The following is a 115,343-nucleotide window of genomic DNA, read 5'->3' as shown; positions in this document are numbered from 1 at the left end:
CCTGCGGGTATTTTTGAGCTTGGTACTGCTTTTGGTTATTTAGATTCATTACAAACGAACCTCAGTTATCAAGCAATGACAGCAAATGATTATTGTATTGATGTGAAAGGCTCACCGTTTTACAACCAGTTGGTTGATAAAGCACAAGTAGGTGAAGACGCCGTAAAAGACTCTTCAGAATGGATGCGTCGTGATATTTACAGTCAAGATAACCTTTATAAAAAAGGCATTGTTGTTAAGCATAACCCAAGCAATATCAATGGTGCGGGCAGTTGTATCTTTATGCATTTATGGCGGGCACCAAGTAAGCCAACAGCAGGTTGTACAGCAATGACAGAAAGCGATATGGATGCGTTACTTGCTTGGTTAGATGAGCGTAAAAAACCGTTATTAGTCAGCTTGACCAAAGCGCAATATCAACAAAAGCAAAGTCAGTGGCAATTACCTAACTTAGCTAAATAAAAATAATAAAATAAAAGTATTTTAATTTTGTCATAATGGTGGAATAATATATTCCATTGAGGTTTGGGTTAGGATAATAAATGAGTGCAAATTACGCTTTTCTCGATTGGCTAGTATTCGCAAGTTACGGTGCAATTTTATTGTTAAGTGGCTGGTGGTTTAATCGCAAACGCGCTAACTCAAGCCAAGATTTTTTTCTAGGCGGAAATAGCATGCCAACTTGGATGGTGGCTATTTCTGTTTTAGCCACTTCGCAATCAGCGGCAACGTTTATTGGTGGACCAGATCAAGGCTATCAAGGTGATTTTTCATATATTGCGACCAATATCGGTGCGTTTATTGCGGCATTTATTGTATCGGCGTTTTTAATTCCAAAGTTTTACCAGCAAAAAGTGTATACCGTTTACGAACTGCTTGAAAAACGTATCGGGCCAAAGGCCAAGCGCCGTAGCGGCATGATGTATTTATTTGGCCGTGTGTTTGCCAGTGGCGCCCGTTTGTATATGGCCGCTATTGCTGTGGCGATGATTCTATATGGCAATATCGATGCCGACAGTGTGGTTATCGCAACTTTAGTACTGGCGCTTGCAGGTCTGCTTTATACCTTTTTGGGTGGCATTCGCAGCGTTATTTATTCTGATGTACTGCAAAGTATCGTTTATGTCAGTGCGGCTATTGCGGTTATCTGGTGCTTGCTGAGTGTTATTCCGGCTGATTTCTCAACCATAATTGCAACTTTGAGTGAGCCAAGTCCTGGTGCAGACTCAAAACTCGCGCTGTTTAAATTTGATTTAGATTTTGGCCCGTCAGGGGTCTTTAACATGGCCTCTGTGTTAACGGGGTTTGTGCTGTTAAATATCGCCGCATTTGGTTTAGACCAAGATATGACGCAGCGCTTATTAACCTGTAAAAGTCCAAAAGAAGGCAGTAAAGCGTTATTACTATCGGTAGTGATGGTGATCCCAGTTATGGCTATTTTTATCTTTATTGGTTTGCTGCTTTATATTGTTTATCAGCAACCTGCACTAATGAATAACGAAGCTGGGCAAACGGTCGTACAAGAATTTAACGGCGAAAAAATCACTATCTTTATGTACTACGTATTAAACGAAGTACCAGCCGGGGTTAAAGGTTTAGTCAGCGTGGGTATTATTGCAGCTGCTATTTCTACTTTGAACTCTGGGCTTAGTTCGATGTCTTCAGTCATCGTACAAGATATCTATCGCCCGTATTTAGAAAAACATAACAAGCAAGTAAGCGATCATCACTTTGTAAAAGCGGGTCGTGTGGGTATGGCACTAGTGAGCCTTGCCTTAGCGCTGATGGCTATTCTTTGTTATTTCTGGCAGCAATACAGTGATATGCCATTATTAAAATTTGCGCTAAGTGTAATGGTATTTTCGTACAGCGGTTTGCTAGGTGTGTATTTTACTACCTTGTTTACCAAACGAGGCAGTGAAGGCTCAGTGTTAGCAGCGCTAATAGCGGGCTTTATGGTGACCTTACTAATGCAGCCGTACATGATTGACTGGTTACTACCCGAATCAATGCGCTTTTACTTAGGATTTACTTGGCAGCTATGCATAGGTACATTGCTCGCAACATTGGTGTGTTGCCTTGGTAAAGCGGCAGACGAGAAGAGTGCGTAAATGGCTGTACGCTATGTTTTAGCCATCGATGGTGGTGGCACCAAAGTGTTAGCAGAGCTAAAAGAGCAGGTAAGTGGCGCTACTTTTCGTGCCCAAGCGGGTTCGGCATCAATTTCGAATGATCTTGATTTAGCGTTAGAAAACATTGTTAAAGTAACCCGTGATGTTTGCCAGCAAAGTGGCGCTGAGCCTAGTGAAATCGTCACCGTTATGGGTGTTGCTGGTGGCTCATCGCAGAGCCTCGCTGAGCAATTAACAGTGATGCTCAAGCTGATTTACGAAATAGAATTTGCCAGTTTGCAAATTACCAGTGATGCAATTACGTCATTATATGGTGCTAATCTTGGTGAACCATGTGTGGTTATTGCACTTGGCACCGGTGCCGTCGGCGCAAGATTAAACGCTCAAAAGCAAACTAAGCTGGTGAGTGGCTGGGGTTTTACCGTTGATGATTTTGGCGGTGGTGCGCGTATCGGCCTGATGGCTGTGCAGCAATTATTAAACGATATAGATATTTACGATTTACCAAAAAGCCGATTAACGATTCGTTTGAGTGAGCAGCTAGGATGCACTCGTCAAACAATTAGTCGTTGGCTTAAACAAGCAAAACCCGCGGATTATGCAGCATTTAGCCCGTTGGTGTTTAGCTTACAAAACGACTGTGAGGCGGCAAAAGCGGTATTAACAGAGCACACCCAATCGGTGGTTAGGTTAATAAATAAAAGCCGAGGTAACTCGCCGTTACCGGTGATTTTAATTGGTGGTTTGGCGAAAGTTAGCCAACCGTTATTGCCACTTGCCTTACAAAACGAATTATCTCCTTGTAAGGGAGATTCATTAACTGGTGCCGCCATTTTAGCGGTAAAGCATTACCATGACATTATTGAAAAAGGACAACCCAATGAGCCCTGAGCACGTCTTTAAGCAACAACGTGAGTTACTCGAAGAGTTAAACGGTATTGTCTCTGAAGGACAAAACCCTGACACTTTGGATATCGATCTGCTCAGCTCCACTGAGATCCTCACTAAAATCAATAATGAAGATCACAAAGTAGCGGGTGCCGTGAAACTTGTGATCCCACAAATTAGTGAAGCTGTCGATCATGTCGTTGAAGCATTTCAACAAGGTGGCAGGTTAATATACATTGGTGCTGGCACCAGTGGTCGTTTGGGTATTTTGGATGCGGTTGAATGTGCACCTACTTATAGCGTAAGCGATCAGCAAGTGCTCGGTATTATTGCTGGTGGTGACACCGCGGTTAAAAAAGCCGTAGAAGGCGCTGAAGATAGCACCACGTTTGCTATTGAAGACTTAAAAAATGCTAATTTAACCAGTAAAGATGTCGTGGTTGGCATTGCCGCCAGCGGTCGAACTCCTTATGTTTGCTCGGCAATTGAATACGCTAAATCACTTGGTTGTGTCACTGTGGGTGTCACTTGCAATCCTGATTCAGCGGTGATGCGTTTACCACAAATCGGCATTTGCCCCGTGGTGGGTGCAGAAGCTGTAACTGGCTCTACACGTATGAAATCGGGCACGGCACAGAAGCTGGTGTTGAATATGCTAAGCACAGCTAGCATGATCCGCACAGGCAAGGTGTATAAAAACCTGATGGTTGATGTGAATGCCAGTAACGAAAAACTGCACGCTCGTGCTATTCGTATTGTGATGCAAGCAACAGAGTGTTCTCAGCAGCAAGCTGTGGATGCATTAAAGCAAGCTGAGCAAAGTGCCAAACTAGCAATTTTAATTGTGTTAACTGGAAAACCAGCCCCTGAAGCAAAACAGTTATTGTCAAAAGCGGGTGGCTTTTTACGTAAGGCGGTTGAAGAATAATGCGTTTTTTAGCTGTTTTAGTTCTTAGTTGTTTTGCGCTTTTAGGTTGCCAAGAAACACCTGCACAAGCGCCTAAAAATGCACAGCCTTTACAGGTGGGCGCGGCCAATTTTCAAGCTTATTTACCTGCATTAACAGGGAAAAGTGTTGGCTTGGTAGTTAATCAAACATCAGTTGTGAATGGTCAACATTTGGTTGATGCATTACTTGAGAAAGGCGTTGTCGTTAGCAAAATATTTGCCCCAGAGCATGGCTTTCGCGGCGACCATGACGCCGGTGCTCACGTTAAAAGCACAGTAGATGCTAAAACCGGCATTGATGTTGTGTCGATATATGGCAGTAATAAAAAGCCAAGCCCTGAGATGCTTGCAGATCTAGACGTCATTATTTTTGATATTCAAGATGTCGGTGTGCGTTTTTACACTTATATCAGTTCAATGCACTATGTGATGGAAGCCGCCGCTGAAAATGGTAAAGAGGTTGTAGTACTCGATAGACCTAACCCGAATATAGCCTATGTAGATGGGCCTATCCTTGACCCACAATTTCGCTCATTTGTGGGCATGCACGAAATTCCTGTTTTACACGGTATGACAGTGGCTGAGCTTGCTCAGATGATCAAAGGCGAAGGTTGGATAAATGACGCTGATAAGCTTGAGCTAAGTGTCGTGCCTGTTGAGAATTATGACCGCACTATGGCTTATGAGCTACCAATAAAGCCAAGTCCTAACTTACCAAATGCCCAATCAATTGCGCTGTATCCATCATTGTGTTTCTTTGAAGCTACGCCTGTGACTATTGGCCGGGGCACTGATTTTCCGTTTCAAGTTGTTGGTTACTCGCCAGTTAAACTCGGCGAATTTAGCTTTACGCCAAGGGCGATTAAAGGCGCTTCAATGCACCCTAAATTCAAAGGGGTCGAAGTATTTGGTCAAGACTTACGAGATGCTGATATTCACGGCCTAGATTTAAGCTTGTTTATTTCGGCTTATCAAAAGCTAAATGCGAATGATCATACGTTTTTTGAACGTGCTGATTTTATGGATAAACTTGCAGGGACTGATAAATTGCGTTTAGCCATTGAAGAAGGCCAAACAGAGCAACAAATAAAGCAAAGCTGGCAAGCCGATTTAAGTGCTTATAAACGCAAGCGCTCCCCGTATTTGCTTTATCAATAATAACTAGATAACTAGATAACTAGATAACTAGATAACTAGATAACTAGATAAATAAGAACGAGGCGCTTGCCTCGTTTTTTTATGCCTATAAAAAGCTATGTTATATTCATGAACTTGATTTGTAAGGATATACCATGAAAGTTCATTTAATTGCTGCATTTACATTACTTGCTGGCTGCTCACAACTCCCAAACAGTACAACAAGTAACTCAACCGATGTACTTGACCTTCGGGATGATAAAAACGCAGCAGAGCAGTTGTGGATGCTTAAACACGCAACAAAGCCCAGTTACCCTAAAGCAGCAGAAATTGCCAAACAGACGGGCTGTGCGCGCTTTATTATTACTATTGATAAACAAGGTAATACCACCGATATCCGTTTTGTAGAGAGCTTCCCTGAAGGGCTATTTGTCGATGTGTCGCGAAAGTCGCTTAAAACTTGGCACTGGCAGGCAAGGGAAAGCAACAGCGAATCGAGAGCGATTATTCGAACTGTGCAACTCGACTACTTTATGAAAGAAGCGAGTAATATGGATGCCGCAAAAGCATTTTGTACAATTTAAGTTTTTACTGTTTTTAAGGCATAAAAAAGGGCCGCTATAGCGGCCCCCAACAGGATTGATAAACTTAGAACTTGAAGTTAACTGAAAGCTGTAAACTACGAGGGTTATAGTAACTGCGTGATTCACCAAAGTTGTCATACTGAGCGTACGGGTTTTTGTTGAACCCTGTTTGTCTATTGAAGACATTAAATAAATCTGCGCGGAATTGTAATTCCATATCACCTGAGAACTTAAAGTCTTGGGTATAGTTTAAGTCAAGTTGCCAGTGGCTTGCTGTTCTTCGAGAACCAGCAGGTTCTGCATAGCGACTCACATGACTTGAAGCGTATCCGTATTGTGTACCATCCCATGCTTCCCAAGCCTGACCAGATTGGAATACAAAGTAAGCACCAATGTTTGCTTCCCATGGCACAGTGTAGTAACCATACACTTTGACTTTATGCGGTTTATCTCCAGATAGTGTTCCGTAGCGGTTATCCCATGAGTAACGACCGCGACCATCACCATAGTATGATGAGCCAATAAAGTTATTAGCATCATTACTTGTTGTGGTATTGTCTTGGTCGAAGTTACCGTAGTAATGGCTCCAAACATAAGAAGCATTGATGTAGCTATTTTCACCTAGGTACTCAGCTTCGATGCTAGCTTCCCAATATTTAGTCTCGCCACCATCTACTTCAGCAATAACATAAGATGAACCGCCAATTTCATCGCGGATTTCGGCTAGGTTATCTACATATAAACCTTTATCTGCTATGTGTTGTGGTACACCATCAGCATCAACGCCAGAGTAGTCAGTTAAACGTGCTGTGTTTGGCATATCTTCCCAAAAGTGCATACCTTTACGGTGACGTACGTGAGCACGTAGCACTAAGTCAGAACCCACATATTTAGTGGTACCAAGTGTGAACTCATTGATACGACGAGGTTTCATTCCTTCTTGGAATGCTTTACCTGAAGAACCGCGTCGAGGCGATGCTGAAAGAATATTACCCGAATCATCAAGCAGTAACTCAATTTCCGAACGTGTGTTTCGATCCCAAGATGCTGCACGCGCTAATGAGCTTGCTTCAGGGTTATAAATAGCAAAATTCGCAAATACTGAGTCTTCCTCAGAATAGGTCCAAGTTGCACCTAAACGCGGTTGAAGCATATCAGACCAATCTGTTTTATACATTTCATACTTATGGCCTGGAGCTAGCTCATAACCTGATATTGTTCCTGATTTTTCTTTTAAGCCTTGTCCGTACCAAGTATCTTGGCTCACAAGTAGACCGATATTATAAGTCCAATCACCATGTTCAATAGTATCGTTTATTTCGAAATTGAGGCTACGCATTTCTGAATTGATACCAGAGACTGTGCTCCCATCAGTTGCTAGACTCATTTGCTGTACATGTGCTCTATATATAGCGTCGGCAGGGTCAAAACCTTCAGTGTCTGCATCAGGATCGACTAAACCGCCTAGGTAAGAGATGCGCCCCCAACCATTTGATAAACGAGTAATCTGCTCTTCACCTTCTTCCCATTTTGCGCCTAAGTGTAGTGTGTGGTAAGTGTCACCCCAGTTAAACTCATGCTCTAAATTAATTTCAAAAGAGTCTCTGTAAAAGTTTTGGTTATCATATTGGGCGTAAGCACCAACACCACCTTCACCTTTCATTACACCATCTTCTAAGTAACCATAAGCATTGATTAATGCTGTAGCTCCCGCATTATAAGAAGCTATTTGCTCTTCTGTGAAAGCACCTTCAGAATCATATTCTCTTAGGTTTGGAACAGAAAAATAACCCATTTGAGTAAGGTTATTGATATCTACTTGGCTAGATAATGATGGAATAACGCTTAACTCAGTATCTGGTTTCGAGCCTGTTTCCAATTCAAATTTACTGTATTGAAATGATAGAGTAGTTGCAGAGCCTAAAATCCAAGAGCCATCTAAAGTAAAGATATCTTGGTCAGCTTTACTACCTACAGATACACTGTCAGTTTCGTAAGCGCCAATTGAATCACCTTTAACTTCTTTGTCAGATGTACGCTGTGAAATATTAATTAAAATATCGTCTGTAGGTGCCCAGGTTAATTTACCAAAGTATTCATCGCGGATACTTTCATAGTCCTTCACATCACCGTAAGCGGTAGCTTTGTTCGCTTTAGTTTCTTCTGGGCGATAATAAGAGGTATAGAAATATAAGGTATCTTCAATAAGCGGACCGCCTAAGCTTGCTGTTAACCAGCTTTTATCAAGCTCATAGCTTTCTTCGCCCACAGGTGTTGCAACAAAGCTTTTAGGTTGTACCTTGTATTCAACATTACCGTGGAACTCGTCAGTACCCGATTTTGATACTGTGTTGATTGAGAAGCCGCCTGAGCGGTTAAAACCTACCGCTTTTGCACCACCGCGGTCCATAGTTACGTAAGCAACGTCATGGGTTGATGGCTCTGATGCTAAGTTACCAAACATTGGCATTGAAACATTTACACCATCAAAGCCGTAGGAGTTATCAACCCCTGAACCACCTGCAGATGGACCTAAGACTGTATTTGCCGAAAGCTCAACACCTGGTACAAGTTTTAATAGGTCACGGTAATCTTGACCAACTGGTACGCTATTGATTGCTTCTTCACCAAGTGAGTTAGTCAGTGCAGACTTACCTTGGCGGAATAATTTACTGCCGGTAACCGTGATGACTTCAACGTTTTCGTTAGCACCACCCATAGTGACGTTTAGGCTCGAAGTTTGTTCAAGTAAAACATCTACAGTCATAGTTTGAGTTACACCGTTTTTATCGGTGAAAGTCAGTTCATAAGTACCTGGTTTTAATTGTGGTAAGTCGTAGCTGCCGTCTTCTCGCGTAACAACAGTACGTGGTTTTGGCATCACATTACTTTTTGCTGTAACAGTGATCCCTGCCAGTGACTGCTGTGCTTCTGGTGATGATACCTTACCTTTGATCCCCCCGGTTAGATTTGCAAAGGCTGGCGCGCTGGCGAGTGCCGCGGCCATAACAACACCTGTAAAGGCTGTTTTCTTTGCGCGAAGTGCATTGCTAGTCGCTTTTGCTATATAGCTCATTGCGAGTGTGGATGCATGTTGTTTCATTGTTTCCCGTCCTTATATTTATATGCTTTGCTGGACTACTTACCCAATTGAGACTTATGAACTTTAAAATTATGTTGCCCATATATTAAACAGGTGTTATTTAAGTTGGTCAAGAATATTTTTTCATTTAAAGGTTAGTTTTTAGGAATAAAATATATAACCGATTTTAGGTAAAGATCAGTAATGACTTGCTTTAACGGAGTGCTAATTTATTCTTACTACAATTTTGTAAGAAATTATGACTTTAAAGTCAGTCGCTTATCGCAATTGTTTGGTAGTTTAGAGGAGAGAGGGGATTGTTAAACTGCATCCTAAATTAGGCATAAAAAAAGCAGCCTGAGCTGCTTTAAAGTATTTATATAACCTTATTGAAGAAATTAGTTATTCTTAAATTCGCCAACAACTTCATTAGAATGTTCTAGTAACTTACGACCTTGGCGGCTCGACTGCGTTAAGGCAATAAACAAAATATCAATGACAAAATCTTGCGCCGTACGCGCTAAAATCGATGATAAACGCACAGACTCGCCTTCAGCAACCGAGTAAAGTTTTACATCAGCCGAGTCGGCAACAAGGCTACTACCAAATTTAGTCACTGAGATCACCGAGCTTGAATTTTTCTTAGCTTGTTTAACAACTTCGGCAATTTCGCGAGTCATACCTGACTCACTTATCGCGATAACCAAATCACCTTTTGAAAACGTCGCAACATACGCAAGTTGTGCATGGCCATCTGGCTCTGCAATAGCAGGCATACCGAGTTTTTGTAATTTATAAGAAAAATCTTTTGCAACCAGTGCTGAGCCACCTAAACCACAAATTAAAATGCGCTTTGCAGATTTTAATAGCTCTACCGCTTTTTCGACAGCTGGTGCTTCGTTGAGGTTTTTGGTTTCGGTTAACACCGCCAATTTACTGCTTAATAGTTTTTCGGCGATTTGCTCTAGCGAGTCATTCAGAGTGATCTTGCCATGTAGCTTAGGTTCGCTGCTTTCATCGTTAAGGGCATCAATGACCGCAAGTTTAAAAGCAGGGAAGCCTTTATAACCTAACTTTTGCGAAAACTTCACCACACTTGATTGGCTTACACCAACCACTTTTGCTAGTTCAACCGATGATAAATTACGAATCGCATTCGCTGAATTTAACGTAAAGTCAGCAAGCTTAGCTTCGCTGCTCGATAGAGATTGGCGTAAGGCTTTAATTTTTACAAAAGTAGACATAGGGCTCACTTTGTTTGCTTAACTTAGTCAAAGCGCAAAGCGATGGTTCTATTATAAACACAGGGCTTGGGCGCATTGTTTGCTTAACACGACGACTTATTTTTGTTTTAGCAGACCTAAGTTTGGAATATTTTTCTTAATTTAGATGGAATAATATAGTTTTATTCCATAATAGATACAACACTAATTATTGAGATAGCTCTATTTTTAGTAACTTAGCGATAATGTATGCTTTTTATTCTTTAATTGTGAAATAAAATATTTTACATGTTAAGTGGGTGTTGCTACTGTATTGCTGAGAATCGTCAACGCTTAAATCATCAGGTATGAATCTGTTATGAGTTTTACCCCTTTGAAAACGTTACTTAAACAGCTGTGTTATCTCAGTAGTGCGGCATTATTAGTAAGCTGTGCCAGTAATCCATATACCTATACACAATCAGCTAATTACAGCCACCGTGTTAAGTTTTTAGTGATGCATTACACCGCCATTGATTACGAAAAATCAATGCGTGCGCTCGTGGATGAAGGGGGCTTAAGTTCACATTATTTATTACCTGAATCAGGCGATTCTAGTTATCCAAAAGATGAATTAGAAATTATTCAGCTGGTTGATGAAAAAGATAGAGCATGGCATGCCGGACGCAGTTTTTGGCAAGGCCGCGAAGATTTAAATGATCATTCTATTGGTATTGAAATTGTTAATGTACCAACCTGCCATATTCCTGAGCAAGCAAACCTTGCGATGGAAAATGACGCCAGTAAGTTATGTATTTTTCCAGACTACGACGCTAAGCAAATAGAGCTACTAATAAAACTTAGTAAAGATATTCTTGCTCGTAACCCAGATATCGGGCCAACTCAAGTGATTGGCCATTCTGATATTGCTCCAAGTCGTAAGAACGACCCAGGCCCGCGTTTTCCTTGGTATCAACTGTATAAAGCAGGTATTGGTGCATGGTACGACAGCGACACCGTTGATAAATATTGGCAGTTATTTAGCGCATCAAAACCTTCAGTTGAATTAATGCAAAAAGCACTACGCAGTTACGGCTATGAGGTGATTGCAACGGGTCAGCTTGATTCGCAAACGCTAGATGCTCTAAGTGCCTTTCAAATGCACTTTTTACCTTGGCATGTAAGCGGTAATAGTGATGCAAGAAGTGCGGCTGTGCTATTTGCATTATTAGATAAATACTTTCCTAAAAAGTTAGAGCGATTATTTAAAGAGTATCAGCAGCAACAGCAAGCGGTTGAGCCTGCGCCAAAAACACTGGCTAATGCACAAGTGATAGCGCGTATTCCGGCTCTTGATCCAAGCAGTCGCGCGCTTGTTAACGACCGAGGCACATTTACTGCCTATAAAGGTCGCGGTGAGATCATCATTGACAACCAAGATGCAACCAGTGCTGATATTTTCATTAATGGTGAAAAAATTAATATTGCCTCACCATTAACAGCCGAAAAAATATATCAATACAGTTTGGCTAAACGCACCCGCGATGGCATAAACACGTATAAAGTAGAAAGTGTATTGCCTGAAGGGGCAAGCTTAACCTTACGTTTTCCTTACCCAACGCTTGATAAAAACAGCACTCAAAAGCGTTTTAGTGCTGTTGATGAATTAATTAATCAAGAGGTTAAAGAGGGCTTTCCGGGCGCGGTACTCGCCGTTGTTAAAGATGGCAAGTTGATTAAACTAAGCCATTATGGCGCGGCTAAAAAGTACCATGCTGATGGCAGTGAACTTGCAAGCCCACAAGCTATGCAAAACGATACCTTGTTTGATATAGCTTCAAACTCAAAAATGTTTGCCACTAATTTTGCGCTGATGAAGCTTGCCAGCGAAGGGAAGCTCGACGTAGAAAAGCCACTGTTTTATTACCTACCAGAATTTAGAGGCAGCGGCCGTGAACAGCGTTTAGTAAAAGATTTACTCACCCACAGTGCGGGTTATCCTGCGGTGGTTGATTTTCATCGTAAAGACAATAAATTTGGTGAGCGCTTTTTTTCTCAAAACAGCCTGCGTACTAAAAACCTACTGTTAACAGGTGTCCCTTTCGTGGCTGGTCGTAACGTAAAACACCTATATTCTGATATCGATTATATGTTGCTTGGTGTACTGGTAGAACGTATTAGTGGTATGGCGCTCGATACCTATGTAGAAAGCCAAATTTATCAGCCACTTGGTTTAACACATACGGTTTATAATCCATTACAGAAAGGTTTTTTAGCTTCGCAAATTGCCGCCACTGAAATTAACGGCAACACCCGAGGTGGTCGCATCGAGTTTGAAAATATTCGAACCGATGTACTGCAAGGTGAAGTACATGATGAAAAAGCATTTTATGCTTTAGGTGGTGTAGCGGGGCATGCAGGGCTTTTTAGTACTGCCGGTGATTTATCCGTGCTTATGCAGGTGTTACTCAATGGTGGCGGCTACGACAACAAGCAAATTTTTACGCCACAAGTACTTGAGCAATTCACTAACTCCCAAGCAAGTGATGAGACCTATGGTTTAGGATGGCGTAGAGCAGGGCATCAAGCGCGTAAATGGCATTTTGGCCCTTATGCTAGCCCGCGGGCTTTTGGTCATACCGGCTGGACAGGGACTGTGACCGTTATTGACCCTGAGTATGACCTTGCTATTGTGCTATTAACCAATGCCCGTCATACACCGATTGAAGGTTCGAAAGAAAATTACCAGTTTGTCGGCAAGCGTTTCGAAACAGGTAAGTATGGCTCTATTATCTCACTGATTTATGAGAGTATATTAAATCACTAGTCGAATTAAGTTGAGTTTGGTGGCAAAGCCATTAAGCTTAGCGAGTTTTCGCATAATAAAAATAAAATGTTGTTCTTAATTTAAAAGGGTTTTTATGTCTTGGTATTCAATTTTACCACCCTTGATTGCTATCTTAATTGTGTTTTGGCGCAAAGAAGTGATCATGGCGTTATTGGTCGCGGTTGCGTCGTCTGAGTTTTTGCTTGCTCTGAATGGTGAAGGTAATACCTTGTTTTTCACCTTTATCAACACTATTGAGCGAGTCATTGAGGTTGCCAGTTCCCCTGGTAATAGCCGTATCCTTATTTTTAGTATCTTAATAGGTGCTTTACTTGCCTATATTCGTGAATCTGGCGGTGTAGCCGCTACCGTTAATTTACTGATGAACAAAGGGGTGGCTAAAAGTAAGCGCCAAGTAGGCTACTTAACCATGTTCTCAGGTATTGCGGTATTCATTGAATCGAACTTAAGCGTATTAACCTCGGGAATTTTATCGCGTGGTTTATTCGATAAGTTTAAAATGAGCCGAGCACGCCTTGCTTACATTATCGATAGTACCAGCGCACCTGTGTGTATCTTAATCTTGCTAAATGGATGGGGCGCATACGTACTGGGCCTTCTTGGCAACTACGAAATGGAAGAGTCTGCGGTTTCGGTGTTGTGGGGCAGTATTGGTTATAACTTTTACGCCATTATCACTTTACTTATCGTGTTCTACACCATCACCTTTGACAAGGTACATGGCCCATTAAAGCAAGCAGAAGAAAACCTAGAGCAACAAGAAACCGAACTAACAGAAGAAGTGAAAGGTTCAAAAGCACGTTACATGCTTGTGCCTCTAATTACCTTAATTGGTAGTATGGTTGGTTTTATGTTTTGGACTGGCGATGGCGATATTGCCAGCGGTAGTGGTTCTAAATCAGTGCTGTATGCAACTATTTTAGCCTGTGTTGTAGCTTACTTTTTAATGATTAGCTCGCGTGAATTTACACACCATAAGCTGGTAGATATTGGCTTTAAAGGAATGGGGGAGTTACTGCCATTAGTGTCTATTGTATTGCTATCACTTACTTTGGGTGCAAGCTTAAAAGACTTAGGTACCGGTGTGTTTGTTGCAGGCCTAGTAGGTGATTTCTTACCTATTTACTTGGTTGTGCCAGTGCTCTTTATTACAGGTGCGGTAATTTCATTTACCACAGGCACCTCATGGGGCACATTCGCAATACTTATTCCAATTGGTGTACCGCTCATTCAAGCATTAGGTTTACCACCTTCATTGGTTATTGCTGCTATTTTAGGTGGTGGTGTGTTTGGCGATCACTGCTCGCCAATCTCAGATACTAGTGCGGTATCGGCTATTGCATCAGGGTGTGATTTATTAACTCACGTAAAAACCCAAATGCCATACGCCTTATTCGGCGGCGCATTAACCTTCATTGCTTACCTAGTAACGAGTATTATTGTTTTATAAAAGCTTAAAGCTGTAAGTCTTAAGTTATAAGTAAAAAACCACAGAGAAGTCTGTGGTTTTTTATTGCTTGAATTTCGATAACTCGCATATTCAAGTTTGATAGCCGTCAGCCGTCAGCCGTCAGCCGTCAGCCGTCAGCCGTCAGTCTGGAATCTCGTGGAAACCATCGCGCGAAATAAATTTCACGTCTAAGGTATTCCTTTACTCTTTCCCCTTATAACTCGCTAACTTGTTTTAAATCTGATAGCTGACGGCTGAAAGCTTATGGCTCGTTGAACCATCGCGGAAATAAATTTCACGCCTACGGTATTCCTTTACTCTTTCCCCTTGTAACTCGCTAACTTGTTGGGTTTCGCTTCGCTCTACCCAACCTACGATTTCGGTACAACCTTATAAACACCGACACCATCAACACCTAGATATAGGTCACCATTAGGGTGTGTGGCTAGGCTACGGACGCGACCTACACCTTCAAATACTTTGCTGTGGCCTGTTACTTTGTCACCATCAAGTTTTACCAAAACAAGGTGGCCAAACTTCATCGAACCTACGGCAATTTGGCCTTGCCACTGTGGGTATTTATCGCTGGTGATAAATTCCATCCCAGAAGGGGCAATTGAAGGCACCCAATACCAATCAGGTTGTTCCATTCCTTCGCGACTAGTTTCGTCGGTAATTTTCGTACCAATGTAGTTGATCCCATAAGTGATCTCAGGCCAACCATAGTTTGCACCTGCTTTAACTATGTTGATTTCATCGCCGCCACGAGGGCCATGTTCATGGCTCCAAATAACTCCCGTCTCAGGGTGCATTGCCATACCTTGTGGGTTACGGTGTCCATACGAATAAATACTTTTGTGAGTTGTTTTATGGTTATAAAACGGGTTTGATTTAGGGATAGAGCCATCGCTATTGATACGGTGAATTTTGCCCGCATCATAGTCTAGACTTTGTGGGTGAACGTCTCTTTTGCCACGGTCGCCAATAGAGAAGTACAAGTAACCTTGTTTGTCGAACTCAATACGCGAACCATAGTGTTTTGTTGTTTTAATATTTGGCTCGCCATCAAACAATAATTGTTGATCGACAAGAGCCATATCTTTAAAGCGGGCACGCATAATCGAGGTGTTATAGCCCTCACCATCGCCCTCATAGCCCGAGTACGAAAAATAAATCCAGCCATTGTCGGCAAAGTTCGGATCAAGCTCTATATCTAATAAACCCCCTTGACCTTCATCATGTACTTTAGGTGTGCCTTTAACTGCTTGCTCAACGAGTTTGCCATCACGAATCAATCTAAGCTCGCCACGTCGATCAGTAACGAGTAAGTCACGCTCGTTAAGCCAAGCCATACCCCAAGGAATTTGAATACCTTCGCTTACTAATTCTAGTTTGTAGTTATTAGCGCTGGCATCCAGAGGAATCTTTTGCTCCGGCTGAGCACACGCTTGCAAGCTTGATAAGCTAATTGAGGCAATGATTAAACTGTTAAACAAAGACCTTTTCATGGTAACTCCATAATATTTAAACACGATGTTATTAGCCTAGCTGGTTCAGCATTAAATTGTTATTAACATTAGATCAATGTGCGATTATTGGTAGGAAAAGCGAGGTAAAGAGCGGAGTATTGCCGTCAGCCGTCAGCCGTCAGCCGTCAGCCGTCAGCCGTCAGTTTGAAATCTCGTGGAAACCATCGCGCGAAATAAATTTCACGCCTACGCGGGGTAACCCCGCTGCTACCTAAAAACTTGCGACTTTACTCTTGTAACTCGCTAACTTGTTTTAAATCTGAGAGCTGACGGCTGAGAGCTGATGTCTCGTTGAACCATCGCGTGAAATAAATTTCACGCCTACGCGGGGTAAACCCGCTGCTACTTAAAAACCTGCGACTTTACTCTTGTAGCCCGCTAACTTGTTTTAAATCTGATAGCTGATGGCTCGTTGAACCATCGCGCGAAATAAATTTCACGCCTACGGTACTCCTTTACTCTTTCCCCTTGTAACTCGCTAACTTGTTTTAAATCTGATAGCTGACGGCTGAGAGCTGACCGCTGCTTTCAAGCTTTACACTTTTTCGCCTCATGAGTCAGCTGTTTGAGTGCAATGATTTGGCCTTGCTTGTTTTGGTCTAGGGCGAGTAGGTCACCTTGGTGAATATGAGTATCTAGGGTGCCGTGTTTTTGTAGTTCTTCAAGGAGTGATTGTTTAATTTGTACTATGACATTTTGCTCGCAGTCGGCGATATACCAGTCGTTATCAACACTGACTAGACGGCCGGTGAAGCTGGTGCGGGCTTTGTGATTGGTTAATGCTTGCTGGTAGTTCGCATCTAGGTTTTGTTTTTGTTGTTTAAGATTACTCACATAGCTGCCTTTGGCATCGAGTTCGTGTACCTCAAGCCATTGATAATCTGATAAATCCACGGCGTAAACATGGGTTAATTCACGGTTGTTGTATTGCAGCATGACAAAACCAAGAATCGCTAAAGCAGCAAAAACTCCGGTCATTTGCAGGCCTAAAAAGCGCTGTGGCCTTGGCGTTGCCGACTGTGGCTTTTGCATGTGTGAAAGCTCGTCGCTGCTTAAGCTGTGCTCTGCCTTACGTTTTTGAAAATGTGCTTTTAAATCAGCATCGAATTGCTCGTCGTTACGCTTCATGATGGCCTCCTAGTTGTTGTTTCAGGTTTTGACGGGCATATCGCAGCCGAGTTTTAATGGTCTCTGGGTTACTTTGGGTGATAGCAACAATATCTTCGAGACTAAAGCCTTCTTGTTGTAAGGTCAGCGCTTCACGTTGTACAAAGCTAAGCCCCATGAGTGCTTTATCAAAGGCTTCATAGTCGTAGTGATAACTTGCATCCTGAGATTCAGAAAATAGTTGGTTGTCTTCTAATTCAACGAACTTTTGCTGCTTACGAAATTCATCAATTAATAAATTACGTGCTAACCGAAAAAGCCACGCTTTTGGGTTGTTTTGATCATTGTAAAAGTCGCGTTTATCAATAACTTTTAACCAGGTTTGTTGGCATATATCGAGGGCAAGATCCTTATCACTTTGTGTAACTAGGTAGTGATAAAGATCGTTCCCGTATTGAGCAACGAGTTGGTTAAGGTAACGGTTGTCGCCCGTTTTGGCATACTGCGCCAAACAATCTGTGTTTGGCTTGTCAAATAACCATGTCTTGATGCTCATTAGCATAGGCAGTTATCCATCTATTTTAAAATCAAGTTGAACGCTTTGGTTTGTTTGTAATTGTGCCACACCTTCAACTACTTTAGGGCGATATTTCCAACGTTTAATTGCACGAATTGCTTCACGGTCAAATACCCGTTTAGGCTCGGCATCAATAATAACAGGGTCAATCACTTCGCCAGTCGGTGAAATGCTAAAGCTAATTTGTACCCAACCTTCAATGCCATCACGAGCTGCTACTGGAGGGTACTTAGGGTTTATACGCACAATTGGTGTCGCATCTCCTGTTGGTTGGTTAATGCTTTTGCTAAGCGTGTCGCCAATGTTATCGAATGTCATTGTTGGTGTTAAATCAGCTACTACAACAGTGTCGGTCGTATCAATGGTTGGGCGCGGTGGTACTTTTGGTGGCATTTTAGCAACTGGCGGTGGCGGCAGTGTTTGCTTTACTTGCACTTTTGAGTCTTCCGGTACTTCATAAATTTCAACCGTGATATCTGGGCCTGTTTTAACATCGGCTCTTTGCTCAGCAGAAATTAAGTACTGCATAAATGCAAATGCTGCAAAGGTCATGACACCGCCGCCAAGAATTGCTGCGGTTGTCTTTAAAGCAGCATTGCTGTTATTCAAGCTTGCTGAGTTTAGTGGTAAAGTATGCATAGCCGTTCCTCTTTGGATAATTGCTTTCATAGCTAAAACGGCTGGCAAATAAAAAAGGGGTGAAATTTTTTTCACTTTTTATTTTTCACAAGTTTTTTAGGTTGTTATGAAACTTATTCAAATAGATAAAGCCCGTTACCGTAAACATTTAAACCAAGTAATTATTGCTTGTGTAATTGCTTTAGCCGTTGGCAGTTTAGCCATTTCACAAACGTTAATAGCGTTATTTCCTGACCCAAGCGGTAGCCATTTTCATTGGAACCTATTAGGTGTTGTTGTGTGTAGTTTGCTGGTGGGTTTTGTGCTTAATAAATACCGCAATCATGATTACATGACTGAAATAGTCTATGTGTGGGAGCTTAAAAAAGCGCTGAATAAAATCACCCGTAAAATGCCAAAGTTAAAAGCAGCAGGGCGTGAGGGCAATGCAGATGCTTTATTAGCAATTCAATACAGCTATGCGGGATCACGTTTGTTATGGCAGCTTGATGACAACACTATTACCATGGATGAGTTGGCAATTAAGCAGGCAGAGCTTGATAGTGTTGCAGATAAATACAACCTCTCGCTTGATGCAGAACGTTATGATGAGTCAATCTTAAAGCAATTTTAAGGACGAATAATGAAAAAGGTTTTGATTGTTTGCTTAGGCAATATTTGTCGTTCACCTACTGCAGAAGCGGTACTTCGTAGTCGTGCCAAGGCGCTGGGTGTCAATGTTATAGTTGATTCTGCTGGCACCATTGGTTACCACCAAGGTAATCCACCTGATTCACGTTCAAAAGCAGCAGCCGAAAAGCGCGGTTATAGTTTTAAAGGCATCTATTCACGACCTGTGACTCAAGCTGATTTTCATGAGTTTGACTTAATTCTCGCAGCCGACAAGCAAAATCTTGCTGATTTACAAGCCCAGTGTCCAGAGCACTTACAATATAAGCTGTCGCTGTTTTTAAGTCATGGTGATGCAGGGGAGAGTGAGATCCCAGATCCCTATTATGGTGGCGATCAAGGCTTTGAAAAAGTACTCGATTTAATTGAGGACGCAGCCGATAACCTGCTTAAAAAGCTATAAAAAGCTATAAAAAGCTATAAAAAGGGTCGCATTGCGACCCTGTTATTTATCTTTTTATTTTAAAGTCTAATTGCACCCGAGAAGTTGCAGCAATGGCTTGACCATTTTCAAACTTAGGCGCATAACGCCATTTTTTCATTGCTTTTACTGCTTCTCTTTCAAATGCAGTACCACCTTCAGAGTCAACCACAGTTATATTGTCTACAAAGCCTGACGGGGTTACTTCAAATTCCATCACGACAATGCCGTCTTCCATACGTTGTGCTTTTGACATTGGATATTTCGGTGGCACACGGTACAACGGCTCTTGTTCTTGGCTTTCTTTCCAAGGCACCATTTTCGCAATCGCTAAGCAATGTTTGGTTGCTTCGTCGCTTTTACCTGTTTTTTCGTATAAGTGAACCAACTTCGAATGGGCGTTTAATTCGGTTTGATGATCAAAGTCTAGCTCTTGATCAAATACGCTAACTACGTGATTCAATCGCTCAATGGCGGTGCTGTATTTACGTTGGTTTTCTGCGAATGCGGCAACTAAAAAGTCAGCGCTAATACGATCGACAGCGTTATTTGGTAAGTTTTCTTGGTAGTACTTATCGGCTTCTTCAAGATATTCCTTCGCTGTGTAATAGCGCTCGCCAGTGCCTTTATAAGCAAGGATACGAGCGGCGGTCATTTTTGCATCAGCAACAAGCTTGTCTGAGTTTTGTTTTTCAGCAATAGCAATGACATCATCAAGATATGTATCAGCGCGCTTTGCTGAGGGAGTTGATTCTGCCATGCCGATTAATGAGTCATACACTTGCACACTTAGCTTGCCGTGGTTTTTTTCAAGTATTTCGTAGGCTGTGCGATATAACTCAAAGCGTTGTTCTTGTTCGCTTTTAGCAAGGCTGTTTGCATAGTTAATAGCAAGATTGGCGGTGTTGTCGGCACTTTCACCATAAATTCCTTTGCCAAGCTCAAACGCTTTTTTGGCAAGCTCACTACTGTCTTGCTTATTTTCTACAGCAGCGACATAAGCGCGGTAGGTGTCGTTAAATTCTTGGGTGGTCGTTTCATTGGCAATGCCTTGCTGACTAAATAGTAATGCAACACATAAGGCAAGTGAGCTCTTTTTCATAATATTCCTTATTATTTTGCCCAGATAAGAGGGGATTAACACTTGTTGATGATAATCATTATCATCATGAGGTACAAGGTATCTAGTAATTTTTAAATGTATCACTGTTTTTAATTTAAGCAAAAACAGTGATTAAGCTTAACAGGTCGCAGGTACTTATGAAAAAGCGCTCACATTGAGCGCTTTATTGTTAGATTATAAACTCAGGCAAATTCTGTTCATCAAACCAACCCGGTATGTAATGCGATTCGTAAAGTCGCCAACAGTTATCTGACTCTAATCTTGCTGCTAACTGATAGTGAGCTGCATAGGTTTTTTGATTGCTATCATTCACGGGGTTTTCGGGAATGATTCGGGCAATGATAAATCGAGCTGCTTTTTTATCTTGGCTAACCTCCATTTTGACCAACTCTGCAAAGTGCTGCCAAAATGGCGCAAGCAGTCTAAAGTTTTTTAAATTCCCTATAACACTTTCTCTACCAGATAAATCACCTAAAGGAGGAAAGCTGCCATGTATATCTTGGCTGTAGCAATCAATAAGTAAATTAATATCACAATTATCAACAGCAAATGCATACTTGTTATAGAGATCAATGAGAGCTTGCTTTGGCTCTGCAGCTTTAAACTTACGAATTAATGCCCATGGAGAGTGTAATTCACTCACAATTGTTGGTTCGCCATCAACTAGCTGCCACCCCTGAACTCCAGGAAGCATGTTCCAGTTAGGAAGCAAGGATTGCTGTCCTTTATTCCAGTTAACCTGAAATTTAATGTGGTTAATAAGCCATTGCTGGTCTTCATAAACGAAATGAAAAATAAATGTACAACCACATAAAAAACGTTTTTTCCCATGATTTATATCTACATAAGCGTAGCTGCTTGCTGCAGCAAAATCCTTTTGGTGTGCAGTAAACGTATTTGTAAATTCAGCATTCGTTGCATAGTTTTTGAAATCTTCACTCAAGGTTGTTGATACATGCTTTTGCCCATTTATAGAGCCATGGTGCTGACTTATGAAAACGATATCAGAGCTAAACAGCTTTGCTAACGAGTGCTTATCCGAGCGTAACCAGCTATCTTTAAACTGAGATATTAAGTTTTCGAGCTGTTCTTGAGTACTCATACAGCAGGCTCTCTTTGCTCTTTTTCAAGAGCGGGAATAACAAAGCTACCCAATTCATCAATTACATCTTGGGCATCCCTTCGAGAAGGTTTTAAGTTTAGTGCAATGTGTTTTACGCCAAGCTCTCTGTGTTTTAACAGTCGCTCAATAAGGGCATTTCGACCAATTCGTACAACGTTATAAAAACGCTGATACGGGGCATCTGGGTTTTTATCTAAATCAAAAAATGTCGCATAGCCGTAATGTGGGCTTGTGTTGCTATTGCTTGCAATTGATAGGTTGTTAATGATTTCACTGATGGCTTGTTCATTATCAACAGCCCAAATCCAAGCATTAACATTATTAGCCAACCACTCAAATGATTGCCTAGAACGACCAACGGCCATAACGGGTATCTGTTGGTTTACTGGTTTTGGATAAAGGTCAAGTGAACCATCAAGCTCGCCGTAATATTGGCTAATGTGTTTAGGAAAGCTTTGTTGGTGTAATGTTTTGATAATTTCAACTGACTCTCTGTAGCGCTCAGCACGCGCGTTAAAATCGACACCAAAAGCCGGGTATTCAACTGGCCTATCTCCGGTTGAAACTCCTAACACAAAACGACCATTACTTAGATGATCTACTGAAGCTGCTTGTTTGGCAACCATGATAGGATCGCGTAATGGTAAAACAGCCCCTGCGGTGCCTAAAGTAATTGTATTTGTATGCGCAGCAATGAAACCTGCGTAAGTGAATGGATCAAGCATCTGTGCAGCATCACCAAAATTAGGATCATAAAAAGGCACATCCCTAAACCAAATACTGGCAATACCTGCTTGTTCAGCCTGCTTAGCCGTTGCTATATCAGCATTGAGGGTAGGGAAAGGGCTGCTAGGGTAAGCTTCAAGGGGAGTGAGCAATCCCAGCGTTAATTTGTTGTCGGCAAATACATTTGTAAAGCTAGTTGGTAGATTATTCATGTTACTGAACTCCCGAATTCGCTGGCCAGACAACATCAAGTTTAGAGTGGCTAATGCGCCATTGACCGTCGATTTTTTCATAGCGATCTAAGTATCGGCCCACTAATAAAAGCGGAGATTCGCTTTGCTCCCTACTTGTAACAAAGTCAATTAGATAGCACTCACCCTGTGCTGTCGTTTTATCTGTTAGTACTATTTGATGGTTCATTACGGCATGAACAAAAGGGAAGTGCTTTCTATTGTGGGTATCGAATTCATCATAAGCATTTTTTAATCCTTGCTTTATCTGTTCAATTCCATTCATTTCCCCCACTGTTACTTCGACTCGTGCGTTGCTAGTAAATACTTCTTCCATTTTATGAATTTGGCCAGAGTCTAAAAGTTGGCTGTAGTTTAAGCGAAGAGTTCGGATCTCTTCTTTTTCGAGTAAATCGAGAAGTTTGCGTTCGCTCATCATGTTTCTCTATTGCTGAATAAGTGAACACTATTTTATTATCTTCTTTTTAAATGATAACCTAGCTAATATTCCATTTATTCTGTCCTGAGATTCCATAATGAAACCAGAAGATAGCCCTTTCTTTGGTATTCGAGAGTTTGTTGAAACACTACGCATGGGTACATTCACAGCAGCTGGTAATCGGTTAGGTTTAACAGGCTCCGCTGTTGGCAAAACTGTTACTAGGCTTGAAAGTAAGTTAGGTACAAAGCTACTGCATCGAACAACTCGTAAAATTATGGCAACCCCAGAAGGGCAGCATTATTTTGAAGGCTGGGTAAAAATACTGGCTGAAATAGATAGCCTAGAGCAAGCTGTCACTGCCGGTAGCCATAATGTTTCAGGGCAAGTAAAGCTTCACTTACCTGCGGCATTCGGCCGTAAGTATGTAATGCCAATACTTTCTAAACTAGCAAATAAGTATCCTAAACTAGAGCTTGCGGTTCACTTTAGTGAAAGTCGTATAAATTTAATAAATGAAAATGTTGATTTGGTGGTACGTATCGGCACATTAGAAGATGATGCCGATCTGGTAGCAAAATTGTTGGGTTATCAAAAACTAACAGTGTGTGGTAGTCAAGATTATTTTGACCAGCATGGTGTGCCAGACACTCCAGCGGATTTGCTCACTCATGATTGTATTATTGGCAGTAAGCGCTCTTCGCAGCCAACATGGTTGTTCAAAGATAGTAAAAAGCAGTCATTTAACCAGCTAATCAATGCCAGATATATGCTCAGTGATGGAGATGCGATGCTTGATGCCGCACTTAATGGTTTAGGTGTTGCACAATTACCTACATGGCTTATTCAAGAGCAGCTAGATAGTAATAGACTAACTAGTGTTTTAGATACCTTTTCAGGTGCGGTTATGCCAATTAATGTTGTTTGGCCACGCTCAAGATATTTAAAGCTTAGTCAAAGGGTTATAATTGATGAGTTAGCAGAGCAGTTTAAGCTTCAAGCATCACTTTTTGGTTATTCTTCATAATTGTTTATCTAGCGCTTTTAGTGCGTTATTAATCAGCGCTGACACTCATCATAACACTGTTATTTTTATTATTTTGATAGGTGGTTGATAAAGGCTTAGCGGTTTATTGAGATTAAACTAATCTATTTTTTCGAATATCTACAAAGGTTTATTTATTAATTTATTTTATTTCAAAGGCCTAACTCTAAAAAGTAGAGCTTTTAAGGTGTTTTTTTAGCGCCACTAAAGCGAGGCGCAAAGCTCGTATCTTGGGGTGGTTTGAGTGTATAATACTTGAATTGCTGGTAACTGCCTCAATATTAGTTATCACTCGTCGTATGTTGCATCCTTACAACCTTCAAGCTGTTGTAATCACATTTGCAGTATCGCATTTATTTTTTAATTTGGATTTGTCGTGGCGCAAGTAAGAGCAAGAGTCCAGCTGAATGTTGGCAAAAACAGTGATATCCCTGCAGAAATCGTATCTTTCAGTGGCTTAAATGATGGCCAAGAACATGTTGCTTTAGTGTTTAATCAAGCTGACACAGAGCAAGATGTCCCTTTAATTCGTATGCATTCAGAGTGTTTAACGGGCGATGTATTCCATTCATCACGTTGTGATTGTGGTGAGCAATTAAATGAGTGTATCGAGATGATGCACCAACAAGGCGGTATTTTACTGTATTTACGCCAAGAGGGCCGTGGCATTGGTTTATACAATAAAATTGATGCTTACGTATTACAGTCGCAAGGTATGAATACGTACGAAGCGAATAACCACTTGGGCTTTGCTGATGATTTACGTGACTTTTCAGACGCGGTATTAATGCTTGAAGCACTCAATCAAAAGCACGTTAAGCTAATGACTAATAACCCAAATAAGCTTAAAGCACTGCGTGATGCAGGGATTGAAGTTGATTCAGTGGTTGGCACTCATGCGCACATTAAGGCGGGTGTGGTAGGTAACCGAGCTTACCTCGAAACGAAAATCAAACATGGTTCGCACATGCTTGATATTAAAAAAATTAAAAAGCCTGAGTAAATTTCACTACAGGTGACTATAAACAAGTAGCGCACCCAGTTATACTCGGTGCGTTTTGTCGTTATTGAATGAGAAACTATGTCGATCGAAGTACGTATTTTTAAAGCTGATGCGGGCGTTAAATGGTTTAAAGCTGGATGGGAAATCTTTAAGCTGCAACCTTTGACTTTTATTTTAATGCATCTGCTAATCGTGATAATTAGCTTTTTGGCATTGCTACTACCTTTACTGCAAGTTGTTGGTGCGTTTGTGACGCCATTTTTGATGGCGGGTTTTTATCAAGCTGTGTTAACAAAGCAGCAAGGCGGGACTGTCAGCCAAGCTGATATTTTTAAACCCTTTAGTAATAAGGGGAACCGTATAGGTTTAGTGCGTGTGGCTGTGTATCAGATGGCGGCAGGTATTTTATTGGCCTTACTGTCTAATTTCATTTTTGCAGATGCCTACGCAGTTATTTCGAGTCAGACTTTTGATCCACAAAACCAATCACATATTGCAGATTTATTGGCAACCATTTCAATGGGACAAGTTGCGGTATTCTTAGTGGCGATCTGTGTGTATTTAACCGCTTTTGCCTATGCAGTGCCTTTGGTTTATTTTCAAAAACAAAGCAATATGTTTCAGGTTTTAAAAACCTCATTCATGGTGTTTTACCATAATATGGCACCATTGAGTGTTTATGGCCTAATTTGCGCCGTTTTAATGGTGATCTGTATTCCTTTATCGTTTATTCCACTATTGGTTTTAATGCCAATTTGTTACATTAGCTTCTTCGTGTCTTTTCAGGCCATTTTTATGCCAGTTGTACCAAAAGGTGATGACCAAACAAAAGCACCTGAAGCGCCCTCACAATCAGGACGCTTTGACGCGTAATGGATGATAAAGAACAAAAGTTAAAAAATTACGTACTTTGGTTATTGTCTCGACAAGATTATTCGCGTCGGGATTTAACGCGAAAGTTACAGCAAAAAGAGGCGACGCCCGAGTTCACAGAGCGCTTGTTAGATTGGTGTGAATCACACAACTTTATTAACGAACAGCGCTATTGCGAAGGGTTTGTACGCCGCCATTTAGCTAAGTATCATGGTGTAAAACGCATTCAGAGCGAAGCAATGGCAAAAGGGATAGACCGAGCACTATTAGATAAGACGCTCGAGGAGTTCGAAGTCGATTGGTTCGAACTCGCAAAGGACGCATATTTAAAGAAGTTTTCAAATTCAGGTAAAGAACTCGACCAGAAAGAAAGAGCGAAACGTGTACGCTACTTGATGTATCGAGGCTTTAATTACGAACAAATTGATTTTGCAATGCAAGCACAGCAATAAACGGGTGAGATTTTCACATGCAGCATATGACTACCGCACAGATCAGGCAACAGTTCTTAGACTTTTTTGCCTCTAAACAACACCAAATTGTTCCTTCAAGCTCGCTGATCCCGGGTAACGATGCCACGTTATTATTCAATAACGCCGGTATGGTGCAATTTAAAGATGTATTTTTAGGTGCGGAAAGCCGCCCTTATTCACGTGCAACCAGCTCACAACGTTGTGTGCGTGCCGGTGGTAAACATAACGACCTTGAAAACGTAGGTTACACTGCACGTCACCATACATTCTTCGAAATGTTAGGTAACTTCAGCTTTGGCGATTACTTCAAGCAAGACGCAATCAAGTTTGCTTGGGAGTTTTTAACTGATGTTGTAAAACTGCCTCAAGAAAAGCTACTTGTTACCATTTACCACGATGATGAAGAAGCCTTCAACATTTGGCATAAAGAAGTGGGTCTAAGTGAAGACCGTATTATTCGCATTGCAACCAGCGATAACTTCTGGTCAATGGGTGATACAGGTCCTTGTGGTCCATGTTCTGAAATCTTTTACGATCACGGTGAAGAAATTTGGGGTGGTCCTCCAGGTTCACCTGAAGAAGACGGTGACCGTTTCATCGAGATCTGGAACCTAGTATTTATGCAGTATAACCGCCATGCCGACGGTACAATGGAGCCGCTTCCTAAGCAGTCTGTTGATACAGGTATGGGTCTTGAGCGTATCTCTGCAATTTTACAAGGCGTGCACTCAAACTACGAAATCGATTTATTCCAAGCTCTTATTGCTGCTGCGGCTAAAGTAACAAACGCACAAGATTTAGATGATAAATCGTTACGCGTTGTGGCAGACCACATTCGTTCGTGTGCGTTCTTAGTATCTGACGGCGTTATGCCATCAAACGAAGGCCGTGGTTATGTACTACGTCGTATTATTCGTCGTGCCGTTCGTCATGGTAACAAGCTAGGCGCGAAAGGTGCATTCTTCTACAAGCTAGTTGCTGCACTAATTGAGCAAATGGGTCAAGCGTACCCAGAGCTTGCTAAGCAACAAGAAATTATTGAAAAAGTACTGCGTATTGAAGAAGAGCAATTTGGTAAAACACTTGAGCGTGGTCTGGCTATTTTAGAAGAAAGCCTAAATGACATCGAAGGTGATGTGATCCCAGGTGACTTAGTATTCAAACTTTACGATACTTACGGTTTCCCTGCAGACTTAACGGCAGACGTGGCGCGTGAGCGTTTTATGACGATTGATGAGCACGGCTTCCAAGAGTGTATGGCTGTTCAGCGTAAGCAAGCACAGCAAGCTGGTAAGTTTGGTGCTGATTACAACCAACAACTTAAGTCTGAAAAACACACAGACTTTAAAGGTTACGATGCAGAACATTACACAGGTACTGTGGTTGAGCTTTTCTTAGAAGGTCAATCGGTTTCTGTACTTGAAGATGGTCAAGAAGGTATCGCAATCTTAGACCGCACACCATTTTATGCTGAATCAGGTGGTCAGGTTGGTGACACAGGTGTGTTAAAAGTTGCTGGCGGTGAGTTTGTAGTGACTAACACCACGAAGCTTGGTAATGCATTTGCACACCATGGTCGTGTACAAGGCCGTATTGGCACAAACGATAAAGCAGAGGCAACAATTGATGCAGCACGTCGTGATAGCATCAAGAAAAACCACACTGCAACACACATTTTACATGAAACGTTACGTCAAATTTTAGGTGAGCACGTAAATCAAAAAGGTTCACTTGTTGACCCTGAGCGTTTACGTTTTGACTTCTCTCACTTTGAAGCGGTAACAAAAGACGAATTACGCCAAATCGAGCGCGCAGTGAACGATGAAATCCGTCGTAACTTTGCTCTTGAAACTGAGCTAATGGCTATCGAAGATGCTAAAGCAAAAGGTGCAATGGCATTATTCGGTGAAAAATACGACGACGAAGTTCGCGTAGTAACCATTGGTGACTACTCAATCGAGCTATGTGGTGGTACTCACGTTAAGCGTGCAGGTGATATCGGTTTATTTAAAATCGTATCAGAAAGCGGTATCGCGGCCGGTATCCGCCGTATTGAAGCGGTAACGGGTGCTGAAGCGGTTGCTTATGTAAGTGAGCAAGAGCAACAACTAAACGATGTTGCAGCACTAGTTAAAGGTGATAGCAGCACAGTACTTGAAAAAGTAACTGCGTTACTTGAGAAATCAAAAGGCCTAGAGAAGCAAATTGCACAGCTTAACGACAAGCTAGCAAGTGCGGCTGGTGCATCGTTACTTGACTCTGTTGTTGAAGTGAACGGTATTAAACTACTGGTTGCTGATGTTGCAGGTACTGAGTCTAAAGCACTTCGTGGCATGGTTGATGACCTGAAAACGAAGATTGGTTCAGGTGTTATTGCCCTTGGCGTAGCTAATGGCGACAAAGTAAGCCTAATTGCAGGTGTAACTAAAGACCTAACAGGTAAAGTGAAAGCCGGTGAGCTTGTAAATCACATGGCTGCACAAGTCGGCGGTAAGGGCGGTGGTCGTCCTGATATGGCGCAAGCAGGTGGTACTAAGCCAGAGAACCTAGCTGCAGCCTTAGAAAGTGTAACTGGTTGGTTATCTGAGCGTTCTTAACTACTAGTGGCACTTATCGTCCAAAAATTCGGTGGCACCTCAGTTGGCTCAATAGAGCGAATTGAGGCCGTCGCCGACCTTGTTGTAAAAACCAAGCAACAAGGCCATCAAGTTGTGGTGGTGCTCTCGGCGATGTCGGGAGAAACTAACCGTCTAATTGAACTCGCTAAACAAATCGATTCTCGACCCAGTGCTCGTGAGCTTGATGTATTGCTAACTACCGGTGAGCAAGTGTCAGTCTCTCTGTTAGCAATGGCTATCATTAAACGTGGTCACTCAGCGGTAAGCTTACTTGCTGATCAGGTCAACATTCGCACCGATAACATGTTTGGTAAAGCGCGTATTGAAGAGATTGCTGCGACTCGTCTTAAGCATGAACTTGAGCATAACCGTATTGCCATTATAGCGGGCTTTCAGGGCCGTGATATCGAAGGCAATATCACTACGCTTGGTCGCGGTGGTACTGATACCTCTGCGGTTGAGATTGCAGGCGCTATCAATGCCGACGAATGTCAAATTTACACCGATGTTGATGGGGTATACACCACCGACCCGCGCATTGAACCAAATGCGCGACGTATGAGCCATGTCACTTTCGAAGAAATGCTCGAAATGGCCAGTCTTGGGGCTAAGGTGCTGCATATTCGTAGTGTCGAAGCTGCAGGAAAATATAATATACCGCTCAGAGTGTTATCGAGTTTTAACCCGGATCAAGGGACCTTGATCAGTTTTGAGGAGCCGGATGTGCAAGCAAACATTGTGTCGGGTATCGCCTTTAATCGTGACGAAAGTTTGATTTACGTTAATGGTGTGCACCAAGGAACGGAAAACCTTGCAAAAATTTTGAAACTTTTTGCAGAATTCGGCATCGAAATAGATATGATTAATCAAGTTAATCATAACTTTGAAAAAATAGACTATGCTTTTACTGTGCACACGAATGATTTTGAGCAAGCGCTTGAAATTTTGACCAGTAACCAAGATGGTATCAGCGCAGAATCTATTAAAGGGATCAGCAATGTTGCCAAGGTGTCTGCAGTAGGTGTAGGGATGAAATCTCACTCTGGTGTGGCAAGTTTGTTTTTTAATGCCCTTGCCGATGAAAACATCAAAGTGATGCTTGTATCGACATCAGAAATTAAGATATCAGTTTTAATTGACGAAAAGTATTTAGAACTGGCTGTACGTGCGCTGCACAAAGTTTTTTTAACTGAAAATGAATAAGATCTAGAGTTTTTACTTACTTTTAAGTCTATATTTCATTAGAATGTTTTTGACGCGGAATCTTTTAATTTTTTGGAACATGGGAGCAAGAGAATGCTAATACTAACTCGTAGAGTAGGTGAAACCCTTATGATCGGTGACGAAGTAACAGTTACTGTTCTTGGTGTTAAAGGAAATCAAGTTCGCATTGGTGTAAATGCACCTAAAGATGTATCAGTACATCGTGAAGAAATCTACATGCGAATCCAAGCAGAGAAATCTAACCCAAATCCGGGCAACGTTTAATCAGCGACAGATATTTTTAAGAGCCACTCACTGAGTGGCTCTTTTATTTAGTTCTGCTGTCATTTCATCATTTAGCGCTTGTTTAGAAATATATTGCATACCGCGCTGAGCCTTTAAAATATAACCTCGCTCAGTTTCAATAATCTCACTAATTTGTTGCCAGCTTAATTGGTAGCTTTTATGCGGGTTTTCGGCTTTAACGCCTTCATCATTAAATACGACAGTCACTTCGCTACCCGATGCACGACTCATCATTTGTCTTGCGACCCACCATGGGCGTTTGTAGTAAAACGATAAGCACTCAACCACGGCAAGCATAATCATAAAGCTGCCTAAATAATGATTATCTAATTGATAAAAAGCTAATAAGCCTAAGGTTATTAATAATACCAATAGCGGGTATTTAGGCTTAGCTTGTGATGAATAAGGTAAAGACTCATCAAAGCATTCGTAATAATACGGTTTATCTAATTTGTAAGTTGTACTTAAAGTCATTTGTGGGCTCACTTAATTTGCTGGCGGCAGTTTAACATTGATAGAAAAAATCTTCCGTAGTTGGTTTTCATTTAGTTGTCATTGTGAGAGCTTAAGGTATGCGTATTTTAAAGGTGTAAGTTGTATGTTTGTTAGTTCAATGTCATTAGCACTTGCAATGACCACAAATACTTTTTTAGTTATGGGCGATATGCCATACACCCCGATTGATGAAATCAATCTCGCCAAAGACGGAAAAATTACCAAGGCAATCGCAGCAACACCTCATGGCTTTTTAATGCATCTTGGTGACATGAAATCGGGAGCGCTTGCTTGCACGAATAAACTTTTGCAAAGTAATAAAGCGTTATTAACGTCGTTGACCACACAGCCTTTTATTTATACCCCGGGTGATAATGAATGGACCGATTGCGACCGAGAAAAGCTATCGGTGCGTTTTGATGAGCTTGAACGGCTAAGCTTTGTTAAAGGCTTGATGTTCGACGATGCTTATACAAAAAAAGTACAGCAACTTCAGGTTTATGCAACCCAAGCTGAAATGCTAGAAAATGCTCGCTGGCAGTTTGATGGTATTGAGTTTCGTACCTTACATATACCGGGCACTTTTAATGGTCGCTCACAAATTTTAAAAAGTGATAAAAACGCTGCACTAGATGCCGCCGACAAGCGTGATAAGTACAACTTAACTTGGTTAAAACAAGCGCTTGTTCAGCAAGACGCTAAGGCCTATGTATTTGGTTTTCAGGCTGATATTTACCACCCGACCAGTAAACCTGCTTGCAGTGAATCACAACGCTCTAATTGTGATGCATTTAAAATATACCGAGATGCCATCAGCGATTTCGCAAAGCACACCAATAAGCCTGTACTTGTAATGCATGGCGATACCGGCCCATATTGTCAGCAGCAGCTAGCGAGTAACTTAACGCGTTTAAATGTACCTGGCGACTTTGCTGTAAGTGATGTCGCAAAGGTGAGTTTTATCGACGGCCAGTGGCATATAGCGAGTGTAACGACAAACAAGCCTCTTACAATGGGTTGTAAGTAATATCGTAGGTTGGTTAGAGCGGAGCGAAACCCAACAAATTAATGAGTTTCTAGGGGAAAGAGTAAAGTTTCGAGTTTCTAGAGAAAGGAGCCATCAGCTTTCAGCCGTCAGCTATCAGATTAAAACCCAACAAGTTAGCGAGTTTGAGGCTCACGTAGGCGTGAAATTTATTTCGCGCGATGTTTCTTAAATCTACGTGTAAGTCGTAGGTCGGGCTTTAGCCCGTCAAGTATGAGTGATAAAACATGTGTCGCCATAAATGACGACCTACGTGACGTAGGGTAGAGCGGAGCGAAACCCAACAAGTTAACGGGTTTCTAGGGGAAAGAGTAAAGTTAGCAAGCTCCTTGACACAAGCAGCAGGCAGACTAGAGTTGCTAACTTGCTAACTTGTGCTAACTTGCTAACTTGCTAACTTGCTAACTTGCTAACTTGCATACACAAAAAAGCGGCACTTGGCCGCTTTTCTTAAGTAAGGTGTGTTGTTAGCAGTTAGTTTCTTCTGCGTTAACACCTTCTTTTACTTCTTCACATGCATCTTCAACTGCATTTTGTGTATCAGTAATTGCTTCATCAATACGCTCACCTGCGTCTTCAGCAGAGTTGTCTTCACAACCCATGATGAATAAACCTGAAAATAGGGCGATAGTAGCGGCTTTTAAAGTTGAATTTTTCATAATGAAATTCCTTGTAAATTTAAAATAAAGTAAGTGGTTATCTGCTTTTAACTACTTAGGGACACTGCCTCTAAGTGCTCCTGATACCAGCGAAATAACTAGTAATACTAAAAATATAAAAAAGATAATCTTAGCGATGCCTGCAGCGGCTCCTGCGATACCGCCAAAACCTAACACTGCTGCGATTAACGCGATAACTAAAAAAGTAATTGTCCAGCGTAACATAGTGGTCTCCTTGGCTATTTAAATTTTCTTAAGTTCGATGCAACTAAAGCGAGTTCTGTGCCATAAGTTTTATTTTATATATTTCAAAGGGTTGAGTGTTTTTGTTGTTCTTGAGAGGGTTCATCATTTGGTAACTTTTACGAGTAAGCATGTAACTTATTCATAGTGATATTTTTTCATATTGAGCTGAATGAAGAAAAAGAGTATTTCTGTGATTATTGGTAAGACCAATTTAACTTTATTGTAAGGTAATAGCTCTAACACCTTGTTGTGCGTGGTTTTTAGGCTTTTTACTATGATTGGTTAATAGCTGAACATATAACATTTGGCTATATTGACTATTTATATCATCTATAACGGGGCTTTAAATGCGCTAATAGTAGGGTGTTAATTATATGTGCGTCATGTTATTTTAAATTTAATTGGTTTTACCAATTTACAATGGTGCTATACAAATGAATTTTGTTTGTTATTATTGGTGCATAATTATTTAACAAAAATAACTTTTTATTTTAAGTAAGCGAGGGGAGTCGTATGGATATAGGTGGATTACTCACCACTGCGGCCAGTTTGATGGTGACAGGCATGGTAGGCGTGTTTGTTTTTCTGACTATTTTGATTTCAGCAGTCACTTTAATGTCAAAGGTAGTGGGTCGATTTGATGATCCTGCAACTGCAGAACCTACGCGTACAGCAAAAATTCAACCTCAACAGGGTGTGCCACAGGCACATATTGCAGCAATCAGCGCTGCAATTGCTCAATTTCGAAATAAACAAAAATAACGGGGCAGCTTAAACATGGCTAAATTAAAATTAACCGAATTAGTATTGCGTGACGCACACCAGTCTCTTTTGGCAACGCGTATGCGCTTAGACGATATGCTACCCATGGCAGAAAAACTCGATAATGCGGGTTACTGGTCAATTGAATCATGGGGTGGTGCGACGTTTGACTCGTGTATCCGTTATTTAGGTGAAGATCCTTGGCAACGTATTCGCGAGCTAAAAGCGGCAATGCCAAACACTAAGCAACAAATGCTACTACGCGGACAGAATCTTCTAGGTTACCGTCATTATGCTGATGATGTAGTCGAAAAGTTTGTTGAGCGTGCCCACAAAAACGGTGTTGATGTTTTCCGTATTTTCGATGCGATGAACGATGTACGTAACCTTGAAACTGCCATTAAAGCTGCAGTTAAAGTAGGTGCTCATGCCCAAGGTACTATTTCGTACACAGTAAGCCCAGTCCATACGCTTGATATGTGGCTTGAGCTTGCAAAACAACTAGAAGATCTTGGTTGTCATTCAATTTGTATCAAAGATATGGCGGGTTTATTAAAGCCATATGATTGCGAACAGTTGATCAAAGGCTTAAAAGAAACTGTATCTATTCCTATCGCAATGCAATGTCACGCGACGACAGGTTTAAGTACTGCAACTTACCAAAAAGCAATCGATGCGGGTATCGATATGCTTGATACGGCTATTTCGTCAATGAGTATGACCTATGGTCATAGCGCAACAGAAACCATTGTTTCAATTGTTGAAGGCACAGAGCGTGACACCGGCCTTAATTTAAATGAGTTAGAAGAAATTGCCGCTTATTTCCGTGATGTACGTAAGAAATACGCTGCATTTGAAGGCAGCCTTAAAGGTGTTGATGGTCGTATCTTATTAGCCCAAGTACCTGGCGGTATGTTAACTAACATGGAGAATCAGCTTAAAGAACAAGGTGCTGCTGATAAGCTTGATCAAGTATTACTTGAGATCCCGCGTGTACGTGAAGACTTAGGTTACATTCCTCTAGTTACACCAACGTCGCAAATTGTAGGTACTCAAGCGGTACTTAATGTGTTGACTGGCGAGCGTTATAAAACCATCACTAAAGAAACTGCGGGTGTACTCAAAGGCGAGTATGGTGCAACACCGGCGCCAATGAATAAAGAGCTACAAGAGCGTGTACTAGAGGGGGCTGAAGCAATTACGTGCCGTCCTGCTGATAAGCTTGAACCTGAACTTGAGAAGCTTGAAGCAGAGTTATTAAGTGAAGCTAAAGAGCAAGGTTTAGAGCTTGCTGATGACGTGATTGATGATGTGCTTACTTACGCATTATTCCCTCAAATCGGCCTTAAGTTTATTAAAAACCGTAACAACCCTGATGCGTTTGAAGCAATTCCAACGGGTGAAGTCGCTAAGTCAGAAACTAAGCCAGCCTCTACAAGCCCTGCAAAAGCAGAGCAATACAGCGTTAAAGTGGATGGCAAAGTTTACGATGTCGTTGTAGCGCAAGGTGGTGAGCTCAAAGAAGTAACCCTAAAAGACAGTGAGTTAATTCCTCAGTCAGCTTCAGCGTCTGTTAGCGAAACCTTAAACGCGCCGTTAGCAGGCAATATTTTCAAAGTGAAGGTAAAAGCTGGCCAAACAGTAAATGAAGGTGATGTGGTTATCATTATGGAAGCGATGAAAATGGAAACAGAAGTTCGCGCTGCACACTCAGGCACAATAGCTGAAGTATTAGTAGCAGAAGGCGACTCTGTTGCCACTGGCGATGCGCTAATCGCACTGGCATAGGAGACAGAGGATGGATGGTGTTTTAAACCTCTGGCATGCCACGGGTATTGCTAACTTTACCTTTCCAGCATTGATCATGATTGCGGTTGGTTGCTTGTTACTCTATTTAGCAATCGCCCGTAACTTTGAGCCACTGTTGTTATTACCTATCGGCTTTGGGGCTATTTTAACTAATATCCCAGTTGCTGGGTTATCTGAGCCGGGTGGTCTTTTATATTACGTGTACCATATCGGGATTGACTCTGGGGTATTCCCACTTTTGATCTTTATGGGCGTGGGTGCACTCACAGACTTTAGTGCCCTGATAGCAAATCCGCGTATGTTGCTGTTGGGCGCGGCTGCGCAGTTTGGTATTTTTGCTACTTTATTTGGTGCAATTCTACTTAACTTTATTCCTGGCTTTGAATTTTCGCTACAGGATGCATCGGCCATCGCCATTATTGGTGGGGCAGATGGTCCAACAGCTATTTTCTTAGCATCTAAGTTGGCACCTGATTTACTTGGTGCAATCGCAGTAGCGGCTTATTCATACATGGCACTTGTGCCAATTATTCAGCCGCCAATTATGCGCGCACTAACAACGCAAGAAGAGCGCGAAATTCAAATGCCGCAACTTCGTACAGTATCGAAAAAAGAGAAAATTGTTTTTCCATTAATGGTGCTTAGTTTAACTATCTTGTTTTTACCTGCGGCAACACCGCTGGTAGGTATGTTCTGCTTAGGTAACTTGATGCGTGAATCAGGTGTGGTTGATCGTTTAAGCAATAGTGCACAAAACGAAATCATCAACATTACCACCATTTTCTTAGGCTTAGCGGTAGGCTCAAAGCTTGCAGCCGATAAGTTCTTAACCGTAGAAACAATCGGTATTTTGGTGTTAGGTGCTTTAGCCTTTGCAATTGGTACAGCTTCAGGCGTGTTTATGGCAAAAGGTCTTAATAAGATCTCTAAATCGCCAATCAACCCATTAGTAGGCGCAGCCGGTGTGTCAGCGGTACCAATGGCAGCACGTGTGGTTAATAAGGTAGGTCTTGAGAGCAACCCGCATAACTTCTTGTTAATGCATGCCATGGGACCAAACGTAGCAGGGGTATTAGGAAGTGCCGTTGCAGCAGGTATTTTGTTAGCGATTGTTGGCTAATAACACGATTAAGTCGATTTACTTCCAACCGACTGGCGCAGTAATTTTACTGCGCTTTTTTTTGCCTATAGACTAGGGTCACCCTAAAGAAATTGTAGTTAAATGATAGTTGTGTAAGGAAGCCACCATGAATATTTTTATTATCTTATTATGCCTTTTTGTTGCTTTGGTTATTTTAATACCGCTACTTGAAAAGTATCAGTCTAAAATGGGGCTTGATGGCGCGACAAAGTATGCAAAGTATATTTGGCCTCTGGTGATGATTTCGCTGATTATTCAACTTATCTATGTTCTTTTAAGGTAGTAATTGTATTAACCCGCAGTGCTATCAGTACTGATTTTAGTAAAGTCTATAATAGTTTTAGCCAGATTTATTCTGGCACAAAAAAGCCGCTTCAAGTTGAAGCGGCTTTTTTATGTTTACTTAACTACTTATTTAACGCTAATTGTAACTCACGGTTACGCTGTAATTGCGCTAAGAAGTTATCAGCAATCGGTTTAAACTTAGCTAACTCATCACGCGGTAGAGGCTCTGATTTAGGTAGTTTGACCGTTTTAGGGTTACGGTGAACACCGTTTACTAAGAATTCATAGTGTAAGTGTGGGCCCGTCACACGACCTGTCGCACCAACAGTACCAATCTTCTGGCCTTGTTTCACTTTCTGACCAGTTCTAACCATCTTTTTGTTTAAGTGTAAGTACTTAGTCACATACTGTGTGCCATGGCTAATAAATACATAATTACCATTGTATTTACTGTAGCCTGCTTTAATCACTTTACCATTACCCGATGATACAACTGGCGTACCGGTACGCGCTGCGTAATCGATACCGTTATGTGGTTTTACCGTTTTGGTCACTGGGTGTAAACGACGCGGGTTAAAGCTCGAACTAATATACTTAAAGTTAACAGGTGCGCGTAAGAAGGCTTTTTTCATGCTACGGCCTTCAGGCGTGTAGAAGTTACCATCAGTATGGCGAATAGCTGTATAACGCTCACCTTGGTTAATAAATTCTGCGGCAATAATTTTACCATCACCAATGTACTCACCATCAACATAGTGAGCTTCATAAATTAGACCAAACTGGTCACCTTTACGAATGTCATTAGCAAAGTCGACATCCCAACCGAAGATGTCAGCAAAATTCATAATTTGACGCTCGCTCAAGCCAGCGGCAATGCCTGACGTCCAAAAACTATTAGAGATCTCGCCGCCAGCCGACTTACTTAGCGTTTCGATTTCTTTGCTATCGATAGAAGTGTCGTAGTTACCTTCGTCATTTAATGTAACGTATAAGGTATCTGTTTTTGAAATCACATAACGTAGCTGCGCTAGAGAACCATCTTCAGCCGTTGCAAAGCTTAAGGTTTCGCCTGGGTGAATTTTTGTTAACTTACGAGTTTCAGCGTTGGTGTTAACTAGTTTGTGTAATGTTTGCGCTGAGAAACCCGCACGTTTAAAGATAAGTGCTAAATTATCGCCATTACGTACTTCATGGTCGATAAGCTCGTATTCTGGAAGTTTTGCTGCTGCTTGCTGTGAATTAAGCTCAGTTAGTTTTTCGTTATCATCAACTTTAACTTGTAATTCGTAGCGTTTGCCAATTTCAAGTGCTTTTGCACTGTTATCCTTTGAAGCGGTGGCTTTTTCAGAAGGCAATAATGCCAAGCCAACAATAGCAGAAACCAAACCGAGAATAAGCAGTTTGTGTTTTTTGGGAAGTTTGTGCACTACGTGAACCATATCGTGCCTTTTCTGCTGTCAAGAAATTTAAATACTAATATCGCAGGATATACCTAAAATAGAGCAAATACCAGTGTTTTGTAGATTTAAACTGGCGCTATTTTACGCTAGAATTGCTCAGCGCGTTAAACTTTTTTGGTTAAAATTGCAGCAGATGCCTATGGTTAAACTAAATCTATATTAGTTAACTAAAGTACCTTCATTAAATTGCAATAACGCGGTATAAAGAACAATCATGCGCGCTGCCTTCAGGGCTGTTTCTTAAACTATTTAAGTTAGGCTTTTTTCTAGTGTCGCTTTTTGGTGCTAACTAGCTAAATTTTAAAGTTTTTAGCTCTATATTTTATAACCCTGATAGGCCACCACGCCCCGGTAGCTGAATTTTTGGAGTAATACACAGTGGATTTACAAACCGCTCTAGCTGAGATAAAACGCGGTGCAGAAGAGATATTAATTGAAGACGAATTAGTCGAAAAGCTAAAGTCTGGTAAGAAACTTAAGATCAAAGCGGGTTTCGATCCAACTGCGCCTGATCTGCATTTAGGTCATACAGTTCTTATCAACAAAATGAAAACCTTCCAAGACCTAGGTCATGAAGTGATTTTCTTAATCGGTGACTTCACCGGTATGATTGGTGATCCAACGGGTAAAAACGTAACACGTAAACCGTTAACTCGTGAAGATGTTTTAGCTAATGCTGAAACCTATAAAGAGCAAGTATTTAAAATTCTTGATCCTGCAAAAACAACGGTTGCATTCAACTCTGCTTGGATGGAGAACTTAGGTGCAGCAGGTATGATTAAACTGGCTGCGCGTCAAACAGTAGCACGTATGCTAGAACGTGATGACTTTAAAAAGCGTTATGCCAACGGTCAATCGATTGCTATCCACGAATTTTTATATCCACTGGTACAAGGTTGGGACTCAGTTGCATTAGAAGCTGATGTTGAGCTTGGCGGTACAGACCAACGTTTTAACCTATTAATGGGTCGTGAATTACAAAAAGACGAAGGCCAAAAGCCACAAACAGTACTTATGATGCCACTGCTTGAAGGTACTGACGGCGTTCAGAAAATGTCTAAGTCATTAGGTAATTACATTGGTATTACTGATGAGCCAAACGACATGTTTGGTAAAGTAATGTCTATCAGCGATGATCTAATGTGGCGTTACTATGACTTATTAAGTGCATTATCTATCGAAGAAATTGCTGCGCTTAAACAGCGTGTTGCTGATGGTGCAAACCCGCGTGACATCAAGATTGAGCTTGCAAAAGAAATGATTGCACGTTTCCACAGTGAAGAAGCAGCCGAAGGTGCTCATCAAGATTTCATCAAGCGTTTCCAAAAGAATGCATTACCAGATGAGATCCCAGAAGTGACAGTAACAATTGCTGAAGATACTGTGTTTATTACTAATCTATTAAAAGAAGCTAACCTTGTAGCTAGTACGTCAGAAGCAATGCGTATGATTAAACAAGGTGCTGTAAAGATTAATGGTGAAGAGAAAGTAACGGATACTAAGCTTGAAGTTGCTAAAGGCACAACACAGATTTACCAAGTAGGTAAACGTAAGTTTGCTAAAATCACCTTAGCTTAATAAAGCTAATTGGTATAAAAAACCAGCTGCGGCTGGTTTTTTTGTGCTTATATTTTGATTAGTTTGTGAATAGGCCAATTACTTCAATCCCGACTATCAGTAGTAACCAAAATGCTTTCGCTTGATTTAAGCGATTCACTAAGGCAGGAATATCATCGGCATCTGGTAAGCGATCGGTCCCAACACGCATTTTATTAAAGCGCTCACCTTGGTAAAGGGCAGGGCCGCCTAATTGCACTTGCAAAGCAGCCGATGTAACACTTAACAGCCATCCTGTATTGGTTTGATAAAAGTGTCTGCCATAGTGTTTTATATAATGAATACACTGTTTACTGGCATTGGTTGCTGCAATCGTTAATGCAACTAATCGAGTGGGTAACCACTCCAATACAAACAGTAACTTAGCAATGGGAGCCAAAAACGGGTTGTTGGGTTTTAGGTTTTTTCGCCATGCTTGATGAATTAATGTGAGTAAACGATAAACCAAAGCAAGGATAGCGCCGCCAAGTAGATAAAAGAATATAACGGCAAAATAATGCCGCGCACTTTGTAGCACCAGTGACTCCATGGTTGCTTTGCAAATGCCTGGGGCTGATAAACGTGATACATCACGGGCAACGAGGCTAGCTAGTAGCTCTCTTGCAGTCGCTTTTTGGTTGAGCTTGAGTAATCTGGCAATACGTAATGATTTCTTCTCTTGAGCGCGGCTACTGAGTAACAAATATAAAATTAAGCCATTTAATAGCTCAGGGTAAAAAGCAAACTCTAAAAACAGCACAACCAATGTCACTATCACTAAAATGGTGAGAGTAAAAGCTAAGGTTGAGGCTAAATATTGATAGCTTTTGGGGTTCGTTGGGTTGTATAAACGCTCGCTAAGCGCAGAGAAAATAACGGTTAAAAAGGTATTAGGATGATACCAACTAACCAAAGGAAAGAAGCGCTCAGCTAAGAGCGCGACAAAAAATACAATAATGTCCAAATGGTTTTGAACAATATTTGCAATCACTTTATAAACTCACCGATGTTAGCTTCTCTAAAAGAGCAACAACCATTTTAGATGAGTTGATAGATGCAGTTTCGATATACTCTTCAAATGATTGCGGCGACTCTTTGCCAGCAATGTCAGACATTGAACGAATAACAACAAATGGTGTTTCTAGCACATGACAAGCTTGTGCAATTGCTGCACCTTCCATTTCTACTGCAAGCATAGTTGGGAATTCAGCACGTGTTTTTTCAATTCGTACCGGGTCACACATGAATGAATCACCAGTACAAATTAGGCCAATCATGGTTTTAACATCGCTGATTTGACTTACGCTTTGCTCTGCCGCTTCAATCAGTTTAGGGTGCGCAGCAAAGCCAGCTGGCATTTGTGGTACTTGACCGATTTCGTAACCGAATGCAGTTACGTCTACATCATGGTGACGAACTTCTGAAGAAATAACCACATCGCCTACATTTAGCGATGGCTCAAAACCACCTGCAGAACCTGTGTTGATCACACAATCTGGACTGAAGTTATCGATCAGTAGTGTTGTTGCTACTGCAGAAGCCACTTTACCAATACCAGATTGAACTAAAGTAACTGTGTTACCCGCTAGTTCACCGGTGTAAAAGGTAAAACCAGCTTTAGTCATGATGCTTGGGTTTACCATTGCTTCGCGTAAGATTTTTACTTCTGGCTCCATCGCGCCAATAATACCAACGTGCATAATATTTGATTCCTTAGATTGAATAGGATGATTATACCTAAAAATGCCTGAAACAAACAAAAAAGCAGACCTTAAAGTCTGCTTTTGCCAATATTATGACAGGTTATATTTCTGCAAGCGCCGTTGAGTGTGCTTTTGCTTGTGATGGTGATAATACCGCAGGTTTAGTAACGCGGTTGCGTGCAGGTCTTGCAGGCGCTGCTGCAGGTTTACCAAGTTTAAACATGATTGCATCACGCACTTCTCTTGGTTGATAACCTGATTTTACCTTCATGCGAATATGCGGGATGCCTGCCGCTTCTAACGCGCCACTAACAAACCAGTCACGTTGTGCTTTATGGCCGTCGCGGTTGGTGTTATTGACTAAATCAACGGCGGCAACAATAGTAAGTTTGTCTTTGTCGATAAGCACGTAATCTAACTGTTTGTTTTTGGCTTTAGCCATTGCAGCGCGCTTAGCTTTGACAGATAAGCCTTGCTTACAGTCGATTAAATCAATGAGTTTAACGCGGCTGACGATTTTATATTGGTCGCCTACAGCACGTTCTAGAAGATGTAAGAAAGCACTCTCAACTTGCGTAAAAACAGTTTGCTTACGAGTGAAAGGATAAGGGTTTCCGCCTTCATCGGTAAACTTTGACGCAACAACAGAGGCTACTACGACTAATACTAAAATTGATAATAAAGCGAATTCCATACGGTAACTCCACAACAACAAATTGACACTGAAAATTAATAGCAATTAGCGTGCCTAAGTGTGTGGAGTCACCCGAAATTTTTAAGCCGTGTATCCGCCAGCAACCCCTTTAACAGCGATAGCTACTGCGTCGTGAGCATGAAGTGATTCGTAGTGGTTTATTTGCAGCCAATAATCTGCGTAGTTTTGCTGTTCAAGTAAACCTTTAATTTTACGTGCAGCATCTTCGCAGAACATGAGGTTTTGACCATTTAAGCGGGCAAACTCTTGCTCATCTTCACGCTTAACTGCCGCTTGTACTGGCGTTTTTAGCTCAGCTTCTAAAGCATCAATTAAGCCAACCACATCAAAACTGTCAATTTGGCTGTCGAGTTTTACTTTCACGTTTGCAATTGAACGCTGTGAGTGTGGTGTAGCAACAATGCCGTCTGTTGTGCCTAGCCATTCTAAAACAGTTTGCTTATCAATATTTTGCTCTGCAAACTTTTCGCTAAAGGCATTTTGAATTAATTGACGAGCAAGAGCCGCTGAACATGGGCATGTTGACGAGTAAGTAACATCAACCATTAACTCAAAACTTACAGTGCCTTGGTTGATCTTAGCGATCAAATGAACAGGGTAGTTTTTCCAACCTACTTTGCCACTTAATAAAGATTTACGACGCAGAGGTAGCTCAAATTTAAATTCGATTTGTGCTTGGTCACTTAAATCATCATGGCTGCTAATAAAGGCATCAAGTGCTTGCTTGAGAGTTTGCGGATTAACTTGCTGCTCGGTTGATAAGGTATCAAGAGCTAAAAATAAACGCGACATATGAATGCCTTTTGCGTCTTCTTTATGCAAGTTTACAAAAGCTCGCGCTTTGGCAATTACATTTACAGGGGCAATATTGCGAGTTTCAAAAATGAAAGGAAGTTCAATTTCGCCCATGCCAACCCAGTCTAATTTACCTGTTTGTAAGGCGGGAGCCGTATCAGCAATATCTGGCATTGTGGTTTGCATGGTAATACTCATTCTTTGCAATTATTAAAGCGCGGTATTTTACATGAAAAAATATAAAAAAGCGGCGTTGATGAAAAAATTCTATGTTTATCGCACAATATGAATATTTCTAAAGGAATAGTGATAAAATTAGCTATGCTGTTTTTTTTCGATTATGTGCCTAAGCTTTATATATGATTGATTCTTCTTTGAGTCCGTGGGCTCGCACACTCTCAAGCTTTATTTCTAAGTATGGTGAGTTTAAAACTGCCGCTGCCTGTTATGCCTTATTATTGGTCATGTCGCTGATCTTATCGTGCATGTTTTATTATGTAGCAGTTGGAACGGTAACTTTAGTTGATGTTTTAGCGGTGATGTTCTTCACTGCGGTGGTATCGCCGATTTTAATAACTGTACTGCTTAACTCAATTCGCCAATTAGAAGCTTCTTATAGCTACCTAGATAGCGCAACCAAACAAGAAAAACTGCTCAATCAAACGCTAAAAGACAATATCAGTCGCTTAAACGAAGAGATTGATGAGCGTAAAATGGCGTTTCATGCCAAACACAGAGCAATAGAAGAACTTAGACGCGAAATCGCCGAGCGTAAGAAGACCCAACAAGAGCTTGCGCAACAAGGCATGCTATTGCGCTCTATTGTCGACTCATCTCCCGATTTATTTTATTACCGCGATAACAATGGTGTATTTGCCGGCTGTAATAAAATGTTTGAACAAGTGATAGGTAAAAGTAGCGATGAGCTAATTGGTAAAAGTGTCGAAGAAATCTACCCAAGTGATTATTTACCAGAAGTACTGCGCACCGACAAAAAAGTATCTCAAACCCATCAAGCTCTGACGCTTGACGTTGAATACCCCGTTGATGGTGAAAAGCGCTGGTTTGAAATGCGTAAGTTACCTTTTATTAATGAAAAAGGTGAGTACATAGGTTTACTTGCCTTTGGCCGTGATATCACCAGTCGTAAAGAAGCAGCACAAGCCCTTGAAGCAGCTTATAAAGATAAAGGGAAATTCATTGCAACTTTAAGCCATGAATTAAGAACGCCGCTTAACGGTATTGTGGGTTTAACCCGCATGCTACTTGATACTGAACTCGATAAACAGCAACGTAGTTGGTGTAACACGGTGTTTTCAAGTGCCGAGACCCTTGGCAATATTTTTAACGATATTATCGACTTGGATAAAATTGACCGTGAGCAGCTCGATATTGTTGCTGACTCAGTCAATGTGGCCGACTTTATTAATGACGTAGTGAATTTTGCAGGCTTAATTGCTGAACAAAAAGGCCTTGAGTTCAATATTAAACGTAAAGGCACACTGGATGTTTACGCATCTCTTGATCCGACCCGTTTACGCCAAGTTGTTTGGAACCTTATCAATAATGCCGTTAAGTTTACTCAGCAAGGCCATGTAGAGCTTGAATGTCGTCGTGAGAATCGTGCCGATGGTCCGTGGTTAGTGATGCGTGTGAGCGACACGGGGCAAGGTATTCCACAAGAGCAGCTGCATCGTATTTTTGACATGTACTACAAAGCACCAGATATTAACGGTACCAATGCTATTGGCTCTGGTATCGGCCTTGCGGTAACAAAAGCACTTGTTAGCGCAATGAAAGGTGAAATTAATGTCAGCAGTACTGAAGGTGAGGGCAGTGTTTTTGTTGTTGAAATACCGCTTAAGCTCTGTATTGCGCCTACCGAGCAAAGTTATGCGGTACGCAGCTTAAACATTCTTTTAGTGGAAGATGTGCCGCTAAATGCTGAAATTGCTACTAACTTACTTGAGCAGCGTGGTCACGAAGTTATTTGGGCTGAAACTGGTGAGGATGCGCTGTCGTTTGTCTACACAGAAGATGACTTAGACCTAGTTTTACTTGATATGCAATTACCTGATATCAATGGTGATGAAGTTGCTCGTCAAATTCGTGACGATGAACACTTTGATAACTTACCAATCGTTGCCTTAACTGCCAACGTGCGTAGCGCCGAAGAAGAGCTTGCTGGTATTAATATTCAAGGTGCACTCGCTAAGCCTATCAATACCACTAAACTCGATAAAATGCTCGGTGAGTTATTTGATATCAAGCAGCAACAAAACTGTCAGCCTGAGCCAATCAAAGCTGTGACTGAAAAAGATTTATCGGGTATTCGCGTTGAGCTGCTCGATATAGAAACCATCGAAGACTTTGTAGGCTCAATGGGGCTGGTTATCTTTAATCGCAGTTGTGAGTTATTTAATAAGTTAAATCCTCAGTACCAAACTGAGCTGGCAGATGCGTTAGCGGCAGATGATAGAGAAGAGTACAAATCGGTGGCACATAAATTAAAAGGTGCAGCTGGCTCTGTAGGTTTAAACGATGTGCAGTTACATGCTAAGAAGATGGAACATGGCGCGCTTGAAGAAAGTAGTGAAGAGTTACAACAGTGGCTTGATGAACTCGCAGTGAAAATAAATGAAGGGCGTGACGCCCTCCAATTATTCTTACAACAGTTAGAAGATTAATTCTAATTAGCTGTCGATTTTACCAATGAAGCGATAGCCTTCACCATGGATGGTGCTGATCAGCTCAGATGTGCTGTTATCGCTTTCAAAATGTTTTCTGATACGACGAATTGTTACGTCTACAGTACGGTCGTTAGCGCGAAGCTCACGGCCAGTCATGTGCTTGATTAATTGCTCACGGCTGAAGATACGGCCCGGTGAGTCAAGCATTAAGCGTAGCGCGCGGTATTCACCTTTAGGTAAACGTTTAGCGTCGCCGCTTGGAGATGTTAAACAACGGCTGTTTTCATCAAGTTCCCAACCGTTAAATGTGATAACACCATTTGTTTCGATATTCGCTTCTTCGCCACCTAGAGCTGTGCGCGAAATAAGGTTACGAGCACGAATAGTTAATTCGCGAGGGTTGAATGGTTTTGTGATGTAATCATCAGCACCAATTTCAAGACCTAAAATGCGATCAACGTCGTTGTCACGACCTGTTAAGAAAATTAAACCAACGTTACGTTTTTGACGTAATTCACGCGCTAAGATTAGCCCGTTTTTACCTGGTAGGTTGATGTCCATAACTACAAGGTTCACATCATCATTATTTGTAAGCTTGTCATGCATATCATCGCCATCAATGGCTTCAATAACTTTGTAACCTTCAGCTTCAAATAAACTAACGAGGTTTAGTCGAGTTACGTCTTCATCCTCTACGATCAGAATGACTGGCGTTTGCATTGTATATTAACCTTTTCGGAAATTTTATTTACAAAAATTCGGTATTATCAAGCAAAACCGAATACTAGAGATTATAGGATTAGATCCAATTGTTAACAAGTAAAATCAATTTGGATAAAACTTAGCCATAGCTAACAATCGAGATTGCACTTTAAAGTTATGCTGCAATACGTGCTGCTTATTGATATACAGTCGGATTTTATTTCCTTCTTGAACCAGAGAGGCTATACCGCCATTTTCTAAAAAGCTGATACTTTCACCTATTGTTAAAGTATCCAATGAAATTGTATCGGTCCAAAGTGGAAGTATATCATTTTCTAATGTTTCATCAATGTATGTGATATCACAAACTTGAGAAAGTTCAGAAATTTGCTGGGTTTTTTTCACTAATATAACGTTAATTGGTTTTTTGTTAATTTGCAGTTCATTTCTGTCTTTAAGGAACGCCCCTGGACCTTTATCTAAGTCATAAAAACAAAATGAAATAGGGGGAGGGTTCACTTGGTCATTAAATTTCGTGAACTTAGCAATTTGATACAAAAAGGCTGATTTAACTTGGTCCGGTGATTTGGCAAATGCAGGGCATACAACAAGCAAAGCTAATAAGATACAACTCACTAATCTCATTACGCTGCACCTTCTTGCAATGGCAGAGTAATAATAAAGTGAGCCCCTTCGTCAGCTAGTTCATCGTATACGATGCTACCACCAAGTGCTTGAGTCACTAAGTTATAAACTAGGTGCATGCCCAAACCACTGCCACCTTCACCACGTTTAGTAGTTACAAATGGGTCGAAAATACGTTTGCGAATTGATTTCTCAACGCCAATACCATTATCGAAGTAGTGAATACTCAAGCTACTTTCGTTGCGATCAACATTAAAGGTGATTTCATTATCTTGGTTATCGCTAAATGCATGTATAACAGAGTTGCTTAGCAGCTGTTGTAGTACTTGTTGTAAAGGCCCCGATTTGGTTTCAATACTAACGTCATTGCTACAGTTAATCGTAATTTTAGGATTACGATATTGAATCTCTGAGCGCATCGACATCACCACATCATTTAATAAATCATTTAAATTGATTTTGGTGCTGACTTCTACATCTTGATTAACAGCCACTTTCTTAAAGCTAGATACGAGCTCTGCTGCACGGTTAAGATTGCGATAGATAAGATCGAGGTTTTCAATGCCGTCATTAATAAAGCGTTTTAAGTGTGCTGAAGTTAAAGTTTTTTGTTCAAACTGCGCGTGAATTTCTGCCAGCTTATCACGTAACAGCGTTGAGCCTGTAATACCTAACCCAATAGGTGTGTTAACCTCATGAGCAACACCTGCAACCATTTGCCCCAGTGACGCCATTTTCTCATTTTCGACGATTTGGTTTTGGTATTGGTGCATACGCTCAAGGGTATTGAGCAGCTCTTGGTTAGCCTCACGTAATGCGATTGTTCGTTGATTTACTTTTTCTTCAAGGCTTTGGTTAAGTTGTTTTATTTCTTGTTTGTCTTTTTCGTGGCGCTCAATTTGTTTTTGAGTGCGCGAGAGCATGATATTTAAGCTGCCCGCTAGCTGGTTTATTTCATCAATATTGGTTTTTTGTGCGCGAGTATCATAGTTATGGTTTTTCGACACGTCTTGCAGTAGGTTACTTAGCTCATCAATAGGGTTTGCAATGCGTTTTTGAATACGTCTAGCAACAAAGTACACCAGAACTAAAACGAACAAGGTGAGTAAAATATCAATGATAATTTTACGATTGATATATTGGTTTAACCTATCTAATCCGCCGCGAACGTATACGTAACCTATAGTGTCCCCTTCGTATACGATAGGCGTTATTAGCTCTATATCTTTATCTTTAAAGCGTGGCTCTAATAGGTTATCTATACTGCCAACTTTAATGGGTACTGGTGGTGTTCGGTTGGCATTAAAGCTACTAAAAAACACCGGCTCGTTTGATAACTCATCGATTGAATAAATATGGATGTTTTTAATAAGCGGCACAGATTCAAATGACTTTAAGCGCTCAGATTCGGTCTCGTTATCGTCAAACAACACGGTAATTTGAGCGTTGTAGGCAATTATTTTCGATAGGATAGAGATTTTATCGACAATCAGCGCTTTTTGTTCTTTTACGTCTAGATAAGTCGAAATAGAAATAGACAAAGACAAGCATAATGCAGTGACTAGCATTACCGCATTGGTCAACGCTTTACGAATACTTGTTTGTGTCGAAAATATCGGCATGCGCTATAGAAGGCCAGAATTTTTGTTATTAGTAAGAGTTTAGTCTAGCAAAGACATTTGAAAGTAACTAAATATTTTAAAAAATATTTTTGCTACGAATAAGCTATTTACTCAACTTTTATTTAGCTGAGTAAACGGCAAATTTAGTATTTTTGAAATCTGTGCTGTATTGGCCAAATTGTGCTTCTAAAATCGGTGGGTATTTTAAGAAGCTGTTTGCAACTATGGTCAATTTACCTTGCTTGCTCAAGTGTTGCTTTGCTGAGCTAAGAAATGCTTCGGCAATGGTGTAATCTGTGGCAATCCCCGTATGGAACGGTGGATTACTGATGATTAGGTCAAATTTACCATTAATATCAGTTAAGCCATCACTCAAAATTGCTTGGCCTTTGAGGTCATTTAACGCAAGCGTTTGCTCAGTGGCGTAAGTTGCAAGAGCACTTACATCGCTACATACAAATTCAAGCTCAGGCTGCTTTAAACCTAAGTAAGCAGCAATAATGCCAGCGCCACAAGCAAAGTCGAGTACTTTACCCTTGCTAACAGTTGGCGCATTATTCAGAAGTACCGCAGTGCCTACATCAAGCGCACCGTGGTTAAATACGCCTGGAACACTGATCGCAGTAAATTCAATATCGCCGGCTTTTACTTGGAATTGTTTGTGGTAATGGCTGATAGCAAAGTTATCGCTTAGCGTAAGCTCAGAGAATAAATACAGAATACAGTGCTTGGCACTATCGATCTTGTTACTAAAACCACAGTGGTCTTTTAGTTGTTTCTCTGCTGATTTAACACCGCTTTTATTTTCACCTACTACAAATAGTTGCGCATCTTGATGGCAAACAGCACGAATGTTATCAAGGCACATTTGTGCTTCTGGCTTTGCTTTTGGATAATAGTAGATAACTAAATCGTAGTTATTATTTGGAATAGTGTGATCAACCACTGCATGTATACCGGCTATTTTGCTGGCATACATAGCATTTGCATGGTTATAACTGAACGCAGTAATTTTTGCGTCGGGATTTAGCGCTTTAAGTTCGCGTAAAAAGCCATCTTGCTCAAAGTTAACCACTAAAATCGATTGCCCAACAAGTTCGTCTTCATTACGAAGCAATAGTAAACTTGGGTTGGTTAACTTACTCATGCTGCTTTTACCTTTTATTACTTAGTACGCTCGAACATTAGATCCCATACGCCGTGACCTAAACGGTGACCGCGCTGCTCAAATTTTGTCAGTGGACGTGAATCTGGGCGAGGAACGTAATCGTTAGTTTCTGATTGGTTTTTGTAGCCTTCAGCCACTTGCATTACTTCTAGCATATGCTCTGCATAATTTTCCCAGTCAGTGGCCATATGGAAAACACCGCCAATTTTTAATTTGCTACGTAATTTTTGTGTAAACTCTGGTTGTACGATACGACGCTTATGGTGACGTTTTTTATGCCATGGATCAGGGAAGAATAATTGCAGCTTAGATAAGCTTTCATCGGCAATACAGTCAGCAAGCACTTCAACCGCATCATGCTCGAATACGCGTAAGTTTGTTACACCAGCTTCATCGGCATCCATTAAACAAGCACCTACACCTGGGCGGTGAACTTCAATACCAATGAAGTTAAGTTCTGGTGCGTTTTTAGCCATTTCAACTAGCGATTTGCCCATACCAAAACCGATTTCTAGTACCACATCGTTATCGTTACCAAACACTTCTGCTAGGTTTAGCATGCCATTTTTGTGCTCAAGGCCCATAGTTGGCCAACACTTCTCGATGGCTGCCGCTTGGCCTTTTGTTAGGCGACCTTCGCGCTTAACGAAACTACGAATCGTGCGGATATATTTACCCTCTTGCTTTGCTTGCTCGAGGTTTGGGTTACTTGAGTCACTCATATATTTTGGCCTGATTAAAATACTGACTATAGAAAAAGGTTGCGTATTATCCCTGACCTGCGCCTTGAGTACAATAGTCAGGGGCTGTTTATCTTTCGAGATTAATATTGCGTCTATATGAGAGCAATTTAGGCAGAGCGCAGTCTGTACGACTTGCTTGGCCTAACTAACTGCAATAGACTTGACCGCAATGAGCTTCAGCAAGTAAAGATGTTATTTTGAATTTAAGCAATAAGGAGTCAACCTGGTTTGCAAACCAAGTGGTTGACTGGTACCACCTTCATGGCCGTAAAACTCTGCCATGGCAGCTAAATAAAACCCCTTATAAGGTATGGATCTCTGAGGTCATGCTACAGCAGACCCAAGTAGTAACTGTTATTCCTTACTTTGAAAAGTTTATGCAAAGCTTTCCTGACATCATTGCGCTTGCTAATGCCGATGAAGATCAGGTGCTTCACCATTGGACTGGGCTTGGCTATTACGCCCGGGCGCGCAACTTACATAAAACGGCAAAAATAGTTCGTGATAAATACCAAGGTAAATTTCCAACCACGCTTGAAGAGGTGATGGACTTGCCGGGTATTGGACGTTCAACTGCTGGGGCAATTTTGTCTTTGTCACTTGGCCAACATCATCCAATTTTAGATGGTAATGTTAAACGAGTACTGGCACGCTTTTTTATGGTTGAAGGCTGGTATGGAGTGAAAAAGGTCGAAAATCACCTTTGGTCATTATCATCGCAATTAACGCCTAAAGAGTCGGTCACTGAGTTTAATCAGGCTATGATGGATTTAGGTGCAAGTCTTTGTTCGCGAAGTAAGTTTGACTGTGAGCCTTGCCCTTTAAATAGTAAATGCCTTGCTTTTAAAGAAGGTAAAGTTAAAGAGTTCCCGCATTCAAAACCGAAAAAAGCTGTGCCGAAAAAGTCATGTTATCAACTTATACTAGCCTGCGATAATAAGGTGCTTATGGAAAAGCGCCCAAGCTCAGGGATATGGGGTGGTTTGTTTGGCTTTTTTGAGTTTAGCGAATTATCTGAGCTAGAAACATTTTTAGCCCAGCATGGTTTATCAAACAATACGCAGGCACTTGAAGCCTTTACCCATGTATTTTCGCATTTTGAGCTAACCATCAACCCACATGTTTTAACCTTGCCGAGTATTCCAGATCTTATTAATGAGCGGCAACTAGTTTGGTATCCGCTTGATGAGTCAGTTGAGGTTGGCCTTGCAGCCCCAACGAAAAAGCTGGTTAAACAATTAAGCGCAATAGATTACAATAGCATCACGCAATAAGAGTAGAGAGCAATTATGGCACGCACAGTATTTTGTCAAAAGTTACAAAAAGAAGCTGAAGGCTTAGGCTTCCAACTATACCCGGGTGAACTAGGTGAAAAGATTTTCAACAACATCAGTAAAGAAGCATGGGGCCAATGGCAACATAAGCAAACGATGTTGATCAACGAAAAACATCTGAACATGATGGACCCAGAGCACCGTGCTTTTTTAGAAGAGCAAATGGTAGGTTTCTTATTTGAAGGTAAAGACGTGGAAATTGAAGGCTACCGTCCTCCAGAAAAATAAACGAAGAAATTAAAAGTAAAAAGGGCCAATAGGCCCTTTTTTAATGTGTTGCTTCTTGCTCAGCTCTTTGTATTTGCTCTTTTAAGAATTGAGCTACTTTGGAGTATTCAATTTCATAACTATCGCGCAGTTCAATTAAATCATCGCTTGACAGTTCATCTTCTTTGCAGCGTTTTTCAAATTCGGCAGCTAGTTCTGCAACTTTCATTGCACCAATCGTTTTTGAGATTGACTTGAGCTGATGACAGGCTGAAATTATTTTCTCTAAGTCTTGCTCAATAACACCACTGTTGATTTCTTTACTGAGTTGATTACTTTGCTCTAAATACATTTTGAAAAAGCGTAGTTTCTTTGCTTCATCATTGTTTACATAGTTAGCAAGCATCGCCATATCAATAGGCGCTGTTGGTCTTTTAACTTCAAGTTTAGTGGCTTCAGGATTCGTTTTGTATGCACATTTGTGCAAAGTGGCCTCGAGCACATTTAGCTCAACAGGCTTGGTGATGTAATCATTCATCCCTATGCTTAAACAGCGTTCTTTTTCGCCTTTAAGGGCATTGGCGGTGATAGCAATCACATAAGGTTGCGCGTTAATATCTTCAAGCTGCGATGCTTCATGACGAATTTTTTCAACCATATCGTAGCCTGACATTTTCGGCATGTGTAAATCGGTCAAGATAATTGAGTGTTTACCTTCACGCCATGCTTCAAGGCCTTTTTCACCATTTTCAGCTACTTCAACACCATAACCTAATAGATGGAGCTGATCAGTTAACACTTGCTGATTTAATACGTTGTCTTCAACAAGCAATACAAGTTTGTTCTCTTCGCGGGCTTTATCAACACTTAAATAGTCGTTAAATGACTTAGCCGAAGCAATTTGTTTTGGCTTATGTAAACCTGCCGCCACTAGTAGCGACATCATAAAGTTAGACTTACACAGCGGTGCAGCATTTAGATAGAAGATATTTTTATGATTAACAGCGGCTTCATCTAGTTTACTTAACACAATTACTTGCTGTTTATTGTCTTCTAAGGTGTATAGCAAGCGACGTAAGATATAGTTAATATCTTCCATGGTTTCGATACCATCGAGGATCCAAATAATATCTTTTTTATCTTGTTCAGCTTCGATTTTGTCGCTGCTATCAGCAATAACAGGTGTTGCCCCCATAAATGATAGATAACGAGTAAGTAGTTTTTTTCGGCCATCATGATTGGTTACAACTACAACACGTTGGTCTTTCATTACCTGCTTGTGAGCATATTCAACTTTACCTTGTGTACTAAAAGGTAACTCGACAACAAACTCACTACCAATACCTAAATCACTTGTTACAGAGATGGTACCTAGCATTAGCTCAGTTAAGCTTTTACAAATCGATAAGCCTAAACCAGTACCACCGTATTCACGGGTGATTGAGCCTTCAGCTTGAATGAATGGGTTAAAGATTTCGCGAAGCTGTGCTTGCGTCATACCCTTGCCGTTGTCTAATACGCTAAAACGCAGGGTGTAGTGATCAGTGGTGTTTTGAGCCACCTCTACCGAGATTTTAACGTGGCCTTTATGTTTATCATCAGTACTAGTGAACTTAATTGCATTACTGCATAGGTTATAAAGTACTTGGCGAACACGCACCGTATCACCAATCAAATTTGTAGGGATATCTGGCGCAATTGCCAGCTCTAATTCAAGGTCACGCTTTTTGGCCACCGATGATAAAACACGAGCGACTTCTTCAATGGTGTCTGACACTGAGAAAGGAATATTATCGATATTCAGTTTACCTGCTTCGATTTTCGAGAAATCGAGAATGTCATCTAATATGCCTAATAAAGAAAATGCAGAATCACGAATAATTGTACTTAATCTGTGCTGCGCACCATCAAGCTCAGTTTGGCGAAGTAAGTCAATGGTACCGATAACCCCATTCATAGGGGTGCGAATTTCATGGCTCATGGTTGCTAAGAAAGTCGTTTTGGTTTCGTTTGCCTGTTCGGCTTTGAGAGTTGCTTGCTCAAGAGCTAGAGTACGGTTTTGTACTTCGTTTTCTAGACCACTTTGTAGTTTCTGTAAATCTGCCTGAGCAGCTTTGTTCTCTGTTATTGCTGATTGAACTTTATTAAGTAATAAATTGATATTTTTTGCTACTGAATCCAAACCAAAATCTAGGTTTTCATTTACTTGGGCTTGGTAGTCAGCATTGTCTGTGATGGCCATTAACTCACTGCTTAATGACTCACTACTTTTAGTAAAACGCTTATTAATAAAGATACTTAAGGCAAAAGATAAAATAGCCAGTGCTACTAAAGTCAATGCGGCTAAACCATATGCAAGACCTGCAGACTGCGCAATGGGTTCAGCAATCGGGTGTTGCTTTATAACTAGTTCACCAACTGGTTGATCATTAAACTCTAACACCGTATGAATAAGGGTGTTTTGTTCTAGCTTTTGATTAACTTTACTGGCTTCGATTAGCTTCTTATTACTGGCGTATACAAGCGATACATCGCCGTTGAATTCATATCGATATAAATAGTAATCAAAGCCATCATTAAGCAGGTGACTTAAATCGAGAACCTCTTTTACTTTATCTTGGCCAGGCATAGTTAATGCGCTGATTAGAGGTGCTGAAAGCTGATTTGATAATTGCTGCGCTGTGATAGTTGGTTTGCTATCTTGCTGAGTTACTTCACTTGTTGGATAAAAAGAGTAAGCAACAACCGCAAGTAGGGTGATGACAAGATTCGTGATTATAAAAAGCGGTAGTAGGCCTTTTACAGGTGAATTTGATTTACTTGGCATGGCTTTAGTCCAACAAATTATACAGCATCATTAAGCATATTCTTGATTATTGGACAATCCTACCATCTATGAAGAAAAATTCACCACGTTTTTAACATAGGTAACCCTTTTATGATGAGGGTCAACCAAAAAGCACAAAGTTTGTAGATTAAATAAGCTAAAAACTATTAAAAACAGCAATCTTGATTGAAAACTGTGCAAACAGTTAGAATCCTCAAAAAAAAGTTGACTTGAGAAGGCAAAACCCGTTTAATACGCCGCACGCCCAGATAGCTCAGTCGGTAGAGCAGAGGATTGAAAATCCTCGTGTCGGTGGTTCGATTCCGCCTCTGGGCACCATTATTTAATATATTGGTGTTTAATTTATGCTTTAAACATCAGTATCGTGCATAGCACACAGATTTAGTGTGCCGACTTAGCTCAGTTGGTAGAGCAACTGACTTGTAATCAGTAGGTCATCCGTTCAACTCGGATAGTCGGCACCATTTATTTTGCCCAGATAGCTCAGTCGGTAGAGCAGAGGATTGAAAATCCTCGTGTCGGTGGTTCGATTCCGCCTCTGGGCACCATTGATTCAAAGCCTCGCAATCGCGAGGCTTTTTTGTTTCTGTCCCTCCAAATCACGATTTTACATCCCGTAGATGTGAAGTTTATTTCGCGCGATGAACATAAGAGCTATCAGCTTTCAGGTTTTAAATACATAAGTTAGCGAGTTAGCAAGGGGAAAGAGTAAAGTTAGATTGTGCCCGCACATTGCTATGGCTAAACCCGGTACCGTAGGCGTGAAATTTATTTCGCGCGAATAAGAATAATAAGTTCTTGTATAAGAGAATAACTACATGGAAGATTTTCGATAGCTGATAGCTGATAGCTGATAGCTGAGCTGATAGCTGATAGCTGATAGTTTGCAACTTACCCCCATTTTCCTACCGTTCATCGTCCCCAAATGTAAGGCAGTGTAATGTTATGTAAAGTCAGTTGAGCAAAACTTAACGTGGTGCTTGAATTACACTCATAAATAGATGTTTTTCAGGTTTTTAGAATGAATTGGCAATATAAGCCGAGTTTATTGGCTTTAAGTGTAATTTTGCTAAGTGCATGTACGAGTCAGCCGACTCACAATGAACGAGTTGCTGAGCTTGAGACTGTACCAAGTGCATGGCAGCAACTCCCTTCTGGTGACAAGGCGCTTGCTGTTGAAGATAACTGGTTGCAGCAATTACACGACCCTCAAGTTTTTACTTTAGTTGAGCAAGCATTAGCCCATAACCAAGCGATTTTACAAGCGGGCTATGATGTCGCGATTAAAGAGCAGCAGCTTATTGCTGCTGGGGCTGATTTATGGCCAAGCCTTGATTTATCAACACGTGCGAGCCGTAGTAAAGATAACCGCCCTGTTAGTTATAACAATGCTAGTTCTGCATCATTAGAATTAAGCTACGAAGTTGATTTATGGGGAAAATTGTCGGCCTCAGAACGACAAGCAAACCTTGAGTACCTAGCTGAAAAAGCCACCTTTGCACAAAGCAAGCAACAATTAGTCGCTGATGTGGTAGCGGGTTGGTTTGATGTTATTACTAACCACAAATTACTTGAGCTATATAAGCAGCGTGAGCAAAACGCTGAGAAAAATTTAGATATTATTGAGTCAGGTTATCGCCAAGGTCTAAATGAAGCACTTGATGTTTATCTTGCTCGTAATGAGCTAAATACCGAGCGCTCGAACATTGCGGCGCAGCAAGCAACGTTAACTAAATCGATTCGCGATTTAGAGCGTTTAACAGGCCAATACCCAACTGGCGCGTTAAGCGTTAGCGCAGATTTACCACTACTCGATAGTGCTATTCCACTAGGTTTACCTTCAGAGCTTATCACTCGCAAACCTGAGTTAATGGCAAGCTGGTATCAATTACTTAGCACCGATGCTGGGCTTGCTTACGCGCACAAACAGCGTTTTCCGAGCTTAAATCTTTCTGCATCAATGAGTGATAGCACAGATAGAGTGAGCGACATATTTTCGCCTTCAAGCTTAGCGTGGTCGCTGATTGGTAGTATTTCGATGCCAATTTTTGAAGGGGGTCGCTTAAAAGCCAATGAAGAACAAGCAAGACTAAGCGTTAAGCGCCAAGAACAGGCGTATCTTGCCACACTTTATGATGCCTTTAACGATGTTGAAACAGCCATCAGCCAAGAGCAAGCGCTTAAAGTACGCTATGAAAAAACCATAGAAGCGCAAGAAAATGCCATTACCGCAGAGGCATTAGCGTTTGAACAATATCAAAGTGGCTTGGTTACCTACACCACGGTACTCGATGCACAAGACCGTTCGTTTAATGCGCAAAGCTCGGTAATCGAAATTAAAAACCAGTTAATTATTAATAGAATCAACTTACATATTGCCCTTGGTGGTGATTTTAGTGAAGCAAACAGCGAAGTAGCAGAGCAATAATCATGAATAGCAAGACACGTAAAATTTTAATTCCATTGGTAGTAATTGTTGTGACGGTACTGCTTGTCATGTTTATTAAAGGCAACCCGCCTCAAGCAAACCGCTTTTCTTCACCGCCAAAAGCAAAAGTAAATGTGGCAGTTAAGACCCTAACACCAGAAACCTATCAGGTGATGATTGATAGTTTTGGCACCGTAAAGCCACGTACGCAAAGTATGCTAGTCGCGCAGGCTTCAGGGCAAATTATCGAAATTAGTGAGCAATTTCGTGAAGGTGGCTTTTTCGAAAAAGGCGATGTGTTGTTGCAACTAGATGATAGAGATCACCGCGCCGAAGTAAAATCAGCACAAGCGACGTTATTAACCGCTGAGCAAAGCTTACTTGAAGAGCAAGCTCGTGGTCGTCAAGCTATTACTGATTGGGAGCGCTTAGGCAAGGGTGAACAAGCAAGTAGCCTGGTATTGCGTAAGCCACAACTTGCAGCAGCCGAGGCAAGTGTATTGTCTGCCCAAGCGACGCTTGAAAAAGCCAAACTTGATTTAGAGCGTACAAAAATCACTGCTCCATACGCGGGGCGAGTTTTAAGCCGCAGCGTAGATTTAGGCCAAGTGGTGAGTAATAACATGGAACTTGCCAGCATTTATGCGATTGACCGTGTTGAAATTCGCTTACCAATCAAAAATAAAGATCTGCCGTTCATTAACTTACCAGAACAATTTCGTGATGGTGCTAAAAATAGCGCAGGTTCACTCGTTAAATTTAGCTCAGATCTTGTTGGTAAACAGCAATGGCAAGGTCAAGTTATTCGCACCGAAGGGGCCATTGATGAAAGCGCGCAGCAGCTTTACGTGGTTGCACAAATTAATGACCCTTACAAAGCCACTTCTGCGAATCAGTATCCAATTAAAATTGGTCAGTACATCAAAGCGCAAATTACCGGCAAAGCGGTTGAAAATGCCATTGTGATCCCAAACAGCGCAATTTACCAAGGCACGTACGTTTATATTGAAGAACAAGGTGTATTACGTCGTAAAAACATCTCACTGGCTTGGCAAAACGCGACTCAAGCTATGGTTGCCGAAGGCTTATCAGCAGGAGAACACTTAGTGATTACTCCGCTTGGACAAGTTAGCTCAGGTACACAAGTTACCGTTATGGGTAGTGAAGCATATCAAGCTACGCGTGGTAAAGCACAGCGCCCAAGCAATCAAGAGCCGCCTAAAGAGCAAGGAGCGCAATAATGATCGCTTGGTTTACAAAGAATCATGTTGCAGCAAACTTATTGCTGATCAGCATTTTATTAGCGGGGCTATTTAGCGTTTCGACGCAAATACCACTCGAAGTGTTCCCTTCATTTGAGTCTGACAGAATTAGTGTTAGCGTGACCTTACGTGGCTCAACACCTGAAGATGTTGAAAAAGGTGTCGCTATCCGTATTGAAGAAGCGGTGCAAGATCTCGAAGGGATCAAGCGTATTACTAGCCGCTCATCAGAAGGCTCTGCCTCGGTATCAATTGAAGTAGATACCGGCTATGACCCACGGGAGCTATTAGCCGATATAAAAAGCCGGGTTGATGCCATTAACACTTTTCCGGTTGATGCCGAAAAACCAGTTGTAGCCCTTGCACAGCGCACTCGTGAAGTAATAGCGGTAACCGTGTCGAGTGAATACGGCGAAAAAGAAACTTTAGAATACGCCGAGCAGGTACGTGATGACTTATTACGCTTGCCAGAAATCACTCAGGTAGAGCTAAGTGGGGTGCGTGATTACGAAATTGCTATTGAAGTAAGCCAAGATACATTACGCCAATATGATTTACGCTTATCGGACATTTCTTCAGCAATTAGTAATTCAAGTACCGATGTTTCTGCAGGTAACTTAAAAACGGAAGGGGGTGATGTACTCATTCGCTCAAAAGGCCAAGCCTATCGTAAAGATGAGTTTGCCCAAGTTGTGGTGAAGTACCAAGCTGATGGTACCATTATTCGCCTAGGTGACATTGCTCGTATTACTGATGACTTCGAAGAAACCCCAGTTCGCACGCGATTCAATGGTAAGCAAGCGGCGTTTATTGATGTGTACCGTATTGGTCCGCAAAGTGCGATTGAAGTTGCTGATGCGGTAAAAAATTACATTACCGAGCATCAAAGCCAGCTACCTGAAGGGTTTGAGTTAAGCTTTTGGGATGACGACTCTGAAATCGTGAAAAGCCGTATTGCTACACTGACAACCAATGCTATTCAAGGTGGTATTTTAGTTCTTGCATTACTTACCTTGTTCTTGCGTCCTGCCATTGCGTTTTGGGTGTTTATTGGTATCCCTGTGTCATTCATGGGCGCGTTTTTAGCAATGCCAATTTTTGGTATTACGCTTAATGTAATGAGTTTATTTGGTTTTATTTTGGTACTTGGTATTGTTGTTGATGATGCCATTGTGACCGGTGAAAATGTCTACACCCACCTAAAAACAGCCGAAAGTGGTGAGCAAGCTGCTATTCGTGGTACGCAAGAAGTTGCGACACCCGTTACCTTTGGTGTACTTACAACGGTTGCTGCATTTTTACCATTAGCCTTTATCGAAGGTAACCGTGGTGCCTTATTTGCGCAAATTCCTGTTGTCGTTATTCCGGTATTACTGTTCTCTTTAATTGAGTCTAAATTTGTTCTGCCGGCTCACTTAAAGTACTTAAAACTACGAAGTGAAAAAAGTAATCCGTCAAAACTGCAGCAGTTTCAGCAGCGTTTTGCCGATGGCTTTGAACACGCCATTATGAAGTACTATCAGCCGCTACTAAATGTTGCACTAAAGAATAAATTAGCAACTGTCAGCTTGTTCGTAGGGGTTTTCTTCATCATTTTGACCCTGATCACCAGCGGTTGGACAAAGTTTATATTCTTCCCACGTATACCAAGTGAAACCGTTCGCGCAGAGCTAACATTCCCTGCTGGAACACCGTTTGAAGTGACCAACAAGTACATCATCGATATGTCAGAGAAGGCCAAAGAGCTACAAGACAAGTATCGCGATGAAGATGGTCAAAGCGTGATTTTAAATATTTTGGCAACCACGGGTGGCCGTGGTGGTTCGTCAAATACAGGTAGTGTGCGCTTTGAAATCACACCAGCCGAAAAACGTGAATCAGATATCGGCTCTCGAGAGCTTGCCAGTGAATGGCGTGACCTTATTGGTATTATACCGGGCGCAGAGAGTGTGACTTTCCGTGCTGAATTTGGTCGCAGTTCAGATCCTATTGATGTGCAGCTAAGTGGCAGCTCAATCGACACCCTTGAAGCTGTGGCAGAAAAGGTAAAAGAGCGTTTAGCAACTTACCCAACTGTGTACGAAATTGCTGATAGCATGTCAGATGGTAAAGACGAGCTGCAAATTGAGCTAACAGAGCAAGGTTTAGCGCTTGGTTTAAACCGTGTTGATGTATCACAGCAAGTGCGTAATTCCTTCTTTGGTGCGCAAGTTCAACGTATTCAACGTGGTCGTGATGATGTGCGTGTAATGGTGCGTTTGCCAATTGAAGAACGTCGCTCAGTTGCTGATTTAACCGATATTTTAATTAAAACCCCAACGGGTGGCACAGTGCCATTGTCGCATGTGGCGACCTTAGTACCGGGGCAAAGTCCATCGTCTATTTATCGTATTGATCGCTATCGCACGTTGAATGTGACAGCCGATGTTGAAAAATCAAATACCAATATGACGGTACTGCAAGCAGATTTAAAAACCTACTTAGATGAGCTCATGGTGCAATACCCAGGGGTTGATTACTCTCTCGAAGGTGAAGCCAAAGAGCAGCGAGAGTCATTTGGTTCATTGGCTTGGGGCCTCGTGTTTGTATTCTTTATTATTTATGCGTTATTAGCGATACCGTTTAAATCATACTTACAGCCATTAATTGTGATGAGTGTTATTCCGTTTGGCATGATAGGTGCGGTAATGGGCCACTGGGTAATGGGCATGGAGTTAACCATTATGAGCTTACTTGGCATGTTAGCCCTGATAGGTGTTGTAGTGAATGACTCTTTGGTACTGGTTGATTTTATCAATAAGAAACGTGAAGAGGGCGGTGATTTACTTGAAACCGTTAAGCTTGCCGGTGCGGCACGTTTTCGCCCTGTTATGCTAACCAGTTTAACCACCTTTATTGGCTTAATGCCGCTGTTATTTGAAAAAGCAACGCAAGCACAATTCCTTATTCCAATGGCAGTAAGCCTTGGTTTTGGGATTATCTTCGCAACGCTTATCACCTTGCTATTAGTGCCAGTTAATTACCTATTAATGGAGCGTTTTCAAGGGTGGTTTAAGTAGGGGCGATAGGTTAAAAGCATGTGTGTTGGGTAGAGTGAAGTGAAACCCAACGCACAGGAGCTTTCAGCTTTCAGCCCTCAGCTATCAGAAAAACAAATAAGTTAACGAGTTAGCAAGGGGAAAGAGTAAAGTTAGATTGTGAACGCACATTGCTATGGCTAAACCCGGTGCCGTAGGCGTGAAATTTATTTCGCGCGATATTTCTTAAATAACGGGTAAGTCGTAGGTCGGGCTTTAGCCCGTCAATGTTAGCGATTATGTGTCGCCATAAATGACGACTGCTTGACTCATTAGCTCGTAGGTTGGTTAGAGCAGAGCGAAACCCAACATACAGGAGCTATCAGCTTTCAGCTATCAGAAAAACAAACAAGTTAGCAAGGGGGAAGAGTAAAGTTAACGACTGCCGAGATGTAGGAGGCGTTTCAACGCCGAAAACTAAAATTTCTTGTAAAAGGGAAATATAAGGAAAGTATTGATAACTTGAAACTTGAAACTTGAAACTAATTAGTACCGTAGGCGTGAAATTTATTTCGCGCGAATAAGAATAATAAGCTCTTGTATAAAAGAAAAACTACATGGAAGATTTTCGATAGCTGATAGCTGATAGCTGATAGCTGGCTTGATGGTGTTCCCCAAGTATGCGGTGCCCGGTGTCAGTCCTGAAACCTTGAGGTTTCAGGGCGGGGATCTGCGGTCTACCGTAGGCTTCTCGGTACATGCCGAGCTTGCACAATAGTAAACGAACAGAAACCCTAACATAAAATTTATCGGCTCAGGGACTTAACCAAGCTCCTGCACCCTAGGGAACACCTTCAGTATATAAGACAAGTTTCAATCCTTAAACCATAGAAGTAAAAAAAGCGGATCGTTCGGGTAGTTTTTCCCCACCTTTAACTGCTTATTTACTTTTCAGATTGCTTTTTGACCTCAATCATACAATTAATTGGAGTTGCGATTTATCGAGTGGTAGCATGGCGTTACTTAGCCGAACAAAGAAAAAGTTATGAGCACGTTACCTGATTACCAACAAGCCCAATTGTTATTAGAAAAGAATGAAATTTTTGTCGCACCAGCCGAAGCCCATGGTGTGATCAGTGGTTTATTAGCCTGTGGCATCAATATCGAAGCCGACGAATACTTAGGTTTATTAAGCGATGTATTCAATGATGGCTTAGCCTTCAATAAAGATTTAAAAGCATTTTTTGCTGATGTGTATTCTCAGGTTGTTGCCAGCTTTAGCGATGAAGAATTTCAGTTTGACCTATTCTTACCAAGCGACGACGAAACACTGATCGATTTAGCCAATGGCTTAGTATCTTGGGTATCGGGTTTTATGCTTGGTTTTGGTTTAAAACAAAAAGATTACGGCAAGTTATCTGCTGACGTGAAAGAAGTGATCAGCGATTTTAGTGAAATTACCCGCCTAGACACCATGTTTGAAGAGACCGAAGAAGACAGCCAAGCACTCCACGAAGTGATTGAGTATGTGCGTGTTTCTGCGCTTTTATGTTTTGCTGAATTAGGCAAAGAGCCTGCAGATAAAAACCCTAAGAAGACCCTTCACTAATCAAATTACAGAGGTTTAGCATGTCGTCTATTGCAATAGATAAAGCTGAATTTAAAGCCCGCCGCGAGCGCTTGCTTGCTATGATGGATAAAAATAGCGTGGCTATTATTCCTGCGGCTGGAGAAGTAACACGTAGCCGTGATACTGAATATGCATTTCGCCAAGACAGTGACTTTTTCTACCTAACAGGGTTTAACGAACCAGATGCAGTTTTAGTGCTTTGCCCGTCAAGCGATACACCAAGTACGCTTATTTGCCGTAATAAAGATAAACTAGCTGAAATTTGGCATGGCCGTAGAATTGGCTTCGAAAAAGCTAAATCAGAGTACTTATTCGACGCAACTTGCCCACTTAGTGAACTAGATGAACAATTATTAGATTTGGTGAACGGCCAGCAGATTTTATTTTATGCACAAGGCACTTACGCAAATTTCGATGCAAAGGTTTGGGACTTATTAAACACACTTCGCGGCGCACCTAAAAAAGGCTATAAAGCACCGCATACCATTAAAGATATTCGTGGTTTAGTGCATGAAATGCGTTTGTTTAAATCTGACGCAGAATTAAACATTATGCGTACAGCTTGTGAAATTAGTGCACAAGGCCATATTCGCGCGATGCAGTTTGTCAAACCAGGCGCAACTGAATACCAATTAGAAGCAGAGCTTCATCACCATTATGCAATGAATGGTGCCCGTCATCCTGCTTATGGCACGATAGTCGGCAGTGGCGATAACGCTAACATTTTGCACTACACACAAAATGACGCTGAGCTAAAAGATGGCGATTTAGTGTTAATTGATTCTGGCTGTGAACTTGAAGGTTATGCGGCAGATATCACACGTACTTTCCCAATCAATGGCAAGTTTAGCGAACCTCAAGCAGCGCTTTACAACATTGTATTAGCAGCTCAAGAAGCAGCATTCAGCCAAGTAAAGCCAGGCGGTAGTTTATCGAAAGCGAATGAACTGGCCTCAACGGTATTAACGCAAGGGCTTATTGATTTAGGCATTTTAACCGGTGAGCTTGATGAGCTAATGGCAAACCAAGCGTGCAAAGCATTTTACATGCATGGCCTTGGTCATTGGTTAGGGTTAGACGTACACGATGTTGGCGAATATAAGCTTGATGAAAAAGAGCGCGTATTTGAGCCGGGCATGGTGCTCACAATCGAACCGGGTTTATATATTAGCGAAGATGCAAAAGCACCAGAGCAATATAAAGGCATCGGTATTCGTATCGAAGATAACTTACTTGTCACTAAAGATGGCCATGAAAACCTGACCATTTCGGTTCCTAAAACCATTAGTGACATTGAAGCAGTGATGCAAGCAAACAAAGGCTAGGAGCAAGCGTGGCAAAGCAGTTTGATGTTGTCATTATCGGCGGTGGAATGGCAGGTGCAAGTTGTGCCCTAGGCCTAAAACAGAGCAATAAGCAGTTATCAATCGCTGTAATTGAAGCAAATGAAGTGAGCGCAAACTATCATCCAAGCTTTGATGATAGAAGCATTGCGCTGGCTCAGCAGTCTGTTCAGTACTTAAAGTCAATCAATGCGTTTGATTGCCAAGCACCATTTGCGGCAGCGATTAAAAAAGTCACTGTGTCTGATCGTGGTCATTTTGGTAAAACGCATATTGATTGCCAAGAATATGGTCATGATGCCCTTGGTTATGTGGTCGAAGTGAACCCATTTGGGCGCAGCCTTCATCAGCAACTTACGCGTACTGATGTTAGTTTGTTTTGCCCTAATACGGTTGCCAAGCTTGAATACCAAAGCGATTTTGCCAACATCACGCTGAGCTCGGGCGAGCAGTTAAGCGCAAAGCTTGTGGTGATTGCTGATGGCGCTCATTCGCAAAGCCGTAAACTGGCTAATATTGAATTTAATACCCGCGCATATCAGCAAGCGGCGATTATTGCCAACATCGAAGTGGCTGGCGGTCATCATAATCATGCCTTTGAGCGTTTTACTGAGCACGGCCCAATGGCGTTGTTGCCAATGAGTAATAACCGATACTCACTGGTGTGGTGCATGGAGCCTGAGCAAATTGAGCACACTATGGCGCTTGAAGACGATGCCTTTTTAGCTGCGTTACAAAAAGCATTTGGTTACTGCGGCGGCTCATTTAGCAAAGTGGGTATGCGCGCAAGTTATCCGCTTGTGTACGGTAAAGCAGAATCACTGAGCAGCCACCGTACGGTATTAATTGGTAATGCAGGGCATGCTATTCACCCAATCGCAGGGCAGGGCTTTAATTTAGGCCTACGTGATGTGCAATTATTGTGTGATATGGCAAATAGAAGCGACCTTGGTGATTACGCTTTTACGCGTAATTACAGCCAAACTCGCAGTAAAGATATTACGACCGTGATGACACTCACAGACAGCCTAGTGCGTTTGTTCTCTAACTCATCACGATTGCTCGCGCTTGGTCGCAGCATTGGCCTTTTCTCAATGGATTTATTCTCCTCGTTAAAAACCCCGCTGGCAAAACAGCTTATGGGTCAGGTTAAGCAAGGTAAACGGATATGAAACAAGCACAAGTTTGTATTGTCGGTGGTGGCTGTGTTGGCCTTACGCTAGCACTTGGTTTAGCAAAAGCAGATATCAGCGTTGTGGTGATTGATGCGAGTAAAAGTCAAACCTTACCGGGTGATGATTATGCACTTCGCGTGAGCGCATTGAGCTTGGCTAGTCAGGGCTTATTCGAGTCTTTAAATGTATGGCCAGAGATCATTAAACAACGTGCTACACCGTATACCTCGATGGATGTACGAGATCAAGACAGCTTTGGTAAAATTCATTTTGATCATAACGATCTCGATTTGCCGCAGCTCGGTCATATCGTCGAAAACGACATTATTCGCTACGCTTTAATTAGCGAACTTGAAAAGCAAAGTAATGCCACTTTATTGTTCGAAACCCGCTACCAGCAAATTCATCAAACCGACTCTGATGTGTTTATTACTCTTGAAAGCGGCGAGCCTGTAATTGCTAAGTTATTAGTAGCGGCTGATGGGGCTAACTCGGCTATTCGTAAGCAGTTCAATATGCCAATTACTTTTAAAGATTACGACCATCACGCTATTGTTGCCACGGTTAAAACCGCTGATGAGCATAACAACACAGCACGCCAAGTGTTTTTGCCAACCGGGCCGCTGGCGTTTTTACCCTTGCCAGATAACCATACGCACTCAATTGTTTGGTCAACAAGCCCTGAGCATTGCGACACACTTTTAGCGCTTGATGATAACAACTTTAATAAAGCGGTTATGGCAGCCCTCGATGGCCAATGTGGTTTATGTGAAGTGCAAAGTGAGCGCATGGCGTTTCCACTTAAGATGCGTTATGCCCAGCAGTGGGTGTCGGGCAAAGTAGTATTAATAGGCGATGCAGCGCATACCATTCATCCATTAGCTGGTTTAGGTATGAACCTTGGCCTAAAAGACGCCGCTTATTTAATTGAGCTATTAAGTAATGAGCAAGGCGAGTTTGCAAGTGCACGCACGCTGCGTGATTATGAACGTACTCGTAAGCTTGATGCACAAAAACATATTGCCATGATGCAAGGCTTAAAAGAGTTATTTGCAGGTGCTAACCCACTGAAAAAGCTTGTACGTGGTGTTAGTTTAAGCCTTGTAGACAACCTTGGCCCAATTAAACATTTGTTCGCAAAAGAAGCAATCGGTAAATAACACCTAACTAGTTGTTACAACTTAGTTTAAGCCGCAGCTAAGCAATTAGCTGCGGCTTTTTTGCACTTATATGAACGCAAAATGATAGCGCTGTCATTTTTGTTAGTGTATGATTAAATTTTTGTGATTGGTATGGAAATTAAACAGCTTTGTTAAGCGATAATCTCCAACCAAATAAAAATAATTAAACTAAGAGAACAATTATGGAAGCAACGGTTGAGTGTGACAACAACACAAAACAAAGCATCTGGCTGCCAATGGTATTGGCCGGCTCAATGTTTTTTATCTTAGGGTGTATAACGTGGCTTAATGGTGCAATTACACCATTTTTGCAGCAAATGCTTGAGCTTTCGCCGTTACAAGCTTCGTTTATCATCTCTTCTTTTTATATTGCGGTAACAGTTGCCGGTATCCCATCGGCTATGCTGATCAAACGCGTTGGTTATAAGAATGGTATGGCGATTGGCTGTGCGATTATGGCTTTATCGGCGCTGATGTATATTCCGGCTGCGAAACTGCAAATGATCGAAATTTTCTTGTTCGCACAGTTAATGATAGGTGTTGGACAAACCGTGCTACAAACCGCTGTTAACCCATACGTGGTGAAAATGGGCTCTGAAAAATCAGCCGCTGTGCGCGTGTGTATCATGGGCTTATTAAACAAATTTGCGGGTGTTATCGTGCCGGTGATTTTTGCAGCTGTAGTAGTAAGCGGTGTGGTTGATGGTGCAGGTAAATTATCGCAAGAACAAAAAGATATTATGGCAAATAGCCTTATCATGCCTTATGTGTTGATTGCTGCGTTAATCATGTTATTTGCTGCCTTTGCGAAATTTGCACCATTACCTGATTTAGTGTTTGATGAAGACGAAACATCAAACGGTAAAGGTGAAATTAAAGAAACCCTAGCACACCCTCACTTAGTTTTAGGTGTAGTGGGTATTGCTTTATACGTTGCTGTTGAAGTGATTGCAGCAGATACCATTGGCTCGTACGCTTTACAAATTGGCGTTGCTGACTACTCAGTTATGACCTCTTACACTATGGCGTGTATGTTGATTGGTTACGCGATTGGTATTTTGACTATTCCACGCTTTATGAGCCAACAAACAGCGTTATTAATGTCGGGTATTGCCGGTATTATCACGGTGTTGTTAGTGGTACTTGGTAGCAATGACTCGTTTATTATTTCAAACCTATTATTAGTGCCATTTGGTGGCCCGCAATTACCAGACCCATTGTTATGCATTGCGTTATTAGGTTTTGCTAATGCCATGGTTTGGCCTGCAATTTGGCCACTAGCTTTAGCTGGCTTAGGTCGCTTAACAGGCACTGCATCAGGCTTATTGATCATGGGTATTGCTGGTGGTGCACTTGGCCCATTATTAATCGGTTTAGGAAACGTAGCAGGCCTTGGTGCACAAGGCGCTTACATTGTGATGATCCCAAGTTATGTATTCATTTTATTTTACGCCTTAAAAGGCCATAAGATGAGAAGCTGGAAATAACCCAGTAGATTATTTTCAAGTTAGGTAAAGCCGCGGTACGCCCATCACTGCGGCTTTTTTGATCTTAAACTAAAGCTATCAGCTTTCAGCCGTCAGCTATCAGATTCAAAGTTAGCGAGTTACAAGGGTAAAGAGTAAAGGGGAAAGTTTGCGAGATGCGAGTTGTAGGAGGCGTTTGAAAAAAGTCAAAGGGGGAGGTATTCCAACCCAAAAAACACTATGCTGTTAGCACCTAGCACCGTAGGCGTGAAATTTATTTCGCGCGATGATCTATTTAAAACGTGTCATGTAAGCAGAACGACTACATATTTCATTTACTACGCGATATAAAATCGCTGCTACAATTTTGAAAACTCGCAACTCGCAACTCGCAACTCGCAACTCGCAACTCGCAACTCNAAACTCGAAACTCGAAACTCGAAACTCGAAACTCGAAACTCGCTAACTCGCTAACTCAAACCTACGTTAAACGTAGGGCGATGAACTCGGCGAGTTTGTCTACGGCGGTACCGGGGTCGTCGGTGCGTTTAATTAAACTAATACCTATTTGACCAAGCTCGGGGAGGTCTTTGGTTTGCAATTGGTAGTTAAGCTCATTCGGTACGGTGCTTTTTGCAAGCACTGTAATGCCTAAGCCTTCTTTTAATGCCGCAGTTAGGCCAGTTAAGTCGGCATTACTGTAGGCAATACGGTATTTAATACCCGCACTTTGTAGAGCTTCGATTGCGCGGCGGCGATAAATACATCCCTCGGGGGCGGTTACAAGCGTGACCACATCGTTTTGTGCAAGGTTTAAATCACCCACCCATACTAGTTGGTCTTGCATAAAAATAGGGAACTTGGCAGATTCTAGCTCTTCGTTTAATGCCAGTACTAAATCGAATTGGTCTTGGCGCGAAACCGACAACAAATGTTTACTCAAACGAGAGCGTACTTCGAGCGATACGTCAGGGTAGAGGGCCACGAAGTCACCAATGATCGAAGGTAGAATACGTGCGGCAAATTCACTGGGGATCCCCAAGCGCACTTTACCGGTCACGTTTTCGCTGGTGAACTGCTGCAAAATGGCATCGTTTTGTTGCAGCATTTGCTTAGCTAATGGCATAAGCAATTCGCCGTATTGATTAAGCACTTGGCGCTGGCCTTGCTTTTTAAACAGCTTATGGCCCAGCATATCTTCAAGGCGCTTTATTTGTAAGCTCACAGCTGGTTGCGATAGCCCCAATAATTCACCTGCTTTGGCAAATCCGCCAACTTCAACAACAGTGACTAAAGTACGTAAACTATCGGTAGAAATGTTTTTCATTAAAAAATTCTATTTATAGGGCTATATATATAAGCATTATTTATCAATTGATAAATAATTACAATTTGTTGTTGCCAGCACGGCGCAATATACTTCAAGCATTAACGATTGATAGGTGTCACATATGACTTTTACGCCAATAATGTTTGCTCGCCACAGCCAAGCTGAGACCCCAGCAGACAACGTGCTACAAGCTAATAGCGATACTGCCATTATGGATTTTAGTGGCACTGAAGCAATCCCATTTTTAACGGCTATTTTAGGTCTTGATATTAATAAGCTAACCGCCAGCGGTTTAGGCTTACGTAGTTCATTAGACGATGACCTAACAAGCAGCTACGCTTATGCCCTGTATTACTTTAACGAAACTGCATTTCGTTTTGTATTAGGTAAAGATGCCAGCGTGCAATTACAGTCGCTTATTAATGAGCAACAACTACGTTACGACATTGATTATGTAATGCGTGACGACTTAAGCGCGCTAACCCTAAGTGGTGAGCAAGCGTTTGATGCCTTGGTCGACAGCTTTAAGCTAACGCCGGGACTGCGTTTATCAGACATGCGCAGTTGTTATGGTGCACAAAGCGGTGAGGTATTTATTACCGCCATAGATAACCAAGCAACACAGCAATTTCAGTTGGTGGCGCGCCAAGCAGAGCTTGATAAATGGCAAACGCACTTGCAGCAGCTCGGCTTTGATTTAGCCTTAGCCAACGTTGCTTAAAAGATAAAATTTTTAAAACAGCTACGCACTTGGGTGTTTAGCTGTTTTTTAGTTACAAAATCGCAATTTGGGTGTGACAACTGTGCAACTAATGTATAATCGCCGCCCATGTTATTCCCCCTCATTAAATTGAGGCCACGCCCCACAACTTGTGGGTTAATTTAAAAGTGAAGGAATATTATGACTTCTAAAACAGTTTTACATGCTAAGCACCTTGAAGCTGGCGCAAAAATGGTTGATTTCCACGGTTGGGAAATGCCAATCAACTACGGCTCACAAATCGAAGAGCATAATGCGGTTCGCACAGATGCAGGTATGTTTGACGTATCTCACATGACTATTGTCGATATTCAAGGCGAGCAAGCGCAAGCGTTCTTACGTAAGCTAGTTGCAAACGACGTTGCTAAGTTAACTGTACCAGGTAAAGCACTTTACACAGGTATGCTTAACGAAGAAGGCGGCGTAATCGACGACCTAATCATCTACTTCTTCTCAGAAACGAACTACCGTTTAGTAGTTAACTCAGCAACACGTGAAAAAGATTTAGCGCATTTAGCTAAAGTTTCGGCTGATTTCGCCGTAACGGTTACTGAGCGTCCAGAGTTTGCAATGATTGCCGTTCAAGGCCCTAACGCACGTGCTAAAACAGCAACAGTACTTAACGCAGAGCAACAAGCTGCTGTTGAAGGTATGAAGCCTTTCTTTGGTGTGCAAGCAGGTGATTTATTTATTGCGACAACAGGCTATACTGGCGAAGATGGTTATGAAATCGTAGTACCTAACGATCAAGCTGCTGATTTATGGCAACAACTTCTAGACGCAGGCGTAGCGCCAGCAGGTCTAGGTGCACGTGATACGTTACGTCTTGAAGCGGGTATGAACCTTTACGGCCTAGATATGGACGAAAGTGTTTCTCCACTTGCTGCAAACATGGCGTGGACAATCGCATGGGAGCCAGAAGATCGTAAGTTTATCGGTCGTGAAGTATTAGAACAGCAACGCGCTGACAAGAGCACAGACAAACTAGTTGGTTTAGTGCTTGAAGAAAAAGGCGTATTGCGTAGCGGTTTAAAAGTCATCGTTGAAGGTGGTGAAGGGGTGATTACCTCTGGTACATTCTCACCAACCCTTGGTCACAGTGTTGCGCTAGCACGCGTTCCGCGTTCAACTGGCGAAACAGCCCAAGTAGAGATGCGTAAAAAACTGGTTAACGTTAAGGTTGTTAAACCTTGCTTTGTACGTAACGGCAAATCAGTTATCTAAACTATAAAAAATTTGGTGTTATCACCCAATATAAACCAAAGGAACAAAAAGATGAGCAATATCCCAAGCGAATTAAAATATGCTACTTCACACGAGTGGGTTCGCGACGAAGGTGACGGTACGTTTACTGTAGGTATCACTGAGCACGCACAAGAACTTCTTGGCGACATGGTATTCGTTGAATTACCAGAAGTAGGTGATGAAGTTGACGCGGGTGAAGACTGCGCAGTAGCTGAGTCTGTAAAAGCAGCATCAGACATCTACGCACCAATCGGCGGTGAAATCGTTGCAATCAACGAAGAGCTTGAAGATTCGCCTGAAACAGTAAATAACGACCCTTACACTGACGGTTGGTTATTCCGTATCAAAGCATCTGACACATCAGAGCTTGATAACCTGTTAGACGCTGAAGGCTACGCTAACACAATCGACGAAGACTAATTAATTAGTCACGCCGACTAAAAGCCCCTCATAAGTGGGGCTTTTATGATTTTATAGCTTACTTTTCCATACGCTGTAAGTTACTGAATCAACCTGTTTTTAAGTTATTGCCAGTTACCCATTGGCAGTAACCACTTTTTTTTGGATCATAGGAATCTGGACAAATGTCAAACGCCAAATCTCTTGAACAATTAGAGCAAAAGCAAGATTTTATTCGCCGTCACATTGGGCCAAGCCCAGCGCAAGTAAGCGACATGCTGAGCGCTCTTGGAGTATCGAGTGTTGAAGAGCTGATCGGTCAAACGGTACCTGCAAGCATTCGCTTAGAGCAAGGTTTATCAATTGGCGAAAGCCGCACTGAAGTTGAAACACTAAGCTACTTAAAATCAGTAGCAAGCAAAAACAAAGTGTTCAAATCATACATCGGTCAAGGCTACCACCCAACTCATGTACCACACGTAATTTTACGTAACGTACTTGAGAACCCAGGCTGGTACACTGCGTATACACCATACCAACCAGAGATTGCACAAGGTCGTTTAGAATCATTATTAAACTTCCAGACTATGACCCTAGACCTAACTGGTCTTGATTTAGCAAGCGCGTCATTACTTGACGAGTCAACGGCTGCTGCAGAAGCAATGGGCCTTGCAAAGCGTGTTGCTAAAGCTAAAAAAGCTAACATCTTCTTCATTGCTGATGACGTACACACACAAACAATCGACGTTGTTGCTACACGTGCAGACCAGTTTGGTTTTGAAGTGGTTGTTGGTCCTGCAAGCGAAGCGGCTAACCATGAGATTTTTGGTGCATTATTCCAATACCCATCAACAACCGGTGAAATCACTGACGTAACTGACCTAATCGCACAAGTACAAGACAAAAAAGCGATTGCCTGTGTTGCTGCAGACATCATGAGCTTATTAATGCTTAAAGCACCAGGTAAACTAGGTGCAGACGTAGTACTTGGTTCAGCACAGCGTTTTGGTGTACCTATGGGTTACGGTGGTCCACACGCTGCATTCTTCGCAACACGTGACAAGTACAAGCGTTCACTACCAGGTCGTATTATCGGTGTTTCTAAAGACCGTTTAGGTAACGACGCACTACGTATGGCAATGCAAACACGTGAACAACACATTCGTCGTGAAAAAGCCAACTCAAACATCTGTACAGCGCAAGTATTACTAGCGAACATGGCAGCGTTCTACGCGGTTTACCACGGTCCACAGGGCCTTAAAACTATCGCTGAGCGTATCCACCGTTTTGCTGACATCTTAGCAGCAGGTTTAAAAGCGAAAGGCGTAAACCTTAAGCACGACACATGGTTCGATACACTGACTGTTGTTGCAGATAACAAAGACGAAATCGTTGCACGTGCAGTAGCAAACGGCGTTAACTTTGCGTCTAACCGCGCCGGTGAATACTCAATTTCTGTATCAGAAACAACAACCCGTGCAGACGTAGCTGAGTTATTCGACATCATCTTAGGTGAAGATCACGGCCTTAGCGTTGACGCACTAGCAAACGAAATCGAAGTAAACGGCAGCAACTCAATTCCTGCAAGCCTAGTACGCGATGACGAAATTTTAACGCACCCTAACTTCAACTCGTACCACAGCGAGACTGAAATGCTGCGTTACATCAAGCGCCTAGAGAACAAAGACTTAGCGCTTAACCACTCAATGATCTCATTAGGTTCATGTACAATGAAACTTAATGCGACAGCTGAGATGATCCCAATCACTTGGCCTGAGTTTGCAAACTTACACCCATTCTGCCCACTTGATCAGGCAGCGGGTTACCAAATCATGATGACTGAGTTACATGATTGGTTAGTAAACATCACAGGTTACGATGCAGTTTCACTACAACCTAACTCAGGTGCACAAGGTGAATACGCAGGCTTAATCGCGATTCGTAAATACCACGAGTCACGCGGTGAAGGTCACCGTAACGTATGTTTGATCCCAAGTTCAGCGCACGGTACAAACCCAGCGTCTGCACAAATGGCAAGCATGAAAATCGTGGTTGTTGACTGTGATAAAAACGGTAACGTTGATATGGCAGACCTTAAAGCGAAAGCCGAAGAGGTATCTGAAAACCTATCTTGTATCATGATCACTTACCCATCTACACACGGTGTTTACGAAGAAACAATTCGTGAAATCTGTGACATCGTGCATGAGCACGGCGGTCAAGTGTACATGGACGGCGCAAACATGAACGCGCAAGTAGGTGTTACAAGCCCAGGTTCAATTGGTTCTGACGTATCGCACCTTAACCTACACAAAACATTCTGTATTCCACACGGTGGTGGTGGTCCAGGTGTTGGCCCTATCGGTGTTAAATCTCACCTAGCGCCATTTATGCCTAACCACAGCGTAATTAATGTTGCTGGCACAAACATCGGTAACGGTGCGGTTTCTGCTGCTCCTTACGGCTCTGCAGCTATTTTACCAATCTCGTGGGCATACATTGCCATGATGGGCTCTGAAGGCTTAAAACAAGCAACAGAAATGGCTATCGTGAACGCTAACTACTTATCTGAGAAGCTAAGCGAGCACTTCCCAATTTTATACCGTGGCCGTAACAACCGCGTTGCGCACGAATGCATTGTTGACCTACGCCCACTTAAAGAGCAAACAGGCATCACTGAAATGGACGTAGCTAAACGTCTACAAGACTACGGTTTCCATTCACCAACTATGTCATTCCCAGTAGCTGGCACACTAATGATTGAGCCAACTGAGTCTGAGTCTAAAGTTGAGATCGACCGTTTCATCGAAGCAATGGTGTCAATCAAGTCAGAAATCGACCGTATCGCATCTGGCGAATGGTCAATTGAAAACAACCCGCTAGTGTTTGCACCGCACACACAAGCAGACGTACTAGGCAATGAGTGGGATCGTGCATACGACCGTTTCTACGCTGCATTCCCAGTACCAAGCGTAGCAAAAGACAAATTCTGGCCTACAGTAACCCGTATCGACGACGTATACGGCGACCGTAACCTAGTTTGTTCATGCCCAGCGGTTGAGACATACCGTGACTAAGGTTTGATTTGATAACGACAATTGAAGTTGGAAACCACGTAATCGAAGTTGGAAACTGCAATTGAAGTTGGAAACTAACTAAGTATAGAAGGCGAACCGAATGGTTCGCCTTTTTGCTATCTTATAATTTATATTTGAGTAACTGATAGGTACTCTCTTTATTTTTATGTGTTTCAAATGCACGTAAATTTTGTTAGTTGTATTAAATTATATAAATTTCTATCTATTATTTAAGTCAAGGAAAGTATTATGGCTCCAAATCATGTCGAGCATTCAAGGGACTGGTCGAAGATTAAATCTCTTTTGGAGCTATCCACACGAGCCTCAACTGATTCGCAGAAATTCTACAGTTTAGAGCAGCAGAAAGAAGCTGAAGATTTAGCAAAGTTTCTAATGCGCTCATCACTTACGACAGAACCTCTAGATAGAGACTGTGTTTCAGCGCTTCTCAATGGAACTAAGTTATGGGAGCGGAATGGCAAGCTTGTATCTATTAGCAAAGGAATAGAAATTGAATATTTAGAAGAGTGCTGCCTTGTAATGTTCGAGGCTGATTGCCTTTTACTTACCTGTAACTTAGAAAATCACCTTGAGCAGCACGTCGATGACTCTCTAGTTCCTGTAATAGAAACACTCAAAACTTTACAACATATTCAACGTGGTCAGGAAGGCTACAAAAAGCCCAATCTCTTTATTTCAGAAGAAATATGGAACAGAGAATTCACTAGTACTTCCCTGTTACTCTCCTATGTTGAAAAAGAAGATAACTCGTATATTTTCAACGGAAGAAACCATAATCTTAACCTATTAGTCAGTACCTTTTTATGGCAGAAATTACTTTCTAACTCGACTAGCTCTAAGGAAGCCTTCGAACAGTGGCTACGTATCATGCGTTTTACAAACAGTGCCGCTTTACCTGTTCTTAAATATGTGACTTCAAAATCAGAGTACGAAGCATACACAGTCGAACTGCAAAAACACTTATTAAATCTTCCTGTCCCTAAAGATTTAGCCCGTTCAATATCAAACAGTAACCATTTTTCTGACGTTGTTAGCAATTACACTCAAACGCTAAAATTAACCATATCGATTGGAGGTTCACGAACTGAGGGGGAATCTAATAACGCTGATGAATGTGTGAAGCAACCTCGAAAAAACGCGGTTAAAAAGGACTCTTTGCCTTCATTCAACTCTCACTCATTAAGTCAAGTTAGTAAAAATGAGTTTTCTCAGATACAAGAGAATTTGGAAAGCAGGACTTATTACGAAAGAGTTGGATACTTTTATGGTTGGTTAATTTCTGATTTTTTAGAGGAAAGCATTGATGTCGATAACCATTCATTATTTTACCCTCATACACTGACAGAACTGATTGAATTTTCGTTGGAACACCCTTTACTTAAGCATCTGCTTTTCTGTGAATTATTTCGATTTAAAATATTACCTAAATATTTTTGTCTTCTCCTATCTAGAATAGACACATGCAACTTCGCAATGTTTTGGTTTGCCCATTTCTATTATGACATTTCAAATCAGATTGAAAGTCGAGATATTATGGAAGCATTAGAAGTTTATATCTCGAAAAGATATGCAGAAACGAACTCTGACAATAGTGATTGTAATGAAGAGTTTCTTGATATCGTTCTTGTTTTAACTGACAAGCTAGGTCTATATAGAGATAACTTTAAAGATTCAATCTACCTCACCCTATTTGATAACATTTTAAAGCATCAAGAGCCTAATAAAATACTATCAATGATTGATGTTATTGAAAGAGTAGAGTTAAGCGAACATTTTTATCCGACTCCAACAATTTTTAAGCTCCGCAATCACGCATACTTCTTGTTATGGTGGTTATATGATTTTATCGATAGAAATTCACTTGATACTGTTCAGGAATACATAAGTAAATTAATTCACCTTATTACTAATGAGCTTGAGCAAGACTTGAGATTGAACCTAGAAGACAAAAAATCAAACCTTGATGCTTCAAACCTTATTAGTCAATTCCCTTGGCATAAATTGGTCATTGGAGATAACGGAGAACGGTTATTGTCGATTTCTAAAAGGCATAAAACCGATTGGTCATCTGCTTTGTTGTGGACAAGCGATTCTCAGTTCAGCGCCAAACGTGCTATTTGCTGTTACTTTCAAATACTGATGGCTATTGCAAACCATGACTCTTGCCAACATTTAAGTCAACTGCATAAAAGAAACATGTCTATCGTTGAATATTTAGGCTTTGGTACTAACGAAAGAGATGGCTTGTTTCGCAATATCGGAATAGGTACTTACGAGCTTTGGCCTGATTTCTGTGTCTATATAAACAAAATCGATGACTCAGACTTCGAAAACTTTCTTGATTTAAATGACGAGACCCTAACAAACTCACAGCTTTTCCAATTGCTAGAGGCTTGTATTCATCCTGCAAGAAAAGAGCTTATTAAATCAGCAATTACAAAACTCGCAATAGACAATATTGATAAGAGTTCTTTGAGTGACTTAGAAAGAACATTCGTATCAGCATACCAAGCATCTGAGTTTGACCTTGCACTAACCGTTCTTAAACAAGCTAGTCATGAGTTGAATGAAGGTAGATTCAAAGAAGAAAAACACCATATTTTTACTGATAAACGTCAATTGATAAAGTGTTATCAATACAAGTTAGACGTTACTTTAATGGCTATTAATCAAAGCGAATCTGACCCAGATTTTCAATCACATGTTAACAGCATTCCCATTCCATTTTTATTATCAGAGAGAAAGCTTTACAGCGAATGTGAGCACTTTAGACGCTACTACATAGCATATTATCTGATTGAACGTGATACTCCAAAGAGCATTCTTATTCTGAAACGATTGGTCGAAGATACTAAGAACCCAGAACATATCTTAATGTTGTTACATGCTTATCTTGCTAACCATCATGAAGCTTCAAATATAACGTTGATTCGGGGTACTTTAGCAAAAGTAGAACAGGCGGCAGAAGCACAATGGTCTATTATTCCAAGTTACCCATTGCCGTGGATATCTGGAATACTGCATGCTTACCTAACGATTGATGACATCAATTCAATGAGGAGAACATGGGAACTACTGAGTTCAACTCAAAAAGTCCTCCCTCAGTTACTTACACCTTATTGTGAGTTGCTGCTTAAGCATAACTTGGTGAAAGAAGCAGATATCGCTTTTTCATCTTATACGAGTTTCTTAGGTCAAAACGAAGCCCTACCAGACGAATTAGATAAAATAAACGACGTTATAATGAACGCTTTTGCGAAGGAGTCACGTGCTACGGAGTACATCGATCGTATTGCTGAAAAGAATCAAAGAAGTCCTGAGCAACTAGCAAATAGCTTTAAACTGATTAACGGCAGCGATGTCAAAACATATGTGAAGATAACAAATAACAGTTCTGTTGAAGAGTATTTAGTTGAAACAGTTTCTTCAGTCTCTAAAGAATTACTTAGCCGCAGCAAAAATATTTACATACCTGTCAAAGATGAGGAATCCTTATCTGGATATTCTAGTCAGCCAGCAAACGAAGACCGAATTAATCAATGGTTTTGTAGTCTTTTTAATATGAGAGAAAAATGCTCTCCACTTCACATTTCGGATCAAAGTCAAATAGGCAGTTCATCTTCAGGTAAAAGCTATGGTGAGGTGGATGGTGTCATAGTAGATAATAATAAAAGTAGACGTATTGCGTTATTTGAAGCGTTTCGCCTTCTTAAATGGGGTACTACCGATATCAATGAGCATATGGATAAGTTGGCGGGGTATGATCAAGAGGGCTTTAATACGATATTTGTTGTCGTATATGCATTCGATAAAGATTTTGTCACCCTATTGGATAAGTATAAGAACCACATAAAACAACGTCAGCACAAAGGTTTTACCAAACCAAATGGTTATGCTCTTGAAACTGTAAATGCTGAAGATTCAGATACCTTTTGGATGGGGAAAGAAGAACTTCAGCGTGGTAACGTTACTGTTTCAATTTATCACGTCGTCATTAGCTTTTACTGTGAAAAAGATATTGAAGCATAAATAAGTGTAATGTGTGAAGACGAATCAGTTTGGCCTCAATACTTCCTAGTAAAACTATGAAATGACTTTTATCTAGATTACCTGCTTTGACTAATAAGATTGTTCAGAATGGGGGCGTTTCTAATGTAGATTCTCAGGGTGGAAAATGTCTATTTCGTTTGTAGGTGTTGGAACATATTAGCTTAATAGTAATTTAAATATTTTTATTGATACGCTCCAATCAATGGGCTAGAGTAGTCATAGGTAGCGTATCGCTACTCCTAAAAACTCAAATTTTATAAAACGTATGATTGTTTGCATATTGCAGACGCTCTCTAAGAGCTAATGGGAAGGAATTTCCGACAGCCTCCATCAACATACAGTTGAGATGGACGGTAGACTTGGTCATAGTATTGTGTACTAATATTCATCGTTTATTTGAAGTTTTTAGGGCACAATACTTGCGCTCTATAGTATGAGTTGGCCAATGTCTATACTGATGAAATGGAGTTATGTCAGTTGCCCTTGAATAATAAATATAATTTTAAATACATCATAAATAGTGGTCCTATTAAATCGATTCAAGATCTGTGTGAGAAAGTTTTAGATATTCCGATCAGCGAGTTATATAAGGCGCTGAGTATTGCAGAAGAAGAACGTTACCAAAGAGCAAGTGTTCCCAAAAAAGACGGGACAATCAGAGTCGTTTATAACCCACACTACTTGATAAGAAAAATCCAAAGAAAGATAAATAGTCGAATTTTCAACCCTAAAGTAAAGTTAGGAAAAAATCCTGGCGTTATAAAGTGGCCTCCCTACATTTTTGGCTGTATACCAACTCAATACCAAGAGGTCGATGAGGGTGAATTAATCACTGACTCTAGAGACTATATAGCGTGTGCTAAAAAGCATTGCTTATCAAAAAGCATTTTAAAAATCGATATATCTAACTTTTTTGATAACGTTCATAAGAGTATCGTAGAAGATATTTTCAAAGAACTGCTTAAATACCCTGATGATGTAGCAGAAGTGCTTGCGGATATATGCTGTAAAGGTGAGCATTTAGTGCAGGGAGGGTTAACTTCTAGCTATTTGGCCAGCTTGGCTTTATGGGATGTAGAGCCTGAGGTGGTAAAAAGGCTAAATAATAAGGGCCTCAAGTACACAAGATTGATAGACGATATTACGGTATCTTCGAAAAAACAAAACTTTCAATTTGACCTTGTTAAAGATGTAATCGTTAATATGTTACATAACAAGGACCTACCAGTAAACAATAGTAAAACAGAAGTATCTTATGCATCGACTAAACCTCTAATTGTGCATGGCTTAAGGGTAAACTTTAAAGAACCTCGTTTACCAAGTGATGAAGTTTCAAGAATAAGAGCTAATGTTCACAATGTAGAAAAGTTGGCAAAAGAACGGCATTACAGAACAATACATCCTTATCGAAAAGACTTTAACCGTTGTATGGGAAGAGTAAATAAGCTCAAGCGATTAGGTCACAATGCACATAAGCCTTTACTTAAAAGACTTCAGGCTATATTACCTCTTCCATCGAAGTTAGATATAAGTAGATGTGAAAAAATGATCACTCGATTAGAGGCCGATTTTGATAAAGGGAAAGGTAACACTATATGGTACTGGAGACGTTATAATCGGGCATCTCAACGGCTTATCGTATTAAAAAGAACATTTATACATCAAGCTTTAGACTTCAGAGAAAGGTTAAAAAATGTTAAGCCGACAGTCGTTTAAAAAAAACTCAGTATTTGTACTTGTTGTTATTCTGACCTTAACATTATTGTTCGGCGTGAGCTTATCATTCCTTTTCTTTACAGAAGCATACCCTGAAGGCGGCTTAACTTTTTGCTTTACGAATGAATGTTATGACTACTTCAAAAATAGCTTTAAATCTAGTCTTGAAGTCCTGAATGTTACATTAAAGATTTTGGTGTCTCTCACTACTATTGGAGGTATTTTTATTGCTGTAAAAAGCTATTATTCAAACCAATACTCCTCATCCATTGCGAACCATATATCAAATACGAAGACATTTTCCGATTTTATAAAAGAAGAGGTAGGTAAGTTAAATTTAGTTTCAGAATATTCAGTTAGTTCTTACCTCTGGTATAACAATATTTTTCCAAATTCAAAGAGAGGGAATTTAGAAATTTCAAAAAGATATTTTGAAGCAATAAATGATATTAATCAGGTGATTAAAAAATCAAACTCAATATACAGTTCTTCCGAGAAGCCTGATTTTAGTTATCTTAAACATCAGACCAAAATGATAGAAGCTCTGGCTGTGATAGGAATAAACCTAGAAAGGCTTAATAGAAATGACTTCTATGAATGTGAGTCACAGGTAATTGACTTGATTGAGCTCACAAATGTTGAGTTTTGTGGACTGGCGGATAAAACAATGAGTCTTGATAAACGTAAATATATATAAATTTATTGATATTTGGAGGCAACATTATGAATTATTTAATTTAACCATCAAGTTTTACAACCATATAAGTTAATCAATACGTTATATATTCTTAGTGTATACGGGTATAGCCCTAACTTGCTTTGAAAAATGCTCAACTCACTACATAACCAACCAATCATTGTAATGAAACATCTACCACAAAATGAAACCTAGCGAAGGTTGAGTATACAGCAACTCCTATTCAGGCTAGTTCAGTAATTTGTCTACAGTTGAATTGCGGTAAAGAAGTTAAATTTGCGATCGGGTTTGCTTCTTACACGGTAATTTTCTTGTTAAATTGCAGTATTAATATATTCTTTATGAATACCTTATTTCTTTTGGTTATATAAATACTATATTTAAATATAAGCGGCTGTTAATAATTGTTTTTCAAGTCTTTGATTTTACAAAAGCTCAAAAATTGACCACTTTAAGTTATTAGTGTTTACTAATAAAAACCTTTAATTATCAGTATATTATGTGTGTTGATGTAATTTGAACGTTCGACTATCTTCCTCTTTTTTTACTATTCAAAGAGGAAATCTAGATGAAAATAGTTACCCAACCAATAATCACTGATAAAGAGCGAAGTCGTATTGCTCGATATTATGCAAAAGTTAAAAAAGAGGGATATCGGCCCTGGATCACTGTTCGACAATCACACACCATTGGCCAAGGGCAGATCATATACAGCCATAAGACCAAACGCGCTCATCACTTTCTGAGCCGTGGAGAACTTCAGGCATTTTTTCACTTTGAAGCAAACAAACGAGTGAAAAATATCTTAGAGCAATTCCCGCTTCCCATAGCAGATACGATGCAAGTGGCTACAGAGCTTAATATCGTGCACCCATCTTCGTATCAAGAAGCGGTAAATTTCAATGGTCATCGTCCAGCGAAAACGATGACGCTGGATTATTTAGTGATTCACTCCGATAAAAGCCGACATGCTTATAATTTCAAATACTCTGAAGCATTAGACCCAAAAATTACGAGTCCGCAAGCTGTGGCGCGTACAAATGCTAAAGCGGAAATTGAGCGAATCTACTGCTTACAAAATAATATTTCGTGGACTCAGTTAACTGAGAAGTCATTCGATAAATCAGTAACAAGCAATCTGCGTTATTTTCGCGAATGTTATGATTCTCCTCATGATCTTGATATTAGTGATGACTTGAAATCAGCTGTGCTTTGTCACTTAACGCTTAATTTCGAAAACTACCCCACAGCGACAGTGCGCAATAATCTTGAACGCACTGCAAGTGATATCAATCTGCCACTCCATCAGATACAAAGCATTTTTCAGATGCTCGCTTATGAGCGTGTACTGCATTTTGACTGGACGACTGAGATTAATCTAAACCGCCCGTTACCGGTGGTCGCGAAGGAGGTGGACTATGTTTGTTAATCACATCATCGCTTCAGTAAATCCGAAGCACCCCGAAGTGAATTATCGCATCGTAGCGATAGAAGAAGACAAAATTGCTGTCTCAGATTTGAGTTGTGACAGACCTCGTCGACCGTTTACATTGAATATTGAATATTTTAATCAGAAAGAAAAACGTAAAGAGTGGGTGTTATTAGAGCCTGATCTACCTGACATCCTGTTCAAAGATGACAGCTATTTCAAACAAAAGTTTTTAGCTAAAAAGCTCAAATTACTTAAGAAAAATGCAGCTAATGATGAAGTGAAAGATCCTCTGGCGATGCGAGATACCGCCTGGTCGACGATTGAGCCTTTAGTAAGCGATCCTGAAAAGTTATATCGTTATTTATTCGGGGATCCAACAGGCTTATTGCAAGAGCTGATTGAGCTTTCTCAGCGCAGTAAGAAATATGTCACTAGCATGCTAAATCGCTATTTTCGCGATGGTGGAATAAAAAATGCGTTACTCCCAAATTATTTCAATTGCGGTCAAAACTTCTCTCTCCCTGACTCTCCAGTATTGAATGAAGATGGGCTGCACGATCTTTCATCCAAACCCGGCCCTGAAACGGTTAACGGCAATGCTTATCGTCATGTCACGCAAAAAGACGTTGAAGATATTGAACAGTTTGCACGTTCGCACTTACGAAACCGAAAAGAAGTCGTACTTGAAGACTTATATAAAGACTATATCCATTTTTTCGGCAGCGTATCAATCCGACCGAAAGGGGCAACAATTGAAGAGATGATAGAAGAATTTCGTGTCCCGCTTGGCAACAATCACGTGATTTCGTCGAGAGCATTCAAACGTCAAATCAACAAAGTTGTCTCTAAATTAAAGTGGTTAAGAAAACGTGTCGGTGAGAAGAACTATACACGAGATCACAAAGCGAGAACGGGAAGTGCGAAGCACGGATTGCGCGGTGCAACAAGTCGCTATGAAATTGATAGCACAATATTAGATGTCTATGTGCGCTATGAGTTTTCGAATGAGTTAATGTCAATTGGTAGACCGGTTTTGTATTTAGTTATCGATGTTGTGACGGGTATGATCGTCGGTATGCATATTGCCTTTCACGGCCCGGATTGGACAGGGGCATGCCATGCTTTACTTAATGCGTGTTCTGATAAAGTCGAATTTTGTAAGCAGTTTGGAGTTAAAATCAGCTCAGAAGATTGGCCGTGCAGCCATCCTCCTCGCGAATTGACTGCGGATAGAGGTACAGAGAATAGCGACAAAAATATGGAGGCTTTGCTCAAAGGTAAAATCGGCATCGAAGTTGTCAATTTAAATGCTTACCATATGGGCGTGTGTAAAGGCACTGTAGAAAAAAGTTTCGATATCATTCAAAAGAAAGCATTTTCTCCGCTTGAGCACGGTAAAGTCATAAAGATTAATAAATTTGATGAACAACATCCTAGCCGGAACAATGTTTTGACTAGCGATGAGTTAACTCGCGCAATCATTAAGTGTGTTCTTCACGCTAATAATCACTCAACTCGCATTAATAATCGCACATACGAAATGGAGAGAGACGGTGTAGCATTTGCGCCACGCGATGCCTGGAATTACAGCTTAAAGCATACTGTCATTGCACCTGCACAGTTGCCTCGGGAGCAATTGTTGTTCGGTTTGTTACCAGAAGCGAAAGTTAGTGTTCGTGGTCAGGGGGTGTATTTCAACGGCTTGTATTATTCGTCTACTGATTTTGAGCGTTTGCCGCTTTTAGAGCATTCTAAAAATTTTGGTCGTCAGTCTATCTCGATTCGATACTCAGAGAGCTCGACGAATCATATCTGGTACAAAGACGAAGAAACCAAGACTGTATATCAACTTGAGCTTACAGAGCGCAGTGAAGCTTATAAAAACATGGCTTGGGAACAAATACATCATCGCATGGTGATCTTAAAATCTCAGCTTGCTGTCGCAGAAGAACAATCTCGCATTAGTTCAGTGATTTTAAGAGCTGACTTACGCATCTTAGAGAGAATGGCTAAAGCGCGTACTAATCAGCATCAGAAATCGCAGGCTAAAGGTATTGTGTCTGATATCAAAGAGAACCGTAAAACTGAGGCTGATAGACAGCATCATCGGTATCAACAAGATATTGAAAAAGGCATGCAAAGTGCTGTTAAAGATACAGCGCAAAATGACTTAGTCAGTTCTACATCAGACATGTTTAGTAATCCGAACGCTGTGGAGGTGACTCATGGCTAAAGCTAACTATATTCGTCATCCTAATCCGATGCATCGAGGCAATCCGCTAGTGGAAGGGTTAGGCTTTCCGCTCGCTAAGCAGCAGATTCATACACAGTGCGGAGTATCATTTGTTGACGGATTAGATTTGACTGGTGTCCCAGAGGAACTTCATGGCTATTACACTCGCTCTAGTATTCTTAACTTGTTTAGTTTGCACGTTGTGCAAGATGAGATGGTTGAGATTTATGAGGCGATTCGGCTCGGTATTGAAGTGTCTTACGTCGGGCGCAACCCTCTCAATGATGATTGGCAAGGTATTTTAGCGGCCATTGAAGCCGATAAAGATGCACCGCTAAAGTCATTAAATATCAGACGTCTAAACTTGCTTGAGAACAGCTACACTTTCTTGATATCCGGCTTAAGTGGGCGCGGTAAGTCCAGTATGGTCAAGCAAGCGCTGGAGCAGATTGAGCAAAAGATTGAACACACTGCCTATTCGATGTCGGATGGCACACTGAAACCGTGTCTATTGACGCAGGTAACGTATGTATATGTTGAACATCATGATCGAGTCGGTCAGAAAGCGTTTTTAACAGCCATATTAGACGCGATTGATGAAGCAACGGGTGAGCAATATGCGTATAAGCAGCGCAATAGTAGCGTGTATGAACTGATCCAAACCGTACGTAAAGCGGTTGTTAAGCATCATATCGGCGCGTTAATCATAGATGAAGCACAAAACTTTGCGCCCAGCTCAAGTGATTTCAAGATTGGCACGAATGAAAAAACGTCGATGAAGTTTGTGGAAGAACTGGTAAATACCTTAGGGGTATCGACAATTTTTGTTGGCACCTTCAGTGCGCTAGAGCTTTTTGCTAAAGAGATGACTATTACACGGCGTACACTTCGCGCCGGTTCACTCAATTTGGCTAGCTGCGATGTGGAGTCAGGATTTTGGAAAAATCTTTGTCATGCATTATTCAATTCTGTTCGATTCTCTGCTGCTAGAGACAGTGATGAGGTGCTTCGCTATAAACTGCATGATTTAACTGCGGGTATTCCAGCTATTGCCGTCTCGTTGGTGCAAGCCACATTGCGCTTTTTAAGTTATTTTGAAGCTTCTAAGCAAACTCTGACTGCATCGGCGTTAGATCATGTATTCCTCAAACAGTTTTCGCCGTTGTCTGGACCTATTGCAGCATTACATAGCATGCGCAATGGTTCTGATTACAAGGCATATGAAGACTTAAAACCCATGCGTTTACTTGAGATGGTTAATCCTAAGCATGCCCATCATGATGTTGAAAAGCTTAAAGCGGTCGAGGGCAAAGCGAAGCAGATGATGCAGGAATATGAGCGAGATAACGCAAAGCTGCTAAGGGGTAAAGTGCAGGTGATACCTCACAAGCCACCTCGAACGGCGTATGAAGTGGATGCAAGTCAAGAAAGTGACAAGATGTCCCCTGATAACTTTTTATCGATGTTAGGGGAGGACTGATGACTCATTGGCGAACAATATTGCCTGGGGAAGATTGTCAATCTGCCCCGGCTCGCTGGCATTATCTTGAACGCATTACGTGTTTAGTTCCTGATGAACCGTTAATGCGACTTGCTGTACGCAGTGTGTCACCTCACCAAGCTTTTGGCGCATTAGAAAAGGAAGCACTTAATGTCTTGGGTAAGCTTGAAGATAGTGAATTTCATGCTGAGCATAGTTTGGTGAATTATTTTCGAGCATTTTTACCACAAGATAATTTAGGTTGTGGAAAAGCTAGCACAGTTGTAAGAGGGGGAGAGTCAACACATGTTGCACGCTGGCGTTGGTGCCCGATGTGCGTGGGTGAAAACGAAGCTCGTTATGGTTTGGCGTATTTTCATCGTAACCATCAGTTGGCTGGCGTATTTTATTGTCACAAGCATGATGAAGCATTAATTGATAGTTGTCAGGCATGTGGTTGGCGACAGCATCGATTAAATGAACAAGCATTTCCTCCAAAGGGAAATGCTTGTACTCATTGCGGAGTCTGGCTTGAAACTGATTCTATCGCGATGACAGATACGATGAAGCGAATTGAAGCGGCGAGTCTACGGCTAGCTCATAGTCCTATTATGCGTGATAGGCGGTTAGCGTTAGTTAAGCGCGTTCGGGAGTTGGCTGAGGTATCGACACTTGAGCGAAACAGTGTGGCGGAGCGGCGATTATTGGGGGTATGGCAAAAACGCTTCTTGTCATACTTTAGTGAGTACGAGCTCAGCGCTTGGTTTCGTAATCTTAAACTGCACAGAGGGGTTTTATGTCACCCAATGATGCTAAGTCCGCACTTAACGCAAATAAGTTCAGTAGCCGCTCATCCACATCCTTTGGTGTATTTGCTTTTAGAAGACTTTATTGCAGTAACGTGCCCTGAGCTGGCAACGCATGGATAAGCTCAGGCTGTTACCCGGTGAATGTGGGTATAGCTTGGCTGCTAGAGCCCATTTACTCTCTCCCTACGGTTCGTGGAAAGTGACGAACCAAACGTTATTCGGACGCGAATCTGTCCGTATCAATGCCCTGTTACCGGGGCATTTATCATCACTGGCGCTATTGGCAGACAGCACCGTTGAGCACCTTCGTCTTGAAGCATCAGCCCATCCTCTCGTCGCTTTTGGATTGAGCGATAAAGAAAAGCGACTCGCATTGGCAAACAGCGAAGTGCAAAACAATGCATCAACAGTCTACGAGCAAGCCAGAATGGCTGCTAGCAAGTTGAGCTTTGGCAATGTGTTGAAGTGCTGCTGTGCTTGCATGGAAGAAGATAAAGCGCGGTTTGGACTGGCGTATTGGCACACTATGCATCAACTTCATGGGGTTTCTGTCTGTCCTGTGCATGCGAGAGTACTGTCTACCGTTGAAGCCGGAGAAGGGGCGCTAAACCATGCTTACGAATTACCCTCTGTAGATAATACGCTCAATCTTGAAGCAGAGTCCACTGCGTTAAAGTTAAGTCGCTATATTGCCGAATTACATGCTTTATTGAGCCAATATACTCCACTGGGAAGTATGTCCGAGCGATACACTGCCTGGTTAGATGCAAAAGGTTTTATCACTGCTGGTGGGCGAATACGCTGGAAACAGCTAAAAAAAGAATTACAGCGGACTTGGCTCACTCTTTTTGATGTTCAAGGCAAAGTGCTGCCTCCAGAGCTGTCTACGTTTCATTTTGTACCTAGGTTAGTGCATCAAGATGCACCAACTCATTATATTCGTCACGTATTGCTAATGGCGTACCTGACTGATTCCCCTGAGCTGTTCTTTGCTGGGCAGAAAAGTAAATCGGTATCTATATCGCCTCAGAAAACGCATACAGCGCCCGAGGAGCGGAAGGTGCTTCAACTGCTCAAGCAACACTGTTCACTTCGTCAGTGTGCCGCACAGCTAAAATGCAGCGTAGGTTATGTGAAAGGAGTGGCTCTTCGGCACCAAGTTACGATTGATAGACGCCGAAAGTACATTACATCTGAAATGGAGCGCTGTATTTGGCGTAAAGCCTTTGTAGGGCAGCATCGACAGGACATTGCTCAGCAGCTTGGATTGTCAGTTGGAGCCGTAGAGCAAATTATTCAGTCGCATGCAGGTTTATCAGCATGGCGTCATCATCTGCTAATGCAGCAGCGCAGGCTAAGCAATCGAACATCGTTGATAAAGTTTATGAAGCGGTTTCCTGATGCATCACGCAATACGATTAAACATCGGTGTAATGCGTATATGTGGCTCTATAAACACGACAAAGCTTGGTTATACGCTCAGCTTCCTGAAGCGAAGTCTCCCGGTAAGCGTCAAGGCATAAACTGGGCTGTACGAGACTTGGTGTTGTGTGAGCAGCTTGAAGCGCTGCATGGTAAGTTTACTTCGTTGTCTGCAATCGATAGAGCAGTAGGTGGTCACAGTTGGCTAAGGCGCTATCGTGACAAGGTGCCATTGGCTTTTGGGATGGCTCAGCAGATGTTGGCTCGCGGGACTTTTAAAGAGTAATTTTTTAAAATTGGTAGACAGTTATTTATTGTTATCAATTAATCTTGTTATTCCGCAACTGCGTTGCGAAGAAAGCCAGTAAGTAAGACACAAGCAACTCAAACAGCTAATTAATAGGTTTTTAATGCCTATCTCTCACCAAAAGACATGTTTTATTGTCTCCAAATAAGACAGTACGGTTTTCAAAAAAAATTGCAAGCATGAATTTGCTAAGTCATTGATTTAGGCTGTTCGTTTGCTTACTTTGTAACCAAAAAGCCCAAAAAAGTGCTTGACAGGAAATCTGCGATATTTGGTAATTGGTTTATAAATCAATGCCTTATATGAAGCCTGTTGCATGTGGTTTGTGGTTGTAGAGTATTCGTTTCTTCGGTTTTTAAGAGTGACATTGTAAATACAGAAAACTATCGAAAATGGGCTGTTCGCGGCTAATTTACTCTCAACCTATCAAAAATGGAAAATGGCTCATAATGCGTGGTTATGTTTAATAGGTTTTCTCATCTGATTTTACTGCTATTCAAGTCTGTTAAGGGGGTATTGTATAGGCTTGAACCAATTAGGTTGCGATAGCGTCGTTTTTTGAGTGTTTAATCGTTTTACTGCTTGTTCGTAAAAAGTCATTTAACAATTTTTTGCGAAATTTTAGTGACACTTCCGAGATTTAAGTGACACTTCCGAGATTTTTCCCTCTTTTTGTCTCATTCTATATAGAAGGTTTTTTATCGCACTAGGGGGCTCATATGTATGCGACTGCACTTGAACAGCACCTTCGTGAACACTCTCCGAATGTACTCATCTACACCCCTTTGCAGGTGGACGATAAGTTCGTGTTCATAATGAATCGATTACTTCGGACACTGTCCGGCAGGGTTGAAGACGGTGCAGTAGAGTTGCTTCATGTTGAGATATGCCCTGAAACACATATTCCGACTGCACATTTAATGCTTCCGTTTTGGCTAAAAGAGCAAGATGTCGCATCATTATTTGATGATACACAGCGTTTATTCCAAAAAGCGGCAGAGCGAGCCTAGAATCCGATAGAGGAATTCACAAAATGAATATCTTATTTTTATGTACATCGAATTTAAATCGCAGCAAAACAGCTGAAGACCACTTTGCAATAAAAGACCCATTGAGTGCATACCGTTCTGCGGGTTTGAGCGAAAAAGAGTGTAAACGAAACCGCACAACATTATGTAGTGAAGAGCTATTAACTTGGGCAGATGTCGTATTTGTGATGGAAAATGAACATGTGCGCCGTATCGAGCAATACACTGGTCAGCGCTTCTTAGACAAAGTCATCAACCTCAATATTCCTGATGTTTATCAATACGGTGAGTCTGCTTTGATAGAGCAACTTGAAAAACGCAGACAGGCAATGCAATTTGAAGAGTTGTTTGCTCGTATTGAATCGCCATCTTCTACTCGTGCGGCACTACGTCTTTTTAATGTTAGCAATGAAGAGCTTGCGGCAACTTTTAAGCCGAGTCCAACTGAAAGCTAGTCTTAAAAATTAGTAACTAGTAGCCGAAATTACTCGTCGAAAAGAAGTTTATAAAAAATCTCCCGCTGATATGGTCATCTTCAATGAGTTGGAACCTACGATTTCTCAATAGTGCTTTTTTCCATTATTAATGACATAAACACGACACTACAGTGGAAAAAAGCATTATTGTGTGTCCAGTCATTTGAGTGAAGATCACCCGACGATTTCTAGTAGTGCTCGAACCTTCAAGTTCTGTGTCGATTAATACATTAACTATCAGTAAATCATGTGCTTGTTTATTTTTCGTTAAACCCTGGGGCCAGTATTAGGGAATTTAAGTTTTCTAATTCATACCTGTTCAATAAGCAGTATTGAAAGTGAAATGGGTTTAAAATTGAATTGGCTGATGAGTCTACCCCAAGCTCAGCTAAAACAAACCCTGCTAAGGCTTCAGACACAATGAGATTGACAACTGGTTTGTCGAGCAAACCAAGATCGAGTTTTAACGCTTCTGGGTTTGGATGTTTGATGTGGGGTCCAATGGTTAAAGTGACCTTATTTCGCCATTCAATGTCATCAGGTGCTTCTTTATTGAATTCAGCTGCCTTTGCATCATTAAATCGGATTAACTTAAAATTTTTATAAGTATTGTTATCGCTTAAGTCACATGCTCTAACATACCAATTATTTCTGCTTTCAAAGATGGCTGTTGGGAGAATAAGTCGCTCTCGGTTTTTGTAATTTTCTGTTGACGATACGTAGTCAGCTTTCAAGGCTTGCCCAGCGTATATAGCCCTACATATTTTGGATACCAAATCTGTATTTAGACTCACATCAATAGAAGCGATTGAGTCTGGTCCTATTGTAGTTAGTAATTTTGTAGGCTCTAAGCGTTGACCATATGCCATTGCTTTAAGTGCGCTTATACAATTATGAGAAAAAGCGGGACTGAATTGCCTAGTGGCATCGTATCGCTTCTTTCCAATGTTATATTCGATGTTATCTGCATACGTTTCTCTGTATTGCGTCAGCGTTCTGGTTGCTGTAGCAATAGAAATATCAGCGATTTCCATTAACTCATTTCGATTTACTTTCCCTGTAAACATTAACAAAAAGTCCACGAGTTCAAGTTTATTCATAATGAGATCCTCAATTTGATTCTTAGCATCATTATAAGCTGTATAAATACACTCTTGCAAATCAAATGATTCTGGTTATTATGTGTGCAGAGTGCTTTAAGGCATGATAGCGCAGCAAAATAATGCTTTGTGATAACAGATAGCTAAAGAGTTTTCAGTGGGGGACTTATGAAGTGGACAAATGATAGTAAACAGCGATTGTATGAAATCGCAAGGTCTTACGACCCTCAGCTGCTCTCTTTAGAGGACGTCACCGAAGAAACTCCAGTTATAGTTGAACTTGCTCAGAGGTTTGGTGATGAGCCAAAGGCTGTATTGTTTATGTTGGCAAAGATGGTTTTTTTTCAAATAAACATAATAGCTAATTTTAAAACAAGGTTGGGTTTTACAAGAGCAGTTGGGGTGATGTTTTATAACTTCTCTATCCAAGCTTTATTCGAAAAGCTGCCTACTAATCTTGTCGAGGAGCTAGAAGCTGAGTTAGTAGTCAGTAAGAGGATATTACTAAATGGATAGCGAACTATATAAAGCATACATCTGTTATGCGGGTCCTGAAGCGGTTAAACAGGAAGATGGTTTCATTGTATTAGCTGATGCTCAGACTGGTTTAGGCAAAACGTTTCAAGCGTCTGAACTTGAGTTGGAACATTTGATCAGTGACTCGAAGCGTAAGCTCATTTATACCACTAACTTGAGGGTTAACGTGACAGAGGCTTATGAAGAGCTGATTGAAAAAGTTAACGCTAACCCTTCTCTGTCCCCCTCACAGAAAAGACAGTTTCTTAAGAATATTATTCTCATTCCTTCGCAGGAGACATCAATTAAGCAGCTCAGTGAGGATGATTGGCAGGTGCTGCTAGGTGAAGTAGAAGGCAGTCAATATCGAACAATCAGCTCGTTGAGAGACAGCATTAAAATACTTAGTCAGGCAGCCCAATCGTTGAGCAGTTACCAACTAAATGATGACCTAAGTGAGCGTCACAACAAGTTGTTTAAGACCCTACAGACGATATTTAAAGACAAGTTTAATCAAAAAAAATTCTCCAAATCTTCAGCCATATCTCGCGTGCTTTCAAAGCTATTTCCGGCCAGTCGAATCGATGACGAATCGACTCAGGTGCTTTTCATGACGACGGCAAAATTGCTGTACCCATGGCATGCGTTAAGGAAGAACTATAGGCTCAGTGATGTCCTCAAAAACTCATTGATCATAATTGATGAGTTCGATCGTCAACAAGGAGAATTTCTAAGCCATTTGCTCAGAGGTGTGAAAGACTTTGATGTTATTTCTTTGGTTAGGAGACTCTATTCAAGCTTTCAGAGCTTCCTCGTGCAAGGGGACGACGAATTCGATGGCGTGGAAGATAGCTTTATTAAGTTCCGTGAACAACTAGCGGAATTTGATGCTAGCTGGCAAGTTTCCCTTCGCCCTTATATTAACGACAAAACCATACAAGCAGGTGTCGAGAATCAAAACCGTGTTTTTACAATGCTCTCAGACAGAATGTCTTTGCATACCATCAACTTTAAGCACGATGAACTTATGTCTGATATTGATGAGTTCAGAGGGGCTCATGAGATTGGCACTGGAGGAGAAAGAAGCGCTATTACTTTTATAAACCATGCAAGTCAGGTTGTCCGTGCATTTTGCAACGCGATGCTCGGTGCTACAAACAAACTTTCAAATAATCTTAGAAGCATTGAGGGAAGCAAGCCGCATTCTACAGAAGATCTTATCACCAAAGTGCTGAACCACTTTGGTTTGGCAGAATTGAGAAATGATGTCTTATCTCTGCTGAGTGCGCGGTTAAGCTATCGGGTGCAAAAAGATTATAAATCTTACAGCTATCACGATGCTGGCTTCGAAATTTCCAAAATCAGTAAGTTTAGTGAGTTAGATAATACTGCGACTGCGGCAACGTTTGAGCTTGCACTCACTCCAACGGGCCTTTTAGCAAATTGGGTGTTAGAGGGCGCTAAAATACTGGGTATCAGCGCAACGGCAACTAGCCCAACGGCTATTCACAACTTTGATCTGCCCTATCTTCAAAATGTATTGGGAGACAAGTTTAAGCATCTAAGTGAACTACAGAAGCAAAGTATCCAACAAGAGTATTTATCTAAACGCCGCTATAAAGAGCAAAAAATTCATATCGATGTTCAAGCTGTTTCTGAAAAAGACCTGCGTGGTGGAGTTGAACTATTATACAAAGAATTTCGGGGGGGCTATGTCGATGACCTGATGTTGGAAAGCCAACTTATTCAACTTCTGGGTGCTAATTCAAAGTCCATTGTTTTCTCAAAGAGTCGGGTTAATAAGCTGATCGCAGCTATCAAGAGATTTGCTATTCACCCGTCCAACCGATACATGTTCTGTATGTTGAACAATAGCTACAAAGGACATGAATTTTTTCGATTCATGGAGTTTGTGGGGAAAAAGTATGGTGTGAGGATATTTGAAAATATTAACGCTGCTTCTTTTAGAAATGAACAATTTAATTCGGTGCTGGGGTTACTAGAAGATACTAATGAAAAAGTGGTTGTCATTACTAACTATCAAGCTACCGGCGCCGGACTTTCGCCCTCATACTCAATAAAGAACAAAAGAGACTTTGTATATATAGGTCCGGAAGGCAAACCTCCTTTCCAAAATAAAACTGATATCGATGCAATTTACATCGAGCAGCCAAAAAGTCTGATAGGCAGTTTTATTTATGATGACCAACCCTTGGATGAAAGAAGCTTTTCCATCAAAAAGAATATACACGACACGCTTATGCTTCACGAGAAGGGGGTTTTAGTTGCAAATGATGTAAAACCTATCTTAAGTAAGTTTATTGCAACTAACGTGAAGGGCATGTCCGTAAGTTCACTGATTAGCATTTACAAAGACACTGATGACTATCGTCACGCTGTATTCAGGTTCATTGAGCAAGCGCTAGGTCGTATGTGCAGAACAGAGTGGAAACAAAGAGAAATTAGTATTATGTTCGATGGAGATATTGAGTTTGTTGAGACTCTTGCCTCCGACAATCGTGATTTATCTTATCTCTCCGTTGAATATGCAACCCTCATTTCAAAGGTAAAAAGCGAATGCAAAATAGATGCAACCAATAAACTGGCGCATTCCTATTCAGCTAAAGCTAGCCGAAATCATTCACATATTCAAAGATTAATAACCCGCGTATATCGTCATCAAAGTCGCGACGCTGTTGGCCAGTATGCGCGGTTGAGACAATCCGTGCTAGAACAGCCTACGGCATCGCAGATACCAACTGGGGAGTCCAATCGATACTATATCCAATCAAACACGCCTGGAAGCTATCGTTACCATATCGACTACAAAGATGAAAATGGTGTGACTCAGGTATTTATCAATTCCCAAGATTACGCCACGCAGAAAATTGTTTCAGCTACATCCGCGAGGCTAGACAAACTCATGCTTAATAATGTTGTTAAAAGCCACTTTATAGAAAATGGTTTTGCCACCTCATTTGGAGAGCATGAATACATTATTGCACCTGCTATGTTCGATATTTACATGGGCGCTCTTGGTGAGGAAACTGTTTTTGCCATTCTTAATGACTTTGGTTTTCAGGTAGAGAAAATGCCAGATGGCACTGTTGAATGGTTTGACGGGTATTTAGAACTTGGTGATAGGGTTTTATTAATAGATGTCAAACATTGGGATGTTGAGAAGTCTTGCCTGCAACGAGATGACACACTAGAAAAGTGCAAAACTAAGCTGGAAAATTTGAAGCGAGAAGTACCTGCTGCTTTTAAAGGAAAGCAAGTTCAGGCGATGTATATCAATGTGTCTTATGAAAAAGGAAGCACGATCACAGGTTCGAATTTCTCTAATGACAGCGAATTGTTAGTTGAATCGGCGAATTTGCTTCAAGCTGATGTCATTGATGTGCCAGGTATAATTGATATCCATACAGGGCAATCAAATATCCCACCGATGGAACAACTGCTGACTTTACTGGAAACAATGAAGGGACTTAATTGATGAGTAAATGCCTAACTACTCTTATTGATGTAACGATAAACCATATGGAACTGTCTAATTTGTTCGACCTTTATCAAGTTAGCTTCGATAGTGAATCAAAGAAACTTAGTTGGGGTAAGAGGTTATCCCAAATTGATAAGCACACTTCACCACTGGGATTAATCTCTCATGGTGGAAAATATTGGATACTTCTACATAAAGGGACTGATGTACCACGCAAGCTTCCGGATATCGGATTCGTAAGATCAGAATTCATAGATTGTGATAACCTGTTGGTGACGAGGTTACTAACCAGAGCGTTAGGAAAATTGTCGGGGGAGCGAGTCTTCTCAGGACTGGGTGAGACCTATTTTTATCTAGAAACTGACACCTTCAAAAATGAAACTGTTCACAAATGTGTCAGCATCGATATCAAGGAAAGCCTACGTTTTAGCTCTTTGTTTGTAGAACTTAAAGGAACGGTGTTTTGCCCTACCGAAATTGTATTTAAGTCACAAGCTTTTATCGAACAGTCCCCCAAGTTTTCCTTCGATATGACTACAGGCATGTTGAATAGAGACAAGGATGGCGCATTCATCGTCCATAGCCCGGGAAAAGGTAAGTTTACGAGTAATGCCGTGGACATTTCAGGGCAGAAACCTATTTCTCTTCGAAAATCCAGAACTGGGGCTTTGCATCACTATATCGAACTGATGAACAGAGAATTCAGAGGTGCCTTTAATATAAACTTAAAGCAAATGAGCGCTGATTGGCGTCAGCACTATGGAAACGCTGAGATTAGAGCTGTATACAATAAGATATACGACGTAGTTAATGCCGCAGGAGGTATCAATGTCGTTAATGCATCTCTGTCTGAAGAGGGGTTCCTAAAACTAAAAGCCGAAGACTGGCCTGTAAAAGTCAATTTTGCATCTTCTGGAAACGTTGAAGATAAAACCCCAACGCTCGTTGTTCTAGACAGTAAAGAAGAATATGAAAACGCGGGATTAGAGGATAAAAAGCAGTCATTCTATAGCCCGCAAAATGTCGTTCAAAGTACATACAATAAAACAATCATTTCAAAAGGCATTAAAGCTTTGAAAGTTCTGATTGATACTTGGATTAAAGAAATAGCAATTAAGTTGGAGTGCAATAATAGACAGTTTTTGATCCAAGAGTTTAAAGATAATTATTGGTTTGTTTCAGTTGAGCAAAGATATAAAGCCGACCCTGTTATCTACCACATCCTTAAGTGTAATGGTGGCGAGTTCATCTATGAATCAGGTGATGAATTTTACTTTGACGATCTGGGAATAGAACTGCCTGAAAAACAGAGGTATTTTGAAAGTATCAATTACGTCATTGATATGAGTACAAGCGAGCCTCAGGTATGTTCGATTGTTCACGAAGGAATTGCTGCTGTCCCCGATGGGAAGGTGCTTTTTGATATATTGAATCGATTAGAAAAGGGGAGTGTTGAAGGTATCACTCGACACTATATCGATCAGTTTTTATCAGCAGACATAAAGTCTGATGAACTGTTGAACTCGCGTCTTAAATCCCTAATGGAGAAGTACCCTCAAAAACACGAGTTTTATAAAGACGAACTAAAAAACGAGGGAATTCAATATCGCTCCAACGCCGAAAAGCTCTTCTTTGATGGTTACTTTGAAGAAACAGGTATCTTGTTAAATTACTCTTTGAAGGGGCAGCATAACGAGTATTTGGAATCACAAACGGGTCACTTTTATGATGCCGAACACTCCGCCTATTTTGTGGGCATACCAAAAGGCGGTTTCAAGTTTAGTCGTGGTCAGTTTAATCATATTCGCTTTTTGGATGGACCAGATTATCTGAAGCGAAGGTGTGTCGAGTTAACAGCTACTTATTATGTGAGAAATAAGTCAGCAACGGTTTTACCGTTTCCCTTTAAAACGCTATCAGAATGTGTGGAACAAAAAAACAAAACTAGCGGAGAAAGAAAATAAATGATACCAGCAGTATTGTATAGAGGAGCTAAACCTAACATCTCTGTACAGAAGATTTGTAACTACAATGATAAAGAACCTTTGGGGCCGGGAATATATGCCACGGACAGTAAAGATACCCTTAGATATTATACCAACGGAGGGAAAAGCGCTTATAAGCTCGTTATAGACAGCAACTATTTGAATAGAGTTAATGGAGTCATTGAGTTATCCAAAAAATTTAGTGAACAAAAGCCAGATGTCAAAGACAAACTTTCTGTGGTCCTGAAAGAGCATTACGGCTTTCTTGATTTAGATGAATCAAAGGGAGTTGTAGATCTTTTGTTCGACAGGGAGCAAGAAGTCAATGCCTATAATCTAAGACAAAAACAAGAGCATGAAGATTACTTCGACGGGTCTCTAATGAAAGTTCCTCACTTAATTGCAAAAATCTTTTTTGACTTCTTGAAGCCAAAAGCCTGCCAGCTCCCACAACCTAAAGTGGCTCCAACAGATGAAGATATAGTTGAGAGCTTGATCTCCGAAGGAATATGGATAGGAGTTGGGAGTATTGAAGGTTCAATTACTCAAAATGGGGCGATGGATGCTGGCATGCAGTATCTGTTTTATGATGAGAATGCTATAAGCGAAAACAAAGAGCTAGGTAATGAGGTTTGATAGCTGTTAGGTAAATTTTCTTCATACATAAAACTCTATAGACATAAAGGCAGTTTACTCTGCCTTTGCTAAGCTCAAATTTATTGTTAATAGGGTCTTGAGCAAATGTCTATCACCAAACTTACCATTTCTGAACTATATAAAGCGGTTTGGCAGAGGCCATTAAAAACACTCGCCGAGAGTTGGCATATTGATCAACAAGCTCTGAGTAAATTGTGTGACAAACACAATATTCCTCGTCCTCATAATGGTTTTTGGACACAAAAATCGGTTGGTAAAAACATACCGATTAAGCCATTACCAGGCGACTTACCAGCATCTCTTTTAATTGATTTATCGTCATTGCAAGTTAACAAACGAGAGAAGTCGAAGGTACAAAGTTGTCCGCTGCCTCCACCAAGAAAATCATTGGGTCGATACCCACTTCTTAAGGGAATAAAACAATCGTTAGCCAAGCCACGTCATAAATATGATTATATTATGACTCAACAATTTGACGACACAAGTGCACTCCGTCTTGATGTGTCCTCAGAGCAACGAGACCGGGCGATTGATATCCTGCACAGTTTAATTTCGGTATTCGATGTTAATGGGTGGCTTGTTAAGGTTGATAGGCCCCGCTATGAAAAACGATTGACGAATATTGTAATCGTCGATGATATCGAAATTCGATTTAGATTGCGTGAGCGATTGAAGCAAAAGAAGCGTGAATTGACAGATAAAGAAAAAGTCGAGAAAGAGCGTAATAGTTGGGTTTGGAAAGAAAACATTCTTGTCCCTAGCGGAATCCTCCAGCTAACGATTGATGCACCATTGCCACGAGGCATGAAGTCGTTATTTGAAGACAATACCAAGATTACACTCGAAAACCAGTTAGGCACCTTTGTAGAAAATTTAAGGCATAGTGCCGAGCATAGTAAAGGATTAGAAGAAGAGCGGAAGATACAAGAACAAAAATGGAAAGAAGAACGTAAGCGCAAGGAACAGCATGAACGCGCGATTAAAAGTGAACAAGAACGGGTTCGTTTATTTCTTGGGATGTTTTCAAAATGGCAACGAGCCAACGAATGTCGAGAGTTTATCAATGAAGTCATTTCAAGTGAACTGGTTAAAGAGTTGTCGCCTGAAGAGTTAGAACATTGGAAAGCTTGGAGTCACCACGTCATAGATAAGCTCGATCCATTGATAAACTCTGATTTAAGGAAATTGTTTAATCAAGATAAAGATTTTGATAATTCAATACTTAGAGAAGCTTTAAATAGATTAGCTGAATAAGCATAACCCCCATATTTCAAGGGTTAAAGACTAGTTTCCAACTACTTTAACCTCTGTTGTAATATTTTTGAGTAGAAAAAGGGAGGAAAGTTTCCATCTAGGTTTGTAAGAAGCCTTTTCGTAACTAATTGAAAAATACAGGTGCTTAGATTCCAACTTGATCTGTTGTGATCATGATTAAATTCAAATGCCAAAAAGCCGTTGCAGCAATGTAACGGCTTTTTTGTTGGAAAACAGCTATTAGCTTTCAGCCGTCAGCTATCAGATTAAGAAATAAGTTAGCGAGTTGCGAGGGGAAAGTTGCGAGGAACGAGTTTCGAGTTGTAGGAGGCGTTTTAACGCTGAAAAAAGAGTTGTTAGATATCAGTGGTTAGAAGTTAGATTAAGAATACCCAAGTTAGCGAGTTTCGAGGGGAAAGGGAAAAGAGAAAAAGAGCTTTAAGCTATAAGTTAGATTGTGCCTGTGCATAGCCAAAGCTAAGCACGATACCGTAGGCGTGAAATTTATTTCACGCGCAATGTTATTTTGTAGGGGCAGGCTTTAGCCGCGATTTTTTTATAAATAAAAAATCTTATTCAAGGTTTTGTCGCGCTCGGGACGGCAGCCAAGAGGAGATGCCGCTGACCCCTCTCTGGACTCTCCCTGCGCCACCCGTGCATCATGCGGCTTCCTCAAAACACGATTAATATGAACGTAAACGGCGAAGATAGGTCATCTATGGCCTAGTTTCGCTAAATCGCGCATCCATGTGCAATATTCCTCTTCAATCGCTTATTTTCATGGCGTGATGACGGGGGGGGGAGGTGTTAAACGTGAGATTGGGAGTTAGTCTTGGCAAAATTAAAGTGTTTATAAAATGTTTCAAAGAAATACATTACTCGATTTTTGTAAAGAAATTGGGTAATGTATTCTTTTTATAGTAATCGGTATTAGAAAGTGGGAATAAAAGTTGGTTTATTTTTTATAATAAGTTTATTTATTAATTTTTATAGTTATGCAAGCTCTCCTGATTATTATCTAAATCAATGGTATCTATATGGTGGTGCATTAAATGATACTGAAGTAGGGGGAATTGGCTATGATAAATATCTTTTAGAAGGGATAGATGAAAGTAACGAAGTAGTAACAGTTATTTTATCTTCTGGTATAGACGTAAACCACGAAGACTTAAGTGGATCTATGTGGGTAAATGAAAACGAGATACCGTCAAATGGCATCGATGATGACAATAATGGATATATCGATGACATACATGGAATTAATCCAAGCCTTTTAAATGGTGATTTGATTGATGAATATGGGTTTGGTACAGCTATGGCAGGAGTTATAGCTGGGACTAAAAACAATATCGGTATCAATGGCCTATCATCAAATAACAAAATTATAGGATGTAAGGTTTCCCCTGATGTTTACACTAGAGACTATATAAAGTGTATTGACTATATAATAGGTTTAAAAAATCAGCTTAACTTAAATATTGCTTCAGTTGTTTATGACTGGGCATCGACTGGTTTGAAAATCGGGCAGTTAGATCATAATGTACTGTACGCTACCCAATTGACACATAACGCTATAAAGAAGCTAGAAGCTAATGATATCTTAGTTATAGCGCCAGCGAGATATGGCTTTGATTACCCTATTGATGGTGATACTGATTTTACTTTTAGTCTCCCACAAAGCTTACTAATGTCTAATACGATACTTGTATCAGGTATTTATTTAAATGGTTATTTAAATATGTCGGGTGGTAATAGTATTAGTACTTTCGCTGCATCCGATTATATTTTTTCTACGTCTTATAAAAAGCGTTATGAGCCACTTAACGCAGACTTTACATTTGAACCAAAAGATGTCCCTTTAGAAAATCTACATAAAGTGGAAGTGATGACAGAACATTTTACTACTGGTAATGATTCATGGGGGTTTATTGATAATCAAGCTACACTAATTCTTCCTTCATTAGACTTCAGTAGAACAGAGGAAAAGGAGTTTGTAATTTCATTTGATTTACTTAATAACTCTAAAAAATCCATACACTTAGAAGTAATGAAAAAGGATGGTTCTTGGTTGCAAGTTAGTAATACATATCATAGGAGTGTTGAATGGTATGAATACTCAAGGCTATTTTCATTAGAGAATTCGGATGTAGATTTTAGTGATGTTAAATTTAAATTAGTAACATATGTGAGCGATTTACATGACAACAACTTGTATGTTGATAACATTAAAATAACTAAAAAAAGTCAGACAGTTGAAAAAGATGATTATAGGATTTCATCAGGTAACTTTATGGCGGTAGCACAAGTAGCGGGAGCTGCAGCATTACTAAAGTCAGCTAAAAACTTATCAATGCCTTCTATTCGAAATCTTATCATTTCATCAGGGGTTGATCTACAAAGCGCAGAACATAGCTCTTTAAATAATAAAAGGTTAAGCATTATCGGAAATCATCAAGGGCTTTTAGATTGTAAAAATCAGCAGGTAACAAAAAGATTATACCCTCAAACAGAGCAATTTATTACTAGGGTAAAAGGAAAAGAGCTAATAATTAAAGGTATTAATATAAATTGCTCAGTGTCTCTTGGGGACATGACGATAAAAGATCTCACTCAAAATAAAGAGTATATTGCAAAAGATGATGGTCTTGGCTTGGATAAGTATGAAAATGATGGCTATAACATAGCAAGTATTACTTTTGATGATGTAGGAATGCATGAACTTTCAGTAGGATCTGATAAAACGATAGCTGTTTACTCTGTAAACCCTTATAAAATCCATACAGAGTTAGGAGATTTTTGGTTAGATAAGGAAGATATCAATGCCTATACGTTTGATGATTTCCCTTTCAAAATAAAAATAGGTGGTCTTAAAGAAGGGATCAATGCAAGTGTTAGAACAATTCAAAATAGATGGGCTGACCTAAGTAATGCTCTTTCTATTTTTAGCTCATTTACTTCTGAGAATAATATAAAGCCGACTGTTTTATATGAAGGTAAAGTTAAAGAACATGCAAATATTTCAGGAGAGAAAAATAAAACAGAACCACAGTTTTCCGTCAATAGAACTCACAACATTCTTGATGAGGAAAGTACTCCACAAGAATATGATTATAAATATGTTTACAATGGTATCAGTAACCCTTGGGAAGAAGAAGTTACTCTAATCCCTTCAGAATTTGACCTACAAAAACTAGAATTGACTACCTTACCCATAAGCACTCAAAGATTAGTTACTGGAGAAGATAACAATAGAGTTGTTATTTTTACTTCCCGTTATGATCAATATGATCAGTTAGAGGATACGCATGGTGAAGTTCAAACTTTAATTTTTGAGCAAGGTTCTACTATTGTATATAGCTATAGGAACTTATCAGAAAATTTGAAATCAGCAATAACTACTGTCGGCATGGAAATAGGCTCAAATTATAAAATTAGCATGCCATTTGATGATAAAACTAACAGTAGTTATGTATTAAAAGATGATGATGGAGTTAATACTGCACCAGTTCAGAATGAAAATACAATTCTTATTAATCAGGAACAAAATATTTATAATATTGGAGAGTTATTTAGTGATGCTGATAATGACGTGTTACTTTATCGATTGGCGAATCAAGAAAGTTATTTTAGATTAAATGTCCTAGGCCAATTAACTGTCGATTATCAAAAAAGTTGGGTGGTAGGTGAGACTATAAAAGTAGATGTATTTGTAACAGATGGAGAAGTAAGTTTAACGAAAACACTCAATCTTCTGATCACAGAGGAACTTAATAATAAACCTTCGTTGAACCTTGAAAAGGTTACTTTGAATACTAGTGAAAAAATCATATTAAATCTTAATGAGTATCTGAAAAATAATAATGGAGAAGATGTAAATATCTCTATACCTGAGGAGTCTAAGTTTTTTTCCATTCAATCTAATATTTTGACTGGAAAAATTATGAAATCTGAATTTTATTCGGCGCCGAGTAATTTAAAGTTGTTACTTAGCTATGGTGGTGAACTTGTGGAGCATGTTGTTAGTATTGAGCTTCATTATGTTAATCATTCCCCTGAAATTATTAAAGAACCAAGTACTATACAGCTTAATAAAGTTGAGGAAGTTGAAATACATTTATTAGATTTTTTCTATGATATGGATGAAGAGTTATTGAGCTTTCAAATATCAACAGACCTGAATTATTCAATTATGGATAATCACTTTATGTCATTGAGTGCAGGCTCTTTAGCTGAAGGGGAATATAGCTTGAAAATTGTGGCAACAGACAGTGAAAGTAATTCTTCAGAGCTAGAGTTTAAAGTTTTAATAAAAAATAATGTTGAACCATCTGAACAATTGATGAGCGAGAGCAGTTCAGGAGGAGTAATTGAATATTTTTATCTAATAATGTTCTTTTCCCTTTATTTGGTAAGGATAAAAACCAAAGGAGCCAAGAGCCTAACCCATTAGAAAGTATCGCTCAAGCAGGCAACGTTGTTTTCTTGAGCTACCACATTAAAAACCTTATTTAAGGTTTTGTCGCTGGCGACGGCAGCCAAAGAGGGGCTGCCGCTGCCCTCTCTCTGGACTTTTCTTGCGCTATCCGAGAAATCTGACTCCACTCTGTTTAGTGCACCCTTAATCAAATTAACTTCATTGTAAGTGGTAGATTTAAAGCTTTCATTAGCTTAAAAATAGTTTCCCAGCGGGGTTTTGTTTTGCCATTTATTTTATAAATACTTTCACGGTTCAAGCCTGTTAATCTCGCAATATAGCTCACTCCGTGTTTTTTTCACAAGAAAGCCAATTACTTCAATAAACGTATTAGGATCATCTGGACTTCCCAGAGTTTGCTAGACAATCTCTTAGAAAGTAATTTATTTCTTCCTGTGTTTCCATATAGTCAAATGTAAGAACCAAGGGGTCAAACCAAAGGGTCAGGTCTTTCTTTTTGCCTAACCCCTTTATCAATCCAGAACCAACACTATGCTGTTAGCACCTAGCACCTAGCACCTAGCACCTAGCACGCACCTAGCACCTAGCACCTAGCACCTAGCACCTAGCACCTAGCACTGTAAGCGTGAAATTTATTTCGCGCGAAAAGCCTTAAATGACAACTTCGGAAGAATTTTTGTATTTATATGGGTACAAACATCAAATAACCTGTATTATGCATGCCTTGTTGTTGGGTGGTGAAATCTCTTACTTAACCACCTGATTATGTTGTTGAAAATTTAAGGTGAAATAATGTTAAAAGGGAACTTTGTGAGCATTAAAATGGCTTTGGCCTGTTTGCTTGTGTTAAATCTTGGGGTTGCTGGAGCTTCGGCTAATGACGATACACCAATTGAGAGCGTGGTTGCAGATGCTAATTTCTTAACGTGTTTACAAGAAAGTGGCTATAAAACGGTGGGTGAGGTGACAAAAATACATTGTAGAGATCGCGGTATTACTTCAGCCAAAGGGGTTGAGCATTTTAGTAACTTAACAAAACTCGTCCTCAGTAATGAAGGGGATAGCTTCATAGTTGGTGAAATTGGTGGCATTACAAGTAGACCTGCCGATAAGAAAGTGCCAAACCAGCTGACCGAAATCGACATAAGCCACAACAGCCTGCTTTTCCATGTTGATTTAAGCCAAAACAGCCTTGCGAGTATTGATGTAAGTAACAACGAAGAGTTAGAGACTTTAATGCTGAGTGGCAATAAGCTTTCAAAGCTTGATGTAAGCACTAACAGTAAGCTTACATGGCTTGATCTTAAAGATAATAAGCTGACAGGTGAATTGACGCTTGTTAATTCTGAACTGTATCAACTTAACCTGTCGGGCAATAAGCTCACAAAAGTAAATATACCGAGTGGTATTCGTAACATTGAGCTTGCAAATAACCAGTTAAAAAACCTAGATTTAAGCAAGTTCAAGATGCTCAGCGAACTAAACCTAGATGCCAACCAGCTTAGCGCTTTAGACATCAGCCATAATAAAAAGTTAACTGCACTTTACGCCAGTAATAACCACTTAAGCACTATCGATTTAACAGTAAACCCCATGCTTCAAGTGCTCTTTTTGTCGAATAACAAATTAAAAAACATTGATTTACGTGAACATGCAAATTTAGTAGATATCAGCCTTTTTAATAACCCACTAAAAAAAGTAGATGTAAGCAAAAGCTATAATTTAGAGCTGTTAGAACTCGACAGTGGTGTTGAGTGCATAGGCATAGGTTGTGCAACAAGGTTTGAAGGGTATTAATAACAGCGTGTTGGGCAGAGCACTGCGAAGCTCGATAAGTTAGCGAGGGGAAAGGGAAAAGGGTCAAGGAGCTATCAGCTTTCAGCCGTCAGCTATCAGATTAAAACAAAAGAGCTTTAAGCTATAAGGTTTAGGTTGGATTGTGCCTGTACATTGCTATGGCTAATCCCGATACCGTAGGCGTGAAATTTATTTCGCGCGAAAAGCCTTAAATGACAACTTCGGGAGAATTTGAAAACTTGGGGGCAGGTTTTTCTTTCTGCCTAACCCCTTTACCAACCCATAACCAACACTATGCTGTAAGCACCTAGCACCTAGCACCTAGCCTAGCACCTAGCACCTAGCACCTAGCACCTAGCACCTAGCACCTATAACCTATAACCATTCCTACGCGATATAAAATCGCTGCTAAAATCTCGCTAACTTGCAGCTACTGAATCAAACTCACTTGTTTTTCATACGTGTCAGTTTGCAAACCAAAGTGGCCGAGTACGTAGGTGTAGGTGGCATTTTCATTCCATAATCGGCTGCTGTGAATGCCGTACACATAACAAGTGCCAGTTGAGCAGACGATTTGATCAGAGTAGCTTTTTATTGAATACACTTTGTCGCCTAATGCTTCTCCATAAATACTATTTAATAATGGGCTGCCAACCGATAAACCATAGTAACCACATGTGTTATTCCACATATTGTATGGGTAAACACCACAACTAAGCAGGCCGCGCGCGGCACCTGCAACACCGACAAAGGTATCAACATCTGATGCCATGCCTAGCTTATAAATTTGCTGGGCTGCGAGTGTGACACCCATTGAATGGCCGATTATATCAATCTTACCTGTGCAAGATTGGTTGATTGCAGTAAGAATAGCGTTACGTACGGGCGTTTCTTCACTGCCGTTATGATCGTTGCAACTCGCGCAAGATTTAGAGCCCCAATCTGGGGTGAAAATCTCACTGTCGACATACCCTTTTCGTTTTAATTCGTTGATTGTGTTATTCCAACTCGAAGGGGAGGCGGTATTACCATGTACTAGTACAACGTTATCTTTACATGCTGCAAAAGCAGTTGTGCTCATACCTGCGCAAAGCGCAATCATCGTCAATAGGCGTTTCATTGTGAGTTCTCCTGTTTAACATTTAATTTACAACGTATGAAATTTAAACAGGGCTGGATATAGTACTTTCGTGCAGCGATACTATTTCGCATTGTGCAATGTATATCGTTATATTTTTCTAGCACTGTAGGCGTGAAATTTATTTCGCGCGATGAACAAAAGCCCTAAGCCGTCAGCTATCAGATTGAAAAGTTAGCGAGTTAGAAAGAGTAAAGGGGGAAAGTTTACTCGCACCTAGCACCTAGCACCTCGCATCTCGCATCTCGCATCTCGCATCTCGGACCTCGCACCTCGCCCCACTTTTTCTCCTAAAATCTAATAATTTGTACTTAAAAAACACACAAAAGTTAAATTAATGTAAATTTATTCTTGCTTTCGTACCTGTTTGGTCTATGTTTTTGGTCGGAGGTCACTCCTCTAACCTGATAGATAAAATGACAATCAACAGGAACACACATGAAAATAAAAACACTCTCACTAGTGCCAGCTTTAATGTTGGCAGCGGGCATCAGCCACAGTGCTATTGCTGCGCAAGGAGTCGCATTTGTGCACGGTACAGGCCAGCAAAGCGATGCGTATAATGACTATTGGACAGGCAGTTTTGTCGACACGGTTCGTCAAGGTTTACCAAACAGTAGTAATTACACGGTCATTAATTGTGACTTTGATCAATACATGTGGGCAGACGCGGCATCTGGCTGTTTAGCAGGGCAGCTCACTACATTTATCAATAATAAAAACATCACTGATTTAACTCTGATCACTCACTCTAACGGTGGCAATGTGGTGCGTTGGATTTTATCTAACCCAACATGGGATAGCCGTTATCCAAATATTATTAGCAAAGTCACGCGTACTATTGCTCTGGCTCCTTCAAGTGGTGGCACGCCGTTGGCTGATGCGGTTATTGCGGGTAATTCGTTCGAGCAAAGCTTGGGTTGGCTTTTAGGTTACGGCAGCGATGCAGTAAAACAACAGCAAGTATCTTGGATGGAATCGTATAACGCACAGTGGCTGTATGGCACACCGAACCGCCCAAGCTTACCATCTCGATTCGAAACCGTAGTAGGCAGTGATGTTGAATCAGCAGTATGGGATAGCGACAGCTATTGTGGCGGTTATCAAAATCAAGTGGGCCTTGAAGTAACGCAAAACTGGTTAGATAGCTGCTCAGATGGCTTTTTAAATTGCAGTTCTCAGTCGTTAGCTGGGGTGGTGTGGTTTACTGATAAATCACGAACCCAAGGTGGTGAGCCTTTGAGTCATCAGCAAAGTCGACGTAACTGTTTTGGCTTGCCAAACATGCTTAAAAACCGAATTTAGGAGCTCGCTATGATTAATAAGTTAACCACAATTGCAGCTACAATAGTGCTTGTAAGCACAGCAGCGAAAGCTAATGAGCAAACGGTTTATCAGTTTCCTCAAGTTCAACCAGCATCAAGCGCTCAACTACAAACACTTGAAAAAGACAGTGTTGAATATTGGCAGAAAGTTTCGGGTAAAGAGCTTAAGCGCGGTGTGCCTGTCTTTGTAAACCAAGCTGATAACTTTATTCGCATTGCACCAAAAGCACGCTTTGATAGTGGCGAAGTATTTAAGCCTCATGGTTTACAGCTAGATAAGCTGTCGGTGCGAGATGACAACTTTAGACAAGTGCCAATGCAAGCCATGGTTGCACGTGAGCAAATGGAAAATGCAGGATTTAGCGATGGTAGTGTTGGCTTAAAGCTAGGTCAGGTAAATGGCAAAGCAATGTTAAGAACAAGCCAAGCGCTTAACGATAATGACACCTACTTGCTGCATGTGATTGAAAAAGGCTCGAGCAATGCTTTGCATGCTAAATCGCAATTTAAAGTGAAAGATCAGCAACAACGTGTCGCTATGCAGCTTAGTATGGGTAAAAAGCGCTTTAAAGATAGTGATGTGAAGTTAACGCTTTCAAGCCCTGATGGCGAAAAACTAGATGTACGTTACGAAAATGGTGAAGCCGTATTCAATTACCCGCTTGAAACCTTAGGTGCAATAAATGGTTACTATGAGCTTGAGGCCAGTGTAGACACTAAAGTGAATGGTCAAACGGTAAAACGCTCTATAAAAATGCCATTTGTACATAGCTCACAAACCATCAGTATGGATAAAGCCAAAGTCACTGCGCTTGGCAATAATAAATACCAAGCCAAGGTGCCAGTGCAAGTGACCGACTCAGGCCGCTATGCTATTCGTGCAACCTTAACAGGCAAAGGTGATAAAGGTGAGCGCATCAAACTGGCAACGGTTGAAGTAGCAAAACAGATTGATAGCTATGATAGTTTCACCATGCCTTTTGCAGTCACTCAAGTAGCCAAAGCCCCGTTCGAGCTGGTGGATATTGAGCTTACCGACCAAACGCGAATGTTAAAGTTTGCGGGGGAGTAAAGGATAGCTCTAATTGTATGTTGGGTGGAGCGAAGCGAAGCCCAACAAGTTAGTGAGTTGCTAGGGGAAGGAGCTATCAGCTTTCAGCCGTCAGCTATCAAATTTTAAATACCCAAGTTAGCGAGTTTCGAGGGACGAGATACGAGGTGTTTCAACGGAGAACTGGTAGCAGCGGGTTTACCCCGCGTAATTTACAGTTTTTCTCTGCGTAGCGCAAAGTGCCTCGGTGCTCTCTGTGGTTCAATATACTTTGAAAATAAAAATATGCTCAATGTGAATTTGAACTCAAACAAATATCTGTTTAATAGGTTGTTTTTGTGTTTATTATAGAAATTAAACAATAATAAAGTTTGGGCTGCATGCTCACCAAGGAAGGTTATGCCAGATATGTATTTTGGAATGCTTGCCAATTTAGGCGTTGTTCTATTCCTCGTTTTAATTTTAAAATCACTCAATAAAGTAACTATAAACCTAACTTGGTTGCTTGCTACTCTGTTAATTCTATTTTGCTATTTCTTAGCTTTATTTAAAGGTAAAGAACTCATTTCCCTAGATTTAATCTTTACAGATCTCAAATGGAATTGGTCAGGAAAAATTGTCGCTATTACACTTTGGGCTTTGGTTTTGGCTTTATTAGCAGCTTTTAAAAGTGACTTTAAAATCAAGGATGCTGGTTTTACTTTTAGGCAAAATAAAGGCTCTATTAAGCCTGCACTCGTTGTTTTAACCCTGTTTGTTGTGTTGCAGATTATTGTAACGCTTAGCCTAGGCGATGGACCAAATTACGATTTTGAAACGCTACTCTATCAAGTTCTTATTCCTGGGCTAGATGAAGAGCCAATGTTTAGAGGTGTTTTACTATTTTGTTTTTCATTGGCTGTTGTTTCATCGCGCATCAACTTTTTTGGCTCGCCAATAAACATTGCTGGGTTACTTTTAGTTTTATTATTTGGTCTAGTTCATGGGATTATGTATATCGATGGTGAGTGGCATTTGTCTGCATTCAGAATCGTATTAACTGGGAGTTATGGATTTATTTTGCTGTGGTTAAGAGAGCGGACTGGTAGCCTTGTGTTTCCAATTGTAGCGCACAATATGGTTAACTTTGTTGGGCAGTTAGTTTAGTGCTTGAAGGTAAAGGAAATATGTCACTAAGTAGGAATGTTGGCTTAGTGGGAAAGTAATGGCAAAATTGTGTTTTAAAATGGAAACTTAAATAATGGATTATAATCAGCCACTTTCGAAGCACTCCCTAGGTTTAAACCTGAGCGACCGAGTTTGGTTTAGGTATTCAACTTTCTATAAAAAGCCAGTATTGCAGGTTGATTCTAATACAAAACTAACGTCGCTACCGGGCCTAGCTGTGCTGTCGGGCGGAGCTGAATTTTTATTTTTCTTTATGACTATCGCTATTGCTGTAATGAGCCTAGTGCTTCAAGAAACGATGCAGCCGATACCTGCTTTTGTAACTTGTGTGAGTTGTTATCTCTGTATATTTGTTATCAAGCGAATTGTGATTTATAACAAATTTGGATTTGGTCGTAAGTGGGTTATGAGTATATCTAAAGACTCACTCGAAATGGATAGGCAAGCAATAGAGGGCAAAGCTTCAAAAGTTTTGCAAATAGCTAAGGAAGATATCAAAGAGATCATTTTTAATTATACTTTTCACGGTAGAAGTGGTCATATTGTGAACGAAAAAACGGCCAATTTACACGCTTGTGAAATTCATCAAAAAAGTGGTGAGGTTGTAACACTAGATAATATGCGTGTAGGTCTTTTTGATGTGCTGTATCTTTTAAAATTCTACGAATACCCGCTACTATTCAGAGGTACAACTTCAGGCGGTGCAGGTAATATAGTTATTTTGATTATGCGGTTAATTTCTCTTTCTGCGATCATTTCGGCTCTTGTCATGTTGGCATTTAATTTAAAGTCATAAAGGTGAGTTATTTTTATGGCTATTAGTTGGTAGGTTGGTTAGAGCGCAGTGAAACTCAACGTTTGGAGCCATCAGCTATCAGACGAAAAAGTTAGCGAGATTCGAGTTGTAGGAGGCGTTTTAACGCCGATATTCCAACCCAAAACCAACGCTATGATGTTAGCACCTAGCACTGTAGGCGTGAAATTTATTTCGCGCGATGATCTATTTAAAACGGGCCATGCAAGCATAACGCTTACGAGACATTTGATTACGCGATATAAAATCGCTGCTACAATCTTGCTAACTCGCAACTCGCAACTCGCAACTCGCAACTCGCAACCGCAACTCGCAACTCGCAACTCGCAACTCGCAACTCGCAACCTGTGCCCCTAGACCCTCTCACCTGTATTCTTTTACAATGCATAAAATGACTTGATTTAGAGAATGCGTTGAACTACTTGGCTCATCTTTACTTAGCACAACCGACGGCTGATTCACACTTTGGTAATCTGCTGGGGGATTTTGGTGGGCGTCGGTATTCAGGACAGTTATCTGACGCAGTTAAAAATGGCCTTGAGAATCATTATCTGGTTGATAGGTTTACCGACTCACACTCCCTTGTAAAAGAAGCTAAGCAGTACTTTTCGCCAGCACGTAAACGCTTTGCAAGTGTCGCCATTGATGTAGCGTTCGATCACTTTCTTATTCAGCATTGGCAGCGCTTTAATAACCAACCATTGGCTGATTTCAAACAGCACAGTTATGGCCTTTTAAATACGCGCCAAGCCATGATGCCTTCACGCATGCAGCAGGTTGTGACCAGTATGACCAACAATGATTGGTTTAAAGAATATGAAACACTGGATGGGGTCGGCCTTGCCCTTGATAATATCGCAAGGCGTATTCGTTTTGCTAATAACTTTGCAGGAGCCGCTGACGATATAGCCCGCCACTACCAACAGTTAGACGCAGTGTTTTTAGCTTTTTTCCCCGAGCTGGTTGAGCATGTGAAGCAAAAGGGGGTGGAAAAGTAAAAGCTTTCAGACATCAGCCGGTAGGTTGGCTAGAACGGAGTGAAACCCAACAAGTTAGCGAGTTACAAGGGGAAAGAGTAAAGGGGAAAGAGTGAAGGGGAAAGAGTAAAGGGGTAAAGAGGAAAGGTACGAGTTTCGAGGGACGAGATACGAGATGTAGGAGGCGTTTTAACGCAGAACAAATATAGAGATATTAGATATCAGTCGTTAGAAATCAGATTAAATCAAAAGAGCTTTAAGCTATAAGTTTTAGATGATTGTGCGCCATATATAGCCATCAGCTATCAGATTTAAAACCCAACAAACAAGCTGAAACTTGCCCGTAGGCGTGAAATTTATTTCGCGCGATGGTTATTATCAAAGAGGTAATTTGTAAGTCGGGCTTCAGCCCGTGAGTGTTAACGGTTACTTTTCGCCATAAATAACGATCTACAATGGGTTATATCTGTGAAGTTTGCTTTTAATAATTCCTCTAAAGCGCAGCGCCTCTTTCCTCTTTGTGAAAATCCCCCGCACTGTGGCTTACAAACCGATTTACCTCTTACATTAAAATACGAAATGGCTGATATCTTGGCTGCTTGTTGCGGTTATATAGTCGATTAGTGATAGCTAAGTGAACTTCTAGGCGCTTAAAAGCTCGTTATTTAACTGAGCTGAACTACCCTTTGTAAAGCAAGTAAGCCTTGAATTAATACTTACCTCAATCGCAGTACCTTGAACATAGCAATGTAATGTAGCAACCGTGAGGGAACAATAATGAGCAAACCCATAATTGCAGCCGTTTCGCCGAAAAAAGTCACCTTAGAGCAGGGGCAAGAATACTATTTTTGTGCCTGTGGGCGTTCTAAAAACCAGCCATTTTGTGATGGCTCACATGCCGGAACCGATTTCAAACCCAAAGCATTTACAGCAGAAGAGTCGGGCGATGCCTATTTATGCCAATGTAAGCACACTGCCAATGCGCCGTTTTGTGATGGCAGTCACAAACAATTTGATAAAAGCCAAGTTGGTCAAGAAGGGCCAGGCGTGCAAATTCAAGCCTCTGATTTGCCAGTTGCTACTGCAACCAAAGAAGAGCCCACCGTTGAGCTTATCCATCAATTAGCACGTGAAGGATTATCTAAGCTTGGGCACCATGGCCCTATGGTGTCGATGGGCGTGCCACGATATCAATTACCTAAATGGGATGATTTACAGCTAATGGTGGCGCAAATGGCAACGCAACCTTTAATGGAAGATGTTGCTGTTAATACTGAGCTTGTGATTGGCCCGCGAGCGAAAAAGCCATTAAAGCTGGCTATTCCATTATTTGTTTCTGATATGAGTTTTGGGGCTTTATCTGAAGAAGCTAAAGTATCTTTAGCGAAAGGAGCAGAACTTGCTGGCACAGGTATTTGTTCGGGTGAAGGCGGTATGCTTCCTGAAGAGCAGCAAGCCAATTCACGGTACTTTTATGAGTTAGCAAGTGCAGGCTTTGGTTATAGCGAAGATAAATTAAAGAACGTTCAGGCCTTTCACTTTAAAGGTGGACAAGGCGCAAAAACGGGTACTGGTGGGCATTTGCCGGGCAATAAGAATGTTGGCAAAATCTCTGAGGTTAGAGGAATTGAAACGGGTACTTCGGCGATTTCACCACCAACATTTAAAGACTTACACAGTGCGGCCGATTTCAAAAAGTTTGCTGATAGAGTACGCGAGGTAACGGGCGGTATTCCAATCGGTTTTAAACTGAGTGCTAATCATATTGAGGAAGATATTCAATTTGCGCTCGATGCGAGTGCCGATTACATCATTCTTGATGGTCGTGGAGGCGGTACAGGCGCAGCCCCTGAGATTTTTAGGGATCATATTAGCGTACCGACTATTCCTGCACTTGCCAGGGCAAGAAAGTACTTAGATGAACAAGGTGCAAGTGATGTTACTTTGATCATCACTGGCGGCTTACGCTTGCCAATTGATTTTGTAAAAGCACTTGCGCTTGGTGCTGATGGGGTGGCGATTTCAAATAGTGCAATGCAAGCAATCGGCTGTGTTGCTGCGCGTATGTGTAACACCAATAACTGCCCTGCAGGGATTGCCACACAAAAGCAAGATTTACGTCAGCGCCTAAATATTGAAAAGTCGGCAAATCAATTAAAGAACTTTTTTGAAGCTTCAACTGAGTTAATGTCGGTAATGGCAAGAGCATGTGGTCATGACTCTTTAGCTAAGTTTAATGCTAATGATCTAGCAACATGGCACAAAGATATGGCGTTGTTATCTGGCGTTAAGTACGCAGGTGTTGGAATAAGTTAGCTAGTTTCTAGAGGAAAGTTAGCGAGTTAGAAAGAGTAAAGGGGAAAGGTACGAGTTCCGAGGGACGAGATGCGAGTTGTAGGAGGCGTTTTAGCGCAGAATTGGTAGCAGCGGGTTTACCCCGCGTTATCAAATAAAAATACTCAAGTTAGTGAGTTGCTAGGGGAAAGAGTAAAGGGGAAAGATACGAGTTTCGAGGGACGAGATGCGAGTTGTAGGAGGCGTTTTAACGCCGAAAAAAGTCAAAGGGGGAGGTATTCCAACCCAAAAAACACTATGCTGT

The 115,343-nt window shown here is 41.0% G+C and carries 89 protein-coding genes, 3 tRNA genes and 1 other RNA gene (1 of these 93 running past the window's edge); 64 read left to right on the top strand and 29 right to left on the bottom strand.

Annotation, left to right across the window (positions count from 1 at the left end; genetic code table 11):
- From AN213_RS07440 to AN213_RS07415, 6 genes are all read left to right on the top strand, one after another.
- Positions 1-462, top strand: the 3' portion of a protein-coding gene (locus tag AN213_RS07440; RefSeq protein ID WP_082423010.1) for a L,D-transpeptidase. It extends 288 nt beyond the left edge of the window; 462 of the gene's 750 nt are visible here — the last part of the coding sequence; its start codon lies beyond the left edge, outside the window; it ends in the stop codon at positions 460-462.
- An 80-nt stretch (positions 463-542) separates the two neighbouring features.
- Entirely contained in the window at positions 543-2,111 is a 1,569-nt protein-coding gene (locus tag AN213_RS07435; protein WP_055022035.1) for a sodium:solute symporter, read from the top strand.
- Complete coding sequence (locus tag AN213_RS07430; RefSeq protein WP_055022034.1) at positions 2,112-3,023, top strand: BadF/BadG/BcrA/BcrD ATPase family protein; 912 nt, start codon at positions 2,112-2,114, stop codon at positions 3,021-3,023.
- Complete coding sequence (gene murQ / locus AN213_RS07425) at positions 2,986-3,948, top strand: N-acetylmuramic acid 6-phosphate etherase (RefSeq protein WP_375185674.1); 963 nt, start codon at positions 2,986-2,988, stop codon at positions 3,946-3,948. Before AN213_RS07430 ends, murQ begins: the two co-directional genes overlap by 38 nt.
- Positions 3,948-5,126 carry an exo-beta-N-acetylmuramidase NamZ domain-containing protein gene (locus tag AN213_RS07420; protein ID WP_055022033.1) on the top strand — a complete coding sequence of 393 codons (1,179 nt, stop codon included), beginning with the start codon at positions 3,948-3,950 and terminating at the stop codon, positions 5,124-5,126. Before murQ ends, AN213_RS07420 begins: the two co-directional genes overlap by 1 nt.
- A gap of 134 nt (positions 5,127-5,260) precedes the next feature.
- Positions 5,261-5,689, top strand: coding sequence for an energy transducer TonB (locus AN213_RS07415; protein WP_055022032.1), 429 nt, complete (start codon positions 5,261-5,263; stop codon positions 5,687-5,689).
- Between the two features lie 64 nt (positions 5,690-5,753).
- Here AN213_RS07415 and AN213_RS07410 read toward each other — a convergent pair whose 3' ends face one another.
- Positions 5,754-8,792: a TonB-dependent receptor gene (locus tag AN213_RS07410; RefSeq protein WP_055022031.1), complete on the bottom strand. Its 3,039-nt coding sequence runs from the start codon at positions 8,790-8,792 to the stop codon at positions 5,754-5,756.
- A 377-nt stretch (positions 8,793-9,169) separates the two neighbouring features.
- Positions 9,170-10,015, bottom strand: a complete 846-nt coding sequence (locus AN213_RS07405) for a MurR/RpiR family transcriptional regulator (RefSeq protein WP_054560797.1) — start codon at positions 10,013-10,015, stop codon at positions 9,170-9,172.
- A gap of 337 nt (positions 10,016-10,352) precedes the next feature.
- Between AN213_RS07405 and pbp4b the strand changes: the two genes are divergently transcribed.
- Positions 10,353-12,800, top strand: a complete 2,448-nt coding sequence (gene pbp4b / locus AN213_RS07400) for a penicillin binding protein PBP4B (protein ID WP_082423009.1) — start codon at positions 10,353-10,355, stop codon at positions 12,798-12,800.
- Between the two features lie 94 nt (positions 12,801-12,894).
- On the top strand, positions 12,895-14,271 hold the full coding sequence (locus tag AN213_RS07395) for a Na+/H+ antiporter NhaC family protein (protein ID WP_054560796.1): 1,377 nt from the start codon (positions 12,895-12,897) through the stop codon (positions 14,269-14,271).
- Positions 14,272-14,642: 371 nt separating this feature from the next.
- Here AN213_RS07395 and AN213_RS07390 read toward each other — a convergent pair whose 3' ends face one another.
- The 4 genes from AN213_RS07390 to AN213_RS07375 form a co-directional block, all read right to left on the bottom strand.
- Entirely contained in the window at positions 14,643-15,779 is a 1,137-nt protein-coding gene (locus AN213_RS07390) for a PQQ-dependent sugar dehydrogenase (protein ID WP_055022030.1), read from the bottom strand.
- Between the two features lie 549 nt (positions 15,780-16,328).
- Positions 16,329-16,928, bottom strand: a complete 600-nt coding sequence (locus tag AN213_RS07385) for a hypothetical protein (RefSeq protein ID WP_055022029.1) — start codon at positions 16,926-16,928, stop codon at positions 16,329-16,331.
- Positions 16,918-17,469: an RNA polymerase sigma factor gene (locus AN213_RS07380; protein ID WP_054560793.1), complete on the bottom strand. Its 552-nt coding sequence runs from the start codon at positions 17,467-17,469 to the stop codon at positions 16,918-16,920. The genes AN213_RS07385 and AN213_RS07380 overlap by 11 nt, the downstream gene beginning before the upstream one ends.
- Positions 17,470-17,475: 6 nt before the next feature.
- The gene (locus AN213_RS07375; RefSeq protein ID WP_055022028.1) at positions 17,476-18,123 is read right to left on the bottom strand and encodes an energy transducer TonB; all 648 of its coding nucleotides are present in this window, start codon (positions 18,121-18,123) and stop codon (positions 17,476-17,478) included.
- Positions 18,124-18,229: 106 nt separating this feature from the next.
- On the opposite strand from AN213_RS07375, the gene AN213_RS07370 reads away from it, so the two are divergent.
- Together AN213_RS07370 and AN213_RS07365 are read left to right on the top strand one after the other, a co-directional pair.
- A complete protein-coding gene (locus AN213_RS07370) occupies positions 18,230-18,736 on the top strand; it encodes a DUF3087 domain-containing protein (RefSeq protein ID WP_055022027.1) in 507 nt (168 codons plus the stop codon).
- 9 nt (positions 18,737-18,745) lie between these two features.
- Complete coding sequence (locus AN213_RS07365) at positions 18,746-19,195, top strand: low molecular weight protein-tyrosine-phosphatase (protein ID WP_055022026.1); 450 nt, start codon at positions 18,746-18,748, stop codon at positions 19,193-19,195.
- A gap of 46 nt (positions 19,196-19,241) precedes the next feature.
- Here AN213_RS07365 and AN213_RS07360 read toward each other — a convergent pair whose 3' ends face one another.
- The 4 genes from AN213_RS07360 to AN213_RS07345 form a co-directional block, all read right to left on the bottom strand.
- Complete coding sequence (locus tag AN213_RS07360) at positions 19,242-20,315, bottom strand: energy transducer TonB (protein WP_055022025.1); 1,074 nt, start codon at positions 20,313-20,315, stop codon at positions 19,242-19,244.
- A gap of 190 nt (positions 20,316-20,505) precedes the next feature.
- A complete protein-coding gene (locus AN213_RS07355; protein ID WP_055198144.1) occupies positions 20,506-21,438 on the bottom strand; it encodes a nuclear transport factor 2 family protein in 933 nt (310 codons plus the stop codon).
- Entirely contained in the window at positions 21,435-22,397 is a 963-nt protein-coding gene (locus tag AN213_RS07350; RefSeq protein ID WP_095209721.1) for a TIGR03571 family LLM class oxidoreductase, read from the bottom strand. Before AN213_RS07350 ends, AN213_RS07355 begins: the two co-directional genes overlap by 4 nt.
- A 1-nt stretch (position 22,398) precedes the next feature.
- A complete protein-coding gene (locus AN213_RS07345) occupies positions 22,399-22,854 on the bottom strand; it encodes a nuclear transport factor 2 family protein (protein ID WP_055022022.1) in 456 nt (151 codons plus the stop codon).
- 97 nt (positions 22,855-22,951) lie between these two features.
- Between AN213_RS07345 and AN213_RS07340 the strand changes: the two genes are divergently transcribed.
- From AN213_RS07340 to csrA, 7 genes are all read left to right on the top strand, one after another.
- Positions 22,952-23,881, top strand: coding sequence for a LysR family transcriptional regulator (locus AN213_RS07340; RefSeq protein ID WP_055022021.1), 930 nt, complete (start codon positions 22,952-22,954; stop codon positions 23,879-23,881).
- A gap of 394 nt (positions 23,882-24,275) precedes the next feature.
- Positions 24,276-24,902, top strand: a complete 627-nt coding sequence (ribA, locus tag AN213_RS07335) for a GTP cyclohydrolase II (protein WP_054551277.1) — start codon at positions 24,276-24,278, stop codon at positions 24,900-24,902.
- 78 nt (positions 24,903-24,980) lie between these two features.
- A complete protein-coding gene (locus AN213_RS07330; RefSeq protein WP_054560784.1) occupies positions 24,981-25,775 on the top strand; it encodes a BPSS1780 family membrane protein in 795 nt (264 codons plus the stop codon).
- Complete coding sequence (locus AN213_RS07325) at positions 25,775-26,227, top strand: regulatory protein RecX (protein WP_054551279.1); 453 nt, start codon at positions 25,775-25,777, stop codon at positions 26,225-26,227. The genes AN213_RS07330 and AN213_RS07325 overlap by 1 nt, the downstream gene beginning before the upstream one ends.
- A 17-nt stretch (positions 26,228-26,244) precedes the next feature.
- Positions 26,245-28,845, top strand: a complete 2,601-nt coding sequence (gene alaS, locus AN213_RS07320) for an alanine--tRNA ligase (RefSeq protein ID WP_055022020.1) — start codon at positions 26,245-26,247, stop codon at positions 28,843-28,845.
- A 6-nt stretch (positions 28,846-28,851) separates the two neighbouring features.
- Complete coding sequence (locus tag AN213_RS07315) at positions 28,852-30,069, top strand: aspartate kinase (RefSeq protein WP_054551281.1); 1,218 nt, start codon at positions 28,852-28,854, stop codon at positions 30,067-30,069.
- A gap of 93 nt (positions 30,070-30,162) precedes the next feature.
- Positions 30,163-30,354, top strand: a complete 192-nt coding sequence (gene csrA / locus AN213_RS07310; RefSeq protein ID WP_036970495.1) for a carbon storage regulator CsrA — start codon at positions 30,163-30,165, stop codon at positions 30,352-30,354.
- A gap of 27 nt (positions 30,355-30,381) precedes the next feature.
- Here the strand turns inward: csrA and AN213_RS07305 are convergent, their stop codons facing one another.
- Positions 30,382-30,849, bottom strand: a complete 468-nt coding sequence (locus AN213_RS07305) for a YcxB family protein (RefSeq protein WP_054561186.1) — start codon at positions 30,847-30,849, stop codon at positions 30,382-30,384.
- Positions 30,850-30,973: 124 nt separating this feature from the next.
- Here AN213_RS07305 and AN213_RS07300 point away from each other — a divergent pair, with 124 nt between their 5' ends.
- Positions 30,974-31,897, top strand: coding sequence for a hypothetical protein (locus tag AN213_RS07300; protein ID WP_055198142.1), 924 nt, complete (start codon positions 30,974-30,976; stop codon positions 31,895-31,897).
- Positions 31,898-32,382: 485 nt separating this feature from the next.
- Here the strand turns inward: AN213_RS07300 and AN213_RS07295 are convergent, their stop codons facing one another.
- A complete protein-coding gene (locus tag AN213_RS07295) occupies positions 32,383-32,574 on the bottom strand; it encodes a hypothetical protein (RefSeq protein WP_054551284.1) in 192 nt (63 codons plus the stop codon).
- Positions 32,575-32,625: 51 nt separating this feature from the next.
- A complete protein-coding gene (locus tag AN213_RS20045; protein WP_064971747.1) occupies positions 32,626-32,799 on the bottom strand; it encodes a DUF1328 domain-containing protein in 174 nt (57 codons plus the stop codon).
- Positions 32,800-33,333: 534 nt separating this feature from the next.
- Here AN213_RS20045 and AN213_RS07290 point away from each other — a divergent pair.
- The 4 genes from AN213_RS07290 to AN213_RS20250 all read left to right on the top strand — a co-directional run bounded on the left by AN213_RS07290 (position 33,334) and on the right by AN213_RS20250 (position 36,815).
- Entirely contained in the window at positions 33,334-33,582 is a 249-nt protein-coding gene (locus tag AN213_RS07290) for an OadG family protein (protein WP_054560781.1), read from the top strand.
- Between the two features lie 15 nt (positions 33,583-33,597).
- Entirely contained in the window at positions 33,598-35,370 is a 1,773-nt protein-coding gene (oadA, locus tag AN213_RS07285) for a sodium-extruding oxaloacetate decarboxylase subunit alpha (protein ID WP_055198140.1), read from the top strand.
- A gap of 10 nt (positions 35,371-35,380) precedes the next feature.
- On the top strand, positions 35,381-36,511 hold the full coding sequence (locus tag AN213_RS07280; RefSeq protein WP_054560779.1) for a sodium ion-translocating decarboxylase subunit beta: 1,131 nt from the start codon (positions 35,381-35,383) through the stop codon (positions 36,509-36,511).
- Positions 36,512-36,638: 127 nt separating this feature from the next.
- Positions 36,639-36,815, top strand: a complete 177-nt coding sequence (locus AN213_RS20250) for a hypothetical protein (protein ID WP_165385086.1) — start codon at positions 36,639-36,641, stop codon at positions 36,813-36,815.
- Positions 36,816-36,939: 124 nt separating this feature from the next.
- Here the strand turns inward: AN213_RS20250 and AN213_RS07275 are convergent, their stop codons facing one another.
- Positions 36,940-38,256, bottom strand: a complete 1,317-nt coding sequence (locus tag AN213_RS07275) for a peptidoglycan DD-metalloendopeptidase family protein (RefSeq protein WP_055198138.1) — start codon at positions 38,254-38,256, stop codon at positions 36,940-36,942.
- Between the two features lie 399 nt (positions 38,257-38,655).
- On the opposite strand from AN213_RS07275, the gene tyrS reads away from it, so the two are divergent.
- Positions 38,656-39,855, top strand: coding sequence for a tyrosine--tRNA ligase (gene tyrS, locus AN213_RS07270; protein WP_054560777.1), 1,200 nt, complete (start codon positions 38,656-38,658; stop codon positions 39,853-39,855).
- Positions 39,856-39,913: 58 nt separating this feature from the next.
- On the opposite strand, the gene AN213_RS07265 is transcribed toward tyrS, so the two are convergent.
- From AN213_RS07265 to folE2, 4 genes are all read right to left on the bottom strand, one after another.
- Complete coding sequence (locus AN213_RS07265; RefSeq protein ID WP_054560776.1) at positions 39,914-40,864, bottom strand: cobalamin biosynthesis protein; 951 nt, start codon at positions 40,862-40,864, stop codon at positions 39,914-39,916.
- Between the two features lies 1 nt (position 40,865).
- Positions 40,866-41,573, bottom strand: a complete 708-nt coding sequence (gene mtnN, locus AN213_RS07260; protein WP_054551291.1) for a 5'-methylthioadenosine/S-adenosylhomocysteine nucleosidase — start codon at positions 41,571-41,573, stop codon at positions 40,866-40,868.
- Positions 41,574-41,676: 103 nt separating this feature from the next.
- Positions 41,677-42,270, bottom strand: a complete 594-nt coding sequence (locus tag AN213_RS07255) for a DUF2726 domain-containing protein (RefSeq protein WP_054560775.1) — start codon at positions 42,268-42,270, stop codon at positions 41,677-41,679.
- Between the two features lie 81 nt (positions 42,271-42,351).
- Positions 42,352-43,272, bottom strand: a complete 921-nt coding sequence (gene folE2 / locus AN213_RS07250; protein ID WP_055198137.1) for a GTP cyclohydrolase FolE2 — start codon at positions 43,270-43,272, stop codon at positions 42,352-42,354.
- 173 nt (positions 43,273-43,445) lie between these two features.
- Here folE2 and arcB point away from each other — a divergent pair, with 173 nt between their 5' ends.
- The gene (gene arcB / locus AN213_RS07245; RefSeq protein WP_054560773.1) at positions 43,446-45,773 is read left to right on the top strand and encodes an aerobic respiration two-component sensor histidine kinase ArcB; all 2,328 of its coding nucleotides are present in this window, start codon (positions 43,446-43,448) and stop codon (positions 45,771-45,773) included.
- A gap of 6 nt (positions 45,774-45,779) precedes the next feature.
- Here the strand turns inward: arcB and arcA are convergent, their stop codons facing one another.
- The 5 genes from arcA to trmB all read right to left on the bottom strand — a co-directional run bounded on the left by arcA (position 45,780) and on the right by trmB (position 50,635).
- Positions 45,780-46,496 (bottom strand): two-component system response regulator ArcA, encoded by a 717-nt coding sequence (arcA, locus tag AN213_RS07240; protein ID WP_054551295.1) that lies wholly within the window; start codon positions 46,494-46,496, stop codon positions 45,780-45,782.
- A gap of 105 nt (positions 46,497-46,601) precedes the next feature.
- Entirely contained in the window at positions 46,602-47,123 is a 522-nt protein-coding gene (locus AN213_RS07235; protein ID WP_054560772.1) for a YfiR family protein, read from the bottom strand.
- A complete protein-coding gene (locus tag AN213_RS07230; protein ID WP_055198135.1) occupies positions 47,123-48,745 on the bottom strand; it encodes an ATP-binding protein in 1,623 nt (540 codons plus the stop codon). The genes AN213_RS07235 and AN213_RS07230 overlap by 1 nt, the downstream gene beginning before the upstream one ends.
- Before the next feature lie 118 nt (positions 48,746-48,863).
- Positions 48,864-49,892 carry a 16S rRNA (guanine(1207)-N(2))-methyltransferase RsmC gene (gene rsmC / locus AN213_RS07225; RefSeq protein WP_055198133.1) on the bottom strand — a complete coding sequence of 343 codons (1,029 nt, stop codon included), beginning with the start codon at positions 49,890-49,892 and terminating at the stop codon, positions 48,864-48,866.
- A gap of 17 nt (positions 49,893-49,909) precedes the next feature.
- Positions 49,910-50,635: a tRNA (guanosine(46)-N7)-methyltransferase TrmB gene (gene trmB / locus AN213_RS07220; protein WP_055198132.1), complete on the bottom strand. Its 726-nt coding sequence runs from the start codon at positions 50,633-50,635 to the stop codon at positions 49,910-49,912.
- A gap of 218 nt (positions 50,636-50,853) precedes the next feature.
- Here trmB and mutY point away from each other — a divergent pair, with 218 nt between their 5' ends.
- Positions 50,854-51,930, top strand: coding sequence for an A/G-specific adenine glycosylase (gene mutY / locus AN213_RS07215; RefSeq protein WP_408002929.1), 1,077 nt, complete (start codon positions 50,854-50,856; stop codon positions 51,928-51,930).
- A gap of 15 nt (positions 51,931-51,945) precedes the next feature.
- Positions 51,946-52,218: an oxidative damage protection protein gene (locus AN213_RS07210; protein WP_036970432.1), complete on the top strand. Its 273-nt coding sequence runs from the start codon at positions 51,946-51,948 to the stop codon at positions 52,216-52,218.
- A gap of 40 nt (positions 52,219-52,258) precedes the next feature.
- On the opposite strand, the gene AN213_RS07205 is transcribed toward AN213_RS07210, so the two are convergent.
- On the bottom strand, positions 52,259-55,024 hold the full coding sequence (locus AN213_RS07205; protein ID WP_055198128.1) for a hybrid sensor histidine kinase/response regulator: 2,766 nt from the start codon (positions 55,022-55,024) through the stop codon (positions 52,259-52,261).
- 263 nt (positions 55,025-55,287) lie between these two features.
- Here AN213_RS07205 and AN213_RS07200 point away from each other — a divergent pair.
- From AN213_RS07200 to AN213_RS07175, 6 genes are all read left to right on the top strand, one after another.
- A tRNA-Phe gene (locus tag AN213_RS07200) sits at positions 55,288-55,363 on the top strand.
- Positions 55,364-55,433: 70 nt separating this feature from the next.
- Positions 55,434-55,509, top strand: a tRNA-Thr gene (locus AN213_RS07195).
- 8 nt (positions 55,510-55,517) lie between these two features.
- Positions 55,518-55,593 (top strand) — tRNA-Phe (locus tag AN213_RS07190).
- 473 nt (positions 55,594-56,066) lie between these two features.
- A complete protein-coding gene (locus tag AN213_RS07185) occupies positions 56,067-57,473 on the top strand; it encodes a TolC family protein (protein WP_055198127.1) in 1,407 nt (468 codons plus the stop codon).
- 2 nt (positions 57,474-57,475) lie between these two features.
- Positions 57,476-58,714 (top strand): efflux RND transporter periplasmic adaptor subunit, encoded by a 1,239-nt coding sequence (locus tag AN213_RS07180; protein ID WP_054560765.1) that lies wholly within the window; start codon positions 57,476-57,478, stop codon positions 58,712-58,714.
- Positions 58,714-61,794: an efflux RND transporter permease subunit gene (locus AN213_RS07175; protein WP_055198125.1), complete on the top strand. Its 3,081-nt coding sequence runs from the start codon at positions 58,714-58,716 to the stop codon at positions 61,792-61,794. The genes AN213_RS07180 and AN213_RS07175 overlap by 1 nt, the downstream gene beginning before the upstream one ends.
- A 625-nt stretch (positions 61,795-62,419) precedes the next feature.
- On the opposite strand, the gene ssrS is transcribed toward AN213_RS07175, so the two are convergent.
- Positions 62,420-62,603, bottom strand: a non-coding RNA gene (ssrS, locus tag AN213_RS20040) — 6S RNA.
- Positions 62,604-62,797: 194 nt separating this feature from the next.
- Between ssrS and AN213_RS07170 the strand changes: the two genes are divergently transcribed.
- From AN213_RS07170 to nagP, 5 genes are all read left to right on the top strand, one after another.
- On the top strand, positions 62,798-63,361 hold the full coding sequence (locus AN213_RS07170) for a UPF0149 family protein (RefSeq protein WP_054551315.1): 564 nt from the start codon (positions 62,798-62,800) through the stop codon (positions 63,359-63,361).
- Between the two features lie 20 nt (positions 63,362-63,381).
- Positions 63,382-64,707, top strand: coding sequence for a Xaa-Pro aminopeptidase (gene pepP, locus AN213_RS07165; RefSeq protein WP_055198123.1), 1,326 nt, complete (start codon positions 63,382-63,384; stop codon positions 64,705-64,707).
- Between the two features lie 8 nt (positions 64,708-64,715).
- Positions 64,716-65,897 carry a 2-octaprenyl-6-methoxyphenyl hydroxylase gene (gene ubiH / locus AN213_RS07160; RefSeq protein ID WP_055198121.1) on the top strand — a complete coding sequence of 394 codons (1,182 nt, stop codon included), beginning with the start codon at positions 64,716-64,718 and terminating at the stop codon, positions 65,895-65,897.
- On the top strand, positions 65,894-67,060 hold the full coding sequence (locus AN213_RS07155; RefSeq protein WP_055198119.1) for an FAD-dependent monooxygenase: 1,167 nt from the start codon (positions 65,894-65,896) through the stop codon (positions 67,058-67,060). The genes ubiH and AN213_RS07155 overlap by 4 nt, the downstream gene beginning before the upstream one ends.
- Before the next feature lie 203 nt (positions 67,061-67,263).
- On the top strand, positions 67,264-68,568 hold the full coding sequence (gene nagP / locus AN213_RS07150; protein WP_055198117.1) for an N-acetylglucosamine MFS transporter NagP: 1,305 nt from the start codon (positions 67,264-67,266) through the stop codon (positions 68,566-68,568).
- A gap of 460 nt (positions 68,569-69,028) precedes the next feature.
- On the opposite strand, the gene AN213_RS07145 is transcribed toward nagP, so the two are convergent.
- A complete protein-coding gene (locus tag AN213_RS07145; RefSeq protein ID WP_054560757.1) occupies positions 69,029-69,874 on the bottom strand; it encodes a LysR family transcriptional regulator in 846 nt (281 codons plus the stop codon).
- 124 nt (positions 69,875-69,998) lie between these two features.
- Here AN213_RS07145 and AN213_RS07140 point away from each other — a divergent pair, with 124 nt between their 5' ends.
- The 14 genes from AN213_RS07140 to AN213_RS07075 all read left to right on the top strand — a co-directional run bounded on the left by AN213_RS07140 (position 69,999) and on the right by AN213_RS07075 (position 91,008).
- Positions 69,999-70,598: a hypothetical protein gene (locus AN213_RS07140; RefSeq protein ID WP_054560756.1), complete on the top strand. Its 600-nt coding sequence runs from the start codon at positions 69,999-70,001 to the stop codon at positions 70,596-70,598.
- 180 nt (positions 70,599-70,778) lie between these two features.
- Positions 70,779-71,861 carry a glycine cleavage system aminomethyltransferase GcvT gene (gene gcvT, locus AN213_RS07135; protein WP_054560755.1) on the top strand — a complete coding sequence of 361 codons (1,083 nt, stop codon included), beginning with the start codon at positions 70,779-70,781 and terminating at the stop codon, positions 71,859-71,861.
- 51 nt (positions 71,862-71,912) lie between these two features.
- Positions 71,913-72,302, top strand: a complete 390-nt coding sequence (gene gcvH, locus AN213_RS07130) for a glycine cleavage system protein GcvH (RefSeq protein WP_054551324.1) — start codon at positions 71,913-71,915, stop codon at positions 72,300-72,302.
- 164 nt (positions 72,303-72,466) lie between these two features.
- On the top strand, positions 72,467-75,358 hold the full coding sequence (gene gcvP / locus AN213_RS07125; RefSeq protein ID WP_055198115.1) for an aminomethyl-transferring glycine dehydrogenase: 2,892 nt from the start codon (positions 72,467-72,469) through the stop codon (positions 75,356-75,358).
- 249 nt (positions 75,359-75,607) lie between these two features.
- A complete protein-coding gene (locus AN213_RS07120; protein ID WP_055198113.1) occupies positions 75,608-79,408 on the top strand; it encodes a hypothetical protein in 3,801 nt (1,266 codons plus the stop codon).
- A gap of 459 nt (positions 79,409-79,867) precedes the next feature.
- Positions 79,868-81,145 (top strand): reverse transcriptase family protein, encoded by a 1,278-nt coding sequence (locus AN213_RS07115; protein ID WP_236702901.1) that lies wholly within the window; start codon positions 79,868-79,870, stop codon positions 81,143-81,145.
- Complete coding sequence (locus tag AN213_RS07110) at positions 81,123-81,842, top strand: retron Ec48 family effector membrane protein (protein WP_055198109.1); 720 nt, start codon at positions 81,123-81,125, stop codon at positions 81,840-81,842. The genes AN213_RS07115 and AN213_RS07110 overlap by 23 nt, the downstream gene beginning before the upstream one ends.
- Before the next feature lie 568 nt (positions 81,843-82,410).
- On the top strand, positions 82,411-83,271 hold the full coding sequence (locus tag AN213_RS07105) for a TnsA endonuclease N-terminal domain-containing protein (protein ID WP_055198107.1): 861 nt from the start codon (positions 82,411-82,413) through the stop codon (positions 83,269-83,271).
- The gene (locus tag AN213_RS07100; RefSeq protein ID WP_055198105.1) at positions 83,261-85,507 is read left to right on the top strand and encodes a hypothetical protein; all 2,247 of its coding nucleotides are present in this window, start codon (positions 83,261-83,263) and stop codon (positions 85,505-85,507) included. Before AN213_RS07105 ends, AN213_RS07100 begins: the two co-directional genes overlap by 11 nt.
- The gene (locus AN213_RS07095) at positions 85,500-86,987 is read left to right on the top strand and encodes an ATP-binding protein (RefSeq protein ID WP_055198103.1); all 1,488 of its coding nucleotides are present in this window, start codon (positions 85,500-85,502) and stop codon (positions 86,985-86,987) included. The genes AN213_RS07100 and AN213_RS07095 overlap by 8 nt, the downstream gene beginning before the upstream one ends.
- Positions 86,987-87,916: a TniQ family protein gene (locus AN213_RS07090; protein WP_055198101.1), complete on the top strand. Its 930-nt coding sequence runs from the start codon at positions 86,987-86,989 to the stop codon at positions 87,914-87,916. Before AN213_RS07095 ends, AN213_RS07090 begins: the two co-directional genes overlap by 1 nt.
- The gene (locus tag AN213_RS07085) at positions 87,909-89,504 is read left to right on the top strand and encodes a TnsD family Tn7-like transposition protein (RefSeq protein WP_055198098.1); all 1,596 of its coding nucleotides are present in this window, start codon (positions 87,909-87,911) and stop codon (positions 89,502-89,504) included. The genes AN213_RS07090 and AN213_RS07085 overlap by 8 nt, the downstream gene beginning before the upstream one ends.
- Positions 89,505-90,340: 836 nt before the next feature.
- Positions 90,341-90,535 (top strand): hypothetical protein, encoded by a 195-nt coding sequence (locus tag AN213_RS07080; protein ID WP_150114703.1) that lies wholly within the window; start codon positions 90,341-90,343, stop codon positions 90,533-90,535.
- A 23-nt stretch (positions 90,536-90,558) separates the two neighbouring features.
- Positions 90,559-91,008 carry a hypothetical protein gene (locus AN213_RS07075; protein ID WP_055198095.1) on the top strand — a complete coding sequence of 150 codons (450 nt, stop codon included), beginning with the start codon at positions 90,559-90,561 and terminating at the stop codon, positions 91,006-91,008.
- Between the two features lie 278 nt (positions 91,009-91,286).
- Here AN213_RS07075 and AN213_RS07070 read toward each other — a convergent pair whose 3' ends face one another.
- On the bottom strand, positions 91,287-92,129 hold the full coding sequence (locus tag AN213_RS07070) for a WYL domain-containing protein (protein ID WP_055198094.1): 843 nt from the start codon (positions 92,127-92,129) through the stop codon (positions 91,287-91,289).
- A 168-nt stretch (positions 92,130-92,297) separates the two neighbouring features.
- Between AN213_RS07070 and AN213_RS07065 the strand changes: the two genes are divergently transcribed.
- The 6 genes from AN213_RS07065 to AN213_RS07040 all read left to right on the top strand — a co-directional run bounded on the left by AN213_RS07065 (position 92,298) and on the right by AN213_RS07040 (position 104,490).
- Positions 92,298-92,645: a hypothetical protein gene (locus AN213_RS07065; RefSeq protein WP_055198092.1), complete on the top strand. Its 348-nt coding sequence runs from the start codon at positions 92,298-92,300 to the stop codon at positions 92,643-92,645.
- Complete coding sequence (locus AN213_RS07060) at positions 92,638-96,141, top strand: hypothetical protein (protein WP_055198089.1); 3,504 nt, start codon at positions 92,638-92,640, stop codon at positions 96,139-96,141. Before AN213_RS07065 ends, AN213_RS07060 begins: the two co-directional genes overlap by 8 nt.
- Positions 96,142-96,185: 44 nt before the next feature.
- Positions 96,186-98,108 carry a hypothetical protein gene (locus AN213_RS07055; RefSeq protein ID WP_236702899.1) on the top strand — a complete coding sequence of 641 codons (1,923 nt, stop codon included), beginning with the start codon at positions 96,186-96,188 and terminating at the stop codon, positions 98,106-98,108.
- Positions 98,109-98,765, top strand: coding sequence for a hypothetical protein (locus AN213_RS07050; protein ID WP_055198085.1), 657 nt, complete (start codon positions 98,109-98,111; stop codon positions 98,763-98,765). It begins immediately after the preceding gene.
- A 105-nt stretch (positions 98,766-98,870) separates the two neighbouring features.
- Complete coding sequence (locus tag AN213_RS07045; protein WP_055198083.1) at positions 98,871-100,040, top strand: hypothetical protein; 1,170 nt, start codon at positions 98,871-98,873, stop codon at positions 100,038-100,040.
- A gap of 937 nt (positions 100,041-100,977) precedes the next feature.
- Complete coding sequence (locus AN213_RS07040; RefSeq protein ID WP_055198080.1) at positions 100,978-104,490, top strand: S8 family serine peptidase; 3,513 nt, start codon at positions 100,978-100,980, stop codon at positions 104,488-104,490.
- A 172-nt stretch (positions 104,491-104,662) separates the two neighbouring features.
- On the opposite strand, the gene AN213_RS20505 is transcribed toward AN213_RS07040, so the two are convergent.
- Positions 104,663-104,800, bottom strand: coding sequence for a hypothetical protein (locus AN213_RS20505; protein WP_327077785.1), 138 nt, complete (start codon positions 104,798-104,800; stop codon positions 104,663-104,665).
- 467 nt (positions 104,801-105,267) lie between these two features.
- On the opposite strand from AN213_RS20505, the gene AN213_RS07035 reads away from it, so the two are divergent.
- Complete coding sequence (locus AN213_RS07035) at positions 105,268-106,272, top strand: hypothetical protein (RefSeq protein ID WP_055198079.1); 1,005 nt, start codon at positions 105,268-105,270, stop codon at positions 106,270-106,272.
- Positions 106,273-106,702: 430 nt separating this feature from the next.
- On the opposite strand, the gene AN213_RS07030 is transcribed toward AN213_RS07035, so the two are convergent.
- On the bottom strand, positions 106,703-107,392 hold the full coding sequence (locus AN213_RS07030) for an alpha/beta fold hydrolase (protein WP_055198077.1): 690 nt from the start codon (positions 107,390-107,392) through the stop codon (positions 106,703-106,705).
- A gap of 456 nt (positions 107,393-107,848) precedes the next feature.
- Between AN213_RS07030 and AN213_RS07025 the strand changes: the two genes are divergently transcribed.
- The 6 genes from AN213_RS07025 (at position 107,849) to AN213_RS07000 (ending at position 115,060) form a co-directional block, all read left to right on the top strand.
- Positions 107,849-108,715: a hypothetical protein gene (locus tag AN213_RS07025; protein ID WP_055198075.1), complete on the top strand. Its 867-nt coding sequence runs from the start codon at positions 107,849-107,851 to the stop codon at positions 108,713-108,715.
- A 9-nt stretch (positions 108,716-108,724) separates the two neighbouring features.
- Positions 108,725-109,807 carry a DUF4785 domain-containing protein gene (locus tag AN213_RS07020; RefSeq protein WP_055198073.1) on the top strand — a complete coding sequence of 361 codons (1,083 nt, stop codon included), beginning with the start codon at positions 108,725-108,727 and terminating at the stop codon, positions 109,805-109,807.
- Between the two features lie 378 nt (positions 109,808-110,185).
- A complete protein-coding gene (locus AN213_RS07015) occupies positions 110,186-110,932 on the top strand; it encodes a type II CAAX prenyl endopeptidase Rce1 family protein (RefSeq protein ID WP_055198071.1) in 747 nt (248 codons plus the stop codon).
- A gap of 94 nt (positions 110,933-111,026) precedes the next feature.
- Complete coding sequence (locus AN213_RS07010) at positions 111,027-111,749, top strand: hypothetical protein (protein WP_055198069.1); 723 nt, start codon at positions 111,027-111,029, stop codon at positions 111,747-111,749.
- Positions 111,750-112,180: 431 nt separating this feature from the next.
- Positions 112,181-112,765: an ACP phosphodiesterase gene (locus tag AN213_RS07005; RefSeq protein WP_055198067.1), complete on the top strand. Its 585-nt coding sequence runs from the start codon at positions 112,181-112,183 to the stop codon at positions 112,763-112,765.
- 756 nt (positions 112,766-113,521) lie between these two features.
- Positions 113,522-115,060, top strand: coding sequence for a glutamate synthase-related protein (locus AN213_RS07000; RefSeq protein WP_054560744.1), 1,539 nt, complete (start codon positions 113,522-113,524; stop codon positions 115,058-115,060).
- The last annotated feature ends 283 nt before the right edge of the window (positions 115,061-115,343 follow it).

Source organism: Pseudoalteromonas sp. P1-8, from assembly GCF_001399985.1.
Taxonomy (GTDB): domain Bacteria; phylum Pseudomonadota; class Gammaproteobacteria; order Enterobacterales; family Alteromonadaceae; genus Pseudoalteromonas.
Note: the sequence above shows the minus strand (reverse complement) of the source record. Positions and strands in the feature narration are given on the sequence as shown.

Bases quoted from the DNA above. Each gene is read 5' to 3' on its own strand.
- AN213_RS07275 (WP_055198138.1), bottom strand. From the start codon at position 38,256: ATGGTTCACGTAGTGCACAAACTTCCCAAAAAACACAAACTGCTTATT.
- arcA (WP_054551295.1), bottom strand. From the start codon at position 46,496: ATGCAAACGCCAGTCATTCTGATCGTAGAGGATGAAGACGTAACTCGA.
- AN213_RS07385 (WP_055022029.1), bottom strand. From the start codon at position 16,928: ATGAAGCGTAACGACGAGCAATTCGATGCTGATTTAAAAGCACATTTT.
- AN213_RS07355 (WP_055198144.1), bottom strand. From the start codon at position 21,438: ATGAGTACTCAAGAACAGCTCGAAAACTTAATATCTCAGTTTAAAGAT.
- AN213_RS07420 (WP_055022033.1), top strand. From the start codon at position 3,948: ATGCGTTTTTTAGCTGTTTTAGTTCTTAGTTGTTTTGCGCTTTTAGGT.
- AN213_RS07280 (WP_054560779.1), top strand. From the start codon at position 35,381: ATGGATGGTGTTTTAAACCTCTGGCATGCCACGGGTATTGCTAACTTT.
- AN213_RS07030 (WP_055198077.1), bottom strand. From the start codon at position 107,392: ATGAAACGCCTATTGACGATGATTGCGCTTTGCGCAGGTATGAGCACA.
- AN213_RS07140 (WP_054560756.1), top strand. From the start codon at position 69,999: ATGACTTTTACGCCAATAATGTTTGCTCGCCACAGCCAAGCTGAGACC.
- AN213_RS07435 (WP_055022035.1), top strand. From the start codon at position 543: ATGAGTGCAAATTACGCTTTTCTCGATTGGCTAGTATTCGCAAGTTAC.
- AN213_RS07075 (WP_055198095.1), top strand. From the start codon at position 90,559: ATGAATATCTTATTTTTATGTACATCGAATTTAAATCGCAGCAAAACA.
- AN213_RS07430 (WP_055022034.1), top strand. From the start codon at position 2,112: ATGGCTGTACGCTATGTTTTAGCCATCGATGGTGGTGGCACCAAAGTG.
- mtnN (WP_054551291.1), bottom strand. From the start codon at position 41,573: ATGCACGTTGGTATTATTGGCGCGATGGAGCCAGAAGTAAAAATCTTA.
- AN213_RS20045 (WP_064971747.1), bottom strand. From the start codon at position 32,799: ATGTTACGCTGGACAATTACTTTTTTAGTTATCGCGTTAATCGCAGCA.
- murQ (WP_375185674.1), top strand. From the start codon at position 2,986: ATGACATTATTGAAAAAGGACAACCCAATGAGCCCTGAGCACGTCTTT.
- AN213_RS07290 (WP_054560781.1), top strand. From the start codon at position 33,334: ATGGATATAGGTGGATTACTCACCACTGCGGCCAGTTTGATGGTGACA.
- alaS (WP_055022020.1), top strand. From the start codon at position 26,245: ATGCAGCATATGACTACCGCACAGATCAGGCAACAGTTCTTAGACTTT.
- pepP (WP_055198123.1), top strand. From the start codon at position 63,382: ATGTCGTCTATTGCAATAGATAAAGCTGAATTTAAAGCCCGCCGCGAG.
- AN213_RS07050 (WP_055198085.1), top strand. From the start codon at position 98,109: ATGATACCAGCAGTATTGTATAGAGGAGCTAAACCTAACATCTCTGTA.
- AN213_RS07230 (WP_055198135.1), bottom strand. From the start codon at position 48,745: ATGCCGATATTTTCGACACAAACAAGTATTCGTAAAGCGTTGACCAAT.
- AN213_RS07330 (WP_054560784.1), top strand. From the start codon at position 24,981: ATGTCGATCGAAGTACGTATTTTTAAAGCTGATGCGGGCGTTAAATGG.
- AN213_RS07155 (WP_055198119.1), top strand. From the start codon at position 65,894: ATGAAACAAGCACAAGTTTGTATTGTCGGTGGTGGCTGTGTTGGCCTT.
- AN213_RS07345 (WP_055022022.1), bottom strand. From the start codon at position 22,854: ATGATGAGCGAACGCAAACTTCTCGATTTACTCGAAAAAGAAGAGATC.
- AN213_RS07380 (WP_054560793.1), bottom strand. From the start codon at position 17,469: ATGCTAATGAGCATCAAGACATGGTTATTTGACAAGCCAAACACAGAT.
- AN213_RS07095 (WP_055198103.1), top strand. From the start codon at position 85,500: ATGGCTAAAGCTAACTATATTCGTCATCCTAATCCGATGCATCGAGGC.
- AN213_RS07415 (WP_055022032.1), top strand. From the start codon at position 5,261: ATGAAAGTTCATTTAATTGCTGCATTTACATTACTTGCTGGCTGCTCA.
- AN213_RS07405 (WP_054560797.1), bottom strand. From the start codon at position 10,015: ATGTCTACTTTTGTAAAAATTAAAGCCTTACGCCAATCTCTATCGAGC.
- AN213_RS07255 (WP_054560775.1), bottom strand. From the start codon at position 42,270: ATGGAATTCGCTTTATTATCAATTTTAGTATTAGTCGTAGTAGCCTCT.
- AN213_RS07055 (WP_236702899.1), top strand. From the start codon at position 96,186: ATGGAACTGTCTAATTTGTTCGACCTTTATCAAGTTAGCTTCGATAGT.
- AN213_RS07340 (WP_055022021.1), top strand. From the start codon at position 22,952: ATGAAACCAGAAGATAGCCCTTTCTTTGGTATTCGAGAGTTTGTTGAA.
- AN213_RS07085 (WP_055198098.1), top strand. From the start codon at position 87,909: ATGGATAAGCTCAGGCTGTTACCCGGTGAATGTGGGTATAGCTTGGCT.
- AN213_RS07020 (WP_055198073.1), top strand. From the start codon at position 108,725: ATGATTAATAAGTTAACCACAATTGCAGCTACAATAGTGCTTGTAAGC.
- AN213_RS07175 (WP_055198125.1), top strand. From the start codon at position 58,714: ATGATCGCTTGGTTTACAAAGAATCATGTTGCAGCAAACTTATTGCTG.
- folE2 (WP_055198137.1), bottom strand. From the start codon at position 43,272: ATGCAAACCACAATGCCAGATATTGCTGATACGGCTCCCGCCTTACAA.
- AN213_RS07120 (WP_055198113.1), top strand. From the start codon at position 75,608: ATGGCTCCAAATCATGTCGAGCATTCAAGGGACTGGTCGAAGATTAAA.
- AN213_RS07025 (WP_055198075.1), top strand. From the start codon at position 107,849: ATGAAAATAAAAACACTCTCACTAGTGCCAGCTTTAATGTTGGCAGCG.
- AN213_RS07360 (WP_055022025.1), bottom strand. From the start codon at position 20,315: ATGAAAAAGAGCTCACTTGCCTTATGTGTTGCATTACTATTTAGTCAG.
- AN213_RS07145 (WP_054560757.1), bottom strand. From the start codon at position 69,874: ATGAAAAACATTTCTACCGATAGTTTACGTACTTTAGTCACTGTTGTT.
- AN213_RS07295 (WP_054551284.1), bottom strand. From the start codon at position 32,574: ATGAAAAATTCAACTTTAAAAGCCGCTACTATCGCCCTATTTTCAGGT.
- AN213_RS07390 (WP_055022030.1), bottom strand. From the start codon at position 15,779: ATGAAAAGGTCTTTGTTTAACAGTTTAATCATTGCCTCAATTAGCTTA.
- AN213_RS07060 (WP_055198089.1), top strand. From the start codon at position 92,638: ATGGATAGCGAACTATATAAAGCATACATCTGTTATGCGGGTCCTGAA.
- AN213_RS07180 (WP_054560765.1), top strand. From the start codon at position 57,476: ATGAATAGCAAGACACGTAAAATTTTAATTCCATTGGTAGTAATTGTT.
- AN213_RS07205 (WP_055198128.1), bottom strand. From the start codon at position 55,024: ATGCCAAGTAAATCAAATTCACCTGTAAAAGGCCTACTACCGCTTTTT.
- pbp4b (WP_082423009.1), top strand. From the start codon at position 10,353: ATGAGTTTTACCCCTTTGAAAACGTTACTTAAACAGCTGTGTTATCTC.
- AN213_RS07045 (WP_055198083.1), top strand. From the start codon at position 98,871: ATGTCTATCACCAAACTTACCATTTCTGAACTATATAAAGCGGTTTGG.
- AN213_RS07015 (WP_055198071.1), top strand. From the start codon at position 110,186: ATGCCAGATATGTATTTTGGAATGCTTGCCAATTTAGGCGTTGTTCTA.
- AN213_RS07235 (WP_054560772.1), bottom strand. From the start codon at position 47,123: ATGAGATTAGTGAGTTGTATCTTATTAGCTTTGCTTGTTGTATGCCCT.
- AN213_RS07080 (WP_150114703.1), top strand. From the start codon at position 90,341: ATGAATCGATTACTTCGGACACTGTCCGGCAGGGTTGAAGACGGTGCA.
- gcvT (WP_054560755.1), top strand. From the start codon at position 70,779: ATGACTTCTAAAACAGTTTTACATGCTAAGCACCTTGAAGCTGGCGCA.
- oadA (WP_055198140.1), top strand. From the start codon at position 33,598: ATGGCTAAATTAAAATTAACCGAATTAGTATTGCGTGACGCACACCAG.
- csrA (WP_036970495.1), top strand. From the start codon at position 30,163: ATGCTAATACTAACTCGTAGAGTAGGTGAAACCCTTATGATCGGTGAC.
- AN213_RS20250 (WP_165385086.1), top strand. From the start codon at position 36,639: ATGAATATTTTTATTATCTTATTATGCCTTTTTGTTGCTTTGGTTATT.
- gcvP (WP_055198115.1), top strand. From the start codon at position 72,467: ATGTCAAACGCCAAATCTCTTGAACAATTAGAGCAAAAGCAAGATTTT.
- AN213_RS07090 (WP_055198101.1), top strand. From the start codon at position 86,987: ATGACTCATTGGCGAACAATATTGCCTGGGGAAGATTGTCAATCTGCC.
- AN213_RS07010 (WP_055198069.1), top strand. From the start codon at position 111,027: ATGGATTATAATCAGCCACTTTCGAAGCACTCCCTAGGTTTAAACCTG.
- AN213_RS07305 (WP_054561186.1), bottom strand. From the start codon at position 30,849: ATGACTTTAAGTACAACTTACAAATTAGATAAACCGTATTATTACGAA.
- AN213_RS07185 (WP_055198127.1), top strand. From the start codon at position 56,067: ATGAATTGGCAATATAAGCCGAGTTTATTGGCTTTAAGTGTAATTTTG.
- AN213_RS07035 (WP_055198079.1), top strand. From the start codon at position 105,268: ATGTTAAAAGGGAACTTTGTGAGCATTAAAATGGCTTTGGCCTGTTTG.
- AN213_RS07105 (WP_055198107.1), top strand. From the start codon at position 82,411: ATGAAAATAGTTACCCAACCAATAATCACTGATAAAGAGCGAAGTCGT.
- gcvH (WP_054551324.1), top strand. From the start codon at position 71,913: ATGAGCAATATCCCAAGCGAATTAAAATATGCTACTTCACACGAGTGG.
- AN213_RS07370 (WP_055022027.1), top strand. From the start codon at position 18,230: ATGAAACTTATTCAAATAGATAAAGCCCGTTACCGTAAACATTTAAAC.
- AN213_RS07410 (WP_055022031.1), bottom strand. From the start codon at position 8,792: ATGAAACAACATGCATCCACACTCGCAATGAGCTATATAGCAAAAGCG.
- AN213_RS07395 (WP_054560796.1), top strand. From the start codon at position 12,895: ATGTCTTGGTATTCAATTTTACCACCCTTGATTGCTATCTTAATTGTG.
- rsmC (WP_055198133.1), bottom strand. From the start codon at position 49,892: ATGAGTAAGTTAACCAACCCAAGTTTACTATTGCTTCGTAATGAAGAC.
- AN213_RS07100 (WP_055198105.1), top strand. From the start codon at position 83,261: ATGTTTGTTAATCACATCATCGCTTCAGTAAATCCGAAGCACCCCGAA.
- AN213_RS07300 (WP_055198142.1), top strand. From the start codon at position 30,974: ATGTTTGTTAGTTCAATGTCATTAGCACTTGCAATGACCACAAATACT.
- AN213_RS07065 (WP_055198092.1), top strand. From the start codon at position 92,298: ATGAAGTGGACAAATGATAGTAAACAGCGATTGTATGAAATCGCAAGG.
- arcB (WP_054560773.1), top strand. From the start codon at position 43,446: ATGATTGATTCTTCTTTGAGTCCGTGGGCTCGCACACTCTCAAGCTTT.
- trmB (WP_055198132.1), bottom strand. From the start codon at position 50,635: ATGAGTGACTCAAGTAACCCAAACCTCGAGCAAGCAAAGCAAGAGGGT.
- AN213_RS07170 (WP_054551315.1), top strand. From the start codon at position 62,798: ATGAGCACGTTACCTGATTACCAACAAGCCCAATTGTTATTAGAAAAG.
- AN213_RS07070 (WP_055198094.1), bottom strand. From the start codon at position 92,129: ATGAATAAACTTGAACTCGTGGACTTTTTGTTAATGTTTACAGGGAAA.
- AN213_RS07325 (WP_054551279.1), top strand. From the start codon at position 25,775: ATGGATGATAAAGAACAAAAGTTAAAAAATTACGTACTTTGGTTATTG.
- AN213_RS07110 (WP_055198109.1), top strand. From the start codon at position 81,123: ATGTTAAGCCGACAGTCGTTTAAAAAAAACTCAGTATTTGTACTTGTT.
- nagP (WP_055198117.1), top strand. From the start codon at position 67,264: ATGGAAGCAACGGTTGAGTGTGACAACAACACAAAACAAAGCATCTGG.
- AN213_RS07365 (WP_055022026.1), top strand. From the start codon at position 18,746: ATGAAAAAGGTTTTGATTGTTTGCTTAGGCAATATTTGTCGTTCACCT.
- AN213_RS07375 (WP_055022028.1), bottom strand. From the start codon at position 18,123: ATGCATACTTTACCACTAAACTCAGCAAGCTTGAATAACAGCAATGCT.
- AN213_RS07210 (WP_036970432.1), top strand. From the start codon at position 51,946: ATGGCACGCACAGTATTTTGTCAAAAGTTACAAAAAGAAGCTGAAGGC.
- AN213_RS07000 (WP_054560744.1), top strand. From the start codon at position 113,522: ATGAGCAAACCCATAATTGCAGCCGTTTCGCCGAAAAAAGTCACCTTA.
- AN213_RS07350 (WP_095209721.1), bottom strand. From the start codon at position 22,397: ATGAATAATCTACCAACTAGCTTTACAAATGTATTTGCCGACAACAAA.